We start from the raw sequence: 96,588 nt of genomic DNA, 5'->3' as shown, positions 1-96,588 counted from the left end.
TCGGGTAAGTTCCGACCTGCACGAATGGCGTAACGATCTCCCCACTGTCTCAACCAGAGACTCAGTGAAATTGAACTTCCAGTGAAAATGCTGGATACCCGCGGAAGGACGGAAAGACCCTGTGCACCTTTACTATAGCTTGACATTGGTATTTGGTTTATCATGTGTAGGATAGGTGGGAGACTTTGAAGCGTGCTCGCTAGTGTGCGTGGAGTTACCCTTGAAATACCACCCTTGATGATCTAGGTATCTAATCCATTGCCGTTATCCGGTGTGGAGACAGTGTCTGGTGGGTAGTTTGACTGGGGCGGTCGCCTCCCAAAATGTAACGGAGGCTTGCAAAGGTTCCCTCAGGCTGATTGGAAACCAGCCGTCGAGTGCAAAGGCATAAGGGAGCTTGACTGTGAGACAGACATGTCGAGCAGGAACGAAAGTTGGTCTTAGTGATCCGGTGGTTCCGAATGGAAGGGCCATCGCTCATAGGATAAAAGGTACGCCGGGGATAACAGGCTGATCGCGTCCAAGAGTTCACATCGACGACGCGGTTTGGCACCTCGATGTCGGCTCATCACATCCTGGGGCTGAAGCAGGTCCCAAGGGTACGGCTGTTCGCCGTTTAAAGTGGTACGCGAGCTGGGTTTAAAACGTCGTGAGACAGTTTGGTCCCTATCCTCCGTGGGCGTAGGAGAATTGAAGAAGGGTTGCCCCTAGTACGAGAGGACCGGGGTGAACGAACCTCTGGTGTTTCAGTTGTGGCGCCAGCCGCATTGCTGAGTAGCTACGTTCGGAATGGATAACCGCTGAAAGCATCTAAGCGGGAAGCCAGCTTCAAGATAAGTTCTCCCTGGACTTCGGTCCCTGAAGATCCCTTGTAGACTACAAGGTTGATAGGCCGGATGTGTAATCGCAGCAATGCGTTTAGCTAACCGGTACTAATAGATCGTGCGGCTTATTGAACATCAAAAGGAATTCTCTCTTCCCCCTATTGACTATATATTTTGCCTTGGTGCCCAAAGAGGAGAGGGTACACCCGATTCCATTCCGAACTCGGTAGTTAAGCTCTCCTTCGCCGATGATACTGCAGACTTATCTGTGGGAAAGTAGGTCGGCGCCAAGGCTTTTCTTTTCAGAAAGGCCCCTCATGCGAGGGGCCTTTCTGCGTTTGGGGGGCAACGGCAAGCAGCATGGAATCGAGCGCCCCGTCTCCCCTGACGCACGAGCTGTCACCCGGCAGGAGCGGCCGAGGCGTGAACCTTGGGGAGCATGCGCTCTTCCTGCGTTCTCGGCGGCGTGCCGGGCAAGGTGACGGTCTCCGGCCATCCGTCATGCTTATGCTGTGCCTCCATGCGAGCTTGCCGGGAATCCTGAACGGAAGGCACTCAATTGGGAGCGTTACAGGAACGCGGAAAATCTGGGGAAGAACCATGGCCGCCTCAGCCGCATCGCCTTTTGCCCAATCCGAAGCGCACGGCTCGCGTTTATGGAGACAGGACCGTTTGCTGTGTCGTCATCGCCTTCCGACGTGCCAGGCCTGTCCCGGCTCTTCCACGGCAGGGGCAATTGTTGGCCGTTGGGACGCGCCCGACATGCCCGACCTTGCCGTGCCTTCTGAACGCTGAGGGGGGGCTGGAATGGCGGAAGGATGGGGGAGAGACTGCCGAGGGGCCAGGACGCCTTGGCAGCGGAATGATGCTCTTCCAATGGTCGCGTCATGAATCGGCGTTGCTTGCCTACTTGTTCTTTCCTCGCTTGAGGGGAGAGGGGCAGGTGGAGAGTTCGTGTTGATTGCGTGATCTTTTTGCCAAAACGGTTTTCAATGCCTGTGCCGTTTGCTCCGATCCGAAATAATCCTTTACAAAACCCCTTGCCCCTGCTTGAACTCCCGCCGTGTCGAAAAGAATAACTGCATATCTCGCGCCGCGCGGGTTCACGGACGAGTTGGTCCACGAACTTGGCGGCAAGCGCGCCGGGCTGACCGTGCGCGACAGGCTGGTGATCAAGCCGGGCGCTCCCGAGCATCCGGCGTGGGCCCAGAACATCTGGTTGAATCCCCGCTTTCTGTCTCTTTCGTCCATTGATGACGGCGTGCGTCAGCTTCTGGCCATGCGGCAGCACTGGTTTCTGCATTCCGTGGGCAACCATCGTGAAGCCGAGCTGATCCGCGACAGGCTGCCCAGATTCCGCAACCGTCGCATTCCCTTTGGTGCGGCAACTCCGGAAGCATCGCCCGGTGCATGGACCCTGTGGGAACCGGGCAAGATTCTGGCGTCCCCGGAATGCTCCAGCCCGTTTCCGAATGGCGAGGTCCATTTTCAGGAAGACAGGGAGAATCCGCCCAACCGCGCCTATCTCAAGTTGTGGGAAGCGTTCACCCTGCTTGGCGTTCGGCCGCAGCCGGGCGAACTCTGCCTTGATCTGGGCAGTTGCCCGGGCGGGTGGTCCTGGGTCGTGGGCGAACTGGGCGCACGCGTGTTCAGCATCGACAAGGCTCCGCTCGATCCGGCCATTGATCGGCACCCCAACGTCCAGTATTGCCAGGGCAGCGGCTTTGCCCCGGATCCGCGCCACATGGGACGCATCGATTGGCTGTTCAGCGACATGGCATGCTATCCGGAACGGCTGTACACGCTGGTCACCCGCTGGATCGAAATTGGCGAATGCCGCAATTTTCTGTGCACCGTGAAACTGCAGGGCAAGCCTGATCCAGATTTGCTGGCCCGGTTCAAGGCTATCCCGGATTCCCGGCTGCTGCACCTTTCCTGCAACAAGCATGAGCTGACGTGGGTACGGCTGGAGAACGGGAATTTCCCGGACTGGATGCCTGCTCAGGCGTGATCCTCGGGGATAGCGGTTGACACGGCCTTGCCCGAGCGTCTACTTCTAGCACCATGTCCAAGGAAATCAGGGTGCTCAAGGAGCTGGGGCTGCTCACGCAGAGCCCGGAAAGCGTGCCGTCGCAACATGGCAGGCCGTTTGGCGCGGAACATGTCTTTTCCGGTCACAAACCGTTGTGGCGATTCTGCAATCCGAAACTGGAATCGCCGTTCACCCCGGAGATGCGGCAATTGCCCGTGTACCGGACCCTGCCTCCGGACTCCACGTTGGAAAGCGCGGTTCGCGAAACCCGTTTCCTCGTTTTTTTCGGAGCCGGAGATTCCCCGGAGCTGGAAAAAGCACTGGCCATGCCCGGCACCATCAAGCTGGTTTTCGAGCCGGACGAGGCGCATCTTGCCCAATGGCTCGCCTTGCGCGATACCCGCGAGTTCATGAACAAGGGGGTATTCTTTTTTAGCGGGAACATGGACGCCCTGCCGCAACCGCTGCTCTGGATTCTTCCTTCCGCTTTGGCCAATTCCGGATTTCCCGTCTTTTTCGTGCAGAACGGGTTTGAGGAGGCACTGCCAGGCCAGGCGGACCGCCTGATTCATCTCATGGAACTGTTCTATTACCGCAATCGGATATATCCGGCTCAGGGGCAGGAGTTTATGCGCGGCAGACCGCATAGGCCCCTGGCCATGCACGCCATCTACGACCGTGTGCTGCATTTCTACAGAAACGTGGTGGCGCAGACCCGTGCCGGGACCCTGAACGACCTCAGGGAGGCCACGTCCGGGGCCACGGCCATGCTCGTGGCGGCAGGGCCGGAGCTGGATCAGCGGCTGGACTGGGTTGCGGAAAACGCGGACAGGGCCGTGACCATTGTGGTGAACAATGCGCTCAAGCCGTTTCTTTCCACGGGGCTGGAACCGGATTTCGTGATCATCAATGATACCTCGCTGGATTCCGGCCGGGCGTTTGCCGGGCTGAAGCCGCTTCGCCGTACCCGTCTGGTGGCGCACGCCCTGAGTTCCACTGGGGACGAGGTGTTTCCGGAAATCTATTTCTTCGGGACCGACGGCACGGATTTCCTTCCGCCCAGAGATTCCCTGCTGCTGCACGGGTCGGTGATCACCACGGCCTTTTCCTTGGCCGAATATCTGGGATGCACCAGAGCCGTGCTCGTTGGCGCGCAATTGTCCTCTCCCGATCCCTACAGGTTGAGCTATTCGGCAAGGAGCCAGTACGGCAATGCCAGCTCGCAACCCCGGGAGCTGATCGACAAATTCCCTCAGCTGTATCCGGCCCGTGCCGCCGATGGCGAGACCGTGTTCACTTCACTGAATTTCTATGATTCGGCCGTCTGGTTTCGGGATCGCATCCGCATGTCGAATGTGGAAGTGATCAATACTTCGCAGGCAAGTCTGATTCACGGCTCGGGAGTCGTCATGGATTCGGCTCCCCGGCTGGAAGCCGATCCGAGTCTCCGGGAACAGCTTTCCCGTGTCTCGCCGCATGTGCCCGAGCATTCGCGGGAACGTATCGCCTCGCATCTTCGGCGGGAGCATCGCAAGTGGCGCGGCGTGCAGGACATGAGCGTGAAGATGCTGGCGATTCTGGAAGCCGGGGGTGAAAAGGGGCTGGAGCCTGCCCGGGAACTGATCCGGATATACGACGGGGACAACACCTCGTTCATGCTTCAGCGTTTCGGCGAGTTCAGGAACCTCGTCTTCCACAAGCGATTCTTCGAAGGGGCCATGGCTGCGGATCAGGTGGCTGGCGCACTGTACTATTTCGGATTCCTGAAGCAGATGTGCGGCGCGCTCATGAAGGAGCTGGAAGCCGGATTGTCGCGGCTGGGCTAGCAGCCCGAGCGCAATCTGTTGCGCCGTTCCCCCTTGTGCGGGAACGCTTTTCCGATGGCGCTAGGCCGGTTCCGGCGTGCCGAGCAGCCAGCCAAGCGCTTCCTGTTCCGTGAGGAATGTGCGGTAGGAGATGGCCCGGTTTCGGGCCAGGGTTTCCAGCGTGCGTTCCTTGCTCTGGTTCTTGCAATGGATCAGGCTGCCGATCTTGATCCCGTGGCGCTGCACATGGGCCTTGTCCAGACGTTCGGCCACCAGAAACTTGTCGTAATAGTCGTTGGTGTCTTCGAGCTGGGTACGATCCAGAAGAATCCTGTTTTGCTGGTGTGTCAGAGCCATGTCCAGAATGTATCTGGCGGATTTCACCATTTCCTCAAGGCAGGAATGTGTGCCGCGCATGGCGATGCGCAGAAATTTCTCTTCGATATCCAGTTGATATTTCACAGACATGATGGTGCCGTTGGGTTGAGAATGAACGGCGGCCCGAGAGGTCGGTGTCGCCTGCAGCCGAAATCGGCGTACTCCAATCGTTCGGCTCGGTCAATGGTTTGCCTCCGGTTCCCGAACGCATTGTGTGGCGGGCAGAATCAAAAAGCGGGCCGTTTTTTTCGGCCCGCTTTTTTTTGTCTTCATGCTGTACGGAGCTATACGTAGATTTTTTCCGGGACATAGGCATGGCAACCCATGACCACTTCGCAGCCGGATTTGACCTGAATCTTGGTGACCAGATCGTCGGCATGGGGACAGTGGTCGGCGATGCACGGAGCAATGTGCACCTTGGTGGGCATTTCGCCCAGAGGCATGTTCCAGAGCTTCACCTGAATCAGCCGGGGGACGATGCTCGCCCCGGGGCAGCCGCCGCAGTTGAGCAGGCCCAGCAGTTCCGCATCCTCGCCGTAGCGTTCGAAGGCGCCTTCGCGACGGTTGAAGGCCACCATGCAGCGGGAGCACCCGATACAGACGTCGTCCATGGTGTTCTTGCACCCCACGATCAGAATCTTTTCCATGTGTCTCTCTCCTTGGCAGGTTGAACAGAACCGGCTTGGGCCGGGCGGTCACGCGACAGGTCATGCCGTCGGGCCGCTGCCCGTCGGGCCGCTGCCCGTCGGGCATGGAGATTCCTCCTGCGGCTCATGCAGAGGCTGCCGCGCAAGAAGATTGCGCAACAGCCCTGCACGGTTGATTGCGGCGACACGATCGCCGCAGGCTGAGCCGATTCGCTTGTGGAGGCGGATTCGCAAAGTGTAGCATGGGGTATGCCAGAGGCTAACAGACCGAAATCGCGTTGATTCATGTTGCGATCTTGGATGAAAATCAGAAAAAGGACGCAGAATGCGCCCTGTTTTTCATGGAAAAAAAGCATCCTGCGCCTTGAAAATGATTTGCAAGACAGGATTTCAAGCGGTTACGTGCTGGCATGGCCGGTGCTAGGGGACAGGTGTAACCTGTAACTTTGAAGAGGTTGATTCGATGAAGATCGCTGTAAGCGTTCAGGGCACGGGACCGGCCGATCCCGTTGATCCCAGATTCGGCAGATGCTCCGGTCTGGTGGTGTTCGACACCGAAACCGGCCAGCATGTCTACGTGGACAATTCCGGCAACATGAGTCTGGCGCAGGGCGCGGGCATCCAGACTGCCCAGCTCGCCGCCGACAATGGTGCCAATGTCGTCATTTCCGGTCAGGTCGGGCCCAAGGCGCAGAATGCGCTTGAGCAGGCCGGGATCGCCATTTATCAGACGCAGGCCGCCACAGTCCGGGAGGCCATTGACGAATATCTCGGCAATGCTCCTGCTTCGGCTGGATCGAACGCGACTCCTGCGAATGCGGGGCAGGGCTTCGGCGCTGGTCAGGGCATGGGCCAAGGCATGGGCGGCGGTGGTCGCGGCATGGGCGGCGGAGGCCGTGGCATGGGCGGCGGAGGTCGCGGCATGGGCGGCGGCGGCCGTGGCATGGGCGGCGGCGGTCGCGGCATGGGCGGCGGAGGCCGTGGCATGGGCGGCGGAGGCCGTGGCATGGGCGGCGGAGGCCGTGGCAGATAGTTTTTTGCAAACGGATTGACAGTGCGGCGGAAGGAAGAGGGGGCCTTCCGCCGTTTCCTTTTAAAGGAGAGAAGGGGAATCAGTAGAGACGGAACGGAAAATATTTGAGACAGATGGCGGCGAAGGAACCGTCGACCCGGATTTGGCGTATGGCCTGATTGAGTTTTTCCACCAGTTCGGTCTCGCCCTTGCGCACGGCAATGCAGGCGGGGGCGTGGGCGAACTGGGATTTGGACAGGGCCGGGCCGACCATGTCGAACGCGTCCGTCTTCTGGTTGTTGAGGAACTCGAAGGCGGCGAGGAGTGGGGTCAGTACCAGATCCGTTCTTCCGGCCAGCAGATCGTCGAATCCCTGATTCATGGTCGGGGTTGCCCGAATCGTGCAGACCTTGCCGTAGTTCTTTTCAAGATAGGCCAGTTGCGCCGTGCCCTGCTGGGAACAGAGCACCAGTCCGGCAAGCGCTTCGGGAGAGATGTCGTGGCCCAGACTGACGCGGCCCACGAATCCGGTGATGGATCGGAAATAGCAGTCCGTGAAGTCTGCGACAGCCTCCCGCTCCGGTGTGCTGGCCATGCAGGCCACGATGATGTCGTACTCGTCCCGCCCGAGGCCGGGCAGCAGGTCGTCCCAGGCTTTTGCCGTGATTCTGGCAGTCATGCCCAGAACCCGGGCCAGTTCCCGGCCCACGTCCACGTTGAAGCCCGCAGGCCGATCCAGCGAGTCGGCATAGCTGAACGGCGGGTAATGATCTTCCACTGCGATGCGCAGGATGTCGTCCGCCAGAGCCGATCCTGTCAGGACGAGCCAGAGCGCCGTCATCCACCCGAGAAATTGCGCCACGCTGATTCCTCTTTTTGTGTTTGGAAAAGCATATACATTCCTTCATTTTTTTTCCATATGCGGCGGACAGCTTTTTTTCATTTCAAAGTATCGCCTGCAATTCCGGTTGGTTGAAGGAAAAGTATCGATTTGCTGTCTTTCATGAAAGAAATAACTTGAAAATGAATTTCAATTTCATTACAACAGAGGCCATGCGGAAAGCGGAACAATTCCATTTGCCTGTTTCAAGGGGCGGCGTTGCCCTGTGCCGAGGCCTGTCTTCGGAGCGATGTATTCCACCTGCTTTGCATTGGCAAAGCAGGACATTTGCAACAATGGAGAAAGACAATGGGACAGCTTCGAACTCTCGGCATGTTGAATCGCGAAGGTATGAGCGCCTGCCATGAGGGCAGGATGGAAACCGCACTTTTTCAGCTCGATCAGGCCCGTTCCATGGCTCAGGCCATGAAACTGCCGCTGCATGAGGCGAAAATACGCAACAACATGGGCTTGGTGCATCAGCTTTCCGGCCGGACTTCCGAGGCACGGGCCTGCTTCATTCTCGCGCTGAAGGCAACGGGCCGCGAGGCGCCGGACAGCGTGCTGCATCGCGTCATCCGCACCAATCTGGACCGCCTGGGCGGAAAGGCGGAAGCCGCCTGATGTCCACATTGCCTCCTGTTGTCCGGCCTGCGGTTCTGGCGGGCCGGACAGATGTCTCTTCCTCTCTTCGCCGCGACATGACCCGTGCCGTGTACGGGCTGGTCGAACCCAGGACTGCCGCCGCAACGGTCATTCACCAGTTCGCGGAATCCCTTGGCGCTGCCATCGACGCCAAGGACCCGCACACCAGCCTGCATTCCGAGGAGGTGGCGGAAATCGCGCAGCGCATAGCTCTGGCAATGGGGCTTTCCCCGGGCGTTGCCGACCTGATCCATGTTGCCGGGCATCTGCACGATATCGGCAAGATCGGCGTGCCGGACGCGGTGCTTGGCAAGCAGGGCCCTCTGAGCGTCGCGGAATGGAAGCTGGTGCGCCGTCATCCGGACATGGGCGCGGAGATTCTCGACCCCGTGCCGTTCTTTAAGGATACCGGAATCGTGGACATGGTGCGCCACCATCATGAACGGTGTGATGGCAAGGGCTATCCGGGCGGATTGCGTTCCGCCGGCATTCCCCTTGGCGCACGCATCATCGCAGTGGCGGACTCCCTTTCCGCCATCCTTCAGGATAGGCCCTACAGGGGCGCCCGATCCTTTGAGTCGGCCTGCCTGGAAATTCGGCACTGCTCCGGGACGCAGTTCGACCCCATCGTGGTGAACGCGTTTCTCAAGGTGAAGGATGAAGTGAAGGCCATGATGAAAGGGCTGCGCGGCAATGCGCCTGCGGTCGTGTCCCGGAGTTGAGCTGGCACAGGCAGGCCGGGACAATGCCAGCGTCGAGGTCAGGCTGCGGAATGGGCGCGGCAGTACTTGAGGAATTTCTGCGCTTCCACGAAGCCGGGATTGATGTGCAGGGCTTTTTCCAATGTGGTAATGCAGTTGTCGCTCAAGCCCTTGTCGAAATAGACCCGGGCAAGGTTGAAATAGACGTTCTCGTCGGACTCGTTTATTTCGAGGGATTTCTTGTAGTAGCGGATCGACTCGTCGTAGTGCCCGTTCTTGCGCAGGCTGATGCCGAACTTGTTGAATCGCTGGCGGTGCACGTAGGAGAACGCCTCGTCAAGGCCGAGCAGGGTGTTCAGCACTGTGGCGAGCTTGCGGAAGTCCTTCTGTTCGGAATAGACCTCGCCGAGACCGTAGTTGGCTTCGACGCTTTTGTCGTCGATCATCAGGGCCTTGAGAAACTGGCGTTCGGCCTCGTCCAGATTCCCCGAGGCAAAGGCTTCCTCGCCCATGCGCAGCTTGCGAGCCAGGGATTCCAGAGCCGGGACCGTATGGATGCGGTAATAGCTGGGTTCCGGGGTGTATTGCTTGAGAAAGTCGATTTCGGAAAGCGTACTGCGCACGCCGGAAGGCACATGGTGGGTATTCAGGGGTTGGACCTCGAACGTGTCCGGTGCTGTCTGGCGTGCATACCAGTAGGTCACGTTTTCGTGCCGTTTCTGGGTGCCGCCCGTGCCGATTTCCGCGTCCAGTTGCAGCGAATACACGCCGAGAATCTGGGGATATTCCGACAAAACCGTTCTCCGTGGCCTGATTGTTTTCCCTGTTGCGCCGGGAGTCGGCGCTGGAAGAAACGTATATCGAATCGAGTGTAAAAAGGCAATGATAATCAGGCATGTCAACGGTTGCCGGGCGATCGGCATGGCTTCCACGGTTCGTTGCGCTTGCGCTCCCTGCCGGATATGCGGATGGATTCGGGCAGAAACGCGCTGATTACCGGAATGGACGGCGCATGATCGCAGGCCACGGCCACCTCCACGAGATCGCAGGGCGCGCCCGGATCGCTGTCCACACCGTCCCCGTTCGCGTCAAGGTCCGGCCACGAGCGCACGGAAACCGTCACGGTTTCCCGGGGAATCCCACTCGTGGCTCGGAGCGCGGTCTCCCGGATGCGTTCCAGCCTGTCGCCCTGTTCCACGCCCTGTCCCGTGGCCGCGAACCGTGCGCCCACCTGCGCAGCCTTGTTCACCGCCAGCCACGAATGCAGCATGCTGCCGGTTTCGATCAGCCCCAGAGCGAGCACCACTGCGGCCGGGAACAGCAGGGCGAATTCCACGGCGGCCATGCCACGTCGGAACGTGCTTTTCCGTTGTCTCATGATTTTCTCCCGGCAGACTGTCCGAATACATCAATTCATGCGGTTTCCGAACAGTCTGCGTTCCTGTTTTCTGCAACTGGCTGCTAATGCAGCAGTCGCCAGCCGAGCTGCTTGCCAATCTGCTTGAACACGTCCGGAATGTCGTACACGGACGGGGCGTCGAAGTAGTGGTCGTCCGTGCCCGGCGTGCTTGAGGCCACGGCCTTCATGAGTGCCACGTCCGTATTGTCCGAGTTGCCGAATCGGATGCAGAAGATTTCCACGCCCGCATCCCGGGCGAGCTGCGCTTCGGCCAGCATGGCCTGATTCAGCACGCCGTCGTCCTCGCAGTGTGCATCGTCGCGGCCCATGCCGAACCAGGCGTTGGTCCAGTAGTTGTTGGGCCGGTAGCTGGCCCGGTACGGCCCGCCGCATTCGCCGTCCTCGTTGTCCCCGTCCGTGAGCAGGATCATGATCTTGCGGAATTCGTCCCTGTCTCCGGCCTGATCATAGGGGGGCTCGGGCGTGAGCATGTGTCTGGCCCACTTGATGCCCTCGGGAATGATCGTGCCCGAAGCCGCGCCCGTGGCTGTCTGCGATTCCACTGCCGCCATGATCGCGTTTCTGTCCTGCGTCAGGGGCATGGATTCCGGGATGCTGGAGCAGGTGTCCAGAGTGATCCGGCTGCGATAGTAGTAGGGGAGCTGCCAGTACATGGACATGAAATCCTCGTGGATGCCCGAGTTCAGGCTGTTGTCCGCATTGCGGCAGCCCGCAGGCAATCCGTCCACGTCTTCGCCCACGCGTACCTTGCCCCGGAAGGGCACCAGCCCGACCTTGGTGGCCGGATGCGCATTGGTCGGGATGAGCAGGTCGATGAGTTCGCAGCTTGCCTGCTTGACCAGATCGATGGGCGTGCCGCGCATGGACCCGGAATTGTCGATGGCGAACACCACTTCCAGATTGTTGAACCCGGCTGCGGCCTCGGCCGTGACCGTGCGGTCGGCCAGCCCCAGAAAGCCCAGCAGGAGCAGTTTCACGTCGGCGCTGGCCCGGACCACCACGCTACGCACCTCGCTGCCCGGGGATATCCCGTCCAGCATCGCGTCCGGGAAGTTGGTCTGCACCATGTCCTCGGCTGCCCGGGCAACCACGCCTTTGGACAGGTCCGGGTCGTAGGGCAGTTCCAGACTGCCGGCGAGCGCGCCCGCGTCCACGGCAGCCTGAAGCCGCGTATGGGTCAGGTACAGATTGCCCAGATCAAGGACCAGTCCTGCCACGGCCACGAGCACCGGGATGAGCAGGGCCACGACCGTGCTGGCTGCACCATGTCTTCCGGATTCACGGCAGGGGCATTGTGGTGCGCGCATGAAGCTGGAAGCCCTGGTCTCCCATGAGCGCATCCAGTGACTCGCTGCTGCCGAACGGCTGGTAGTCATAGGAAACCTCGACGGTTACGGTTTTTCCGGTCTGGTCCGTGGTCACGGTGGCCACGGCGCTGTTTCCGTGCAGGGAATCCGTGAGCGCGGCGACCAGCGGTTCCACATTGTGCCCGTTGCCTTCCATGAGCACGAGGCGCGCGCCTTCGCGGCTCGCTTCCACCAGCGTGGAATAGGCGCGCATGGCATTGGCCCCTTCCAGCATGGTCAGCAGCAGGATTGCCACCACCGGAAGCATGAGCGCGAGTTCGACTGCGGCCATGCCTTTTCGTGATTTTCCTCTGTTCATCTCCTCTCCCTGTTCGCTTCTGCGAATCCATTTCCCGTTGAGCAACCCATGTGCCATTTTCGTGGATCGCGGAAATGTGGATTGCCAACATCCCGGAAAGAAAACGAATAAAAAGTTTGTGACCTTTTTCAGGTCATATTCGTATATTATTTGTTACGCCCGGAAATCCATTTTTAATGGAACAAGATGTTCGGCCGCCGTACCGTGAAGGTGTGGTCATGAACGCAACAAGGATGGCGAAGTGACGGAAAGGATTCTGGTGGTCGATGACGACCGCGCTTTTCAGGGCATGCTGGTGGAAGCCCTTCTGGACAAGGGATACGAGGTGGACACCGCGCCCACTGCCGAGGAGGGCATTCGCAAGGCCGGACGCGGCGGGTTCGATCTGATCCTGCATGACATCAAGCTGCCGGGCATGTCCGGGCTGGACGCCCTGCCGCATCTGGCCGAGGCTGCACCCGGCGTGGACGTGATCGTCATGACCGGCTACTCGTCCAAGGATTCCGGGGTGCGTGCCATGCAGCACGGAGCCTACGATTATTTCACCAAGCCCTTCAGCCTCGGGGAAATGGAAGTGGTCATCCGTCGCGCTCTGGAAAAACGCCGCATGCAGCAGGAGCTTGCCCGGCTCAGGCAGTCTGGCAAGGACAGTCCGCTGGGGGCCATCATCGGCCAGAGCCCGCCCATGCTTGCAGTCAAGGAACGCATTGCCCGCATTGCGGAACTGGATGCGGACGTGCTGGTTACGGGCGAGACCGGAACCGGCAAGGAGCTCGTGTCCGACACCATCCACGCCCTGAGCCGTCGGGCCAAGGGACCGTTCGTCAAGATCAACTGTGCGGCCATTCCGGAAAATCTGCTGGAAAGCGAACTCTTCGGTCATGAAAAGGGCGCGTTCACCGGGGCCACGGCCACCAAACAGGGCAAGTTCGAACTGGCCAGGGGCGGCTGTCTGCTACTGGATGAAATCGGGGACATGCCCCTGCATCTGCAACCCAAGCTGCTTCGGGCCGTGGAGCAGAAGCAGGCCGAACGTCTTGGCGGGGCCGTGCCCGTGCACTACGACGTGCGTATCATTGCGGCCACGAATCAGGAATTGGAGCAGCGCGTGGAGGACGGGGAGTTCCGCAGCGACCTCTATTATCGTCTGAATGTGGCGACCGTGGTGCTGCCGCCCCTGCGCGATCGCAAGGAAGATCTGCCGCTTCTGGCCGAGTTCTTCCTGCAACGCGCCAACCGGCGTCTGGGCACGGACATTGCCTCCGTATCCGCCGGAGCCATGGAAATCTTCTACAACTACGGCTGGCCCGGCAACGTGCGCCAGTTCGCCAATGCGGTCGAGCGGGCCGCCATCTTCTGCAAGGGAACCGCCATTACTCCCGCGGAAGTGGACCTTGCCTTTTCCAACAAACAGCCTGAATCGGCGTCTGCACCCACCCTCAATACTTCCCTGCCGCTCAAGCAGGCATTGCAGGAATATGAACGCAACCTCATCTCCCATGCCCTGCGCTCCACGCACGGCATCCAGACCGAGGCCGCAACCCTGCTCGGCATCTCGCCCAAGAACCTCTGGAACAAGCTCCGCAAGCACGGCATGGACCCGGCTGTCTATCGATAGAAGTGGAAAACTGTTTTCGAGCCACCCGTTTCGGGAATTGGAAGAGGCCGGAGACATGTCCCGACAGGGCATGGCTCCGGCCTCTTCCAATTCCCGAAACATATGGGGATCCAAGGGGCCTTGCTCCTTGGCGGGTCTGGGCAGCGCCCAGCCTCCCGGGAGGGTCGCCGAAGGCATGCCTGATTGGAAAAATGGAGTGATCCACGAAAAATGGACAATTTCATCCTGCCGTGATCCAAGGATTTAGTGCTTTAATCCGACTTTTTTACTCCGAAACTGCGCTCTAGAAAAAATGGATTCCGGGTTCGGGGAAAATGGCTGGATTTGGGACTCCTGCCTGAAAGACAAAAAAAATCATCTTTGGTTGCGGTTGGTTGAATGGAAATTCCACGGAGCGGTTCTGCTTGTGGCACACGGGTTGCTCATAGGGGGGGCAAGGCTGATGCGAAAACCGCATGAAGAAAAATTTCCGTTCAGGGAAACAAATCGGGAAACCAAGGAGAAGAATCATGTTGATGCATCTGATCAAGAGTGAAGAAGGCGCCACGGCTCTGGAATACGGTCTGATCGCGGCTCTGATCGCGGCGGCCATCGTGGGCGCTGTCACGGCTCTGGGCACGCAGGTGACCAATACCTTCAATTCCATTGCCAACAGCATGAGCGGCGCCACATCCAGCGGCACCGACACCGGCACCGAGACGACTCCGTAGGGAGGCCGCGCAACGCGGAAAAGGCTCGAAGCAACAGAAGCAGCCAGAAGCGCCGGGGCTTGCGGGTAGAAACGCCCCAGGCCCCGGTTCTGTCTCCGAAGGGGAAAGCGGAGACGGACGCGGCGGACGGCAGGATCATTCGGGGGGGACATGGAATATTTCGTCACCTTGGTGCTGGCCACGGCGCTTGTCGTGAGTTCGGTCACTGATCTCCGGGATCAGCGCATCCCGAATCTCGTCACCTATCCGCTCATGCTGGCGGGCCTGATCGTTCACGGAATCGTGAGCGGTCCGGACGGACTGCTGTTCGCGGCCAAGGGGTTCGGCCTCGGTTTCGGCCTGATGGTGGTTCCCTTTCTTTTCGGCATGATGGGCGCGGGCGACGTCAAGCTCATGGCCGGGATCGGCGCATGGCTCGGCCCGGACGCGCTGTTCACCGCTTTTCTGTTCACCTGTCTGGTGGGCGGGGTGTACGCCCTGCTGGTCATGGCTCGGGACATCGAGCTGCTCAAGGCGGTCCTTGCCAATATCTGGCTTTCCTTTCTGTTTCTGCTGACCATTCGTCGATTCCGGTACGCTCCGGTCAGGACCGAAAAGCCCATGCCGAGGCTCTGCTACGGCGTGGCCATTGCCGTGGGCACCGGAATTTCACTGGCGGTCAACGCGGCGCAGACCGGCTCGCTGCTGGGCGCATAGCAAGGGAGGCACGACATGAGCAGGACAGCAAGAGCATTCATCCCCATCATTCTGGCGCTGGTGCTGGCCGTGGTGGCCGGGCTGCTGGTGTTCCGCTGGATGCAGAACATGGCGACCCGTCAGGCTCCGGCTCCGCGCGCCGCGACCATGCCCGTGGTGGTGACCAAGGTTGATCTGTCCCGGGGCGCGACATTGAACGCGGACATGCTGGAAATACGGCAGTTCCCCAAGGATGCGCGACCCGCCGGGGCGTTTTCCGAAATTTCCGGGCTGGAAGGGCGGATGCTTCGCGTGGACGTGGGCGGAAACGAGGCCCTGACCGACCGCAAGCTGGTGGACCCGGCTCAGGGCAACGGGGTTGCCGCGCTCATCGAGCCGGGCAAGCGCGCCATGTCGGTCAAGGGCAACATGGTCATGGGACTGGCCGGATTCGTGCGCCCGGGCGATCGCGTGGACGTGATCGTGACCCTGCGCCGGGGCAACGGGGAAAAGGCCGTGACCAAGCTGGTGCTGGAACGGGTCAAGATCGTGGCCACGGGCACCATGCTTCAGGCCCCGGATCAGGGAAAGAGCCGGACCGCGCCCGTGGACGTGTACACGCTGGAACTCACTCCGGCCGAGAGCGAACGACTGGCTCTGGCCGCAACGCAGGGCACCCTGCATTTCGCCCTGCGCAATGCGGATGACGAGGAGACCGTGCTCACCTCGGGCGAGACCGTGCATTCCGCGCTGTCCGCGTACAGACCCGCTCCCAGAGGTCGGACCGGAACCGTGCGTCCGCGCGTGGAGATCATTTCCGGCGGCACCAGAAAGACCGTGCGGTTCTAGGAGGCGGCCATGAATGGAATGAAGATGATGATCATATGCCTGCTTCTGCTCCGGGTTCTTGCGACTGCCGGAATCGCAGGCGCGGGTGACGTGAATACCGAGACTCCGGACGTGATCCGGCTGGTGGCGGGCAAGTCCACGGTGCTGAACACGGAAAGCCGTGTGACCCGCGTGACCCTGGCTTCCGAGGACCTCGCCCATCTGGTGGTGCTGTCCCCGCGGCAGATCTATCTTGCCGGGAAGAAGATGGGGTCCACGACCCTGACCCTGTGGAACGGCAGCACGGTCGCCAATGTGTATGACGTGATCGTGACCCCGGACGTGACCCGGCTCAAGCGGCTGATCCACGAGATTCTGCCGAACGAGCGCAACGTGCAGGTTCTGTCCTCGGGCGCATCCATCACTCTTTCCGGGGCGGTGTCCAGCACGGCCAACCTCGGCACGGTGCTGTCCCTGGCCGAGGCCGAGGCCCCGGGCAAGGTGGCGAACCTGCTCAAGGTGGACGGCGTGCATCAGGTGCTGCTGGAAGTCCGCGTGGCCGAGATGAGCCGGGTGGTGACCAGGCGCATGGGCATCAATTTCGCCTACATCGGCAGCAATTTCGGCGTGTATTCCTTTCTGAACAATCTCACTTCCATAGCCTCATCCACCGAGACCACCATCGGGCTGACAAAGAACATCAATGCCGTGGGCGCGTATGCGTCCGGCTCCACGCAGGTCATGGGCTTCATCGACGCGCTCAAGGCCAACGGGCTGGTCCGGATTCTTGCGGAACCGAACCTGTCGTGCATTTCCGGGGAAACCGCGGAATTTCTGGTTGGCGGCGAAGTGCCCATTCCCAAGCCCGGCATGATGGGGCAGGTGGGCATCGACTACAAGCCGTTCGGTGTGGGGCTCAAGTTCACGCCCACGGTGCTGGGATCGGGGCGCATCAATCTTCAGGTCGGGCCCGAGGTGTCGGAACTGGATTCGTCCAAGGGCATCGAGTTCAGCGGCTACAAGATTCCGGCCATCTCCACCCGCAGGGCCAACACGGTCATCGAGATGGGCGACGGCCAGAGCTTCGCCATTGCCGGGCTGATCAGCGAATCCACCAAGAACGACGTGCACCGTTTTCCGGTGCTGGGCGACGTGCCCGTGCTCGGCACCCTGTTCAAGAGCAACGAGTTCCAGAACAACAAGACCGAACTGGTCATCATCGTGACCGCGCATCTGGCCAAGCCGGTCGATCTGGCGAAGCAGGTCTATCCCACGGACGGGTACAAGGAACCGAGCGACTACGAATTCTACATGCTCGGCCTGCTGGAGGGGCGCAGGGAATCGGGTGGCGAAGGCAGGAGCGGAAAGACGGTCCGGCAGTCCGGCGCGGAACCCGTGGTCCGGCCCGAATCCGGGTTTGACGGCGAATTCGGCCATGCATGGCCCAAGTGACCGAGGAGGACGACATGCGCGCAATCACGATCCTGACGATGCTCATCGGCCTGCCTGTTCTGACCGCCTGTTCGGTCATGCAGGTGGAGCGCGAGGAAACCACGCCGCCGTTCGGCTCGTCCGTGCGATCCACGGTGCAGTCCCAGTACGTGAACCCCGAACCTGCGGGCGACGCGCCCGTGACCGGCATGGATGGCCGATATGCGGACAAGGTGTTCCGCAACTATGAAAAGGGACCGTCCGGCAACGGCAAGCAGACATCCGGCGGACTGCTCGATGCTCTGGTCGGGGACAAGTAGGGGAGGCGATCATGAATACCCGGATCATACCCGTGACTCTGGCGCTCGTGGATGCGGAAGAGCGCAAGCGGCTGGAACGCATCATCTCGGCCAACTGCATGGTCCGTCTTCAGGACGAGGATGCGCCGGACATGGGCGTGCTCGTGTATGAACCCGGGCCGTCCGTGGACGAGGACCTGCCGCACATCATTCAGGCGCTGGAAAGCGGGCAGGCCGACGACGTGTACCTTGCCGGGCGCGAGGCCGATCCGGATCTGCTCATCCGGGCCATGCGCGCGGGCATCCGCGAATTTCTCAGGTATCCGGTGGCCGAGGAGGATTTTCGGGCCGCGGTCATGCGCACGGCGCTGCGCCTGAATCAGGACGAACCCGACGCGGCGCACGGCAGGATCATCACCTGTCTGGGCGGCAAGGAGGGGCAGGGGGCCACGACGCTGGCCGTGAATCTGGCGTGGGCACTGAACCGGGAGGAGCCCGGGGCAACAGCCCTGCTGGACCTGCGCACTCCGGTCGGGGAAGTGCCGCATTTTCTGGATTTGCGCCATGAATACACCTGGGGCGACGTGGTCGAGGACATTTCCCGGCTGGACCCCACCTATCTGCAATCAGTCATGGCCGAGGGCCCGGACGGGCTGCACGTGCTGCCCGCCCCGCGCGACGGCGAACGGCCCGATCCGCAGGCCCTGTTCATGATTCTGGCCCAGCTCCGGCAGAACTACGCCCATGTGGTGGTGGACGCGGCATGGCCCGGCGAGGACGGATTGCCCAAGGAAATCGAGGAAGCCGACACCGTGCTCGTGGCTTTGGGGCTGACTTTGCCCGCACTGGCGCGCGCCGGGCGCATGCTGACCGTGATCCGGTCTCTGGACCCGGATGCGGACCGCAGGATGCGCGTGGTGGCGAACAGGGTGCTCGGGGATTCGTCCATTTCCGTGGAAGAGGCCGCAGACGTGCTGGGCAGGGCCATCGACTGGACCGTGCCCGACGATCCGGTCGCGGTGCAGGCCGCATTGAATCAGGGCGCGCCCGTGTTGCGTCTGTTTCCCAAGTCTCCGGCCTCCCGCGCCGTGAACCGCATTGCCACGGCCCTGCGTCCGCCTCGGGAAGGGAAGCGGTCCGGCGGCCTGTTCTCCCTGTTTGCCCGGCTGGGGCGCAGGCGGTCCGAAACCGGTGAACCCGCAGGAGCGGCATCATGAATCTTGCTGAACGACTCAATCGCGGCAGGCAGGCGTCCCGGCCCGCAAAGCCGGAAAAGGCGTCGACCAGACCCGGCAACAGGCCATCAGGTCGGCAGGGGACCGGGCAGGGCTCGGCCAAGGCCGACCAGTCCGAACATTTCTTCGAGATCAAGACCCGGGTGCACGACAGGCTCATCGACATGCTGGACCTGGCCCTGCTGGACTCGCTGGCCGAGACCGAGATGCGCGCGGAAATCGCCAAGGTGGCCGAAGGGCTGCTGTGGGAGGAATTCCAGAATGCGCCCCTGAATCTGGCCGAACGCAAGCGCATGCTCTCCGAGATTCAGGACGAGGTCATCGGTCTCGGTCCCATCGAGCCGTACATCAAGGACCCGACCGTGAACGACATTCTGGTCAACGGGTATTCCCGCATCTACGTGGAGCGTTCCGGCAAGCTGGTGCTGACCCCGTCCCGGTTCAAGGACGACGACCATCTGCGCAAGATCATCGACCGCATCGTGTCCCGGGTGGGCCGCCGCATCGATGAATCCCAGCCGCTGGTGGACGCGCGACTGCTGGATGGCTCGCGCGTGAACGCGGTGATTCCGCCGCTGGCCATTGACGGGCCGTCCCTGTCCATCCGCAAGTTTTCCAAGGACCCGCTGGAAGTGGCCGACCTGATCGGATTCAACTCCCTGACCGAGGACATGGCGCTGGTGCTGGACGGCATTGTCAAGGCGCGGCTCAACGTGCTCATTTCCGGCGGCACCGGTTCGGGCAAGACCACGCTGCTGAACTGCCTGTCCCGGTTCATTCCCGAGGACGAGCGCATCGTGACCATCGAGGATGCGGCGGAATTGCAGCTCAAGCAGGATCATGTGGTGCGGCTGGAGACCCGGCCCGCCAACATCGAGGGCGAGGGCGAGATCACCCAGCGCGAACTGGTCAAGAACTGCCTGCGCATGCGGCCGGACCGCATCATCGTGGGCGAGGTCCGCAGCTCCGAGGCGCTGGACATGCTTCAGGCCATGAACACGGGCCACGACGGTTCCCTGACCACGGTACATGCCAATACCCCGCGCGACGCGCTCATGCGGCTGGAAACCATGGTGTCCATGGCCGGGCTGAATCTCGGCAACCAGTCCATGAAGCGGTACATCGCCTCGGCCGTGGACGTGATCATTCAGGCAACCCGTCTGGTGGACGGGACCAGAAAGGTGATCAGCATTCAGGAAGTGGCAGGCATGGAAGGCGACGTGATTACCATGCAGGAAATTTTCGCCTACGAGCAGACCGGAGTCACTCCGGACGGCAAGGTGCAGGGCTTTTTCACGGCCCGGGGCGTGCGGCCGCGCTTTGCGCAGAAGCTGGAGCGCATGGGGCGTTCCCTGCCAGCGGACATGTTTCACACGCAGCCCCCGGCCGGGGCGGGGAGGTAGGCATGTACTGGATCGCGGCAGCCGTCATCGGATTCGTGGTCTTTCTGCTTGCCGTGGGCGTTTCCGCGCTCATGCGCTCGGGCAGGGAGGAACGCGGCGAAAAGGTCCGCGCCCGGCTCAGGACGCTGGCCATGGAATCCGTGGACGCGCCGGGACCGGACGTGCTGCTGCGCCATTCCGCATTGAGCGACGTGCCGTGGTTCAACCGTTTTCTGGAGCGCATGCGCTGGGCCGCGCACGTGGAAAGGCTGATCCGCCAGTCCCGGGCCAAGGGGTCGGCCGGCGCGTATCTGCTGGCCTGCGCCCTGCTCGGCATGATCGGCGTCTATGTCGGACTGGTCGTGATCGGCAAACTGTTCGGTCTGATCATCCTGACCTTTCTGCTGGCCCGGGCACCCATCTGGTATCTCCAGCGCAAGCGGGACAGGCGCATGCTCCATTTTGCCCGGCAGCTTCCCGAGGCGCTGGACCTCATGGCCCGCGCGCTCAAGGCCGGACACACCTTTGGCGGGGCCGTGCGCATGGTTGCCGACGAATTCGACGATCCCATTGCCGGGGAGTTCGGCCAGACTCTGGACGAGATCAATTTCGGACTGGACCCGGACCGCGCCCTTCAGAACCTGCTGGATCGCGTGGATTGTCCGGACCTCAAGTTCTTTGTGGTGTCCGTGAACATCCAGCGCGAGAGCGGCGGCAATCTGGCCGAGATCGTGGGCAACATCGCCCGGCTGGTGCGCGAACGGTTCGCCCTGTTCGGCAAGGTCAAGGTGCTGTCCGCCGAGGGCCGTCTGTCCGCCCTGATCCTGTCGGCCATGCCCTTTGGCATCACGGGCCTGCTGTATCTCATCAACCCCGGATACATCAGCCTGCTCTGGACCACAGATCTGGGTCGTTCCATGGCATGGGGCGCGTTCTGGTCCATGTGCGTGGGCATCTGGGTGATTCGTCGCATGGTCAGAATCAAGGTGTAGGAAACTGATGAAAAACGGCGATCTGCTGCGTTGCTGCAAAAAATCCAACCTTTCGCGCATTGCGTCATGCGCGTCGGCCTTGAATTTTTTTCGCGCCTTGCATCTCACCATTTCTGATCAGTTTGCAGGGAAGACTTTGAACCCGCATTGGAGGACGGCATGAACCAGACACTGCTCATTCCCATGGTCGCCGCAGGCATGGCCTTCGTGTCTGTGCTGCTCCTCGGATACGGCGTCATGGCCTGGCTGGGCAATGCCTCGGCTTCGGCCCGGCTTCGGGAGCGCGTGACCGGGACTCCGTCCGGTGCGGGCCGCGCCCTTGCCATGCCGTTCATGTCCCTGTGGCGCGCCCTTGCCCGCGTGTTCGTGCGGGTCGGGTCCCGGGTCCAGCCCACGGATGAGGCCGAGGTGTCGCGCACTCGCACGGCTCTGGTTCAGGCCGGATTCCGCAGCCCGGACGCGCCGCGCGTGTATCAGGGGGCCAAGGGCTGTCTCGCCATCGGACTGGCCGGGCTGTTCCTGCTGCTCCGCTCCCTGCTGTTCAGTGATCTTTCCCTTTCGCTCACCGTGTTTCTGACCGTGCTCATGGCCACGCTGGGCGTGTACGGCCCGGTCCTGTGGCTGCGCTGGATGGTGTCCCGACGCAAGCTGACCGCGTCCGATGAACTGCCCGATGCGCTGGATCTGCTCGTGGTGTGCGTGGAATCCGGCATGGGACTGGATCAGGCCATTGACCGGGTTTGCGACGAACTGCGCATTTCCGCGCCCGTGATCAGCGGGGAACTCAAGCTCCTGACCCTGGAACTGCGGGCGGGCAAGGCCCGGGCCGATGCGCTCCGCGCCCTTGCCGACCGCGTCGGGCTGGAGGATCTGAACAATCTCACGTCCCTGCTGGTGCAGGCCGACATGTTCGGCATCAGCGTGGGCCGGACCCTGCGCGTATATTCCGATTCCATGCGCACCAAGCGGTCCCAGCGGGCCGAGGAAAAGGCAGCCAAGCTGCCTGTGCTCCTGCTGCTGCCGCTCATCGGGTTCATTCTGCCCGCCCTGTTCATCGCCATCATGGGCCCGGCAGGGATTCTGTTCGTGGACATTTTTGCCAAGATCAACAAGTAGGCTCACGCCTGGGAGGGATGCGCCATGAAGACCACTCGAATTTCCATAGCCGTTCTGGCCCTGCTTCTGCTGCTCGGCGGATGCGCGGGCAAGGGGAGGAAGACCGAATCCTTTGAGGACTTCGCGTACGGCAAGCAGGAATCCGTTGCCATGAGCGCGGACCAGTATGCGCAGATGGCCGACAACCTGCTGCGTTCGGGCAAGCCCGAGCTGGCGTTCGTGCATTACAACAAGGCGTTGGAGCTTGATCCGGAAAACAGTGCGGTCCGCGTTCGCAAGGGGACCCTGCTGGTGGAAAAGGGATTGGACGAGCAGGGACTTGCCGAATTTCTCAAGGTCCTTGAGATGGAACCGGACAATTCCCTTGCGCATCAGGAGGCCGGGACCGTGTATTTCCGGGCCGGGCTCTACCGCGAGGCGCGGGAACATCTGAACCGGGCCGTGGAGCTGAATCCCATGCTCTGGAAGGCGCACAACTATCTGGGCATCCTGAGCGACCGGGCCGGAAACTATGTCGAGGCGGAAAAGCGGTTTCGCAGCGCTCTTGATCTGCATCAGGGACATGACAAGAGCGAGATCCACAACAATCTCGGCGTGGTTCATCTGGCCCTTGCCCAGTACGACAGGGCCGTGGACGAATTTCGCAGCGCTCTGGCCGGGGGCGGGCTGAATGCCCGCACCTACAACAATCTCGGTTTGGCTCTGGCCCGTCTCGGGCGGCTGGATCAGGCTCTGGAATCATTCAAGTATGCGGGCGGCGAAGCCCGGGCCAACAACAATCTCGGCTACGTGCTGCTCACGGACGGTCGGCCTGCCGAGGCCGTGCCGTATTTCGAGCGGGCCGTGGAGCTGTCGCCTGCCTACTATGTCAAGGCCGCGGACAACCTGAAGCGCGCCCGTCTGGCCGCGCGGTTCGTTCCGGCCGAATCCGTGAAGACCGATATCTCGAAAGGTTCCACCCCGAACCATCTGCTCCGCAAGCCTTTCCCCAAGGTGGAGCAGAACCCGGGCGCGTCCGCATCCCCTGCGGCTGCGGACGCGCCAACCGGGAAGGCCGTGCATCAGGTTGCCCTGAAGCAGGCGGACGGGGAATCCATAAAAGGCCGCTACGGCCTGCACGTGAGTTCCTGGCGTGATCATGAATGGGCGTTTGCCCATTGCGAGCAGTTGCGGAAGCAGGGGTATTCCACGTGGATCAATCAGGTCGAGCTGGGTGAAAAGGGCGTGTGGTACCGCGTGATGGTGGGTCGATACGCCTCGGCTGCCGAGGCTGTCGAGGCCCGGCCCGGTGTGCTGGCCGACCTGAAGCTGGAGCGTGCACCTGCCTATCCGCTGGAACGTCCTGCGCATCCCGGCGAGGCATTGTGACGGCGGCGTGAGTTTTCGACATGGCCGTTCCCCCGCATTGCCGCCCGCTTCGGATTCGTCCGGGGCGGGCGGCTCTTCAGCATGCGGAGACGGGCTTTTCTTTTCACACGCTTTTCCCTATGTATCATGGAACATGCCCATCCATGGGCGGTTTCGACAGCCGCAGGGAGAGAATTCGGTGACACCTGACACTTCGAGCCCCTTTCGCATACTCGCCGTGGACCCGGACGAGGAAATGCTTACCCTGTATCGGGACGTGCTCTGTTTCGAGGGGGAAGAGCCTGCCGCGCTGGAAGCCCTGTTTCTGGAAGATGCCCTGCCTGTTGCAGCAAAGGCCGATGTCGAAGCGGACAGACCCGAATTCGAGGTGGTGCGCTGCCGAGGCGGGAAAGAGGCGTTCGCCGCCATGGAGCGCACTCGGGAGACGCCCTTTGCCGTCGCATTCGTGGAGATGCGTCTGCCGGGCCGGGATTCCGGAGTGGAAGTGGCCGAGCGGCTGCGGGAGATGGATTCGGACATGGAGATCGTGCTTCTGTCCTCGGCTCCGGACGTGTCCCTGTCCGAACTGAATCGCCGGGTCGGTCCGCCGGATCGGCTGCTGTATCTGCAAAAGCCGTTTCGGTCGCAGGAGCTGAAGCAGATCGCGATTTCCCTCTGCTCCAAGTGGCAGGCGGGTCAGCGGCTCGCGGAGCTGAACGCCACTCTGGCCCAGAAGGTCGAGGCCCGGACCGCGGAACTCAATGCCGCGAACCGTCGCCTGCTGCGGGACATTGCCAAGCGTGCAGCCGTGCTCAAGGAACTCAAGGCCAGCGAGCAGCGGTATCGGCTGCTTTTCGAAAAGGATATCACCGGAAATTTCGTGGCCGAGTCGGATGGGCTCATCATGGACTGCAATACGGCGTTTGCCATGATGTTCGGCTTTGATTCGCCCCGGGATGCGCAGGGAACGGACATATTCGACCTTTGGCGGGACATGGGTGCAGTCGAGCCCCTGCCTGATCTGCTGGCCCGATCTTCACGTCCGGCGAACTACGAGATGGAATTTCGCCGAGGCGGCGAGCGCAAGCTGCTGCTGGTGAATTTCGACGTGGTGGCCCGCGTCCGAGGTGAACTGGCGGAAATTCGCGGCTATTTCTTCGACGTGACCGGACGCAGACGGCTGGAGGAGCAGCTCCGGCTGGCCCAGAAGATGGAGGCGCTCGGTACTCTTGCCGGAGGAATTGCGCACGATTTCAACAATATCCTCGGCGTGATCATGGGGTATGCCGAGATCATCGAATCCGGTGCCGGGGACAATCCCGGGCTTGAGCGCCGCGTTCGGGAGATTTCCCGGGCCGGTCGTCGCGCCCGCGATCTGGTGAATCAGATACTGAATTTCAGCCGACAGGGACCGCAGGAGCGGCATCCCCTGAATCTGGTCCCGCTCATGAAGGAGGCGCTCAAGCTTCTCCGGTCGAGCATTCCGGCCAATGTCGAGATCGTGACGCATATCCGCACGGATCAGGATTCGGTGCTGGCCGATCCCACCCAGATGCATCAGATCATGCTCAACCTGTGCGGCAACGCGTCCCACGCCATGCAGGAACACGGCGGCGTGCTTGCCGTGGAGCTGACCGAGGCCTCGGAAAACGATCCCGTGACCCCGCCCGCGAACATGGGCCGACCCGAACGGTTCGTGCGGCTCTCGGTTTCGGACACGGGCCCGGGCATTGAGCCGGGCGTGCTGGAGCGCATTTTCGACCCGTTCTTCACCACCAAGAAGCAGGGCGAGGGCACGGGCATGGGGCTGTCCATGGTCCACGGCATCGTCAAGCGGCACGACGGGCACATCGAGGTGGAAAGCACGCTGGGGCAGGGGGCGGCCTTTCACGTGTTTCTGCCCAAGGCCGTGGAAACGGCCCGGCCCGAGGCCGAACCCGTGCCCGATCTCGTGTTTCGGCAGGGACGCATCCTGTTCGTGGACGATGAAAAGCCGCTCACGGACATTGGCCGGGAAATGCTGGAATCCTGCGGGTTCGAAGTGGTCACCAGAACATCCTCGATCGAGGCGCTGGAGGCCTTCCGATTTCGTGCCGCCGAGTTCGATCTGGTCATCACGGATCAGACCATGCCCAACATGACCGGCATGGAACTGGCCCGGGAAATGCTTGGCATCCGGCCCGACATTCCCATCATCCTCTGCACCGGCTTTTCCGACGCGGTCTCCTATGATCGTTTGCGCGACGTGGGCATCGGCGATTTCATCATGAAGCCCATCCTCAAGCACGACCTCGTTTCCAGCATATCCCGCCTTCTGGACAGCCAGTGAAAATGGACGAAAAAAAACGGCCCGCCGGAAAACGGGCCGTTGTGGGAGAACGTCGGCAGGAGGAGCTATTGTCTGGTGCGGTAGTCCACCAGATCGTTCACGGTGCAGACCGTGAGATTGTTCTTTTCCGCCAGATCAATGATCTCGGGCAGGCGGGCCATGGTGCCGTCCGGGTTGGTCACCTCGCAGAGCACGCCGCAGGGCTTGAGCCCGGCCAGTTTCATGAGGTCCACGGTGGCTTCGGTGTGGCCCTGACGTTCCAGAACGCCGCCGGAACGGGCCTGAAGCGGGAACACGTGTCCCGGATGGCTCAGGTCGCCGGGCAGGGCCTCGTCCGCAATGGCGGTGCGGATCGTGGTCACGCGGTCCTTGGCCGAGACTCCGGTGGTCACGCCCTTGGCCGCCTCGATGGAGATGGTGAATGCCGTGCCGTACTGGCTGGTATTGTCGTCCACCATCAGGGGCAGGTTCAGGTCGCAGACCTTGTCCTCGGTCAGGCACAGGCACACGATGCCGCTGCATTCGCGGATGAGCATGGCCATCTGGTCTTCGGTCAGGGATTCCGCGGCAAAGATCAGGTCGCCCTCGTTTTCGCGGTCCTCGTCGTCGGTCACGAGAACGCCGCTTCCGTTGCGAAGGGCTTTCAGAGCTTTTTCCACGCGGGTTTTGGGATTTCCGAATCGGTCAAGCAGGGGCTGATTCATGGCAGTCTCCTAGTGGTTCAGGGTACCAGAATCAGGGCGTAAGAAGGGCAGCGGCGGCACGATGTTCGCGCCACAAGAGACGCACGCAGGGAATGCGTGCAAAAACGCATGCTTCATTCTCTTTCTTCCGGACTGTTACCGTCGGCCCAGGTCTCGCACCTGGTCTGCTGACCTCTTCCCACGATGGGAGAGCGCTCGCGGGCTTCCCGGCCATGCCGGGTTACCGCCGGTGGGGACTTCCACCCCGCCCTGAGAATGTGTCGGAAAAGAATGCAGCTTGACCCGGGGCAATGTCAACCGCAACGTTGCGCTGGACCGGATTTTTTTGCCCCGGGCTGTATTTCCTATGGAATTTCCTCGGCAAGTTCCGGGCGGTGGAGCAGGTCGCGGATCACGGCCAGCCCCTGACGCAGCTCGTCGATGTCTGCCGGGCCGCTCAGGGAAAGGCGGGCCGCAGCCGGAACATGGCTGTCGCCGATCGTGAATTTTTCCGCGCCGAACACGTTGACCCCGGCCTTGCGCGCCTGAGCCTCGAATGTGTGGCCACGCCACGGTTCGGGCAGCCTGAGCCAGATGAAGAAACTCGTGGGCTGGCCGTAGAAGACCAGATCGTCCAGATATTCCACGGCAGCCAGAAAGCGTCGCCGCGCCTCGGCCCGCTTGATCTCCACGGTATGGTCGGCGGTGCCGTCCTTGATCCATTGACAGGCCAGTTCCGCACTCAGGGGCGGGGTCATCCAGACCGTGTTCAGCACGGACTGGGCCAGCCTGCGGCGCAAGGGTCTTGGTGAGGCCATGAACGCCACGCGAAGTCCGGCGGCAAGGGACTTGGACAGGCCCGCGATGTACACGCTGGATTCGCGCATCATGGAGGAGACGGGCGGCAGGGCGTTCTGCACGGTCAGGTCGTAGGCGTCGTCCTCGATCAGGATCAGGGAATGCTTGCGGCCCACGGCGGCGATGGCCTCGCGGCGTTCCGCGTCCATGGTGGCCGTGGTGGGATTGTGCACCCCGGGCATGAGATACAGTCCCTTGATGCTGTCCTTTGCGCAGGTTGCGTCCAGTTTCTCGGGGATCATGCCCCGCCTGTCCATGGCCACGGGCACGAGCCGGACGCCGAGCATGGCCGCCAGCGTCTTCATGCCCGGATATGTCTGCGCATCCGCGGCAATGCGGTCTCCGGGCCGGAACAGTCCGGTCAGGCAGCAGGTCAGGGCATGCTGCGCCCCGGAGCAGACAACCACCTCGTCCGGTGATGCGTCCAGTCCGTAGCGTGCCACCCATTTCGCGCCCGCTTCCCGTGTGTTCGGGCAGGCCGCGCGGGTCGGTGTAGCGCATGAACATGTCCGGGTTGCGGCGGCGGGTCAGCTTGCGCAGCCCGTCGCAGATGTCCGGATCCAGCTTGTAGAACGGTTCGATCAGCCCCATTTCGATCATGCCGGGCGTGTGCGGCTCGAATGAGACCATGAACGTGGCGGACAATGCGTCCGAGGCCACGAACGTGCCTCGTCCCACGGTGCCGGATACCAGTCCCCGGCGCTCGGCCTCCACATAGCCCCGGGTCACGGTGCTGACGTTGATGCCGAGCTGGTCGGCCAGCTCCCGGTGTGTGGGCAACCTGTCGCCGGGCTTGAGCCTGCCCGCGAATATGTCACGTTGTATTGCGTCGGCCAGTGCGCGGAATTTGGGTCCGGCCCCAGCCTCCAGAGTTGGATTCCATGTTGTCATGGCGGCCATTATTCATTGTCCGCACACAAAGTCAACCAAATGCCGACAATCGGTTTGAAAATATCATACAATCGGCAGAAAAATCGACTGTAGCCGATCAGGTTCGGATCAGTTTCTTCCAGGAAGGCGTTTGCAGAACGCTGTCCTCGGCTTCCTGCTCCATCTGCCGGAAGAGCTTCCACGGCAGGGCAAGCGTCAGCACGTCGTCCCGGAAATAGGTGTGCATGGCCTCCCGGCCGTCAACCCCGGTCATGCCCAGCACGGCGCGTGGCTGCTCTGCTTCGCCCTGAGCATAGGGAAAGCTGCCGATGTGATTGCAGTCCGCGCCCTGCGGCACCTGAACCGGGTCCGTGCCGGGGATGACCGATCCGGTCAGGGTGAGCAAGCCGGCCAGTTCCACGGGCGTGACCGGAAAGATCACGGTGCGCACGTTGTCGCCGTCCTCGACCTGCGACAGCGGCTTGAACAGCACATACCGAAACGGGATGTCGTAATGGGGCAGCCCGTTCTGCAGCCAGTCCATGGCCCGTTCAAAGGAACAGTGATGGCGTTCCCCGAATTCGAACAGGTCCCTGAAGCGTTCCGGCACCTGTTCCAGCACCCGGGCATAGGCTTCGGCATCGGGTGCTGCCTGTGTGCCCTTGCTGAACAATGCTCCGTAGGTCTCCAGTCCGAGCGTGATGTCGAAATCCACGCCAAGGCCCAACCCGGCCCTGCCGCCTTCGCAGGCCAGACTTTCCCGGTCTGCGGCCGTTACCTTGCCCTGTTTGGACGCCATGCCGAACAGGAACAGGACGCACCCGAATCGCCCCGGCCTGAATCGTACTGCGCCTTCCGGACAGTCGTTGCTCCACAGCAGGGCCACAGGCTCGAACTCGGGACGCAGATGGTGGACTATCGCGCTTTGCATGAAACCTCCGAAGGACTTGGGGTACTCCCTCCCTGATAAGAAACATTCGTTCCTGTGGCAATCAATGTTTTCGGCGATTTTTTGTCGCTACGTCGCCTGTGGGAAACGAGGGAACCTGTTCAGCCTGTTTGGCGGCGTAGTCGGGCGCGGAAATGAGAAGATCTGCCCTGTCGAAAAACAGGACTCAGGGGAAAATGGAAAAGAAAAAAAACAGTTTCCAGTGCCAGTCCAACCCCGTTTCGAAAATCGGAAGCGGTCCGGCGAATGTCCCGTCAGGGCATTCACCGGACCGCTTCCGATTTTCGAAACATATGGGGTCAAGGGGCATTGCTCCTTGCGGGTCTGGGCAGCGCCCAGCCTCCCGGGAGGGGGCGCCGAAGGCTATCTCACCTTGATCACGGGATAGCGCGAGGGCAGATTGATGCCTGCGCGTTCGCGAATGTGCTCGGCGCGTTCCTGAATTTCGTCGAGCAGCATGTCCTCGTCAACTGTCAGGATTTTTCTGTCGCGCATGAGCCACTGGCCTGCGCACATGGTGGAATCGACGTTGGAGGAATGCATGGCCGTGACAAGTCCGGTGACCGGATCGTGCAGGGGCAGACTGCCTGCGTCGCGCGGGTCCACGAGGATGAGGTCGGCCTGCTTGCCGGGTTCGAGCGAGCCGATTTCCCTTTCCATGCCCATGCAGCGCGCACCGTGCAGGGTGGCCATTTCCAGAATGGTTTCGGCCGTGATGATCGTGGGATCGAGATACCGGCCCTTGTGGATGAGCGAGGTGGTGTACATCTCGTCGAACATGTCCATGCGGTTGTTGCAGGGTGCGCCGTCCGTGCCGATGGACACGCTGACGCCCGCCCGGATCATGTCCGGCACCGGGGCGAACCCGAGCACGCGCATGGCTGCCGCGGGATTGTGCGAGACCTTGACGTCGTGTTCCGCGAACAGAGCGACTTCCTCGGGCGTGAGCCAGACCGTGTGCACGGCAAGGAGATTCGGGGAGAGCGCGTCGATGTCCGCAAGATGGCGGACCGTGGTTGCGCCGCGCGTGTCGCGCACGAATTCAACTTCCTCCCTGACCTCGGCCACATGCATGTGCACACGGGTGTTGAGGCGTTCGGCTTCGCGCATGGTGCGGCGGATGAGTTCGTCGGAACAGTTGAATATGGTGCGCAGACCGAGCCAGACCGAGATGCGGCCGTCTGCCTGTCCGTGCCAGCGGGCATGCAGGCCGAGCTGCTCGTCCAGAACCTGCTGGGTGGGCCGCACCCAGCCGTCGGGCAGTCCCTGTCCGCAATCCATGCTGGACTGGCACAGGGCCGCGCGCATGCCGAGCTTGCGCACGCCGCGCGCCATGCCGTTGACGTGCTGGCCACCGGCCTCGGCAAAGGTGGTCACGCCGGACTTGATGAGCTCGATGCCGCAGGCAAGGGTGGAGAAATACGAATCGTCCTCAAGCAGCGCGCTTTCAAAGGGCCATGTGCGGTCATGCAGCCATGTGAGCAGGTTCACGTCGTCGGCCAGTCCGCGTTCGAGCTGCTGGGAAGTGTGGACGTGGGTGTTGATCAGGCCGGGCAGCACGAGCTTGCCTGTTGCGTCCACGATTTCCGCGTCTTCGGGAATCATGTCCTCGGGCACGCCGCCGATGGCCGCGATCTTGCCCTGACTCACGAGCACGTCGCCGCCCTGAAAGATGCGGCGCTGTTTGTCCATGGTCAGGATGGTTGCGTTGCGGATGAGTGTCGTTGTCATGGTTCCCCCTTGCAATGCATACGGCCATGCTTCGAAAAAACGAAGCATGGCCGTGAATTATTCTGTCGTGTTTCCGGAAACTTATTCGGGAAGGGCCAGCAGAGGCTTGATGATTTCCGCGAATATCTTGCCCGTGGACGTGTCCTTGTGGACCTTCATGAACGGGTAGCCTTCGTCGCCGGAGCGGGCGACTTCCGGATCAATGGGCACGCGTCCGAGGAAGTTCGCGCCCATTTCCCTGGCCAGTTCTTCGCCGCCGCCGGAACTGAAGATGTTGTGGATGGCTCCGCAATCCGGGCAGACAAAGCCGGACATGTTCTCGATCACGCCGAACACGGTGTTTTCCAGTTCACGCACAAAGGAGATGGAGCGGCGCACGTCGTCCACGGCCACGCCCTGCGGAGTGGTCACGATCACGCCGAGCGCGTCGGTGCCCAGAGTCTGGAGCGTGGAGAGCGGCTCGTCGCCGGTTCCCGGAGGGCAGTCGACCACGAGAAAATCGAGATCGCCCCAGGCCACGTCCTCCACGAACTGCTTGATCAGGCCGATCTTGACCGGACCGCGCCAGATCACGGCCTGATTCGGGTCGGGAATCAGAAAGCCGAGGGACATGACCCACAGGTTGCGGTTCCACTGCACGGGTTCCATCTTGCCGTCGGAAACCTTGGGGGCATTGCCCTTGAGGCTGAGCAGGCGGGGGATGGACGGGCCGTGCACGTCAACGTCGAGCAGGCCGACCTTCTTGCCGGCCAGAGCCAGGGCCACCGCAATGTTCGCGGCGACAGTGGACTTGCCAACGCCGCCCTTGCCGGACATGACCACGACCTTGTGCTTGATGCGGGACAGGGTCTTCTTCAGCTTCATGTCTTCCTGGCTGGGACAACCGTTCGGGTTGGAACAGCCGCCGTCTCCGGTAGCCGAAGAACAGCCGTTGCATGCGTCGCTCATATGAGACTCCTTGCGGGTGGTTTGCTTCAATGTTTCGAAGGAGAGTTAACACCTGATGCGGGAATGTCAAATGCCTGTTTGCCAGGTCAGTCGCGCTCCTGTCCCGCGTCGGCATTCGGGACGGGCACAACCGCCGGGGATCGGCGTTCCCCGCAGTTTCTGCAACCGGGCATGGCAAAGTCCGCCAGAGAACCTTGCAGGTAGGCCCGGAGTGTTTCGTCAATGGTTCCAGTCAACCATGGATGCACGGCAATGCCGCCGCGCTCCAGATGCTTGCGGGTGGTGTCGCACACTGCGCCGCAGAGAATGCAAGTTACCCCGCAGGCCATAATGGCGGATGTCCTGTCCATAGGGTCCTTTGAGGGAAGGGATAGGCGGCCTGCGGGGTAAATATGGTTGTCCTGATCTGTCTCGTACAGCCGGTATTCGCTTGCGTTGTCGAATACCGAGGCAAGTCGATCCTGGTAACAAGCCAGGCAAATCAGGTTCTTTGTTTCCGTCATAATCGGCTCCGTCCGCGGGACATTCCGACGCGAACTGACTAGACGCAAAGCATGCGGCGTGCCAAAGAAATATATAAAATAAAAGTATGTAAATACTGGTGTTTACTTTCCCAGTGCGAAGCTGAAAGGGAAGAGGGATGCGCCCGGAATCGTCGGGGCAGGCGAATTATTCGCCCGATTTTTCGCAGCGGGCGAGCATGCGGCGGAGCGTGTCCTTGGAAATGCCGAGTTCCCGGCAGGTGGCCATGCGTTTGCCATCATTGCGTTGCAGCGCCGCGCGCACGGCCCGGCACTTGATCTGTTCCAGCGTGCCGGAAAACAGGGCGTTCGGGTCAGTGGAACCGGACTGTCTGGGCCGGAGGTTCTCGGGCAGATGGTCCACCTGAATGAAGCCCGAGGAGCACAGGATGAACGCGAATTCCAGGATGTTTTCCAGCTCGCGTACGTTGCCCGGGAAGTCATGGCGCATGAGAATGTGCATCACGTCTTCGGAAACCCCGTCCACTTGTTTGCCCTGAATCGCGTTGAATTCCTCGATGAAGTGGTCCAGAAGCAGGCCGATGTCTCCGCGTCGCTCGCGCAGGGGCGGCAACCGCAGGGTGACCACGTTCAGGCGATAGTACAGGTCCTGCCGGAACGTGCCGTCTGCGACCAGTTTTTCCAGATTGCGGTTTGTGGCCGCCACAACGCGTACGTTCGCCTTGACCGGATGCACTCCGCCCAATGGCTCGAACGCCTTTTCCTGAAGCACGCGGAGCAGCTTGACCTGCAATTTTGCTGGCAGGTCGCCGATTTCATCCAGAAAGATCGTGCCGCCGCGTGCCAATTCGAAGCGGCCCGGTTTGTCCTTGCGCGCGTCCGTGAACGCACCGGCCTTGTATCCGAACAATTCGGATTCCAGCAGGGTGTCGGGCAGTGCGCCGCAGTTCACGGCCACGAATGGCCCGTCCTTGCGCGTGCTCAGGTTGTGGATGGCCCGGGCAAACAGTTCCTTGCCCGTGCCGGATTCGCCCAGCAGAAGCACCGTGGCCTCGGAACGGCTTACCTGTGGCAGGATTTCGAATATCTTTTCCAGAGCCGGACTGCGGCCCACGATGTCCTCGAACTTGTACAGTTCCTTGACCCGTTTGCGCATGACCTGAATCTCGGTCAGGTCGCGGAAGGTCTCCACCCCGCCGATCACTTCGCCGCGGGCATTGCGCAACGGCGAGGCGGAAATGGAAATGGGCACCTTTCTGCCGTCCCGGCGTACCACGAAAATCGACTTGTTCGTGATGGGACCGCCATTCTGCAAGCACGCCTTGAGCGCGCAGTTTCCGTCGCACAGGCTGGAGCGGAACACGTCCCAGCATTTGCAGCCCACGGCCTCGGACGCGCTGATGCCCGTGATGCGTTCGGCTGCCTCGTTGAAGTACGTCACGTTCCAGTCCGCATCCACGGTGAACAGCCCGTCGGCAATGGACGAAAATACGTCCTCAAGCGGAAGATCCCTGGGAAACGGCATGACGGCAACCTATCAGGGATACGCACGCACGCCAATAGCCGGGGGATGGGAAAAGAGGCCTTCGGCGACCCTCCCGGGGGGCCCGGGCGCTGCCCGGACCCGTCAAGGAGCAAGGCCCCTTGGATCCCCATTCCGTTTCGGGAAAATCGAGCAGCCGGAGGAATGCCCTGCCGGGACATTTCTCCGGCTGCTCGATTTGCCCGAAACGGGTGGTCCGAAAGAGAGAGTTTTTTTTCTTTGTCTGTTCATTTCCCCCGAGATTCGTTTCTCGGCAGGGCAGGTTTGGCTGTGGTGCGACCAACTACGCCGCCATATGAGCCTGACAAGTTCCCTGTGTTTTTTCAGGCGGCGTAGCACCAAAAAGTTTCGGATTCCTGAACCTTTTTCAAAAGGTTTAGGTCGCCGAAGGCAAAAAAGGGATCAGGACTTGTCTTGAATCCGCGAGGCGGGGTATGGTCGGGGCAAAATGGGCATATTCGGTCGGATTTCGATGGAGGGGGAACCATGGAAAGGTTGCTGGACAAGCATTGGCATCACATTGAGGCGGACGAGGTTGCGCAGTTTCTGGACGTTGATCCCGGGAAGGGGCTGGACGAGCTGGAGGTGGAGCAGCGGCTGAAGCATTTCGGGGAGAACGTGATCACCGGGAAGAAGGGCAGGACGAATCTGGAAAGGTTCCTGCTGCAATTCCATCAGCCGCTTGTCTACATTCTGATAGCGGCAGGGCTGGTGACGGCGTATCTGGGCGAGTGGGTGGATTCGCTGGTCATACTGGCCGTGGTGCTGGTGAACGCGGTGGTGGGGTACATTCAGGAGGCCAAGGCCGTGAAGGCGCTGGATTCCCTGTCCGCGAGCATGAGCACCGAGGCCGTGGTATTCCGCGCCGGGAGTTCGGACAGGATTCCTGCCTCGGGCGTGGTGCCCGGGGACGTGGTGCTGCTGCGGTCCGGGGACAAGGTGCCAGCGGATTTGCGGATTCTTTCAGGCAAGGAGCTGCGCATCGATGAGTCCGCACTGACCGGAGAATCCCTGCCCGTGGACAAGGAACCGGGCCGTTTGCCGCCGGATGCGGTGCTGGCCGAGCGCAGATGCATGGCATACGCCGGGACGCTGGTCAGCTATGGTCAGGGCCGGGGCGTTGTGGTGGCCACGGGCAACCATACCGAGATCGGCCGCATTTCCGGACTGATCGAGGCTGCGGATGAACTGGAAACGCCGCTGACCAGAAAGATCACGCGGTTCAGCCACATGCTGCTGATCGCCATTCTGTGTCTGGCTGCGGCTTCATTCGTGCTCGGGCTGATTCGCTCCGAACCCGTGAACGAGATGTTCATGGCCGCTGTTGCCCTTGCCGTGGGCGCGATCCCCGAGGGGTTGCCTGCGGCCGTGACCATCATCCTGGCATTGGGCGTGTCGCGCATGGCAGGGAGAAAGGCGATCATCCGCAAGCTGCCTGCCGTGGAAACGCTGGGCGGCACGACCGTGATCTGCTCGGACAAGACCGGCACTTTGACCGAGAATCAGATGACGGTGCAGGAAATCCGGTGCGGTGGCAGGGCCTACACCGTGTCCGGAGACGGATACGGGTATGACGGAGCCATCTCGGCTGCGGATGGTGGCGAGGCCGGAGGCCGGGCGTTGGAGGAATGCATGCGGGCCGGACTGCTCTGCAATGACGCGAGGATTTACATGAAGGAAGGGCGGCCTGCCGTGGAGGGCGATCCGACCGAAGGCGCGCTTGTGGTGTCCGCCCGGAAATACGGGCTGGAACGGGAGGCGGAGAGCTCGGCGTTTGCGCGCGTGGACGAGCTGCCGTTCGAATCGGAATGGCAGTACATGGCCACCCTGCATAACCACGAGGGCGGACGCGTGGTGTACCTGAAGGGAGCTGTGGAAAAGGTGCTGGAATGCTGCATGGACGCCCTGAGCGAGTCCGGGGAGGGCATGGAACTGGATGTCGAGGCCGTGGTGCGGGAGCAGCATGAGCTGGCTTCCCGAGGGCTTCGAGTGCTGGCGTTTGCGCGCAAGGATTTGGACGCGGACGGCGGGCTGGTGCGGTCGGATGCGTGCATGGGCATGACCTTCGTGGGGTTGCAGGGCATGATCGACCCGCCCAGAAAGGAGGCGATTTCAGCCATTGCCGCGTGTCAGCATGCGGGCGTGAAGGTCAAGATGATTACCGGCGATCACGCCCTGACCGCCGAGGCCATAGGCCTGCGTCTGGGACTGCGCGGCGGGGATTGCCAGCTTGGCGAGGATTGTCCGGTGCTGACCGGCAGGGAAATCGCGGATTTGAGCGACCATGATCTGGTGGAGAAGGCCCCGGGCATCCCGGTGTTTGCCCGGGTTTCCCCGGAACAGAAGTTGCGGCTGGTGCTGGCGTTGCAGAAGACCGGCGAGGTCTGCGCCATGACCGGCGACGGGGTGAACGACGCGCCCGCACTCAAGCAGGCGGACATCGGCGTGGCCATGGGCATCACCGGAACCGAGGTGGCCAAGGAAGCCGCGGACATGGTCCTGACCGACGACAATTTCGCGACCATCGAGGCGGCAGTGGAAGAGGGGCGTGGCGTATTCGCCAATCTGGTGAAGTTCATTGCCTGGACTCTGCCCACGAATGCGGGCGAAGGGCTGGTCATCCTGACCGCGATCCTGTTTGGCGCGACATTGCCCATCCTGCCGGTGCAGATTCTGTGGATCAACATGACCACGGCCGCGTGTCTGGGCATGATGCTCGCCTTCGAGCCAAGGGAGCCGGGCATCATGGATCGGCCGCCGCGCGATCCGGCCCGACCGATTCTGGACAGGACCATGCTGCGCAGGGTCGGCATTGTCAGCGTGCTGCTGCTCGTGTGCGCGTTCGGCCTGTTCAAGTGGGAGCTGCTGAACGGCGCATCCATTGAAAAGGCGCGCACCATGGCCGTGAACGTGTTCGTGGTGGTGGAGGCGTTCTACCTGTTCAACGCAAGGTCGTTTACGCGTTCGCCCTTTGCGCTGGGTTTCATGTCCAACCCGTGGGTGGTCGGGGGATTCGCACTGATGATGGCGTTGCAGGGGGCGTTCACCTACGCTCCGTTCATGAATACGCTGTTTTCCAGCGCCCCCGTGGATGTGTTCGACTGGGGCAAGATCATTCTCTGCGGTCTTGCGGTCTACGGAATCGTGGAGTTCGACAAGAAGCGGACGCAATCGGACGTGTAGGTATTGTTCAAGGTGTAAAAAAAGCCCGCTTTCCGGTTGAGGAAGGCGGGCTTTCAATTGTTTCGGTCGAACTATTTGGCCGTGGCCAGAGGCCAGACCTCTTCCACCTTTTCGATGGTTTCGATGGTGATTTTCTTGAGCAGTTCCTCGGGAACCTCGGCGAGGTCCTTCCTGTTCTGGGCCGGGATGAGCACGCGCTTCATGCCCCGGGATACGGCGGCAAGGATTTTTTCCTTGATGCCGCCAACCGGCAGGACGCGTCCGCGCAGGCTGATTTCGCCGGTCATGGCCACGTCCGGACTGATGGGCGTGCCGGTCAGGGACGATATCAGGGCCGTGACCAGAGTGACGCCGGCGGACGGGCCGTCCTTGGGTGTGGCTCCGGCCGGAACGTGGATGTGGATGTCGTGCTTTTCCGAAAAGTCGGGGTCGATGCCGTACTTGTCGGCCTTGGCCCGGGCAATGGACAGGGCGGCCTGCGCTGATTCCTTCATCACGTCGCCGAGCTTGCCCGTGAGGATGAGCTTGCCCTTGCCCGGCATGGTGGTCACTTCCACATGCAGGGTCTCGCCGCCCACCGGGGTCCATGCAAGCCCCACGGCAACGCCGGCAGGCAGGACGGTTTCCTTTTCGTCGTCCAGAAAGATCGGCGGTCCCAGCAGCTTGTCCAGGCTGTCCGCGGTCACGGAGAACGGGCCCTTTTCGCCTTCGGCCTTCTTGCGCGCCATCTTGCGGCAGACCTTGCCGATTTCGCGTTCCAGATTGCGCAGCCCGGCCTCGCGGGTGTATTCGCGCACGATGCGCGCCACCAGATCGGACGGGATTTCCAGCTCGCCGGGCTTGAGCCCGTTTTCCTCGAGCTGGCGCGGAATCACGTAGCGTTCCGTGATCACGACCTTTTCCTGCTCGGTGTATCCGGGGATGCGGATGACTTCCATGCGGTCCAGAAGCGGGCCGGGAATGGAGTCGAGCATGTTGGCCGTGCAGATGAACATGGCCTTGGACAGGTCGAACGGCACGTTCAGGTAATGGTCGGTGAACGTGTTGTTCTGTTCCGGGTCGAGCACTTCGAGCAGGGCCGAGGACGGATCGCCCCGGAAGTCCGAGCCGAGCTTGTCGATCTCGTCGAGCATGATCACGGGGTTGCGCGTGCCGCACTGCTTGATGGCCTGAATGATGCGGCCGGGCATGGACCCGATGTAGGTCCGGCGATGGCCCCGGATTTCGGCTTCGTCGCGCATGCCGCCGAGGGACATGCGGTGGAACTTGCGGCCGAGGCTGCGCGCGATGGAGCGGCCGAGTGAGGTCTTGCCCACGCCCGGAGGGCCGACAAAGCAGAGAATCGGGCCCTTCATCTTCGCGTTCAGCTTGCGCACGCTCAGGTATTCCAGAATGCGTTCCTTGACCTTTTCCAGATCGTAGTGGTCCTCGTTGAGGATGGTTTCCGCCTTTTTGATGTCCAGACGGTCGCGGGAAAGTTTCTTCCACGGCAGTTCGGTCATCCAGTCCAGATAGGTGCGGATGACCGTGGCTTCGGACGATTCGGCGTGCATGGCCTCCAGCCGCTTGAGCTGCTTGAAGGCCTCCTTCATCACGTCCTTGGGCATGCCTGCCTTTTCAATGGCCTTGCGGAACTGTTCGAACTCCTCGCTCTCGTCGGCCTCGTCGCCGAGTTCGCGCTTGATGGCCTTGAGCTGTTCGCGCAGAAAGAAGTCCCGCTGGGCCTTGTCCATGCCTTCCTTGGCCGAGGCCTGAATCTTGTGCTGCATGGACGCGACTTCCACTTCCTTGAGAAGCTGGTCGTTCACGAGTTCGAGCCGCTTGATGGGTTCGTGGCATTCCAGAATCCGTTGGGCCGCGTCCACCTTCATGCGCAGGTTCGAGGCAATGAGGTCGGCCAGCCTGCCGGGATCGTTCACGTTGTTGAGCACACTCATGATGTCCTGCGAGGAAATGCCGCGCAGGGTCAGGATGCGTTCGCTCTGTTCGCGGGAGGAGCGGACAAGGGCTTCCTGCTCCGGGGAAAGTTCTCCGGCTTCCTTTTCCATGAGCGGTTCGATTTCCGCGATATGGAAGGGGTCTTCGGACGTGAACCGTTCCACCCGGGCGCGGGCCAGTCCCTGAACCAGAATCTTGAGCCGTCCGTCCGGCATCTTGAGCATGCGCATGATCATGCCCACGGTGCCCACGGCGTGGAGATCGTCCGGACCGGGATCGTCCACGGCATCGTCCTTCTGGGTGAGGATCAGGATGTAGCGATCGCCGGAAAGGGCCGCGTCCACGGCCTGCACGGATTTTTCCCGGCCCACGAACAGGGGCAGGATCATGTAGTTGAATACCACGATGTCGCGCACGGCCAGTACGGGCAGCACCGGGGGGATGTCCATGGCCGGATGGCCGGGACCGTCCTCGGCATCCCCGAATACCGGGGGCATGCCCGCAGCTCCGGTCAGGGCTTCGATCAGGTCGAGTTCCCGTTCGGAGCGCGTGAGTTTCGGCTCTTCCGGCTGCGTCTTTTTCGCGGAGGGCTTCCGCTTCATGCGCAACGGCTTGACCGGGGATTTCTTTTTCTTTTTGCTCAACGCTATATCCTTTATGAAAAGTGTCTTTTTTGTATCAAGTTAGAAAAAATAATGCCGTTGGCGAACTTGGCAAGGGGGGAATGGAAAATCCCTACCTTCGTATTTGGAAGGTGTCCGAATCGGAATCCGGTTCCTCCCATCGGGTTTCGACCTCGAAAACGCGCGCCAGAGGCGGGCCGTTGTGCAACCGCTCCAGAAACAGGCCGAGGGAGTCCGGCTTTCCCAGGAGCCACGGCTTCCACGGCACCGTCGGGCAGGTTGCGCACCCAGCCGCGCAGGCCGAGTTCGCGCGCCGTGTCCCGGGTCCAGCCCCGGAACCAGACGCCCTGCACCTTGCCGCGAATGATGGCCCGTACCTGTTTCATGCCGTCTCCGGTTCGTGGGCTGTTACAGCCGTCCGTGATCGTGAAAACTGTAGTGTTCGCAGTCCGTGACCACCAGATGGTCCAGCACGCGCACTCCGAGTTCCTGTCCGGCCCGCACGATGCGCCGCGTCAGTTCGATGTCCTCGGCCGAAGGGTGCGGGTCCCCGCCCGGGTGGTTGTGGGCCAGAATCACCCCGGCTGCCTCCAGCCGCAGGGCGCGGGCCATGATTTCGCGCGGATATACCGGTGTTTCGCCTACGGTTCCCCGGTTCATGCGTTCCCACGCAATGACCCGGTTCTTGTTGTCCAGAAACGCGGCCCAGAATTCCTCGATGCCCTTGGAACCGATGCGAGCCTTGGCTGCCTCGGCCACGAGGTCCGGGTCGCACAATACGTCCCGGGTCAGGGCGGGTTCCTCGGCCAGACGGGCGAACACCTCCTGAAGCAGCCGCCAGTGGGCCTGTACGCCCGGGCCCACGCCATTCACGTCCGCCAGCTTGTTCGGGTCGGCTCTGAGCGCACCGCCAAGGGAGCCGAATCGCTGCACCAGTTCCTTGGCCAGCGGCTTTGTATCCCTGCGGGGCAGCACCGAGGCCAGCACGAGCTCCAGCAGCTCGTAGTCGGCCAGGGAAACGCTGTCCCGGGTCAGGCGTTCCCTGAGCCGCGCGCGATGTCCGGCATAGTGTGGCGCGTTCGTATCCGTCATACCCGGTCCGTCAAGGGAAGAAGAAGTATACCTGCCAATTTATAACCGTCAGCGGGCGCGTCCGGGCTGGAACAGGTCCACCAGTCCGGCCACCAGAAAATCGAGAACCTCTTCCTCGGCGCGTGCTCCGGTCTTGATGCTCATTTCCGCGTCCAGCGCCAGATCGATCATTCTGGCGATGCCCGCCTTGCCCAGCCGCCGGGCTACCGGGGTCTTGAGTTTCTTGACGTAGGGGTGCGCCTTGACCTTGCCCTCCTCGCCGTTCATGAGCATCCAGTACATGCGCGCCTGACTGGCCAGATACCCGATCAGGTTGAAGAGCATGCGGTCCTTGGCGCTCTTGAAGTGATCCTCCAGCACGCGCTTCCAGACTGCGGCCTCGGCGCCGCGTTTGCCCAGCGCATCCATGAGATCGAAGAATTCCATTTCCCCGCACGGGGCCACCAGCTCCACATGCTCCCGTTGCACGCGATGCGCATCACCTGCGGCCAGCTCCAGCTTGTCCAGCTCCAGCCGTGCGGCCACCGCGTCTTTGGGCAGGGCTTCGGCCAGAGCGCGATCCACGCCCGGCTCCATGTCCAGCCCGGCATTGGCCGCCCATTCCGCAACGAATCGGGACATGGAACGCTGGTCCAGACCTGCGGATTCCCATGTCCATTTGGCTTGTGCCGCCTTCTTGTAGAAATTTCTGCGGGAAAGCGTGGCCGGAACCGGAGCCTTTTTGCCCTTCCACGTGCCTTCCAGACAGAAGAACGGGAATATTTCCGGGGAAACACCCCGCACCGCCGCATCGAGCTTGTCCCAATGTTCGGCCTTGAGCGTGTGGGCTCGCCGCACGATCAGGGCCTTGGGTTCCGGGAACAGGCTCTTGATGGTCAGGTCGGTCCAGAACGCCTGCGGCAACGGATCATCGTCGTCACCCCAGAACACGCGTTTTTTCCAGCCTCGGCGGCCTGTGGCCTTGAGCGCTTCGCTGATCCGGGACTTGAGCAGTTCCGGGTCCGGACAGATGAGAAAGAGATATTTGGGTCGTTCCATGCCTAGTAGTTCTGGGACATCCTGTCCGCGATCTTGCGGACCGCGAGTTCGGTAACGGTTTGGTCGGCCTGGTCCTGTTCCCCCTCGAAGAAGGGCCAGCTCTGGGCAACATTGCCCGAGTTCCACAGCACCGAGCCGTCGCGGGCGGATCTGATCACCACCTGCATCTCGATGTTGGCGCTGGAGCGCAGGGTTTCGTCTTCCGCGCCGGTGACTTCATCGGGCCGGTAGAATCTGATCACGTTGATGGTCATGAGCGCGTCCGCGCGGGCCCGATCATCAACCCATGTCACCAGATCGCGTCGGGTGAGTTCATCCCGGAATAGCGAGCGCAGGCGGGGTTCCATCCAGGAGTACATGGTCGGGTTGCTGACTTCGGCGATGGCCATTTTTCGATATTCTTCCGGAAGCACGGAATAGTCGCCCCCGCCAAAGGAATACCCGCCGCAGGCGGCGAGAAGCAGGGGGAAAAGCAGAATCAGGGGGCGCAGCGCGTACATGAAACCTCCGGAATGACTTGGTCTGGGGCGGCATGATACCGGGGATTCGCCCGGGAGTAAATGGAGCCGGGCGAATCCGCGAAATCCGGACCCTATCGGCTGTTGAGGCGTTCCAGCACCGTGTACAGGGCCTGCGTGCCGAGGTCCTCCAGCCCCATGGACATGGCTGCCACGTAGAACTGGTTGACCAGAGCCAGTCCGGGCAGGGACAGGTTCATGCGCCGGGCCTCGTCAAGGGCGATGCCCATGTCCTTGACGAAATGCTTGATGAAGAAGCCGGGATCGAAATCGTTTGCGGCAATGCGCCGACCGAGGTTGTTGATGGACCAGGAACCGGCCGCGCCCGAGCCGATCACGTCGATGACCTCGTCCATGCCCATGCCTGCGTTGTGCGCGTAGAGCAGGGATTCCACCACGCCGATCATGGTCCCGGCGATCAGGATCTGGTTGCTCATCTTGGTGTGCTGCCCAGCGCCGGGGCCTCCCATGAGCCGGATGTTGTCGCCCATGATTTCGAACAGGTCGAGGACCGCGTCGAAGTGCGCCTGTTCCCCGCCGACCATGATGGCCAGCGTGCCGTTGCGCGCTCCCAGATCGCCGCCCGAGACCGGCGCGTCCAGAGCGGCCACGCCGCCTGCCGATGCCTGTTCGTGGATGCGCACTGCCAGAGCCGGTTCCGACGTGGTCATGTCCACCACGGTCTTGCCCGGGGCCGCGTTCGCCAGCACCCCATCCGGGCCGAGGATGGTCTGTTCCACGTCCGAGGGATAGCCCACGATGGTGAATATCACGTCCGCGTTGCGGGCCACTTCGCCGGGCGAGTTGCACCATGTTGCGCCCGCGGCTTCGAGGTCCGCGGCCTTGGCGCGGGTCCGGTTGAATACGTAGGCCTCGTGTCCTGCCCTGATCAGGTGCAGGCACATCGACCTGCCCATGACGCCGGTGCCGATCCATCCGATTCTTCTGCTCATGGCGTGTCCTTTGCTGTCGGGATTGGGAAGAGGGCCGGGCTGTGCCGGATCGGGAATTTCATGCCATACATCGGGCCGGGCCGCAAACCCGGGGCCGGGGTCAGTCCAGAACGTGAAAGACGTGCTTCATGGGAGTCCATGGAGCGGTCGCATCGATCTCGCGGCGCACGAGGTCCCCGCCCATGCAGGCCACGGACCGGACCAGCTCGAAGGGGCGCTTGTGGTCCAGAAGCGGACTCACGTCGTGGTGGATCAGACCGAGCCGGGCACAGTCGAATTCCGCCACGGACCAGCGGAAGAACAGGGAGCCTTCGGAACGCTCCCGGAACACGGCCACGATGTCCCGGGCGTTGCCGCCGGGCAGGTTTTCCGGCCGGATTCGCGAGAATTTCGATCCGATTTCTGTACAAACCTGCTCCAAGCCCCCCCAGAAGGTTTCCATGCCGAAACGGCGGCTCTGCATGAGGATCCCGGTGCAGCGGTAGGCGCATTTCACGGGGCGGCCCAGAGTATGGGAGACCTTTGCCGCAGTGCCGTTGCCGGTCCTGCCGATGGCAATGTCCCGGGCCAGGGCATTCCACTGCTGCCTGCCATAGACTTCCAGAGCCTTTCTGGCCGTGACCTTGTCCATGCGGATCGCGCCCACGGTGTACAGTTCTCCGAACACCGCCACTTCCAGCCGCTTTGCCTCCGTCTGATTCATGAAACGGGATCGTCCAGTTTGCTGGGGTCGGCTCCGCCGCGTCTGCTGTACCCTTCGGGAGTGATTTCCTCGCCTGTTGTCGTACTGATCTCCACGCTCATGTCCGCGCCGATCTCCACTTCGCCGCCGGTTTCGCCGGGCAGGGTGGCGGCCAGCTTGCGCGCCCGGTCCGACACGTCCTCGGGCACCGGGGGCTTGCCCCGTTTTTCCCGGAGCGCGTCATCCCCGGCCATGCGTACGATGAACCGGCACATCTGCGCGGATTCGTCGAGACGCGGGTTCAGGTCCAGACTGCGGGCCGTGAATTCCAGGCAGTTGTCCCAGTCGTCCTTGTCGTAGAAGGCGCGGGCCAGATTGTAGAACAGATTCTCGTCGTTGTCCGCGAATTCCACGGCTCGGGAATAGTATTTCACGGCCTCGTTGGCCATGTCGTTCTTGCGCAGGGCAATGCCGAATTCGTTGAACAGATGCTTGTGCTCCAGCGTGAAGGCGGCCTCGATGGCCACGAGCTGCTCGAAGAGGCGTTTCGCCTTGGGCCGGTCGCCGCGTTCCAGATAGAGCAGGCCGAGTCCGAAGATGGCGCGCACGTTGCGTTCGTCCACGTCCAGCACCTTGTCGAACTCCATTTCCGCGCTCAGGGGCTTGTGGTCCTTGCGGTTCTTTTCCCCCTTGGCCAGATTTCTGCGCATGGCGATCATGGCCGGCTCCACCTTGGCGTTGTGGATTTCCACCTCGGGCACGTATTCCGCGAACAGGTCTTCGCGCGTGATGTATTCGGGGTCGCCCACGGGCACGAAATGGGGGTTGACCTTCCGGACCTCGAATTCGTCCTCCCCGTGCTGGATGATGTACCAGAGCGTCTTGGTGACCTGCTTCCGGGCCGTGGTGCCGGTGCCCACCTTCATCTCCCGGGTGGTGGAAAACACGCAGCGCAATGGCTCGTCCGGGTTGTCCAGCCCGGAGCATCCCCCGGGTTCCTCGGGATCGATCATGCCTGCGAAGCCACTGTCCAGTTCCACCATGCCTGCCGCCGTCGGTGTTTGGGGAAGCGGGATTGTCCCGGCTCCCGGACAACAAAATAGGGAAAGTTGTTTTCAAGTTCCAGTATAACCTTTGCCCGGGCCGCCGGGAGGGGGAAAGGGTGGACTTTCACGGAACAGGCATTACCTTTCCATTCCGGCCCGGGCATCGTTGCCAGTGGCGGGCTTTTTCGATAATGAACGGGTTCCGCCGCGCCTTTTACGCGACGGAAGTCCTTATTTCGGGAGTTCTCAATGCCCATCTACGAATATTCCTGCAAGAAGTGCGGCCATCAGTTCGAGGAACTGGTCTTTTCCACGGATGAATGTCCCATGTGTCCGCAGTGCGGCTCCGGGGATACGGGAAAACTCATTTCCGCCTGCCGCGCCCGTGTGGCCTCCGGCGCTCCTGCCGGTGACGGCGGAGATTCCGGCGCGAGCCAGCCCCAGTATCGGGGCATCGGTTCGGGCTGCGCCGGGTGCTCCGGCGGCAACTGCTCCAGTTGCGGCAGCTGATTTTCCGCCCGGAACGCGGCACGCCCGCGCAACCTCAGACTTTCAAGGCGATGATCATGGATAAAATCGTTATTGCCACGCGGGGCAGCCGCCTCGCCCTGTGGCAGGCTGAACATGTGAAGGAAAGGCTCCAGCAGCAGTATCCCGGTCTGGACGTGGAACTGCTTCGCATCAAGACCAAGGGCGACAAGATTCTGGACGTGCCTCTGGCCAAGGTCGGGGGCAAGGGATTGTTCGTCAAGGAGATCGAGGAAGCCCTGCTGGACGGCCGCGCGCATATCGCGGTGCATTCCATGAAGGACGTGCCCACAGAACTGCCCGAAGGGCTGGAAGTGGGGATCATTCCCGAGCGCGCCGAACTGACCGATACCCTGCTGTCCGTCAAATACGACGGTCTGGACGAACTGCCCGAGGGCGCGGTGGTCGGCACCAGCAGCCTGCGTCGCCAGTCCCAGATAGCGGCCCTGCGTCCTGATCTGGAAATCAGGACCCTGCGTGGCAATCTGGATACCCGTCTGAAAAAACTGTTCGATGGCGAATACGATGCCATCATTCTGGCGACTGCCGGATTGTCCCGTCTGGGCGAATCCGCGCCCAGAATGCAGGAGCTGGCGCCACCCCGTTTTCTCCCGGCCGTGGCTCAGGGCGCGCTGGGCATTGAATATGCCGTGCGCAACACCGAACTGGTGGAAATGCTTCAGTTCATGGATCACCAGCCCACCAAGGTGCAGGTGCTGGCCGAGCGCGGCTTTCTCACCGGGCTGGACGGCGGATGTCAGGTGCCCATTGCGGCCTGGTCCGTGCTGGACGGCGATTCCGTGACCCTGACCGGGTTCGTGGCCGACGTGGATGGCTCCAACCCCATCCGCATGGAAGCGACTGCGCCTCAGGACGAAGCCTGGAATCTGGGCATGTCTCTGGCCGAAAGGGTGCTGGCCGCGGGCGGCAAGGAAATTCTCGACAGGGTGTACCAGAACGAATCCTAACATGGACAGGGACGTATCAAAGGCATTGCAGGAGATTCCGGGAGTCGGACCAAGTCTGGCCCGGGATCTCGTGCGATTGGGATACGGCTCCGTCCGCGAACTGGCCGGACAGGACCCCGAAGCCATGTATGCGCGGCTTGAGGAACTGGAAGGCAGACATGTCGACAAATGCGTACTCTATGTGTTCCGATGCGCTGTGTACTATGCCTCGCAAACAGTGCACGAACCGGAAAAACTGAAATGGTGGAACTGGAAAGAGTGAAGCGAATCCGGCTTGTTGGAGTCGATAAAAATAGAATCTCGGATAAAAGGGTAAAGGTTTCCTGTATTCGTCCGATACATGGGGTAAGTCGCATAACAACTCCATGGAAGGAGGAAATCATGGAAGTAGGAAATTTTCCCGCAAACAAGCCCGTGGAAATGGCCGATCAGATGAAGGCCATCCGCAAGGCCAGGCTCCAGCGGCAGGTTTTCGAGAATCCGGACATGGCCAAGACGCTGGTCAAGGTCGAATCGACCGGCACCTACAATGCCAAGGGCAACCTGATTCAGGCTGTCTCCGGAGACCTCGGTGAGGCATAGTCGGGCCGAGAGGGTCGGCACAAACGGACAACCGGCCGGGTGACTTGCTAGTCTCCCGGCCTTTTTCATGCTGTCCATAAAGGCACGATTGCGGCGTCACTGCGAAAAATTCAGATCCTCGCGTATGGGAATACGCGTCGGCCGTGAACTTTTTTTGCGCCTTGCACCTCACCCTTTCCGAACAGCATGAAGATATACTGGTGAAAAGAAAAACGCCCTTCCCGGATCGGGAGGGGCGTTTCTTTTGATTCGATCTGCGTGTCGCGGACTAGAGTTTGGCGGCACGGGCCTTGCGGAGCCAGTCGTACCAGACGTCCAGACCCTCGCCGTTGCGCGCGGAAACGGGCATGACCTGAATGTCCGCATTCAGCTTGGTGGCGTGCGCCTTGGCGTTGTCCATGTTGAAGTCCACATAGGGGAGCAGGTCCACCTTGTTCAGCAGCATCACGGAAGAGATGTGGAACATGAGGGGATACTTTTCGGGCTTGTCGTCGCCCTCGGTCACGGAAAGCAGGGTGATCTTGTGGTCTTCGCCCACGTCGAACTCGGCCGGGCAGACCAGATTGCCCACGTTTTCCACGAACAGGATGTCCAGATTGTCGAGGTCCAGCGACTTGATGGCGTCCAGCACCATGCCGGAATCCAGGTGGCAGCCGCCTTCGGTATTGATCTGCACGGCCTGCGCGCCAGTGGCGGCCACGCGCTGGGCGTCGTTGTCGGTCTGAAGGTCGCCTTCGATGACGGCCATCTTGAATTCGTCCCGCAGATCGCTCAGGGTGCGTTCCAGCAGGGTGGTCTTGCCCGCGCCGGGCGAGCTCATCAGGTTGAGGCAGAGAATCTTGCGAACGCGGAACTTGTTCCGCAGTTCTTCGGCCAGTCTGTCATTGGCCTCAAGTACATTGCGGACAATGGTGACTTCTTGGGACATGGGCTTCTCCTTTGGGTATCGACTCATTCGTCGTCGATTTCAATACTGTCGATGAGCAGCTCCTTGCCTTCCAACACGTTGTGGCCGAGCAGGGCCTCGCATTTCGGGCAGGGCATGCATTTCGTGTGTGAGGGAAAAAAGATTTCGCCACATTCGCCGCACGCGACCTTGAGGGGGATTTCCTTGACCTCGATGGCGGAACCCTTGAAATCGCCTTCGAGGGTCAGGGCCTCCCAGGCGAATTCCAGTGCCTCGGTGACCACGCCGGCAAGTGCGCCATTGGTGATCACCACTTTTTTCAGCTTCTTGCCATCGTATTTGACCATTTCCTCGCGCAGGATGGACAAGATGCTTTGAACGATCGACATTTCATGCATGACAGGATGGCTTATCCCAAAACAAGGGCCATCGCAAGATGCACAAACGCCGCAGAACGCAACACTTTGCGCGGACCTAATTCATACTTTTCTGGCGGGTTTTTGTTCGAGGGTCCAAAAGCGCCGGGGGCCGGAACCGAAGTCCCGGCCCCCGGGCCGTTGCAAGGGCGCGTCTGTTGCCGCGCGCCCGAGAGGAAGGGGAGAAGATCATTCGACCGGATGCTTGAGGCTGCGCCAGTAGCTGTCGTGGTTGTAGATCGCGGCTAGCGGGTTGTGGCCCAGCAGCCGGTCCTTGACCGCGAGCACGGTTACGGGCGCTTCCGCATGCTTGATGAACAGGGAGTCGTGCCCCACGCACAGGCCGACCAGCACGTTCAGTTCGGTTTCGTACTTGTTGCAGAGCAGGGCCTGAAAGACCGGGTTGCACATGGTTTCCCGTTCCACGGTGGGATCGACCTGATGCTTGCGGTCGATGCCGATTTCGGCCTTGGGCGCACGTCCGGCCTTGCACACCACGGAGACCACCTCGAAACCGTTGGTGGCCAGAATGTCGTGCACGACCCCGGCTTCCTTGCGCAGTCCCACGCAGAAGACGAGTCCGAGCCGTTTGTAGCCCATGCGCCGGGCAAATTCGATGGTTTCCACGATGCGGGGCTTGAGCGGGACCACGTGGGCATAGCCCTGTTCGCGGTTGCCGTAGCCGGAGGCCTCCTGAAGCGAGGCGTTGCAGGCGAATTTCAGATCATCGCCCTTGGTGGCTTCAAGAGCCTGGTCCGCCAGTTTCTTTTCCGCAAGGGAGGGACAGTTGGCCGGGCCTTTTCCGCCGGGTTTGCGGCAGGCGCGTTCGGACCAGTCAAAGGGACAGGCCGCACAGTCGGGAGCAGTGGATGCTTTTGCCATGGTTTCCTCCTGGAATGCGAGACGAGCTGGCCGGACAGGCCGGGGCGCGCGGCAAACCGCGCCCCGGCAGCCCGGTCAATCAACCGGTAGTCATGGAGGTACGTTATCGGATGGATTGCGCCTCGTGTTGATGTTGCATGAGCTCTACCATAACTTCATCAACATGGGCAAAAGCCTTGGTGCACAGATCGCCGAGCGCGGCGCAGGTGGACTTGAGGTCCGGGGAGACCAGACCTTCCGTATCCTGCACGCCCTTTCTGTCCAGCGCCATGAGTGCGGAGGCATAGGCCTCGCCTGCGGCTGCGGACACCTTGAGCCCGCAGGAGCCCTTGGCGCCGTCGCAGAGCATGCCCATGAGCGAGGAGAGCAGGCAGGCCACGGCGTGCTGGGCCTGATCCATGTCGCCGCCAAGGGCGCGGACCAGTCCGGCGGCAGCGCCGGCTCCGGCGGCCACGGAGCAGCCGCAGATCGGGGTCAGACGGCCGGTGTAGGCCTTGACATAGCCCGTGACCAGATGGCTCAGGGCCACGGCCTCGGCCAGTTCGCGGTCGGAAAGTCCCTTGTCCCGGGCCACGACTGCCACGGGAATGACCGCGGTGATGCCGTGATTGCCGCTGCCCGCACTGGACATGACGGCGCGGGGCGCACCGGACATGCGCACGTCGGTGGCGGCTCCGGCAAATCCCTTGATGCGGCTGAGCAGATCGTCCTGCTGGCTGTGCGACTTGATGGTCAGGCCAACGCTCAGGCCCCAGTTTCCGCCGTCCAGCCCCTGTTCGGCCATGCCCATGTTCATTTCCACGCCCTTGAGCATGAAGGCTTCAAGCTCGTCGTCAAGGGAGCCGGCCAGTTCCCAGAGATCGGCAATGCCCATGGACTTGAGTTCTTCCAGATAGTCCGGAGTTGGCGCGACCTTGCCCAGATCCTCGGGATTGGGCTCGACAACGGTTTTGCCGTCGACCACGACTTCGCTGATGTTGTCATGGCGGGTACGCACTGCGACCTTCACTTCACCGGATGCGTTGCGCAGGGTGGCGACAACGGACACGCCGGGCGCGTTCGGATCCACGCTGACCGAAACCTTGTCCGCATCCACCATGGCCTTGGCCCGGGCCGTATCCTCCGGGGTGACGTTTTCCATGACCATGAGGCCCTTGGAAGCGTCTCCGGCCAGTGCACCAAGCGCGGCTGCCACGCGGTTGCCGCGCAGTCCGCCGGTGCCCGGGATGCCCACGTCCTTGCCGTTCTTGAAGATGTTCAGGGAAAGAACAAGTTCGATGGCTTCGGGTTCACCCTTCAGGTGAGTGGCGGCCTCGGCAGTGGCGAGGGCAACGGCAACGGGTTCGGTGCAGCCCATGGCGGGCTTGACTTCGTTTTGGAAGAACAGATGCAAATCCATGATGATATCCTTGTCAGGCTGTTCCCGTCATTCGGGAACAGCCCGTATTTTCAGCGGTCTGTTGGAAATTATTGGAGAATCAACAACTCAGGAAATCCTGATCCGTTGCGCCCAGTCTTTCAGCGGTTTCCTTCACGTGCGCGACCTGACGTGCGGACTGGCCCACGTGCTTGGAGTAGTCCATGATGGAATCCAGTTCGGCTTCCGAGATGTTGGCGGCGATGGTTTCGTCGGCCAGCAGGAGTTCGCGGAAGCATTTGCCGGACTGGGTTGCACCCAGAATGGCGTCGCGGATGAGGTGGTGCGCGGTCTGCTTGCCCACCTTCTTGCCCAGATGGAACATGAGCGCTTCGGAGAAGAGCATGCCTTCGAGCATGTTCAGGTTGTCGGTGATGCGCTGTTCGTCGATTTCCAGACCTTCCACGATGGTGAGCAGGGCGGTGATCGCCTTGTGCAGCATGATGCTGGACTCGGGAATGGAGTGCCAGTCCAGACGCCAGCTGCGGGTGTCGCGCTCGTGCTCGGCAATCATGGACTGCAGGGCCAGAGGCGCATTGTTCATGACCACGCGGCACATGGCCACGCAGAATTCCGTGACCTCGGGATTGCGCTTGTGGGGCATGGTGCTGCTGCCCACGTAGTGTTCGCCCAGCGGTTCCTTGAATTCCTGAATCTCGGTGCGGGCGAGCTGGAAGATTTCATTGGCGATGCGGCCGACAGTGCCCGCAACCATGCCGAGGACCACCTGATACTCGGCCACGATGTCGCGTGCGCTGCCCCAGCCGGACGGAGGCAGGCCGATGCCCAGACGCTCCATGACCTTTTCCGCGATGGGGTAGGCCTGTTCGCCCAGTCCGGCCATGGTGCCGGTGCCGCCGTGCAGCATGCCCAGAAAAACGCGGGGCGGCATGGACTTGATGCGTTCCAGATCGCGGCGCAGCTCGGCGGACCAGTTGGCGAACTTCAGGCCGAGGGTGATGGGCAGGCCGTGCTGGTTGTGGGTGCGGCCGGTCATGGGGAAGTCCTTGTACTTCGCGGCCAGCTCGTTCAGGGCCTTTTCCATGCGCAGCAGGTCGCGGAACAGAATCTTGGAGGCTTCCTTCATTTCGAGCACGCCGCCGGTGTCCTCGATGTCCTGCGTGGTGGGACCGTAGTGGATGTGTTCGCCCAGATTGTCGGCGCAGCGGACCTGCACTGCCTTGAGCAGGGGCACGAGGGAATGGCCGGTCTTGGCAAGGCCGTCCTTGATCATGTCGATGTCCAGTTCCTCGATCTTGGCCTTGGCCTTGATCTCCCTGGCGGCTTCGGCCGGGATCACGCCCAGTTCGGCCTGCACTTCGGCCAGTACGACCTCGATGTCCAGCCAGCGCTGGTAGCGGCGGCGGTCGTCGAACACGGCGCGCATTTCAGGGGTTCCCCAACCATTGCAGTAGAATTCGGAATCAATGATATGAGCCATGACGTACTCCTGATTATTTGCTGAGGGTGAGAATTTCCGGGGCAACGGCCTGTTCGTTCGGAACGTTCAGGCACCAGTCCGTGACGGCCTTTCGCTGGTCGTCGTCCAGAACCTTGCGGGTGAGCTGGGCGAACTTGTCCAGCATGTCGTCGGTGTTCATGGGGTTTTCCGGGTCGCCCCTGCGGAATCTGTTGTCCGCACTCAGGATTTCTCCGGACTTGAGCGTCACCTTGACACGGCAGGGCCGTGCGGCCGGGAAGCCCGCGTTCATTTCCTCGTCGCGGGTCAGCGTGACCCGGGCCATGAGTTCCCGCACCTCGGGATCGTGCACGCATTCCGGGACCATGTTTTCGAAGGTCAGGGAACCGTGGGTGAGCAGGAACGCCATGCAGAAGGGGTTGGAGAACTTGGCCTGTTCCAGCGTGGCCGGATCCGTGATGCCCGCCACGTCCACGGCGCGGTCGTAGACCAGCGCTTCCACGGATGCCACGTCCTTTGCCGTGATGTGGTGCTCGCGCATGATTCGTGTCAGGGCGTCGAGCATGCTGTGGGTCTGACCACAGGTGGGGTAGCCCTTGAAGTTGGCCTCGTCGACCTTGTACCGCTCGCCCAGACCATCGGTCAGGTAGTGGTACTGCGGATTTTTCGACGTGGCTGCGCAGAACCCCTGTCTGCCCTCGAAGATGGCCGAGGCATTGCGGATTCCGGCTTCGGCAAGGAGAGCGGCGAGCAGGCCGTTCTGGGCTGCCTTGGCCGGGTGCAGGGGCTTGGCGTCCACGGCCTTGTCGCGCAGGAATTCCCACAGGCCCGCAGCCTGCGTTCCGGCGTGACCGAGCGCCCATGCCGTGCGTTCCGCGTCCAGACCAAGGGCCTTGGCAGCGGCGGCTGCCGCACCAAAGGTCCCGGCTGTGGCCGTGGTGTGGAAGACGGCATAGTGTTCCGGTCCGAAGCATTCCCCGGCGCGGATGGCCAGTTCATAGCCGCAGATCACGGATTCCACGATGGCCCTGCCGTCCAGTCCCCGGGACTGGGCCAGTGCCAGTGCCACCGGGATGACCACGGTGCCTATGTGCATGATGGACTGACGGTGTCCGTCGTCCACCTCGGTGACGTGGCCCTGGGCCGCGTTGGCAAACGCGGCCCAGAACACGGGGAGGTCGCGACCCTGACCGATGACCGTGGCCATGCCGGAAGGGGCAGTTCCCGGCGCGGCCTCGCCTGTACCGGCAAGGGTCCGGGCGAGCGTGGTGTACGTCCGGGCCAGTTCATGGCCCTGGGCGTTCCACACGGCCGCCATGTAGTCGATGAGACAATGCGACGTCTTGAGGCGCGTGGCCTCGGAAAGGTCCTCCACCGACAGTTCGGTGATGAACCGGGCAAGCTGTTGTGCGTAGGTCATGGAATTACGCTCCTGCTGCCTGCTTTCTGCGCTTGATGATCGCCTTGAAGAGCGGGGTCAGAATGAACATGACCGTGCCGATGAGCAGGATCAGGCTGATGGGGCGCTCCACGAAGATGGAGTAGGAGCCGTCCGACAGCACGAGGCTCTGGTACAGTCCGCGTTCCATCATGGCGCCGAGCACGATGGCCAGGATCAGCGGGGAATGCGGCAGGTTGAACTTGTTGAACAGGTAGCCCAGAACGCCGAAGGCAAGGGCCACCCATACGCAGAAGACACTGTTGCCCACGGCGTAGGAGCCGGTCAGGCACAGAATGGAAATCATGGCGCCGAGCAGTTCCTTGGGCAGCTTGAAGATCAGCTTGGACAGGGAACGGCCCAGGAAGATGCCCATGGGGCCCATCACGATGTTCGCCACCAGAAAGCTCACCACGATGAGGTAGGCGATGTCCGGGGTTTCGGTGAACAGGGACGGCCCGGGGCGCAGGCCCTGAATCAGGAGCGCGCCGAGGAACAGGGCGGACGTGGAGTTGCCGGGCACGCCCAGCGAGAGCAGGGGCACCATGGAGCTGGCAACCACCGCGTTGTTCGCGGCCTCGGGAGCGGCCACGCCCTCGGGCACGCCCGTGCCGAACTTCTTGTCCTTGTTGCGGCGTCCGGCCTGATCATAGGCCAGATAGATGGCCATGAGCATGCCTGCGCCCGGGATGATGCCGATCACGTTGCCGATGGCCGAACTGGTCAGCCATGTGGGCATGAGACGTTTCACCATCTTCAGGGATGGCAGAACGCGTCCGGAGACCGGCACGCTTTCGCGCTTGGGTGCGCTGGACAGCCGTTCGCGACCGATGGTCTCGGCCAGCTCCAGCACGCTGGTTACGCCGAACAGGCCGATGAGCATGGGGATGAACGGCACGCCGTCGAACAGGTTGGGCGAGTCGAAGGTGAACCGGGGAAATCCGGTGAGCGGGCTGATGCCCACGGTGGAGATGAGCAGGCCGATGACGCACACGATCAGGCTCTTGACCATGTTGCCGCCGGACATGCCTGCCACGGTGGACAGGCCGAGCAGGGCCAGTGCGAAATATTCGGGCGGACCGAACTTCAGGGCATAGGAGGCCAGCACCGGGGCAAAGAACAGCAGCACGATGGAGCTGACAATGCCGCCGAACACCGAACTGGTGGTGGAAATGCCGAGAGCCTCGTTTGCGCGTCCGTTTTTTGCCATTTCATGGCCGTCCAGAGCCGTGACAATGGAGGACGCCGTGCCCGGTATTTTCAGGAGAATGGCCGGAATGGACCCGCCGTAGCAGGCCGCGCAGTAGATGCCCACGAGCAGGGGAAACGCGTAGTCCGGGCTCATGGAAAAGGTGATGGGCACGAGCACGGCCAGCGTAATGCTGTCGTTCAGACCCGGAAAGGAGCCGACGGTCAGGCCCACGGCCACGCCCCCGACCAGAAACAGAAAGACTGTCGGGTCGGCAAGATGCATGAATGCTTGAAGTATGTGTTCCATCTCAACCTCGTAGTCGGAGAGGAGTTATTCCATTACCCAGAGTTCGGGCAGGGGCACGTCCAGAAGCAGTCCGAATATGGCGTAGACCGCGAGCACGAAGCCCAGGGACACGGCCAGCAGAATGCCTGCCTTGCGGTAGCCCAGAACCCAGGCCACGAAGAGCATCAGGAGGACCGAAGGAATGATGAATCCGGCGAAATCCAGAGCCAGGGCATAGCCGATGATGCCCAGACACACGAAGGCCGGAGCCGTGTACGCGCCGAGCTGGAAGGGTTTTCCGGCTTCCTCGGCCTTTTTCCGCGTCACCGTGTTGAACACGAGCAGGGCGGAAAGGAGCGCGAAGACTGCGGCGAGCAGCTTGGGAAAGCGCGCGGCCATGGGATCGTAGGCCGAGGCCGTGCACCAGGTGAGCACGCTCACGCCCATGAAGACGACGGCAAGCCAGAAATTAGAGGAACGCAGTAACATGACATCTCCCGCTTTGAGTTTTCCCGGAGCCGTGAGGGGGCCACGGCCCCGGGAGCTTTTTTAGGCCTATTTCCTGCCCTTGAGGGTCGGCAGAATCTCCTGCATCACCTTGGCCACGCCTTCGACGTATTCCTCGAAGTCGCTGGCACCGCGGAACACGACCGGGTAGCCGGCCTTGCCCATGGCTTCAGTGAATTTCGGGTCGTTCACGACCTTTTCCATGGCGGTTTCCAGATAGGTGACCGCCTCGGCCGGGGTCTTGGCCGGCACGGCCAGACCGCGGAAGGTGCCCCACTGGATGTCCACGTCGCTTTCATTGAAGGTGGGAACGTCCGGGAACTTGGCGTTGCGTTCCTTCTGCATGATGCCGAGCACGCGCAGGGAGCCGTCCTTCATGTAGCCCATGGCCTCGCCAGCGGACATGAAGCCGAGGTCCACGTGGCCACCCATGAGCTGCTGGATCTGCATGGCCGCGCTCTGGTTGTGGATGAAGCTGAACTTGGCGCCGGACTTCTGTTCCAGCACCAGGGCCGCAATGTGGTGGGAGGTGGAAAAACCAGCGGTGGCCACGGTCAGCTTGTGCGCCTTGGCCGCTTCCAGCAGATCGTTCAGGGTCTGGTATTCGGACTTGGCCGGAACCACCACTACCTCGGGGTCGAAGCAGTACATGGCCACGGGCTGAAAGGATTTGTAGGTGTAGGCGGTCTTCTTGGTCAGGGGATTGTTGACCACGGAAGAGGTGTAGCCCAGCATGGTGTATCCGTCGGGACGGGCCTTGGCCACGTAGGTCTGGCCGATGACCGCGCCGCCGCCGGGCATGTTCTGGACAATGACCTTCTTGCCGTCGAAATAGTCCTTGGCCACATCGGCGATGAGGCGGCAGGTGAAGTCAACTGCGCCTCCGGGAGCGAACGGAACGATGATCTTGACATTCCGGGCCGGGAAATCCTTTGCCATGGCCGGGGCCACGGACAGGGACATCAGCGAAAGAGCGAGCATCAAGACAAGCAACAGACGTTTCATGTTTTCTCTCCAGACTGGTTTTTGCGGTTGCGTGGAAAGGCTTTCGCCTTTTCATGTCCACAGTGACGGGCCGGTCCGCATGAATCCTCCGCAACGGACGGACGCGGGCCCGATACAGGCATCGTCGGGGCATTTCGAAGCGGCGCAAGGTCGCGGCCGCCGGAAAGTCGAGTCGAAGATGTGGCGAGGCTCGGAACCTGAGTCTTCCGGGTGCGGCTGGTGCGGTACCCGCAGCCGGGGAATCTGAGCGCACAATATCCGGGCATCGTGGTTCTCATGACTCGCTTTCCGCCGACGCAACATCGGTTATTCCGGCATTGCCAGAATGGCTTCGATTTCAATCTCGCCGCCCAGGGGCAGAGCGCCCACCTGGATGGCGCTGCGGGCAGGGAACGGTTCGGCGAAGAATTTCTTGTACGCCTCGTTCACTTCCGCAAAATCATTCATGTCGGTCAGGAACACCGTCACCTTCACGGCGTTCTTCAGACTGGTCCCGGCAGCTTCGGCAATGTTGGCGAGGTTGGTCAGGCTCTGGGCCGCCTTGTCGCCAATGGAGCCTTCAACCATGGCCTTTTTCGCCGGATCAATGGGCAGTTGTCCGGAAACGAACAGCAATCCCTTGCTGATCGTGGCCTGGGAATAGGGGCCGACTGCGGCAGGCGCGTTGTCGGTGGTTACGGTTTGCATCGTCATTGTGTCCTTCTCTGCGGCTCGGGACCGCTCGGACCGGGTCAGATATCGTTTTCCCCGGACCGGATTTCCTTGAGGTAATTGTAGATGGTGTAACGGGAGACGCCGAAAACCCGGGCGACCTGATTCACCGCACCCTTGAACAGGAAGACTTCCTGCTCTTCCAGGACGCGCAGCAGGCTCAGACGCTCCTCCTTGTCCATGGTGGCGGGCTGCTTGCCCGCCTGCGCCACAGCTTCGTCGATCAGGGAACCCATGGTCTCGTTGAAGCTGCTCGCGAAACGCTCCTCCCGCATGTCCTCGCCGGAATCGTCGAATCCGGTCAGGTCGTCCAGCAGCGATTTTGCGTTCAGGAATTCCGTGATGTCGAAATTCACGCACAGGCAACCGACAACCCTGCCGGTGGACGTGCGCAGGAACATGGTGGAGGATTTGAGAATGCGGCCGTTTCGGCTCACGGTCTTGTAGCCGTGCATGTCCTCGACGTCGTCTCCGCGTTCCTTGATCTTCTTGTAGGCGAGATCGGTGATGGGCGCGCCGACCTGCCTGTTGGTGACACTGCCCGCCACATACACCAGGGAATGGCTCAAATCGCTGAAGTCGTGAATGACGACTTCGGCATTTCTTCCCAATAGCTGGGCAAGGCCATCCGCAAGGCGTTTGGCCGTCTGGAAAATATGCTTGATTTCAGGTGTTTGTTCTTCCATCGAAATACAATCCTTTTCCTTGAGTGCCTTGTTCAAGCTTGGTTTACCGCAATTGGCAATTTTAAGTCAACAAAATTTGTTGAGTTCAACAACATTGTTTGTTTATTCCCGTAATAACGTCCGCTTAAGTTTTTACGATAACGTTGAGGACATGGTGCTACTATATATGGCCTCTATGGAACTGTTTGATTTCATGATGTATTTCGCTATGGGAAAATGCTCTTCGCCAATATGCTGCCTATTGGTGGCGGGAAGATTATCGACAAAAAATGAGGAAAAGACGGAAGGGGATATTTGAGGGGAGGAGGGGTAGGCAAGCTGGTACAGCCCCACCTCTTCAGGGCGCGTAGCCGCGCCGCCTTCGCCGTGCCATCCTGCAAGGGGAGGGTTTCGCCCTTCCCGGGCGAGTTCATTTTTTTGTTGGGGCAAAAAAAAACAACGAAAAAAAGCCCCTTTGCACTGTGCTCCCGACTCCCTCGGGCAGGAACCAGTAGCGCCCTCCCGCCGGGCGATTGCGACGTTTCCTCCGGAAACCGCATCGCCCCGGCTTCGGTCGCTTCGACTGGTTCCAAGCCCTTGCGAGCCGAAATTCGGTTTAAGTAAGGAATACTGTTCCAGATGTGAAAAGTCGCCTCAGCCCAACCAAGCTCCCCCGGCCTCCCCAACCTCCCACCGTTTCCCTTTGATCAAGGCATCCGTTCCTGCGGCGGGCGCACGGCAGGACAGCCATGATCAAGTAGGAAACGCGCACGGCCGGGGCGATCCCAAAAGGCGGCTTTTGCATCCTTTTATCCGCCTTGGAATAAAAGGATGTCGCCCGAGAAGGGCGAAATCTTCCCTTTTCAAGTTGGTACGGCGTTTACGGCGAATTGCTTCGCCCGGCACGGCCCGCCAAGCTGGTACAGCCCCACCTCTTCAAGGCGCGTAGCCGCGCCGCCTTCGCCGTGCCATCCTGCAAGGGGAGGGTTTCGCCCTTCCCGGGCGAGTTCATTTTTTTGTTGGGGCAAAAAAATAAACGAAAAAAAAGCCCCTTTGCACTGTGCTCCCGACTCCCTCGGGCAGGAACCAGTAGCGCCCTCCCGCCGGGCGATTGCGACGTTTCCTGCGGAAACCGCATCGCCCCGGCTTCGGTCGCTTCGACTGGTTCCAAGCCCTCGTGAGCCGAAATCCGGTCTTGGTAAGGGAACAGTGTGCCGGGTGTGAGAGGTCGCCTCGCCCCTACCAATCTCCCCCGGCCCAACCAACCTTCCACCGTTTCCCTTTGATCAAGGCCTCCGTCCCAGTGGAGGACGCACGGCAGACCAGCCTTGATCAACTTGGAAACGCGTACGGCCGGGGCGGTCCCAAAAGGCGGCTTTTGATTACTTTTATCCGCCTTGGAATAAAAGTTGGTCGCCCGAGAAGGGCGAAATCTTCCCTTATCAAGATGGCGCGCAGTCTAAGGCGAATTGCTTCGCCCGGCACGGCAGACCAAGCTGGCACGGCCCCACCTCTTCAAGGCGCGTAGCCGCGCCGCCTTCGCCGTGCCATCCTGCAAGGGGAGGGTTTCGCCCTTCCCGGGCGAGTTCATTTTTTTGTTGGGGCAAAAAAATAAACGAAAAAAAAGCCCCTTTGCACTGTGCTCCCGACTCCCTCGGGCAGGAACCAGTAGCGCCCTCCCGCCGGGCGATTGCGACGTTTCCTGCGGAAACCGCATCGCCCCGGCTTCGGTCGCTTCAACTGGTTCCAAGCCCTCGCGAGCCGAAATCCGGTCTGGGTAAGGGAACAGTGTGCCGGGTGTGAGAGGTCGCCTCGCCCCTACCAATCTCCCTCGGCCCAACCAACCTTCCACCGTTTCCCTTTGATCAAGGCATACGGTCCTGTGGCAAACGCACGGCAGAATAGCCTTGATCAACTTGGAAACGCGCACGGCCGGGGCGATCCCAAAAGGCGGCTTTTGATTACTTTTATCCGCCTTGGAATAAAAGTAATTCGCCCGAGAAGGGCGGAATATTCCCTTATCAAGATGGTGCGCAGTCTAAGGCGAATTGCTTCGCCCGGCACGGCTGGCCAAGCTGGCACGGCCCCACCTCTTCAAGGCGCGTAGCCGCGCCTCCTTCGCCGTGTTATCCTGAAGGGCGAAATCTTCACTGAACAAGCTGACGCGCAGTCGACGGCGAATGGCTTCGCCCGGCACGGCTCCCCGAGCTGGTACGGCCCCAACAAAAAAAGGCCCTTTCCCGCAAGGGAAAGGGCCTTTTTCATATCTTCCGCAAAATCGAACTAGCCGACAACAATATTGACCAGCTTGTTCGGGATGACAATGACCTTGCGCACGGTCTTGCCTTCCAGATGCTTGGCAACGTTTTCCTGTCCAAGGGCGATCTTCTCGACCTCGTCCTTGGGCGCGTTGTTCGGGGCCTGGAACTTGCCGCGCACCTTGCCGTTGACCTGCACCACGAGGGTGACCTCGTCCTTGACAAGGGCGGACTCGTCGTACTCGGGCCAAGGCCGGGTGGCCAGCGCCTGAGTGTGGCCCAGCGTCTCCCACAGCTCCTCGCAGATGTGCGGGGCGACCGGGGAAAGCAGGGTCAGGGCCGTGGCCATGGCCGAGGACAGGGCCTCGGGCTCGGAGTCGGCCAACTGGTCCTTGACGCCGTACATCTCGTTGACGAGCTCCATGACCGCGGCAATGGCGGTATTGAACTGGAATTCGTTCCTGATGTCGCGGGTCACGCGGCGGATCGTGTCGTGCTCCTTGAACCGGAGCTTCTTGGCAGCATCGCTTTTGGGCGCGGTGAATGCGCAGGGATCGGCCGGTGCGAGCTTGCCTTCGAGATTTTCAGCCAGACGCCACAGGCGGTTCAGGAAGCGGAATGCGCCTTCAATGCCCTGATCCGACCACTCCAGCTCCTTGATCGGAGGCGCGGCAAACAGGATGAACAGCCGGGTGGCGTCCGCGCCGTATTCCGCGATCATGGCGTTGGGATCGACCACGTTGCCCTTGGACTTGGACATCTTGCCGCCGTCCTTGAGCACCATGCCCTGCGTGAGCAGATTGGCGAACGGCTCGTCGTTGTTGACGAATCCCTCGTCGCGCAACGCCTTGGTAAAGAACCGGGCGTAGAGCAGGTGCAGGATGGCGTGTTCGATGCCGCCAATGTACTGGTCCACGGGCATCCAGTAGTCCAGCTTGGTCGAGTCCAGAGCCTGTTCCTCGTTGCGGGGATCGCAGTAGCGACAGAAGTACCACGAGGATTCGAAAAAGGTGTCCAGCGTGTCGGTTTCCCTGCGCGCGGGCTTGCCGCATTTGGGGCAGGCCACGTTCACGAAGGACTCCATGTCCGGCAGGGGAGAGCCACTCTCGCGCACCTGCGCATCCTCGGGCAGGGTCACGGGAAGCTGGTCCTCGGGAACCGGGACTGCGCCGCAATCGTCGCAGTAGATCACGGGGATGGGGGCACCCCAGTAGCGCTGGCGGGAAATGTTCCAGTCGCGCAGCCGGTAGTTCACGGTCATGCGGCCGAGGCCGGACTTGTCGAGATGCTCGACAATGGCCTTCTTGGCAGGTTCGTTCTCCATGCCGTCGAACTGGCCGGAAGCCACCAGAATGCCGGGGTCGGTGTAGGCCTCGGTCATGTCCTCGACCTTGAGCACCTCGCCCTTGGCCGCCAGCTCGGGCGGATTGATGACCACCTTGCGGCGCAGGTCGTACTTGGCGGAAAATTCGAAGTCGCGCTGGTCGTGGGCAGGAACCGCCATGACAGCGCCGGTGCCGTAGCCCATGAGCACGAAGTTGGCGATGTAGATGGGCATTTCCTCGCCCGTGACCGGGTTCACGCAGGAGCGGCCCGTGAACATGCCTTCCTTTTCCAGATCGTCGGCTCCGCGCTTGATGCGGTCCATGTTGCGGATGCGGGTGGCGAATTCGCGGATTTCGTCCGCGTTGTCCAGTCCGGCGATCAGCTCCTCGACCATGGGATGCTCGGCGGCAATGGACATGAAGGTCGCGCCGTGCAGGGTGTCGGGACGGGTGGTGAAGACCGTGATGGTCTTGTCCATGCCCTTGACCTGAAAGGTGAGTTCCGCGCCGTAGCTCTTGCCGATCCAGTTGCGCTGCATGGTGCGCACGCGTTCGGGCCAGCCTTCGCCAAGGGTGTCCAGATCGCGGAGCAGTTCGTCCGCATAGTCCGTGATGCGCAGGAACCACTGCTCCATGTCCTTCTGCTCGACCTCGGAGTCGCAGCGCCAGCACAGGCCGTCCTCGACCTGTTCGTTGGCCAGCACCGTGGCACAGCCAGGGCACCAGTTCACGGGCGACTTCTTGCGGTAGACCAGCCCCTTTTCCAGAAACTTGAGGAAGAACTGCTGCTCCCACTTGTAGTACTCGGGCCGGCAGGTCGCGATCTCGCGCCGCCAGTCGTAGGAGTAGCCCAGCCGCTTGAGCTGGGTGCGCATGTCGTCGATGTTGGCATAGGTCCACTTGGCCGGGTGCGTGTCATGCTTGATGGCCGCGTTTTCCGCAGGCAGGCCGAACGCGTCCCAGCCCATGGGATGGAGCACGTTGAAGCCCTGCATGGACTTGAAGCGCGCCACCACGTCGCCGATGGAATAGTTGCGCACGTGGCCCATGTGAATCTTGCCGGAGGGATAGGGAAACATTTCCAGCACGTAGTACTTGGGCTTGCCCGGCTCGGCTTCCACTTCGAAACAGCCGGATTCCTGCCATTTCCGCTGCCATTTTTCTTCAACGGCTTCGGGATTGTATTTTCCTAAGGCCATGGGAAATATCCTTGTTTCAGCAAACCGCCCCCGAAGGCCCGGGCATAGGCCAGGAATCTTCGGGAGCGGTTCGCATTGCTTGTATTTCTTTCGTTGCTAGAACGATTTGTTCACGTCGAACTTGCCGGAGTCCACGGCACGGGCCACGCCGTCCAGAATGCCGTTCACGAAGCTGCGCGAGTTGCCGTCGCCAAAGGTCTTGGCCAGCTCGATGGCTTCGTTGATGGCTGCCTTGAGCGGAATGTCCGTGTACAGGATCTCGTAGAGGGCCAGCCTGAGAATGGCCAGCTCCACCCGGGCGATGCGGTCGATCTTCCAGTGCTGGGAGAACTTGTCTATGGCTGCGTCCACCTCGGCAAGGCGCTGCCCGGCTCCGAGCACGAGGGATTCCCCGAACTCGATGGCCGCGGCCGACTCCTCGTCGAGCACGCAGGGGTTCTGATTGTACGCCCGGCCAAGGTCCGGTTCCTGATCCCTGGGAGCGAACGGCAGCCCGTACAAAACCTGAAATGCCAGAGTGCGTCCCACTCTGCGCGTACCGGGCTTTTTGCCCTTGTTCTTAGCCATGTTCTACAATTGCTCCAGCACTCGAACGGTTTCCAGCAGCGCGGAAGCGGCTTCCACGCCCTTGTTGCCGCCCTTGGAACCGGCCCGTTCAATGGCCTGATCCAGGGTGTCGCAGGTCAGCAGGCCGAAGCCCATGGGCACGCCGGTCTCCATGCTGGAGTGGGCGACGCCCTTGGCGCATTCACTGCACACGTAATCGAAGTGGGGGGTGGCGCCGCGGATGACCGCACCCAGCACCACAACGCCGTCGTACTGGCCGGATCTGGCCAGTTTCTGGGCGGCGATGGGCAGCTCGAAGGCGCCGGGCAGACGGACCAGAGTCAGGTCGTCGCGCTCCGCGCCGTGACGGACAAGATAGTCCACGGCACCGGAGATTAGTCGGTCCACGATGAAGTCGTTGAATCGGGCGGCGACGATGGCCACTTTCAGGCCCTTGGCATCCAGTTTGCCTTCGATGGTCTTGAGGTGCATGGGGTGCTCCTTGTGAGATTATATTCTGATGAATATGTTACGCTTTGTCGGCTTCGTCAATGTGCAGGATGTGGTGCATCTTGTCACGCTTGGTCCGCAGGTACCTGAGGTTCTGGTCGCAGGCGCCGACCTCGATGGGCACGCGTTCCACGACTTCCAGTCCGTAGCCCTGCAAACCGACCATTTTCTTGGGGTTGTTGGTCAGGAGGCGCATCTTGGTCACGCCGAGTTCGACCAGAATCTGCGCACCTGTGCCGTATTCGCGGAGGTCCGGCGGAAAACCGAGCTTCACGTTGGCTTCCACGGTGTCGTAGCCCTGATCCTGAAGATGGTAGGCCTTGATCTTGTTGCCCAGACCGATGCCTCGGCCTTCCTGCCGCATGTACACGAGCACGCCCTTGCCCTCGTTGTGGATCATGCACAGGGCGCTGGCGAGCTGGTCGCCGCAGTCGCAACGGCGGGAGCCGAACACGTCGCCGGTCAGGCATTCGGAATGTACGCGCACCAGCACGGGCTCGTCCGGATGGATGTCGCCCATGTGCAGGGCGATGTGGGTCTTGCCGTCGGCGGAAGACTTGAAGGCCGTGGACTTGAAGTCGCCCCAGCGGGTGGGAAGTTCGGCCTCGGCCACCTTGGTCACGGACACGTCGCCGAAACGCATGCGGTAGGCGATCACGTCGGCCACGGAGCAGATCTTGATGCCGTGCTTTTCGGCAAAGGGAATGAGATCGGGCATGCGGGCCATGTTGCCGTCGTCGCGCATGACCTCGCAGATCACGCCGGCGGGCTTGCAACCGGCAAGGCGGGCGATGTCCACGCTGCCTTCGGTCTGGCCGGTGCGCACGAGCACGCCGCCGTCCTTGGCGCGGAGCGGGAACACGTGGCCCGGAGAAACAATGGCGTCCGGGGTGGCCTCGTCGGCCACGGCGGTCAGGATGGTGGTGGCCCGGTCAAAGGCGGAGATGCCGGTGGTCACGCCCTTGCGCGCCTCGATGGACACCGTGAAGTTGGTGCCGAAACCGGACTCGTTCTTCTTGGTCATGAGCTCGAGGCCGAGCTTGTCGCACATCTCCCCGTCCATGGCCAGGCAGATCAGCCCGCGGCCGTGGGTGGCCATGAAGTTGATGATTTCCGGGGTGACCTTTTCAGCGGCGCAGACGAGGTCGCCCTCGTTCTCGCGGTCCTCGTCATCCACCATGATGACCATCTTGCCCTGGCGGATATCCTCAATGGCTTCTTCTATCTTGCAAAGCGGCATGGTTCGCACCTCTTGTCAGACGGCCGGCCTGATTGCGGGCGGCGGGTCTGTTTTCTTGTCATTTCCCTCAAAAATCCCTTCAAAGAACCGGGACAGGCTTCCCGTGCAGGGAACCACACTACTTACCGCAAATGTCTTCCGGGGAAAAGGGGAAAATTTCTGGCCGGATCGGCAGGAAACACGGACAGTTGCAGGGTGGAAAAGCATAGCCCTCGGTCGCGGCGAGTCGTGTGCCGCTGCCGGGGATGATAGGCATGCAGATCCGAAAGGCAAGTCCGTGTCGAGTTTTTGGACGGAAATCAGTGCCGGACGCGGTCCCGGCCCTCGTCCTTGGCCTGATGGAGCTTTTCTTCGGCTGTGCGGATGAGCCTGTCGCGGATGTCCCCGGTTTCCCCCTCGGTGGACCGGAGTGTGGCCACGCCGCAACTGGTGGTCAGGGATACGTGCCTGTCATCGAGCAGGAATCCGTATGCCGCGACCGTGGTACGGAACTTTTCGGCTGCCGCAATGGCGCCTTTCCTGTCCGTGGCCGGGAAGATGACCGCAAATGTGCCGCCTTCGTAGCGCACCAGAATGTCCGCGCTGCGCAGGGTCATGCGCATGAGTCGGGCGAACTGGCTCAGGATGCGGTCCCCGGCCATGTGCCCGTGGATGTCGTTGATTTTCCGGAAGTGGTCCACATCCGTCAGCATCAGGGACAGGGGCGTGCCGTAGCGTTTGGCGTGTTCTATTTCCTCGTCCAGCCGGGTGAAGAAGTGTCGTCTGTTGTACAGGCCCGTGAGTTCGTCGGTCAGTGCCAGTGTGGTGAGCCTGTCCCGGGCCGAGCCCATCTGGTGCACGATTCGCAGGGTGAAGAACATGAGCACGCCCAGAATCAGGGCCGCAGACGCCGCAATGATCCCGATCATCACGTTTCGGTCCGAGGCCATGCGGGTCTGGATGGGGGTGATGTCGAAGGCCACGCTGATGCCGCCCCGCACGTCGCCGATCTTGTAGCCCTGTCTTGCGTGGCATTTCATGCACGAGGAATCCACGAAGAGCGGAGCCATGTATCGGTAGAAGGTCTTGCCGTTCCGGGTTTCGCGGGTGGCGTACTCGGTCTCGCCCTGTTCGAACAGCTGCAAGGCCTGTTTTTCGAAGCTGTCCGGGGCGTTGGCCGGGTTCAGAGGGCGCAGGCTGGTTATGCGGTATTGGAGCAGACCGTCCTTTTCCGCCAGTTCCGAGATTTCCCTTGTCATCAGGGCGGGATTGCGCAGGGTGAAGGTTCTGCCGTCCTCGGTGCGTACATCCGGGTCTTCGAGATAGGGATTGGACTTCACACCCTGCTTCTTTTCCACGTAGACCCCGCCCTGCATGGCGTTCCACAGTCGGGTCAGCACGATGTTCCGGAAGTGTGCCTGAGCCCGGGTGTGAATCTGGTTTTCGATCAGTCGGCTGTCACGCAGGTATACGCCCATGTACAGACCCACGATGAAAATGCAGATGATGAGACCCATCTGGATGGTGAAGTTGAGCCAGATTCGGGACTGGCGCAGAGGGGCTTCTATTGGGCGGGGCATGAAAATCATGATATCCCTCGCCGTTGTCCGCATCCATGATTCTTTGCGGAAAATGCGTTCGTGTTGGCTATTGGCCGGATTCCGGGCGGATGATCGGGGCCAGACCGTAGGCCGTGATGATCTTTTGCAGTTCCCCCTTGCGGATGAGGTCGTTGAATGCGCTGAAGAATCTGTGGCGGATCTCCTTGGAGACGTGGTCCCGGGAAAGGGCCACGTAGTAGTATGTCTGGCGATAGTCTCCGGCGTACCGGATGTTGTTCAGCTTTTCGCTGCGGATGATGCTGAAGCCCACATCCCGGTTGGAAAAGACCGCGTTGACGCGTTTGGTGTCCAGCTTGAGAAATCCCTGGATGTCATCCGGTCGTACCTCGATGCGCAGTTTGCCTTCCAGCTTTTCCTGAATTTCGAGCAGGGCTTCATAGGTGGCCGATGGGCCGTACACGCCCACGGTGTAGCCGATCAGGTCGCTGATGCTGCGGAATATGAGCGGATCGTCCAGATGCACGAACACGCCGTAGCGGGAGCTGACCAGAGGCGGGGAGAACTCCAGCCACGAAAGCCGTTCCGTGGTCTTGCCCACCACGAACAGCCCCTGTGCCTCACCCACCTGAACCTTGTGCTGCGCACGCGGCCACGGGAGCACCTCGAAGCCGCAGTCCAGCCCGGCCTCCAGACACACCCGCTGGATTGCGTCCCTGATCGGTCCGGCAACGTATCCGTCTTCCAGATAGCTGAACGGCGCAAATTCCTGAGTGACGAAATGAAGTGTTTCCGCCCGGGGCTGCCCCGGAGCCGACAGCTGTGCCAGAAGCAGAAACAGGATGAATGCCGCGAGCAAGGGAAATTTTCTCATGATCCCCTTGTACGGGGAACAGGGGGATGCGTCGATGATAACATGAGGAAGGCCCGCTTCCGCAATGAGCGAAAGCGGGCCTGATCCGCGTGGGGAACAGATTTTTCCGGGCTAGGAAATCGTGATGGTGAAGGGCACCGAGTGCACGGTGCGGGAGAGTTCGCGGGTGGCGTCGAGCTGCCAGCTCGGTTCGCCCTCCATGCCGGAGCGTTCCGCGATTTGCCGGGCCAACCCGCTGGCATTGATGATCGGGTGCCGGGAAAAGACCTGAGGCAGACCATAGGTCAGGCTGCACGCCAGACACTTGCCGGGTCGTTGCCTGAGCCGGAATTCGAAGTCCAGCGTATTGCCGCGGGCTCCTGAATAGGCCAGCTCGATGTCGTAGCTGCCTTCTTCCGCGCCGCCGAACAGCGCCTCGAAGAATTCGTCGGCGCGGGATGGGGGAAAGAGCTCGGCCAGCCACTCGGCTGAAAATACGGTGTCGATATCCGCCATGTCATAATCCTGCTTTTTGCGGTTGTCGGAAGGAATCCGCCGTGGAGAGGAATCCATACCTGATTGGTGCCATTGGTTCAAGAGGATCCGAGATCATGTCCCAGCGGGTTCTCTGTCCGGGGGATTTCGGGAAAAGAGCTTTTTGGGACGGGGGGTAAAGATTTGGCTCAACCCGGCCGATAGGAAGACTGACAAGGAGGAACAGACTCTTTTGTCCGGGAGACTCGTGAGCCGCATTCTTTTCGGCGGCGCATGGGCGGGAATTCGGGAGATTCCCGCCGGGAACCCCGCAGGATGCGGGATTGAAGGGGAGGCAGACATGGCCAGGGACGGCATTCTGTTTACTGTCATTACCCCGAGCACCGGCAAGCGTCCCAAGGCGCTGCAACTGGCGGTATCCTCGGTTGAGGCGGCCGCCCGATTCGCCGGACTCGGACCGGATCAGGTGGAAGTCCTCGTCGGTTTCGACGGGATCAGGGGGGAATGCCCCACCAGTTCGCTTTCGCTGCGCTGCCTGCGGCTGCCGCGCGACAACGACTGGGGCAACGGCATTCGCAACACTCTGCTCAAATTGGCAAAGGGCGAGAAGATTCTCTTTCTCGACGACGACAACGTGCTCAAGCCCTATGCCTTCAAATTGTATCGCAAATATTGGGATGCGGAGATGATCATCGGTCGCATCGACACGCAGCTTGCGTTCGACAAGCCGTTCATCCCGGTGCAGGACGACGGCTCGCTGGTTCGCCAGTGCAACGTTGACCCGCTCTGTCTGTGTCTTTCGCGCCGGCTGGTGGTGGACCGCTGCGGCGGGTGGAATTACGCGGGCAGGTACGAGGCAGACTATCTCAATATTCTGGACTGGAGCCGTCGCGCCAGAAGCACGGCAGTGCTGGACGAAATCGTGGGCGTGTACGACGCCGGACGGAGTCTGGACAATTCGGCACTTTCCCGCCGCCAGATGAACCTGCTGGACAGGCTGGCAGGGGAGCGCGGTACGGACATACGGAATCTCGGCAGGCCCGCGCCCGTCATCCTTGCGGGCGCACCCGGCTAGCACCGGAATCGACCTGTCACCATTTGCGGCCCGTTCCTTTGGGGGGACGGGCCGCACTCTTTTCCGAAGTGTCGGGGAACGGACTCAGAATCCGTTTCTGGCGAGAAATTCCATGGTGATGCGGGATTGGCTTTCCGGTTCTTCCCGAGTGGTCCACGGTGTGACCATGCGTTCCACGTACTTGCCGATCACGTCGGTTTCCATGTTCACGCGCGTGCCCGGGGTCCAGCCGGAAATCGTGGTGGAGGACTGGGTTTCCGGAATGATGTTCACCTCCAGCCATGTGGGCGCGCAGGCGTTCACGGTCAGGCTGATGCCGTCCAGCGCCACGGACCCCTTGGGGATGACGTAGCGACCGTGGTCCGCGGAAAACGCGAGACGGTAGATTCTGGATTCCCCGGCCGGATTGATGGACGCGACCTCGGCCACGCAGTCCACGTGACCGGACACGATGTGTCCGCCGAAGCGGTCGCCCATGCGCATGGCGCGTTCCAGATTGGCCACGGAACCGACCCGCAGGCCGCCCAGATTGGTGACGGTCATGGTCTCCCGGCTGGCATAGGCCGTGAACCAGTTGTCGCCGAAGGTCTCCACGGTCAGGCATACGCCGTTGACCGCGATGGATTCCCCGTGCTCGATGTCTTCCATGTGAAATTGGGGCGTGATGCGAAACCGGGTTTCCGCGCCCCGGTTTTCTGCCGCGTCGATGCGGCCCGTGCCCTGCACAAGTCCGGTGAACATGCTGGTCGTCTCCTTGCAATCGATCTGGTTCCCTGTGTAGCAGGGGGGTGTCCGGCTGTAAACGGGCGTCTGGCAGACTCCCCTCCGAAGGATGGGCAGCTAGTCGTCGAGCCTGAGGGTCAGGCGGATGTCCGTGCCGGACGGCTCGACCCGGGTGATGCGCAGGTTCAGCGCGTCGCGCATGGAGACATCTCCGCGTCCCGAATACGCGGACGGGGCCAGATTGTCGCCCAGAACCCGGGGCGCGACGTAATGCACGATTTCGTCGGCAAGGCCCTGTTCCATGAGTTGCATGGCCAGTCCGCCGCCACCCTCGCACAGGGTGTAGTGCACGCCGTATTCGTAGCGCAGCCGTTCGAATCCCAGCGCCAGATTCAGGCAGCCCGGGCCGCCGGGCAGGGGCCAGACACGGACGCCAAGGGCGCGAAGCGCATCGGCCTTTTCGGATCGCGCTGCCGCGTCCGTGGTCCAGAAGATCGTGCTTTGGGCGCGTTCCGCAATCAGGGTGGCGCGGCTGTCCGATTCGGGCAGTCGCGATGTCGTCACCACGGCCAGAGGCTGCGTGAAATCTTCCGGCAGGGGAGTCTGCCGACACGTCAGACTCGGGTTGTCCGCGTAAAAGGTGTTGCCGCCCACCACCACTGCGCCGACCTTGCTGCGCAGCTCGTGCACGTCCTCGAAGGAGCGGGCGCAGGAAACCGCTTCCGGCATCTTGCGGCGGGAGGCGATCTTGCCGTCCAGCGTGGCGGCCATCTTCAGGATGTTGAAGGTGGAGTGCGACTCCTGCCAGAGCCGGAAGTCGGCGAGCAGGTCCAGACATTCCCGTTCCAGCACGCCCGTGACCACTTCGATGCCGTTGTCGCGCAGTCGCTGCACGCCGCCAGCCGCCTTGGGGTTCGGGTCCAGCGCGCCAACCATGACCCGGCCCACCTTGGCCTCGATGATCGCTTCGGTGCAGGGCGGGGTCTTGCCGTGATGGTTGCACGGCTCCAGCGTGACATACATGGTCATTCCGGCCGGATTCACGCCGCGCCGTTTCGCATCGGCCAGGCATTCGCGCTCTGCGTGGAGCTTGCCGAATCTGGTGTGCCATCCCTGGGCCACCACGCGATCATCGTCCACCAGAACCGCGCCCACGCACGGGTTCGGAGCCGTGGCTCCGCGTCCCTGATAGGCCAGCTTCACGGCCTCGGCCATGAATGCCTCGTCCCTACCTGAAATCTCCTTCCATAAAAACATGGTGGATTCCCGCCTCCTTGAGCATGGCTTCGGACAGTTCGTCGGGGTACTGCTCGGCGTAGTAGATGTTCTTGACCTCGCAGTTGATGAGCATCTTGGTGCACAGGATGCAGGGCTTGGTGGTGCAGTAGATGTCGCAGCCGCGCAGGGACAGGCCATGTGTCGCGGCCTGAATGATCACGTTCTGTTCCGCGTGCAGGCCCCGGCACAGCTCGTGGCGTTCGCCAGAGGGAATGTGCAACTGGTCGCGCAGGCAGCCCACTTCCTCGCAATGGGCGATGTTGGTGGGCACGCCGTTGTAGCCGGTGGCCAGTATGCGTTTGTCCAGAACCGCAATGGCGCCCACGGCGCGACGGGTGCAGGTGGAACGCTGGGCCACGAGGTGCGCGATGCGCATGAAATATTCGGGCCAGGGCAGACGTTGGGTGGACATGGAAACAACTCCTTGCGGCAGGGTATGGCGGACCGGAACGGCGCGTGACGGATCATGGCGCGGCCCGCAACCGCAGAACCTGCGTTTAGCACGGATGAAGGGGAAAGAAAACGGCCCTGCCGCCGGGGTTCCGGGGCAGGGCCGCGAATATGGTCTTGGTGTGCGTTCGGCTACCAGGCGTAGAGCGGGAACTCGCGGGCGAATTCCTCGACTTCCTCGCTGATCTGGCCAAGCACCTTGTCGTCCTGGTAGTTTTCCAGAGCCGCGACAATGGCTTCGCCGACCACGATCATGTCTTCCTCGATCATGCCGCGGGTGGTCAGGGCAGGGGTGCCCAGACGAATGCCCGAGGTCACGAACGGGGAACGGGTCTCGAACGGAACCGTGTTCTTGTTCACGGTGATGCCCGCCTTGTCCAGCGCGATTTCCGCGTCCTTGCCCGTGATGTCCTTGTTGGTCAGGTCAACGAGCAGAAGGTGGTTGTCCGTGCCGCCGGAAACCAGATTGAATCCGGCTTCGGTCAGGGCGGTGGCCAGCACCTTGGCATTCTTCACGACCTGCTGCTGGTACTCCTGAAAGCCCGGGGACAGGGCCTCGCCAAAGGCGACGGCCTTGGCCGCGATCACGTGCATGAGCGGGCCGCCCTGGCATCCCGGAAAGATCTGGGAGTTCAGGGTCTTTTCCTGATCCGCGGTGGACAGGATCATGCCACCGCGGGGGCCGCGCAGGGTCTTGTGCGTGGTCGTGGTGGTGTAGTGGGCGTGTTCGATGCAGCTCGGATGCTCTCCGGCCGCGATCAGGCCCGCGATGTGCGCCATGTCCACCATGAGCTTGGCGCCGACTTCGTCCGCGATTTCGCGGAAGCGCTTGAAGTCGATGACGCGGGGGTAGGCGGACGCGCCCGCGATGATCAGGGTGGGCTTGTGCTCCTTGGCCGTGGCCAGAACCTGATCATAGTCGATGAGCTGGGTTTCCTTGTCCACGCCGTAGTGCACCATGTTGTACAGCTTGCCCGAGAAGTTGACCGGGCTGCCGTGGGTCAGGTGTCCGCCGTGGGACAGGTCCATGCCGAGCACGGTGTCGCCGGGCTTGCAGCAGGCGAAGTACACGGCCATGTTGGCCTGGGAACCCGAGTGGGGCTGCACGTTCACGTATTCGCAGCCGAACAGGTCCTTGGCGCGTTCGCGGGCCAGGTCTTCCACCTCGTCCACGAACTCGCAGCCGCCGTAGTAGCGCTTGCCCGGATAGCCCTCGGCGTACTTGTGGGTCATGATGCTGCCCTGGGCCTGGCGGACCGCGGTGGAGGTGAAGTTTTCGCTGGCAATGAGTTCCAGCTTGCTTACCTGGCGGTCGAGTTCATCGGCAATGGCTCCGGCGACTGCCGGATCCTGAATCATCAGCTCTTCCATTTTTGCATCACCTTTGTTGGATCGCCGGCTTGTCGAACAGGCGGCGGTTGATGGGTTCCGTTGCCCTACTATCCTTTGTAACGCTTGTACAGCATGCAGGCGTTGGTGCCACCGAATCCGAAGGAGTTGCTGAGTACGAATTCCGCCTGCTGGTCGCGCGGGCCTTCAACGCAGTAGTCCAGATCGCATTCCGGGTCCGGATTGGTGCGGTTGACGGTTCCGGGAATCACGCCTTCCGTCAGGGTCTTGACCGCGAATGCGGATTCCACGCCGCCGGCAGCGCCGAGCAGGTGTCCGATCTGGGACTTGTTGGCGGTGATGGCGATGTCTTCCGCATGGGAGCCGAAGACCTTGTGAATGGCCCGGGTTTCGCACAGGTCGTTGAGCTTGGTGGACGTGCCGTGGGCATTGATGTGGTCCACCTCGGACGGATCGATGCCTGCCTCGTGGATGGCCGCGCTCATGGCCAGAGCCATGCCCGCGCCGTCCTCGGGCGGTGCGGTCATGTGATGCGCATCGCCGGACGCGCCGAAACCGACCACTTCGGCCAGAATGTTCGCGCCGCGCTCCAGAGCGTGATCCAGGGATTCCAGAAGCAGCAGGCCGCAGCCTTCGCCCATGATGAATCCGGTGCGGTCCGCGTCAAAGGGGCGGGAGGCCAGCTCGGGCTCGTCGTTGCGCGTGGACAGGGCCCTCATGGCGTTGAATCCGGCCACGCCCAGCGGGGTGATGGTGGATTCGGCTCCGCCGCAGACCATGATGTCCGCACGGCCGAGCATGATGTCGGTATAGGCCGAGCCCACGGCATGGGTGCCGGACGCGCAGGCCGTGGTGGTGCAGATGTTCGGTCCCATTGCTCCGGCTTCGATGGAAACCTGGCCCGCCGCCATGTTGGCGATGAGAATGGGGATGAAGAACGGGGAGATGCGTCCCGGTCCCTTTTGCAGGAGCTTGGTGTGCATGGTCTCGATGGTCTGCAGACCGCCGAGCCCCACGCCGATGATGGTGCCGGCGCGATGCTTTTCCTCGTCGGGGATGGTCCAGTTCGCATCCCTGAAGAGCTGTTTGGTGCAGGCCACCGCATACTGGGTGAAGGTCTCCATGCGGCGGGCGGCTTTCTTGTCAATGTACTCGGTCGGATCGAAATCCTTTACCTCACCGGCGATCTTGGTGTCGAAATCAGTGCAATCGAATTTGGTGATGGGGCCGATGCCGGACTTTCCGGCCAGCAGGTTCTGCCAGCTGGTTTCCACGTCATTCCCGATGGGAGTGATGGCTGCTATGCTGGTGACTACTACCCTGTTCATACCCTTGTTCCGTGGTTAGGGGTCCAGAAATGCAAAAGGAGCGCCTTACACCTCAAGGTGCATAAGACGCTCGCTTGTATGGTCAAAAGTCGAAGCGCAAGGCCGGTTAGCCCTGAGCTTTCTCGATGAAGCTGATGGCGTCCTTGACCTTGACGATCTTCTGGGCTTCCTCGTCGTCGATCTCCAGATCGAAGGTCTCTTCCATGGCCATGATGAGCTCGGTCAGGTCCAGGGAGTCGGCACCGAGGTCTTCGACGAAAGCAGCGTTCTCGACCACTTCGTCAGCGCTCACACCCAGCTGGTCCACAATGATTTCCTTAACTTTTTCGGCGTATTCGGACATGTTCCCCTCCAGTATGCATTGTTTGATTGTTGTCTACATGTACATGCCGCCGTTCACGGCGATCACCTGTCCGGTGACGTAGGCGCCGCCCGGGCTTGCCAGGAACGACACGGCGGCCGCTATGTCCTCGGCCTTCCCGAGGCGTTTCAGCGGAATCTGTTCCATCATGGCATTCACGGCTTTTTCCGGCAGAACGGCAGTCATGTCGGTTTCGATGAATCCCGGGGCAACGGCATTGACCGTGATGCCCCGACCGGCCAGTTCGCGCGCTGCGGATTTGGTCAGGCCGATGAGCCCGGCCTTGGCAGAGCAGTAGTTGGCCTGCCCCGCGTTGCCCATCTGGCCCACGACGGAAGCGATGTTGATGATGGCCCCAGAGCGCTGCTTGCCCATGATTCTGGAAGCTTCCCGAACAAAGGCGAAGCAGCCGGTGAGGTTGATCTGGATGACCTTGTCCCAGTCCTCATCCTTCATGCGCATCATCAGGCCGTCCCGGGTGATGCCGGCGTTGTTCACCAGCGCGCCCAGTTCGACTTTCCCCTTGATTTCTTCCTTGAAAAACGAAGCAATGGCGTCACGATCGCCGGAGTCGAGCTTGAAGGCCCGTGCCTTGCGGCCGAGCTTTTCAATGGCGGCAACGGTTTCGTCGGCCTGTTCCGGACGGCTCACGTAGGTCAGATGGATGTCGAAGCCGTCGGCCGCGAGCCGTTCGGCCACTGCCCGGCCGATTCCGCGGGAACCTCCGGTGACCAGGGCGACTTTGGGAAGATCGCTCATTCGGATACCTCTTTCTCGCTTTTCATGTCGGTCCCGCTCCAATATACCAATTGAACCGAGACTGCAAATTGCAAAAACAACGGAGCTGTGACGATTAGAAGCGGACCAGAGCCGCGCCCCAGGTGAAGCCGCCGCCAAAGGTGGTCAGCAGCACCAGATCGCCCTTTTTTATGAACCCGTTGTCCCGCGCCTCGGACAGGGCGAGGGGCACGGAAGCCGCGGACGTGTTGCCGTAGCGGTCCACGTTCACGTAGACCTTTTCCTCGGGCACGCCCAGCTTCTTGCCCACGGCCTCGATGATGCGCAGGTTGGCCTGATGGGGCAGGAGCACGTTCACGTCGTCCACGGACAGGTTGTTGCGTTCCAGAATTTCCTTGCACACGCCGGTCATGTTGCGCACGGCGTGCTTGTAGACCTCGCGGCCCTGCATCTGGATGAAATAGTCGTCGCGGACCGGTTCGCCTTCCTTGTAGGTGGACATGGAGCCGCCGCCCTTGACCGTGAGCAGGTCGCCCAGACCGCCGTCCGTGCCCAGCTTCACGTCCAGAACGCGTGGCCCGTCCTCGGGGTCGCCCGCAGTGACCACCACGGCTCCGGCCGCATCGCCGAACAGCACGCAGGTGGCGCGGTCCGTGAAATTTGCGCGGTGGGTGTTCACCTCGCTGGCCACGACCAGCACCTTGGCGTTCCTGTCCAGCGCCACGAAACCGCGTGCGGTCTCCAGCGCGAACAGGAAGCCGGAGCAGGCAGCGGACACGTCGAGCGCGATCTTGCCCTTGACTCCGAGCTTCTCCTCGAGAACGCAGGCTCCCTGAGGAATCACGTAATCGGAAGTGTAGGTGGCGAGAAGGATGTGTGTCAGGTCGTCGGCTTCGATGCCGGCGTCCTTCAGGGCCATTTTGGCGGCCCCGTATGCCAGGTCGGTGCAGCCTTCTCCCGGACTCACGATGTGGCGTTGGCGGATGCCGGTCCGGGTGGTGATCCATTCGTCCGAAGTCTCCACCATGGTTTCCAGATCGGCGTTGGTCAGGATTCTGTCCGGGGCATGACGGCCGAGGCCGCGAAGAATGAAATCGGTGTGCATGGCTTGGTACCAGAACGGCCGGGAAAGCCCGGCCGTCGTTTATTTGAAAGGTCAGGCGGCGTTGGGAGTCGCCTTGGTTTCAGAGAGGTCCTTGTGAACGGCCAGTCCTTCGGCCAGATGTTCGTGGAGCTTGTTTTCCACGGACTTGGACGCCATGCGAATGGCGTTCAGGATGGCTTTGGGATTGGATTTGCCGTGGCAGACCACTACCAGACCCTTGAGGCCGAGCAGAGGGGCACCGCCGTATTCGGCGTAGTCGGTCACCGTCCGGAACCGTTTGAAGGCGCGCAGGGAAAGAAGGGCACCCAGCTTGGACAGCCAGCTGCGCTTCAGCTCTTCCTTGAGGATGTTGCCCATGGACTTGGCCAACCCCTCGGAAAGCTTCAGGGCAACGTTGCCCACGAAACCGTCGCACACGGCAACATTCACGTTGCCGGTGAAAATGTCCCTGCCTTCCACATTGCCAATGAAGTTCATCCGCGATTCGCGGAAAAGGTCAAAGGCTTCCTTGACCGTGGCATTGCCCTTGCCCTCCTCTTCGCCGATGGAGAGAACGCCAACGGAAGGATTCTCCATGCCCAGCACATCCTTTGCAAACACGTCGGCCATGAGACCGAATTGCAACAGGTGCTGCGGCTTGGAGTCCACATTGGCTCCCACGTCGATGAGAATGACGGGAGCCTTTTCCGTCGGCATCACACCGGCGAGAGCGGGCCTGAGCACGCCTTTGATTCTTCCGAGGATGAACATGCCGCACGCCACGGAGGCGCCGGAATGTCCGGCACTGACCACGCCGTCGGCCTGGCCGTCCTTCACCAGCTTGCAGGCGACCTGGATGGAGGAATCCCTCTTGCGCCGAAGCGCATCCGAGGGTTTGTCGTGCATCTCCACAATCTGTGTGGAATGATGCACGCGAATATCCAGGCCGTTGGTGTCGAACCTGACCAACTCGGCGTTGATCCTGTCCGCGTCACCGACAAGCACGATGGCGGTGCCTTCGCGCGCCGCATCGACTGCGGCGGGAACGATCACCTCGGGGCCGTAGTCGCCGCCCATGGCGTCCACGGCTATGCGGGGGGGCGGTGCTAGGCATCTTCCTTGTTCAGCACCTGACGGCCCTTGTAGCTGCCGCATGCCTCGCAAACACGATGGGGAAGGGTCGGCTCGCCGCATTCGCAGTAGATCACGTTGGGAATCTCCACGCGGTCGTTGGCGCGGCGCATGCCTTTCCGGGAACGGGAAGTCTTTTTCTTGGGAACAGCCATGATGTGTACCTCGTATCTTTTTTTTTGCCGGTCGAGCGTTTCCCCGGGGGGGGTGTGCTCGACAGGGGCGCTACTTTATCTTCATATTGCGGAAAACCGCAAGCCTCGGATCACCCTCTTCCCGGTCGCAGATGCATTCGCCCTTGTTCAGGTCGGCGCCGCATCCCGGGCAAAGGCCCTTGCAATCCTTGGAGCAGAGCGGTTTCATGGGCAGGGCCAGGACAAACTCTTCCCAGAGTATGGCGGCCATGTCCAGTTCCGCGATTTCCCCGGCCAGCCGGACCCGGGCTTCCTCGCCCTCGTCCTCGCTGTCCTTGGGAAGCTCCTCGAAGAGGTCGAACTCGGTGTCGATGACGCACTCGAATTCCGCGGCGCATCTGTCGCAGGGGACCGTCACCGATCCGGCGAGCCTGCCACGCACAAGCGCGGCCTGATCGCCCTGGGGCTGAATGCGTACCGTGGCGACCAGATCCCGACCCGGCGAAACGCGAAGGCCGAAGTCCTTCCACCTGTCGCGCCAGACCAACTGATCAGAAAATGAAAAGTCCCGGCCATCCGCCGGGATGTCGTTCAACGGAATCCAAAGTTCGAACATGATTCTCCTCCGCCCGCAGCGCGGGCAACCGCTGATTCCTATATGGATACTTTTTCTCTTGTCAAGAAAAAAACCCTTGCGTTTTGTGAATCGAATAGGTAAGGAAACACTCCCGCCGAGTGAGAAGGCATTGGCCGAGCTTGGTGGTGAGCGTAAGAATTTCATTTATTTTCATAGGATATATAGGAGGTCTCCATGAGCCAGGTTTGTGATATATGCGGAAAGGGTCCCCAGTCCGGGAACAGTGTAAGCCATTCCCACATCAAGACCAAGCGCCGTTTCATGCCCAATTTGCAGAAGGTCCGCCATCAGGAGCCTTCCGGCGAGGTCAAAACCATCAAGGCCTGCACCCGCTGCATCCGCAACGGTGCAGTCGTGAAGCCTGCTGTCAAAAAGGCCTAGCTTCCATTCGAATTCGCTTTTCATCGGAGCCGTCGGTACACCGACGGCTCCTTTTCGTATTTATAATACCATTCTCCTTACCGCCACCCTGTGACATGATCTATAACTGCGTAAGGCATTGCCTTGCGTTGTCCGCAACAGGGAGCCTGCATGAAACGGGCGGTTTTTCTTATTGTCCTGGTTTTGGCCTTTCCTGCGCTGTTCTGCGGCAGGGCTTCGGGTGAGTCCCCTTCGGGCCTCACCTTCCTCCACTATTGGTCCGGTCCCTTTTCTGGCGGCATCGACGCCATGATGGATACCTTCAGCCGTGCCAATCCGGCCTATCGGGTCAAGGCGCAGGGATTCGAGCACGAATCCTACAAGGTGGGCATCCGGGTCATGCTGGCCAGCGGCACCGTGCCCGATCTCTTTTCCTACTGGGCCGGAGCACGGGTGCAGTCTCTTGTGGCTCGGGATTATCTGGAACCTCTCGACGATGTGTGGGAAGACGGAAAACTGGATGCCGTCTTTCCCGAAAACATCGCAAATGCCTGCACTTACGACGGTCACAGGTACGCCGTGCCCGTGACCCAGCATTTCGTGGCCCTTTTCTACAATCGGGAACTTTTTCGTGCCCACGGCATGGTCCCTCCGAGATCATGGGAGGAGCTGAAGGCTGTCTGTGCCCGTTTCCGCAAAGCCGGAATCACGCCCCTTGCCCTTGGAGCCCGGGAGCGCTGGCCAGCCCAGTTCTGGTTCGACTATCTCCTGCTGCGCACGGCCGGACCGGATTTCCGCCGCGATCTCATGCGAGGCACGGCATCATATGACGATGCGCGGGTGCTGCGGGCCTTTTCCCTTTGGGCCGATCTGCTGGAACAGGGATATTTCAATGATGATGCGCTGCAACTGGATTGGGCCGAGGCCGCGACCCGGTTGCGAACCGGAAAGGCTGCCATGACCCTGATGGGGTCGTGGATCATCGGACTTTTCGACGGTCAGCTTGGATGGAGGCAGTCCGAGGATTACGGCGTGTTTCGATTTCCCGTGGTGGACGGCGACGTGCCTCAGGTGGCGGTCGGTCCCGTGGATGTGATCGTGGTCCCGGCAAGAGGTCGGGTCAAGGCCGCGAAAAAGGTTGTCGCCTATTTTGCCGAAGCCGGACCGCAGCTTGCCATGAGCCGCGGGTCCGGGGCGCTGTCTCCCAGCTACAGGGTGCCGGATACCGTGTATGGTCCGCTTCAGGTCAGGTTGGCCGGGATGGCGCGCTCTGCTCCGGGATGGGCGTTCAACTATGATTTGGCGACCCTGCCCGACGTGGCTGACCTTGGATTGAATGCGTTTCTGGAATTCTTGCGTGCGCCCAGCGAGCATGCCGCGATTCTTTCACGGCTTCAATTGCAGGCCCGGGCCCGTTTCGAGCTTGCCGGAAAAGCCGGAAACAGGGAATGAGGCGCAGCCATGATCGGGAATTGGAAAAACAGTCTCATCCAGATGATCGCGGCTGTGGTGGTCGCGGTGGAGGTTCTGGTGCTGACCGCGCTCGGCATGTTTTACACCGAGTGGTTTTCCCGTCAGTTGGACAAGGGGCTGGAGGAGAGCGTGCGCATTCCGGGCGCGCTCATGAATCGTCAACTGCTTCGGTATCAGAGCGTGTCGGACAAGGCTGTCATGACCGAACTGGTGGGCGACCGGTTCGAGGACGGCATGGTCGTGGGCACGGACGGCATCATCTACTATGCGTACAGGCCGGATTTGCTCATGAGGCCGGTATCCTCGGTGCCCGGAGTCGACCCGGGCTGGTTTTCCGGGGAGTCGGACGTCCCGTGGGTACTGCGGCAGACCAAGGCAGGCAAGGGATATCTGGTCAGCGTGACGCCGGTGACAGCATATCAGGGCGGCAGACCGTTCTTTCACGTCTACGTGCGCGTGGCCACGGACGAGACCGAGGCGCTGAAATTCCGGGTTTTCGCCCTGTTCGTCGTAGGGTCGGCCGCATGCGTCTTTCTCACGTCCATGGTCATCCTTCTGTTTTTGCGTCAGCGCGTGACCAGACCCTTGGAGGAACTGGAACGGAGCGCCGACAATCTGGCGTCCGGCGACCTCGATCATCATGTTCCGGTGCATCGGCACGACGAGATCGGCAGTCTTGCCCGCAGTCTGGACCGCATGCGCGGAGCCATTCGGCAGAAGCTGGATGAACTGCGTGAGCTCAACGTGGACCTGCGCGAGCGCAAGGCAAGGATGAAGGCCTTGCTGGACGCATTGCCGGACGCGGTGTTCATCGTGGACGAGAACGGAAGATATCTGGAAGTGTACACGGGCAGGGCGCATCTGCTGCTTGATGATCCCGTTGCCATGCGTGGTCGGCTCATGTCGGATTTTGTTGATCAGGAGACTGCGGAACGGTTCATGACCGTGGTCGAAACCACGCTTGCCGGAGAATCCGTGGTTCTGGAGTATCCCTTGGCGGTGCATGGCGGACACTTCTGGTTCGAGGGGCGCACGGCCAGATTGGATCGGGAACACGGCGAGGCCTCGGTCATCTGGGTTTCCCGGGATATTACCGCACGCAAGCACATGGAGGAACGGCTTCGACAGGCTCGTGATGTTGCCGAGGCCGCGAATCTGCGACTCATGGAATTGGACAAGGCCAAGTCCGGGCTGGTGTCTTCGGTTTCCCACGAGTTGCGCACGCCCCTGACTTCCCTGCTCGGATTCGCCAAGCTCATTCTCAAGAATTTTTCCCGGCATTTCCTGACGCTGGCAGGGGGATGACGAAATGCTGCGGGCCAAGGGAACGCGCATTGTCGACAACCTGAACATTCTCATTCTTGAAGGCGAACGGCTGACCCGGCTCATCGGCGATGTGCTTGACCTGAACAAGATCGAGTCCGGTCGGGTGGAGTGGCGGGACCAGCGCATTGCACCGGGCGCCATTGCCGGAAATGCGGTTGATGCGGTGAGCGGACAGTTTGCCCAGAATCCGGACGTGGAACTGGTGCTGGATGTGGAGCCGGGGCTGCCCGAAATCGAGGTGGACCCGGATCGCCTGTTTCAGGTTCTGCTCAATCTGCTCAACAACGCCGCCAAGTTCACTGCTGCCGGCCGCGTGATTCTGTCCGTATCCGCGGCGTCCCCGGAAATGGTCCGCTTTGCCGTGAGCGATACCGGGCCGGGTCTTCCCGAATCCGAACTCGAACGGGTTTTCGAAACCTTTCATCAGGCTGTCGCGCCGGACGACTTGAGCTGCAAACCAGGCGGGGCCGGGCTTGGATTGGCCATTTCCCGGGAGATCGTGCAGCATTATCAGGGCCGCATCTGGGTGGAATCCGAGCTGGGCAAGGGCAGTGTCTTTCTGTTCGAGCTTTCAGCCGTATCCTGATTCAAGTGTGCAGCATATTGCACGTTTTTTTGCGCAATCATGCACAAAAGATGATGTCCTGCACAATGTCTCTGTTCCTCATCTTTCCGTAATTGTTGATTTTATATGTTTGGCACGCCCTGTGCTATGTCTTCAACATCACAGCGACAGCGAGGAATGACATGGATTTCATACAAGCAATAAACGGATGGTGCGGCTGGGCCGGTTCCTGGAGTGGACACGGCGTTCACGGCGGCGGGTATTTCTGGGGAATGTCCCTGCATTCCTGGACGCTGCTCATCATTCTGGCTCTGGTCGCGTTGCTGCTTTTTCGGGCGATTCGTCGTCCTGCTCCGGTCCAGACGGTTTCCGGCCTGTCGCAGAGCCCTGAAGACATTCTCAAGCGCCGGTACGCTCTTGGCGAAATCAGCAAGGAAGAGTTCGATCGCATCAAGCGCGAACTCCATGACATATAAGCAGTTCCTTCAAGAACCCTCTCCTTCCTCTCGCAGAGCGCCCCGCATTGTGTGGGGCGCTCCTGCTTTTGAGGGACGGCGGGGCGTCCCGCGTTTCGAAGAGGTTGGGCTGTGCCAGCTTGGCGGGCCGTGCCGGGCGAAGCAATTCGCCGTCGACTGCGCGCCATCTTGATAAGGGAGGATTTCGCCCTTCTCGGGCGAGTTCCTTTTATATCAAGGCGGATAAAAGGAACTAAAAGCCGCCTTTTGGGACCGCCCCGGCCGTGCGCGTTTCCTACTTGATCAAGGCTGTTCTACCGTGCGTCCGCCACAGGAACGGATGCCTTGATCAAAGGAAAACGGTGGGAGGTTGGTTGGGCCGGGGGAGCTTGGTAGGGGCGAGGCGACCTTTCTCGCTCGGAACAGTATTCCTTACTCAGACCGAATTTCGGCTCGCGAGGGCTTGGAACCAGTTGCAGCGACCGAAGCCGGGGCGATGCGGTTTTCGCAGAAAACGTCGCAATCGCCCGGCGAAAGGGCGCTACTGGTTCCTGCCTGAGAGAGTCGGGAGCACAGTGCAAAGGGGCTTTTTTTTCGTTTATTTTTTTGCCCCAACAAAAAAATGAACTCGCCCGGGAAGGGCGAAATCCTCACCTTGCAGGATGGCACGGCAAAGACAGCGCGGCGACGCGCCCTGAAGAGATGGGGCTGTACCAGCTTGGTGGGCCGTGCCGGGCGAAGCAATTCGCCGTATACTGCGCACCAACTTGATAAGGGAAGATTTCGCCCTTCCCGGGCGAGTTCCTTTTATATAAAGGCGGATAAAAGGAACTAAAAGCCGCCTTTTGGGACCGCCCCGGCCGTGCGCGTTTCCTACTTGATCAAGGCTGTTCTGCCGTGCGTTTGCCACTGGGACGGATGCCTTGATCAAAGGGAAACGGTGGAAGGTTGGCTAGGCCGGGGGAGCTTGGTAGGGACGAGGCGACTTCTCACGCCCAGCACACTGTCCTCTTACTCAGACCGAATTTCGGCTCGCGAGGGCTTGGAACCAGTTGAAGCGACCGAAGCCGGGGCGATGCGGTTTCCGCAGGAAACGTCGCAATCGCCCGGCGAGAGGGCGCTACTGGTTCCTGCCCGAGGGAGTCGGGAGCACACCGCATAGAGGCTTTTTTTTCGTTTATTTTTTTGCCTCAACAAAAAAATGAACTCGCCCGGGAAGGGCGAAATCCTCACCTTGCAGGATGGCACGGAAAAGACGGCGCACCCAAAACAATTTCCACAAAAAAACGCCAATGCGCTCGAAGGAAATATTCTCTTCGAGCGCATTGGCGTTTTCAAAAATGAGGGAGGCGTCCCGGACCGGGACGCGGATCAGATGCCTCAGCCGCCGCTTGAGCCGCAGCTTCCGCTGCCAGAGGCGAGCTTCTTGTGCAGGCCGGTGTCCTTGAGCATTTCCGGAGTCCGGGCCTTGGACAGGTCCGGCATGGTGAACCCGGACGTGGGCGCACGGCCCTCGAACATGGACATCAGCCGCTCCACGTTGTCCGAACCGCAGGTCGGGCAGGCCGGGATTTCGTCCGGATCGAAAACCAGTTCCTCGTATTCGTGCCCGCAGGCATTGCATTTGAATTCATAGATGGGCATGGCGAGTTCCTCTTTGGGGCATTGCTTTTCTCTCTGGATGAAAGATGGGGCGGATACGGGAATTGTCAAGCGGTTTCCCTTGCACTTTGCTCGAAACTTGTGCAAACATGAGCGCAACAAATTGCACAAAAGAAACAGCGCCGTTCTTTGAAAATATTTGTTATCCTCTGTAATAAAAGACTTTTCATTTTTGGCACGCCCTGTGCTTGTTCTTTGGCAAGCAGACACACTCTCCTCATCTCTGTTTGCAACAACACACTTTTTTACGGAGGTAACGAAAATGACCACGAAGACTTTGAAGACCACGACCATGGCTGCCATGCTGGTGCTGGCCATTGCTGCCGTGGCCTATGCCGGCCCCGGATGGGGACGAGGCGGCTGCGGCGGACAGGGGTATGGCGGCGGCAACGGCGTCTACAGCCAGTTGACCCCGGAAAAGCAGGCCCAGGTGGACAAGATTTACGAAAAGTATTCGCCCCGCTTTCAGGAGATGCGCGACCAGATGTGGGCCAAGCATGCCACGCTTCAGGCCATGGTCAACAGCGGCAATGCCGACGAAGCCAAGATCGGCAAGCTGACCTCCGAGATCACCAATCTGCGCAACGACATGCACGACCTGCGCGTCAAGATGGGTGACGAACTGGAAAAGACCACGGGCATCGCGGCCTTCAATGGGCGCGGCAACTGCCCGGGCTTCGGCCAGGGACGCGGACACGGCGGCTATCACGGCGGAAATCATAACGGCTGGAATCAGCGCGGCGACTGCCCGGGATATGCTCAGGGCGGCGGCCGCTACTAGAGAGATACAGTTTCATCAATCAGGAAAACAGGAACAATTCGGGACGGCCATGCGGAAAGGCCGTCCCGTTTTTGCCGTAGATAATACTTTTCAGCCCATTGCGTCGGGCGTAGCCATGAATTCGGGTCATCAACTCCAGCATCAACCAAGGAGTGTTCCATGTTCCGAAAAACCGTTTCCCTGACCAGCCTGCTTTCGTTCGTGGTCATGCTGGCCACCAGCGTGGTGCTCTACATCGAACCCCATGGCCGAACCGCATATTGGGCGGACTGGCGATTCATGGGCCTGAGCAAGACAGCATGGGACAACCTGCATCTGACCATGGGCACCCTGTTTCTGGTCTGCGCGGTATTGCACATCTGGCTGAACTGGAAGCCCGTGATGAACTACATGCGCAACAAGGCACGCGAACTGGTCGTGGGCACGAAACCCATGCTCGCGGCATTGGGCATAACCCTGTTCGTGGGCGTGGGCACCTTTGCGGGACTGCCGCCCATGCAGCAGATTCTGGACTTCGGCGCATCGATCAAGGACGGCCATGCCTCGACCTATGGCAGTCCGCCATACGGACACGCCGAACAGAGCCCGCTGGAAAAATTCTGCGGCTATCTCGGCTTTGACGTGGACAAGGCCATTGCCGCACTGGAAAAGGCCGGATACGCCAATGTTGCGCCGGACACGGCGATTCAGGACATTGCCAGAACCAACAACGCCAGCCCGCAAAAGGTGTATGACGTGATCCGGGATGAACTCGTCGGAGAGAACCCGTTTGCAGCCATGCCCGCCGCAGCCCCGGAGGGCACGGGCAAACTGACTCTGGAGGCAGTGTGCGCCACATTCGGCCTGCCCATGGAGCAGGCAATGCAACGGCTCAAGGAGAAGGGCTTTTCTCCGGCTCCGGACAAGACTTTCAAGGACATGGCACAGGAACGCGGCTCCCATCCGAGGGATGTGTACGCGGCCCTGCGCGGCAACTAGGAACAGCGTATGGAAATACATGCCCGGGGAAGGGAAAAGGGACCGCTCGTGGCTCTGGTTCTGGCACTCATCGTGCTGGGACTGGGTTCCCTGTATCTGACATGGCGCAGCATTGCCCAGCAGCGGCAGGTGGTCGAGGATCATCTGGTCATGACCGGCAGCTCCATTCTTCGCGGCGTGGAAAACAACCTGCTCAGGCTGGTGCGTTCCATCCGGCTGAATCCGTCGGCAGCCCCCATGTTCTCGACCCTGGCCACGGACCTGTTCACGGAACTCGCCAAATCCGAGGACATCGACTTCGTCATGCTTACGGACATGGAGGGCGCAATCCTTTCCGCGTCCGTTTCCGATGGCGTGCCGCCCAAGCTGGAAATTCCGCCCCGGCTGACCGGTGATCTGGAACCGGGCCGCGCATGGCATCTCATGTTTTCCATCAACAAGCGCGACGTGCTTGTCTCGGGCGTGCGCACCCGGCCTTCGCTGGCGCTCATGGCGTTGGGCGAGACTCCGCCGCCTGTTCCGGACCAGTCCGCCAACCAGCACGGACGCGGGCCCGGCCACATGCGCGGACAGGGACACGGCATGGGCCGGGGCATGGGGCAGGGCATGATGCAGCCCGAACCAGCAAACGCGCCTCCGGTCTTTCTGCTCGTGGGCATCAATGCGGAAAAGAACATGGCCCAGTTTCGCCAGTATCGCCGGGCCGCCCTGTATCAGACCGGCTACGTGTTTCTCGCGGCCATCGTGCTCTGGTCGCTGGCCTTTGCCTATCTGAATCGTCGCGACCAGTCCCGCAAGCTGGTGCGCATGGAGCAGTTCCAGAACAAGCTGCTGGACAACATGCCCGATGGTCTGCTCACCCTGTCCGCCAGTGGCGAGATTCTGGCCGCCAACCATTCCGCAAAACTGCTGCTTGCGCCCCGGGATCAGGAAAAGGTGCCGGAAATCATCGGTCGCAACTGGCAGGATTTCTTCATCGGCATGCAGGCCGTGGAAGGCAGCGGAACCGCCCCCTATGAATGGGAACAGTTCGACTATCAGGGCCGCCAGCTGGAAATCCTGTCCCTGCCGTTTCAGGAAGCCGAGGAAAGCGAACCGGAACAGGGGCTCAGGATGATTCTGGTCAGGGACCGCACGGAAATCCGTTCTCTGGAAGAAAATCTGAACGAGGCAAAACGGCTGGCAGCCATTGGATCCCTTGCGGCCGGCGTGGCTCACGAAGTGCGCAACCCGCTCAGTTCCCTGCGCGGATTCGCCCAGCTTTTCGCCAACAAGCTCAAAGGGCAGAAACCGCTCGACGAGTATGCGGCCACCATGGTGCAGGAGGCGGACCGCCTCAACCGCGTGGTCACGGACCTGCTGTATCTGGCCAAGCCGCGCCAGCTTGCCCCGGTGCGCACCAACCTGCCCGAGGTGGCGGAATCCCTGTGCCGCCTCATGCGGTTCGACTTCGAGAGCCGGGAAGTGCTGCCGGAATTCGATTTTCAGGCGGACACGGTCTGCGCGGATCAGGACGCGTTCCGGCAGGTGCTTCTGAACCTGATTTCCAACAGTCTGGACGCCATCGGCGGAGATGAATCCCGCGAGGAACCGGGCAGCGTGCGCCTCGTTTCCCATCAGGACAAGGACGGGATATGGGTGATCGTCGAGGACAACGGTCCGGGCATGCCCGAGGAAATCCGGGCCGAGGCACTCAAGCCGTTTGTCACGGGCAAGAAGACCGGCACCGGTCTCGGCCTCGCCATTGTCCAGAACATCATGCGCGCCCACCGGGGCCGGGTGGAGATCGAATCCGCCCCGGGCAAGGGCACGTCCGTGAAACTCCTTTTTCCCCACAGATGCGACAAAGAGGTATCGTAATGAACGAGAATCGTACCGTACTGGTCGTTGACGACGAACACGGACACCGACTCATGGTTCGGGCCGTGCTGGAAGACGAAAACTGGACCGTGATCGAGGCGGGATCGGGCGAGGCCGCATTGCGCGCACTGGCCGAGGCCGCGGAAAATTTCGTTCAGCCGGACGTGGCCCTTGTGGACATGAAGATGCCGGGCATGGACGGGCTGGAGCTGCTGCGCGAACTGCAGGTGCGCAGGCCGGGCCTGCCCGTGGTCCTGCTCACGGCCTTCGGCAGCGTGGGCAGTGCGGTGGAGGCCATGAAAAAGGGCGCCTTCGACTACCTGACCAAACCCGCGGACAACGAGGAACTCAAGGCTGTGCTGAACAAGGCCTACGAGTACCACCGCCTGCTCGAGGAAAACACGCGCCTCAAGGAGGAGGCAGGCGGCGACCTGAATTTCATCGGCGCGAGCCCGGGCGTGGAACGGGTGCGCGACCTCATTGCTCAGGCCGGGCCGTCCGAGGCCACGGTCCTGATCCTCGGCGAGTCCGGCACGGGCAAGGAACTTGTGGCCGAGGGACTGCACCGCGCCAGCCTGCGCAAGGATCGCCCGCTGGTGAACGTGAACTGCGCGGCCCTGCCCGACGATCTGCTGGAAAGCGAGCTGTTCGGCTATGAAAAGGGCGCGTTCACCGGCGCGGTCAAGGACAAGCCCGGCCGATTTCAGCTCGCCAGCGGCGGTACCCTGTTTCTGGATGAAATCGGAGAGATGCCTGCGGCATTGCAGGCCAAGCTGCTGCGCGCGCTTCAGGAAAAGATTGTGGAGCCGCTGGGGAGCGTCAAGCCCGTGCCCACGGACGTGCGCATCATCGCGGCCACGAACCGCGACCTCAAGGCCGAGGTAGCTTCGGGCCGCTTCCGCGAAGACCTTTATTATCGTCTCGCCGTATTGGAAATCCGCATTCCTCCGCTTCGGGACCGCAAGGAGGACCTGCCCCTGCTGGTCAGCTTCCTGCTCCGTCGCCTCGGACGCAAGAACAACAAGATCATCCGCACCGTGACCCCGGCCTTTCTGGACGCCCTGAGCGGCTACGACTGGCCCGGCAACGTGCGTGAACTGGAAAACGTGCTGGAGCGCGCCCTGATCCTGTCCCGATCCGACACGCTGGGACCGGACCTGCTTCCGCCCCAGATCACGGCTGGAGCCGGAGCCTACGACCAGCCCGAGGCGGACGAACCGCACGTCAGTTCTCCGGCATCGCTGGAAGAAGCGGAGAAGCTCGCCATCATCCGCGCTCTGGAGGAAAACGGCGGGCATCGCGAACGCACGGCCGAGGCGCTGGGTATCAGCCGCCGAACCCTGCAATACAAACTCAAGAAGTTCGGGCTGACCAGACGCTAACGCGAATCCGGTCCGCTCCAGACATATTCAACGCCCCCGGATCGATATAATCGCCTTCCGTCCGGGGGCTTTTTTGCGTACGCTTTCAGGACTGGCCCGCTTCACAACCAAGGAAGGCTCCCATGCCCGAAAAAGAGAACACGCCCCCGACCGAACACGCCACGCCCGAGAATCTGGAAAAGGCGCAGACACTGCTCGGCAAGCGGTTCAAATACATCAGTCATCCCGATGACACGCTCAAGCGTCTGGCCCGGCTGGGCGCGGAACGGGTGGCCCGGGACATGGCCGTCTACCCGGACAAGTACGTGGAACGGCCCGCCCCGGCACAGCCGGTTCCCTCGGTCGCGCCTATGGACCCGCTGGACATCCTGCGGCAGGAACACCAGCTCCCGGCTCTGCCTCAGGTGTTTCTGGAACTTCAGCAGGCCATCAATGCGTCCAACACTTCGTCCGATGATCTTGCCGCAATCATCAGTCAGGATCCGAGTCTGACCGCATTTCTGCTGCGCATGGTCAATTCCGCGTTCTACAGCCTGCCCATGCAGATCGATACCATTTCCCGTGCCGTGACCGTAGTGGGCGTGAACCAGCTCTCCACGCTGGCCGTGGGCACCTCGGTCATGAGCCTGTTCAAGGACGTGCCTGCCGAGGTCTTGGACATGGAGCAGTTCTGGATGCATTCCGTGGCCTGCGGCCTGATTGCCCGCCGCTTGTGCCGGGTGACGCACAAGGGCGACCCGGAGCGCAGCTTCGTGGCCGGGCTGCTGCACGACATCGGCCAGCTCGTCATGCTCAAGGCCGAGCCCAGACGCGCGGCAGCCACCCTGATTCAGGCACGCGGATCGGATTCCCTGCTGTTCTCCACGGAGCAGCAGTTTCTGGGTTTTGATCACGCCACGCTGGGAGGCATGCTGCTTCGCAAATGGAATTTTCCCTATGTGCTCGTGGCCTCGGTTCTGGAGCATCATGTGCCAAAGAAGAAGCACAAGGAAGCCGAACCGGCTTTGGTGCACGCTGCCGAAACCATTGCCACGGGGCTGGGGATCGGCTCCAGCGGCGAATATTTCGTCCAGCCTCCGCACCCCAGGATATGGGCTTCGCTGGAACTGACTCCGGACAGTCTGGAAGAGATGGTGGAAGATCTGGATGATGAGCTGGAAGAGGCCTTCGGCGTGCTCATGAACCACTGATCCGAAGCGCGAATATTTGACAACCGCTCGCCTTCCCCTTATTTGAGGCTTCCCAACAACAGAACGGAGGCATCCGCAATGCGCGAAAGAATAGAAGCTGTTCTCGACAAGATTCGCCCCATGCTTCAGGCTGACGGCGGCGATGTGGAACTCGTGGAAATCACGGACGACAACGTGGTCAAGGTCCGGCTGCAAGGCGCCTGTCAGGGATGCCCCATGTCCCAGATGACCTTGAAAAACGGTATCGAACGCATTGTTCTCAAGGAAGTCAAGGAAGTGAAACGCGTCGAGGCCGTGTAGGCCCGGTGCGCGTCAGGGGCGGGAAAGCCGCCCGGTCATGCCGCCTGCGGAGCGTTGCACGGCAACGTTGTCCATGGCGGCGTGATTGTTTTGCAAGAAGGAGAATTTCATGTCTGACATAGTATCCCGGTTCGCGCCCAGCCCTACCGGATATCTGCACATCGGCGGCGCTCGCACCGCTTTGTTCGCCTGGCTTCTGGCCCGCAGTCAGGGCGGAAGGTTTCTGCTGCGCATCGAGGACACGGACCGCGAGCGGAGCACTCAGGCCGCCACGGACGCGATCATCGATTCCATGAAGTGGCTCGGCCTCGACCATGACGGCGACATCGTGTTCCAGAGCGACCGCGTCGACCGTCACAACGAGGTCATCGACCAGCTCATCGCGTCCGGCCATGCCTACTACTGCGACTGTACCAAGGAGCAGGTGGACGCCATGCGCGAAACCGCCAGACAGGAAGGCCGCAAGCCCAAGTACGACGGCACCTGCCGCGAAAAGGGACTCGGTGCCGGCGAAAATCGCGTTGTGCGCCTCAAGGCTCCTCTGGACGGTGTCACGGCTTACGAGGACATGGTCAAGGGCACCATTGCCGTGGAAAACGCGGAAATGGACGACATGATTCTGCGCCGCTCGGACGGTTCTCCCACCTACAACCTCGCGGTTGTGGTGGACGACCACGACATGGGCGTGAACCATGTGCTGCGCGGCGACGACCACGTCAACAACACGCCCCGCCAGATTCTGATCTACCGCGCCATGGGCTGGGAAGTGCCGCGCTTCGGCCACGTTCCCATGATCCTCGGCCCGGACAAGAAGAAGCTTTCCAAACGTCACGGCGCGCTCTCGGTCATGGAATACGAGAAGATGGGCTATCTGCCCGAGGCCGTGGTCAACTATCTGGTGCGCCTCGGCTGGTCCTTCGGCGATCAGGAGCTGTTCTCCCGCGAGGAACTGATTGAACACTTTTCCACGGACCATCTCGGCAATTCCCCGTCCGTTTTCGATCTGCAGAAGTTCGAATGGATGAACGGCCAGTACATGCAGCAGGCCGACCCGGATCGTCTGGCCGGACTGCTTTGCGACTTCCTGTCCCGCGAAGTGGAAGAGGAAGAGGCTGCCAAGGTCGGCAAGGCGGATTTCGCCAAATGCGTGCCTTTGCTCCAGCCTCGGGCCAAGAGCCTGATCGACATGCTGGAACAGGCCCGCTGCTTCATCGTGGACGCGCCGTTCCTCATGTATGATGAAAAGGCCGTGAAAAAGTTCCTCACCCCCGAGGCCAAGGCACTGCTCGAAGAGCTTGCCCCGCGCATCGAGGCCCTGACCGATTTCACTCAGGAGACGCTGGAAGAGATTCACCGTCAGTTTCTGGAGGACAAGGACATCAAGTTCAAGGTCATTGCCCAGCCCCTTCGCGTGGCCATTACCGGCAAGACCAAAAGCCCGGGACTGTTCGAAACCATGCTCGCCCTCGGCAAGGATCAGACCCTTGCCCGCATCAAGCGAGCCTGCGAGCTGTAGCCTTCGGCTGAAAGAAAAGAATGAAAACGCCCTGTGCATCATGCGCAGGGCGTTTTTTTTTATTGAAATAAAAAAGCCAGGCCGCGTAGCCGCGCCGTCTTTTCCGTGCCATCCTGCAAGGTGAGGATTTCGCCCTTCCCGGGCGAGTTCATTTTTTTGTTGAGGCAAAAAAATAAACGAAAAAGAGCCTCTATGCGGTGTGCTCCCGACTCTCTCGGGCAGGAACCAGTAGCGACCTTTCGCCGGGCGATTGCGACGTTTTCTGCGAAAACCGCATCGCCCCGGCTTCGGTCGCTGCAACTGGTTCCAAGCCCTCGCGAGCCGAAATTCGGTCTGAGTAAGAGGACAGTGTGCTGGGCGTGAGAAGTCGTCTCGTCCCTACCAAGCTCCCCCGGCCTAGCCAACCTTCCACCGTTTCCCTTTGATCAAGGCATCCGTCCCAGTGGCGGACGCACGGCAGAACAGCCTTGATCAAGTAGGAAACGCGCACGGCTGTGGCGGTCGATAAAAGGCGTTTTTTGCCTACTTTTGTTCGCCTTGAAACAAAAGTAGGTCGCCGGGGAGGCGAAACATCCCCTTAAAAGCTCGTAAGGCGTGTACGGCGAATTGCTTCGCCCGGCACGGCCCGCCAAGCTGGCACGGCCCCACCTCTTCAGGGCGCGTAGCCGCGCCGTCTTTGCCGTGCCATCCTGCAAGGTGAGGATTTCGCCCTTCCCGGGCGAGTTCATTTTTTTGTTGAGGCAAAAAAATAAACGAAAAAAAGCCTCTATGCGGTGTGCTCCCGACTCTCTCGGGCAGGAACCAGTAGCGCCCTTTCGTCGGGCGATTGCGACGTTTTCTGCGAAAACCGCATCGCCCCGGCTTCGGTCGCTGCAACTGGTTCCAAGCCCTCGCGAGCCGAAATTCGGTCTGAGTAAGGAACACTGTTCCGGGTGTGACAGGTCGCCTCGGCCCAACCAACCCCCCACCGTTTCCCTTTGATCAAGGCATCCGTCCCAGTGGCGGACGCACGGCAGAACAGCCTTGATCAAGTAGGAAACGCGCACGGCCGGAGCGGTCCCAAAAGGCGGCTTTTAGTTCCTTTTATCCGCCTTGATATAAAAGGAACTCGCCCGAGAAGGGCGAAATCTTCCCTTATCAAGTTGGTGCGCAGTATACGGCGAATTGCTTCGCCCGGCCCGGCCCGCCAAGCTGGCACGGCCCCACCTCTTCAAGGCGCGTAGCCGCGCCGCCGTCCCTACAGTTCATCCATGCCGCACATGCGGCACTCCGAACAATCCTTGGAAGGGCACTTGGCCGAGGTCCGGGACTGCTTGGCGCAGAGCCATTCCCTGTACAGGTATTCGCGCTTCACGCCGATGTCGATCATGTCCCAGGGGAAGGGGTCGTCCTTGTCGCGTTCGCGGTCGATGATGGCGGAGGGATCGCCGTCCCAGTGCTTGAGGGCCTTTTTCCAGCCGCCGTGTTCGGCTGCCAGCAGAATGAAATCCGCAAGCTCTTCGCCGCCTCGGGCCAGAACGCCCTGAAGCCGGGCCTGAAAAGGGGAGTCGTGCTGAAAGGTCACGCCCTTGATGGGCTTCATCATTTTTTCCAGTATCTTGAAACGGCGGTCGATCTCTTCTTCCGAGGCCATGGGCGCCCATTGGAACGGGGTGAAGGGCTTGGGGACCAGCGTGGATGCAGCCACGGTGATGCGCATGTACTGCTTTTTGCGGCCTCCGGGCTCCTCGGCGCGGATGGCGACCATGCGTTCCAGAAATTCGCGCAGTTCCTCATAATCCCCGTCGGTTTCGCCGGGCCAGCCCACGATCATGTAGACCTTGAGATGATTGACGCCGTATCGGGCGCAGAGTCGGACCGCGTTCAGGAAATCCTCGGGATCAAGCTTCTTGCTCATCATGCGCCGCAGCCGTTCGCTCGCGCCCTCCAGAGCCAGAGTCACGGTGCGTACGCCGCACTGGCGCAGAAACTTGAGCAGTTCGTCGGTCACCCCGTCCGCGCGCATGGAGGAGAGGGAAAACTTCTTCTTGCGCTCGTTCAGCCATTTCAGAAACGGGAGCAGATCAGGCCAGTCCGTGAGCGCAGTGCCCACAAGGCCGACCTTGGGCGGGTCGGTGTGCTCCACGATTTCCTTGAGCTCCTCGATGCGCGCATGGCGCGGAGGGCGGTAGATGTAGCCCGCAGCGCAGAACCGGCAGCCGTAGGGACAGCCCCGGTTGATTTCGAGCAGCAGGGTGTCGCGGAACGTGGCCCTGCCGCTGATGAAGCAGGAGAACGCGGGATCGTGCAGCGGGCCGTGCCTGCCGTCCAGCAGGCGCTTGACTTTTCCACTGGTTCGACCGGGAACGTAGATGCCGGGCCGATCCTTGACCTTGTCCAGAAATTCGTCCTTGGTGCCACCCGCGTACAGGTGGTCGCGCAGTTCGCTGAACAGGTCGGGAAAGGTGTCGTCCGCCTCGCCCACCCAGAACAGGTCGATGAATCTGGCGATGGGAGCGGGGTTGAGGAACGCGATGGGGCCGCCCGCAATGACCAGAGGAAGGGACGGGCGTTCCGCCGCGAGAGGCGGAACGCCCGCTGCCTGGAGTGTCCGGGGGATGAGGAGATAGTCCTCCTCGAATGTGACACTCCAGGCAATTACAGGGAATGAGGATAGTGGGCTATGGGATTCGTGCACGGCCGGAGGACCGTCCCCGGAACCGCCCAGCTTGTCCGGGAAGCATCGCTCCACGGCAACGCCGGGATCCGTGGCCAGCACGCGGTATACCGCCTGCCAGCCAAGGGCCGAGAGGGCCATCTTTTCCCCGCCGGGAACCACGAGCGCCACGGGCAGGCGTCCGCCCCGATCGGGGGCCTGGGGTTGCTGCGTGCCGAAATACGCGTCAAAGCGCGCATCACGGCCCTGGTCCTTATCGTGCACAAGTCGTCCCTAGTCGGCATTTTTGCGGATGAAGGCCGGAACATCGAGGTTGTCTTCCTCGAAGATGAACTCTTCATCTCCCGGTCCGGCAACAGCGCGGCGGCCCAGCTTGGGCTGGGGCATTTCCGCCTCGGTCGAGCCCTCGTTGGCTGCCTTGCGCAGGTAGGCCGGAATATTGGTGTCATTGTCGATGACCTGCTGGTGCCCGGGACGGCGCGAGGCCTGACGGCCCTGGCCCATGCCGCGGGGTCCGAGCAGGAGCAGCTTCTGCTGTTCGGCCTTGCTCAGCGCGGGTTCGGGTTCCTCGGCCGCATGTTCGATGCCCGTGGCGATGACGGTGATGCGCATTTCATCGCCTGCATCCGGGTCGAACACGGTGCCGAAGAAGATTTCCGCATCCGGGTCGGCTTCCTTGTAAATGATGTCCGCGGCTTCCGAGACCTCGTCGATGAGCATGTCCGGGCCGCAGGTGATGTTGATCAGCACGCCCTTGGCGCCCTCGATGGACACGTCTTCGAGCAGGGGGCTGGTGATGGCCTTCATGGCTGCTTCCTTGGAGCGGGATTCGCCGGTGGCGATGCCCGTGCCCATCAGGGCCATGCCCGAGGAGCCCATGACTGCCTTGACGTCGGCAAAGTCGAGGTTGATCAGGCCATGCACGGTGATGAGGTCCGCGATGCCCTTGACGCCGTAGTACAGGACCTCGTCCGCCTTTTTCAGCATGTCGGAAAAGGAGGCCTTCTTGGCCGCGAGCTGAAGCAGGCGGTCATTGGGAATGGTGATGATGGAATCCACGGAGCTGGAAAGTTCCCGAATGCCTTCCTCGGCCTGCTGCAACCGGCGGCGGCCTTCGAAGTAGAAGGGCTTGGTGACCACGGCGACCGTGAGCGCGCCCAGTTCCTTGGCAATGTCCGCCACGACCGGAGCCGAGCCCGTGCCAGTGCCGCCGCCCATGCCTGCGGTGATGAAGACCATGTCCGCGCCTTCCAGAGCCGCACGCACCTGATCCACGGATTCGAGGCAGGCGTTGCGTCCGATTTCGGGATTCGCGCCAGCGCCCAGCCCCTTGGTCAGCTTCTCGCCAAGCTGAATCTTGTTTTCGGCCAAGGATTTGTGGATGTCCTGACAATCCGTGTTGCACACAATGAACTGCACGCCCTTGAGCGCGGATTGAATCATGTTGTTGACGGCGTTCCCACCGCCGCCGCCGCAGCCAACGACCTTGATCTTGGCGTTGGTGTCGTGCTCGATTTCAAAATACTCCATGTTGTCCCTCCTCTGTTTCCCTGTATGGCGGCCGGGTCATGGACACGCAGCCTATTGCCCGTGGCCGAAGCCGATGAGTCCGTCCGCCTGATGAGCGTTTTGCCGCCTTGCTAGGCGATGTCGGTAAACCACTTCTTCATTCTGGACAGGATGCGGTCGAACCCCGAGTCGTCGCGAATCTTGAAGGGCCGGACTCTGCGTCCGCCTTCCTCTTCCGCACCGTGGAGCAGCAAACCCACGGCCGTGGCGAACTTGGGGCTGTGGACCTCT

Annotated in this window: 90 protein-coding genes, 2 rRNA genes, 1 pseudogene and 1 riboswitch (2 of these 94 only partly in view); of the genes and pseudogenes, 37 read left to right on the top strand and 56 right to left on the bottom strand. The window is 61.3% G+C overall.

What is annotated here, in order from left to right:
• The 4 genes from MPN23_RS10670 to MPN23_RS10655 all read left to right on the top strand — a co-directional run.
• Window positions 1-957, top strand: a 23S ribosomal RNA gene (locus MPN23_RS10670) (it extends 1,986 nt beyond the left edge of the window).
• Window positions 958-1,002: 45 nt separating this feature from the next.
• Window positions 1,003-1,117 (top strand): 5S ribosomal RNA (gene rrf / locus MPN23_RS10665).
• 770 nt (window positions 1,118-1,887) lie between these two features.
• A complete protein-coding gene (locus MPN23_RS10660; RefSeq protein WP_243544189.1) occupies window positions 1,888-2,835 on the top strand; it encodes an SAM-dependent methyltransferase in 948 nt (315 codons plus the stop codon).
• 53 nt (window positions 2,836-2,888) lie between these two features.
• Window positions 2,889-4,682: a 6-hydroxymethylpterin diphosphokinase MptE-like protein gene (locus MPN23_RS10655; RefSeq protein WP_243544188.1), complete on the top strand. Its 1,794-nt coding sequence runs from the start codon at window positions 2,889-2,891 to the stop codon at window positions 4,680-4,682.
• 60 nt (window positions 4,683-4,742) lie between these two features.
• Here the strand turns inward: MPN23_RS10655 and MPN23_RS10650 are convergent, their stop codons facing one another.
• Both MPN23_RS10650 and MPN23_RS10645 read right to left on the bottom strand, forming a co-directional pair.
• On the bottom strand, window positions 4,743-5,129 hold the full coding sequence (locus MPN23_RS10650; protein ID WP_243544187.1) for a hypothetical protein: 387 nt from the start codon (window positions 5,127-5,129) through the stop codon (window positions 4,743-4,745).
• Between the two features lie 194 nt (window positions 5,130-5,323).
• The gene (locus MPN23_RS10645) at window positions 5,324-5,686 is read right to left on the bottom strand and encodes a CGGC domain-containing protein (RefSeq protein WP_243544186.1); all 363 of its coding nucleotides are present in this window, start codon (window positions 5,684-5,686) and stop codon (window positions 5,324-5,326) included.
• Window positions 5,687-6,149: 463 nt separating this feature from the next.
• Between MPN23_RS10645 and MPN23_RS10640 the strand changes: the two genes are divergently transcribed.
• Window positions 6,150-6,719, top strand: coding sequence for a NifB/NifX family molybdenum-iron cluster-binding protein (locus MPN23_RS10640; protein WP_243544185.1), 570 nt, complete (start codon window positions 6,150-6,152; stop codon window positions 6,717-6,719).
• Window positions 6,720-6,798: 79 nt separating this feature from the next.
• On the opposite strand, the gene MPN23_RS10635 is transcribed toward MPN23_RS10640, so the two are convergent.
• Entirely contained in the window at window positions 6,799-7,560 is a 762-nt protein-coding gene (locus MPN23_RS10635; RefSeq protein ID WP_243544184.1) for a substrate-binding periplasmic protein, read from the bottom strand.
• Window positions 7,561-7,887: 327 nt separating this feature from the next.
• Here MPN23_RS10635 and MPN23_RS10630 point away from each other — a divergent pair, with 327 nt between their 5' ends.
• Together MPN23_RS10630 and MPN23_RS10625 are read left to right on the top strand one after the other, a co-directional pair.
• Window positions 7,888-8,202, top strand: a complete 315-nt coding sequence (locus MPN23_RS10630) for a tetratricopeptide repeat protein (protein WP_243544183.1) — start codon at window positions 7,888-7,890, stop codon at window positions 8,200-8,202.
• The gene (locus MPN23_RS10625; protein ID WP_424450049.1) at window positions 8,202-8,945 is read left to right on the top strand and encodes an HD-GYP domain-containing protein; all 744 of its coding nucleotides are present in this window, start codon (window positions 8,202-8,204) and stop codon (window positions 8,943-8,945) included. Before MPN23_RS10630 ends, MPN23_RS10625 begins: the two co-directional genes overlap by 1 nt.
• Before the next feature lie 38 nt (window positions 8,946-8,983).
• Here the strand turns inward: MPN23_RS10625 and MPN23_RS10620 are convergent, their stop codons facing one another.
• The 4 genes from MPN23_RS10620 to MPN23_RS10605 form a co-directional block, all read right to left on the bottom strand.
• On the bottom strand, window positions 8,984-9,718 hold the full coding sequence (locus MPN23_RS10620) for a tetratricopeptide repeat protein (RefSeq protein ID WP_243544182.1): 735 nt from the start codon (window positions 9,716-9,718) through the stop codon (window positions 8,984-8,986).
• Window positions 9,719-9,822: 104 nt separating this feature from the next.
• Window positions 9,823-10,302, bottom strand: a complete 480-nt coding sequence (locus tag MPN23_RS10615; RefSeq protein ID WP_243544181.1) for a TadE/TadG family type IV pilus assembly protein — start codon at window positions 10,300-10,302, stop codon at window positions 9,823-9,825.
• An 83-nt stretch (window positions 10,303-10,385) separates the two neighbouring features.
• Window positions 10,386-11,651 carry a VWA domain-containing protein gene (locus tag MPN23_RS10610; protein WP_243544180.1) on the bottom strand — a complete coding sequence of 422 codons (1,266 nt, stop codon included), beginning with the start codon at window positions 11,649-11,651 and terminating at the stop codon, window positions 10,386-10,388.
• Window positions 11,623-12,009: a TadE family protein gene (locus MPN23_RS10605; RefSeq protein ID WP_243544179.1), complete on the bottom strand. Its 387-nt coding sequence runs from the start codon at window positions 12,007-12,009 to the stop codon at window positions 11,623-11,625. The genes MPN23_RS10610 and MPN23_RS10605 overlap by 29 nt, the downstream gene beginning before the upstream one ends.
• Before the next feature lie 241 nt (window positions 12,010-12,250).
• Here MPN23_RS10605 and MPN23_RS10600 point away from each other — a divergent pair, with 241 nt between their 5' ends.
• The 12 genes from MPN23_RS10600 (at window position 12,251) to MPN23_RS10545 (ending at window position 25,971) form a co-directional block, all read left to right on the top strand.
• Window positions 12,251-13,627: a sigma-54-dependent transcriptional regulator gene (locus MPN23_RS10600; protein ID WP_243544178.1), complete on the top strand. Its 1,377-nt coding sequence runs from the start codon at window positions 12,251-12,253 to the stop codon at window positions 13,625-13,627.
• A gap of 509 nt (window positions 13,628-14,136) precedes the next feature.
• Complete coding sequence (locus MPN23_RS10595; RefSeq protein ID WP_243544177.1) at window positions 14,137-14,337, top strand: Flp family type IVb pilin; 201 nt, start codon at window positions 14,137-14,139, stop codon at window positions 14,335-14,337.
• A 150-nt stretch (window positions 14,338-14,487) separates the two neighbouring features.
• Complete coding sequence (locus MPN23_RS10590) at window positions 14,488-15,033, top strand: A24 family peptidase (protein ID WP_243544176.1); 546 nt, start codon at window positions 14,488-14,490, stop codon at window positions 15,031-15,033.
• 15 nt (window positions 15,034-15,048) lie between these two features.
• Window positions 15,049-15,861, top strand: a complete 813-nt coding sequence (gene cpaB, locus MPN23_RS10585; protein WP_243544175.1) for a Flp pilus assembly protein CpaB — start codon at window positions 15,049-15,051, stop codon at window positions 15,859-15,861.
• Between the two features lie 9 nt (window positions 15,862-15,870).
• Entirely contained in the window at window positions 15,871-17,292 is a 1,422-nt protein-coding gene (locus MPN23_RS10580) for a type II and III secretion system protein family protein (RefSeq protein ID WP_243544174.1), read from the top strand.
• Between the two features lie 14 nt (window positions 17,293-17,306).
• A complete protein-coding gene (locus MPN23_RS10575; protein ID WP_243544173.1) occupies window positions 17,307-17,591 on the top strand; it encodes a hypothetical protein in 285 nt (94 codons plus the stop codon).
• An 11-nt stretch (window positions 17,592-17,602) separates the two neighbouring features.
• A complete protein-coding gene (locus MPN23_RS10570; protein ID WP_243544172.1) occupies window positions 17,603-18,787 on the top strand; it encodes a CpaE/TadZ family protein in 1,185 nt (394 codons plus the stop codon).
• Window positions 18,784-20,208 carry a TadA family conjugal transfer-associated ATPase gene (locus MPN23_RS10565; RefSeq protein WP_243544171.1) on the top strand — a complete coding sequence of 475 codons (1,425 nt, stop codon included), beginning with the start codon at window positions 18,784-18,786 and terminating at the stop codon, window positions 20,206-20,208. Before MPN23_RS10570 ends, MPN23_RS10565 begins: the two co-directional genes overlap by 4 nt.
• Before the next feature lie 2 nt (window positions 20,209-20,210).
• The gene (locus tag MPN23_RS10560) at window positions 20,211-21,179 is read left to right on the top strand and encodes a type II secretion system F family protein (RefSeq protein ID WP_243544170.1); all 969 of its coding nucleotides are present in this window, start codon (window positions 20,211-20,213) and stop codon (window positions 21,177-21,179) included.
• A gap of 159 nt (window positions 21,180-21,338) precedes the next feature.
• Window positions 21,339-22,295: a type II secretion system F family protein gene (locus MPN23_RS10555; protein WP_243544169.1), complete on the top strand. Its 957-nt coding sequence runs from the start codon at window positions 21,339-21,341 to the stop codon at window positions 22,293-22,295.
• A gap of 24 nt (window positions 22,296-22,319) precedes the next feature.
• The gene (locus MPN23_RS10550) at window positions 22,320-23,663 is read left to right on the top strand and encodes an SPOR domain-containing protein (protein WP_243544168.1); all 1,344 of its coding nucleotides are present in this window, start codon (window positions 22,320-22,322) and stop codon (window positions 23,661-23,663) included.
• Between the two features lie 178 nt (window positions 23,664-23,841).
• The gene (locus tag MPN23_RS10545; protein WP_341540073.1) at window positions 23,842-25,971 is read left to right on the top strand and encodes a hybrid sensor histidine kinase/response regulator; all 2,130 of its coding nucleotides are present in this window, start codon (window positions 23,842-23,844) and stop codon (window positions 25,969-25,971) included.
• A gap of 65 nt (window positions 25,972-26,036) precedes the next feature.
• On the opposite strand, the gene ribB is transcribed toward MPN23_RS10545, so the two are convergent.
• The 8 genes and pseudogenes from ribB to MPN23_RS10505 form a co-directional block, all read right to left on the bottom strand.
• Window positions 26,037-26,675 (bottom strand): 3,4-dihydroxy-2-butanone-4-phosphate synthase, encoded by a 639-nt coding sequence (gene ribB, locus MPN23_RS10540; RefSeq protein WP_243544167.1) that lies wholly within the window; start codon window positions 26,673-26,675, stop codon window positions 26,037-26,039.
• 111 nt (window positions 26,676-26,786) lie between these two features.
• A riboswitch (FMN riboswitch) is annotated at window positions 26,787-26,936 on the bottom strand.
• An 83-nt stretch (window positions 26,937-27,019) separates the two neighbouring features.
• Window positions 27,020-27,955, bottom strand: a complete 936-nt coding sequence (locus tag MPN23_RS10535) for an aminotransferase-like domain-containing protein (RefSeq protein WP_243544166.1) — start codon at window positions 27,953-27,955, stop codon at window positions 27,020-27,022.
• 274 nt (window positions 27,956-28,229) lie between these two features.
• Window positions 28,230-28,403: pseudogene (locus MPN23_RS10530) on the bottom strand (GntR family transcriptional regulator); the annotation flags it as partial.
• Between the two features lie 97 nt (window positions 28,404-28,500).
• Complete coding sequence (locus MPN23_RS10525; protein ID WP_243544165.1) at window positions 28,501-29,313, bottom strand: DUF169 domain-containing protein; 813 nt, start codon at window positions 29,311-29,313, stop codon at window positions 28,501-28,503.
• A gap of 381 nt (window positions 29,314-29,694) precedes the next feature.
• Window positions 29,695-31,062, bottom strand: a complete 1,368-nt coding sequence (locus tag MPN23_RS10520; RefSeq protein ID WP_243544164.1) for an amidohydrolase — start codon at window positions 31,060-31,062, stop codon at window positions 29,695-29,697.
• Window positions 31,063-31,143: 81 nt separating this feature from the next.
• Window positions 31,144-32,010: an Mrp/NBP35 family ATP-binding protein gene (locus MPN23_RS10515; protein WP_243544163.1), complete on the bottom strand. Its 867-nt coding sequence runs from the start codon at window positions 32,008-32,010 to the stop codon at window positions 31,144-31,146.
• A gap of 86 nt (window positions 32,011-32,096) precedes the next feature.
• On the bottom strand, window positions 32,097-32,360 hold the full coding sequence (locus MPN23_RS10510; RefSeq protein WP_243544162.1) for a NifB/NifX family molybdenum-iron cluster-binding protein: 264 nt from the start codon (window positions 32,358-32,360) through the stop codon (window positions 32,097-32,099).
• A 319-nt stretch (window positions 32,361-32,679) separates the two neighbouring features.
• A complete protein-coding gene (locus MPN23_RS10505; RefSeq protein ID WP_243544161.1) occupies window positions 32,680-34,017 on the bottom strand; it encodes a sigma-54 interaction domain-containing protein in 1,338 nt (445 codons plus the stop codon).
• A 504-nt stretch (window positions 34,018-34,521) separates the two neighbouring features.
• On the opposite strand from MPN23_RS10505, the gene MPN23_RS10500 reads away from it, so the two are divergent.
• On the top strand, window positions 34,522-37,218 hold the full coding sequence (locus tag MPN23_RS10500; protein ID WP_243544160.1) for a cation-transporting P-type ATPase: 2,697 nt from the start codon (window positions 34,522-34,524) through the stop codon (window positions 37,216-37,218).
• Between the two features lie 71 nt (window positions 37,219-37,289).
• Here the strand turns inward: MPN23_RS10500 and lon are convergent, their stop codons facing one another.
• From lon to MPN23_RS10460, 8 genes are all read right to left on the bottom strand, one after another.
• A complete protein-coding gene (gene lon, locus MPN23_RS10495) occupies window positions 37,290-39,653 on the bottom strand; it encodes an endopeptidase La (protein WP_424450073.1) in 2,364 nt (787 codons plus the stop codon).
• 158 nt (window positions 39,654-39,811) lie between these two features.
• The gene (locus MPN23_RS10490; RefSeq protein ID WP_341540072.1) at window positions 39,812-40,165 is read right to left on the bottom strand and encodes an acylphosphatase; all 354 of its coding nucleotides are present in this window, start codon (window positions 40,163-40,165) and stop codon (window positions 39,812-39,814) included.
• A gap of 22 nt (window positions 40,166-40,187) precedes the next feature.
• Complete coding sequence (gene radC, locus MPN23_RS10485; protein ID WP_243544158.1) at window positions 40,188-40,871, bottom strand: RadC family protein; 684 nt, start codon at window positions 40,869-40,871, stop codon at window positions 40,188-40,190.
• A 48-nt stretch (window positions 40,872-40,919) separates the two neighbouring features.
• Window positions 40,920-41,909, bottom strand: a complete 990-nt coding sequence (locus tag MPN23_RS10480; protein WP_243544157.1) for a DNA polymerase III subunit delta — start codon at window positions 41,907-41,909, stop codon at window positions 40,920-40,922.
• Between the two features lie 2 nt (window positions 41,910-41,911).
• On the bottom strand, window positions 41,912-42,409 hold the full coding sequence (gene lptE, locus MPN23_RS10475) for an LPS assembly lipoprotein LptE (RefSeq protein ID WP_243544156.1): 498 nt from the start codon (window positions 42,407-42,409) through the stop codon (window positions 41,912-41,914).
• 92 nt (window positions 42,410-42,501) lie between these two features.
• A complete protein-coding gene (locus tag MPN23_RS10470; protein WP_243544155.1) occupies window positions 42,502-43,380 on the bottom strand; it encodes an NAD(P)-dependent oxidoreductase in 879 nt (292 codons plus the stop codon).
• Between the two features lie 100 nt (window positions 43,381-43,480).
• Window positions 43,481-44,083 (bottom strand): hypothetical protein, encoded by a 603-nt coding sequence (locus MPN23_RS10465; RefSeq protein WP_243544154.1) that lies wholly within the window; start codon window positions 44,081-44,083, stop codon window positions 43,481-43,483.
• Entirely contained in the window at window positions 44,080-45,105 is a 1,026-nt protein-coding gene (locus tag MPN23_RS10460; RefSeq protein WP_243544153.1) for a tetratricopeptide repeat protein, read from the bottom strand. The genes MPN23_RS10465 and MPN23_RS10460 overlap by 4 nt, the downstream gene beginning before the upstream one ends.
• Before the next feature lie 252 nt (window positions 45,106-45,357).
• Here MPN23_RS10460 and MPN23_RS10455 point away from each other — a divergent pair, with 252 nt between their 5' ends.
• The 4 genes from MPN23_RS10455 (at window position 45,358) to MPN23_RS10440 (ending at window position 47,186) form a co-directional block, all read left to right on the top strand.
• Window positions 45,358-45,618: an FmdB family zinc ribbon protein gene (locus tag MPN23_RS10455; RefSeq protein WP_243544152.1), complete on the top strand. Its 261-nt coding sequence runs from the start codon at window positions 45,358-45,360 to the stop codon at window positions 45,616-45,618.
• Between the two features lie 56 nt (window positions 45,619-45,674).
• The gene (hemC, locus tag MPN23_RS10450) at window positions 45,675-46,604 is read left to right on the top strand and encodes a hydroxymethylbilane synthase (protein ID WP_243544151.1); all 930 of its coding nucleotides are present in this window, start codon (window positions 45,675-45,677) and stop codon (window positions 46,602-46,604) included.
• Between the two features lies 1 nt (window position 46,605).
• Entirely contained in the window at window positions 46,606-46,866 is a 261-nt protein-coding gene (locus tag MPN23_RS10445; RefSeq protein ID WP_243544150.1) for a helix-hairpin-helix domain-containing protein, read from the top strand.
• Window positions 46,867-46,985: 119 nt separating this feature from the next.
• Window positions 46,986-47,186, top strand: coding sequence for a hypothetical protein (locus MPN23_RS10440; protein WP_243544149.1), 201 nt, complete (start codon window positions 46,986-46,988; stop codon window positions 47,184-47,186).
• A gap of 268 nt (window positions 47,187-47,454) precedes the next feature.
• Here MPN23_RS10440 and hypB read toward each other — a convergent pair whose 3' ends face one another.
• The 18 genes from hypB to MPN23_RS10350 form a co-directional block, all read right to left on the bottom strand.
• Window positions 47,455-48,114 carry a hydrogenase nickel incorporation protein HypB gene (hypB, locus tag MPN23_RS10435; protein WP_243544148.1) on the bottom strand — a complete coding sequence of 220 codons (660 nt, stop codon included), beginning with the start codon at window positions 48,112-48,114 and terminating at the stop codon, window positions 47,455-47,457.
• A gap of 23 nt (window positions 48,115-48,137) precedes the next feature.
• Entirely contained in the window at window positions 48,138-48,491 is a 354-nt protein-coding gene (locus MPN23_RS10430) for a hydrogenase maturation nickel metallochaperone HypA/HybF (RefSeq protein WP_243544147.1), read from the bottom strand.
• A gap of 207 nt (window positions 48,492-48,698) precedes the next feature.
• Entirely contained in the window at window positions 48,699-49,391 is a 693-nt protein-coding gene (locus MPN23_RS10425; protein ID WP_243544146.1) for a DUF1847 domain-containing protein, read from the bottom strand.
• 103 nt (window positions 49,392-49,494) lie between these two features.
• The gene (locus tag MPN23_RS10420; protein ID WP_243544145.1) at window positions 49,495-50,790 is read right to left on the bottom strand and encodes an L-cysteine desulfidase family protein; all 1,296 of its coding nucleotides are present in this window, start codon (window positions 50,788-50,790) and stop codon (window positions 49,495-49,497) included.
• 79 nt (window positions 50,791-50,869) lie between these two features.
• Entirely contained in the window at window positions 50,870-52,249 is a 1,380-nt protein-coding gene (locus tag MPN23_RS10415) for a class-II fumarase/aspartase family protein (RefSeq protein WP_243544144.1), read from the bottom strand.
• Between the two features lie 13 nt (window positions 52,250-52,262).
• Window positions 52,263-53,648 carry an MmgE/PrpD family protein gene (locus MPN23_RS10410; RefSeq protein WP_243544143.1) on the bottom strand — a complete coding sequence of 462 codons (1,386 nt, stop codon included), beginning with the start codon at window positions 53,646-53,648 and terminating at the stop codon, window positions 52,263-52,265.
• Between the two features lie 4 nt (window positions 53,649-53,652).
• Entirely contained in the window at window positions 53,653-55,164 is a 1,512-nt protein-coding gene (locus MPN23_RS10405; protein WP_243544142.1) for a tripartite tricarboxylate transporter permease, read from the bottom strand.
• A 24-nt stretch (window positions 55,165-55,188) separates the two neighbouring features.
• Window positions 55,189-55,632 (bottom strand): tripartite tricarboxylate transporter TctB family protein, encoded by a 444-nt coding sequence (locus MPN23_RS10400; protein WP_243544141.1) that lies wholly within the window; start codon window positions 55,630-55,632, stop codon window positions 55,189-55,191.
• A gap of 66 nt (window positions 55,633-55,698) precedes the next feature.
• Window positions 55,699-56,655, bottom strand: a complete 957-nt coding sequence (locus MPN23_RS10395) for a tripartite tricarboxylate transporter substrate binding protein (RefSeq protein WP_243544140.1) — start codon at window positions 56,653-56,655, stop codon at window positions 55,699-55,701.
• A 306-nt stretch (window positions 56,656-56,961) separates the two neighbouring features.
• Complete coding sequence (locus MPN23_RS10390; protein WP_243544139.1) at window positions 56,962-57,348, bottom strand: RidA family protein; 387 nt, start codon at window positions 57,346-57,348, stop codon at window positions 56,962-56,964.
• A 38-nt stretch (window positions 57,349-57,386) separates the two neighbouring features.
• Window positions 57,387-58,052 (bottom strand): helix-turn-helix transcriptional regulator, encoded by a 666-nt coding sequence (locus MPN23_RS10385; protein WP_243544138.1) that lies wholly within the window; start codon window positions 58,050-58,052, stop codon window positions 57,387-57,389.
• A gap of 2,262 nt (window positions 58,053-60,314) precedes the next feature.
• Window positions 60,315-62,813, bottom strand: coding sequence for a leucine--tRNA ligase (gene leuS, locus MPN23_RS10380; protein ID WP_243544137.1), 2,499 nt, complete (start codon window positions 62,811-62,813; stop codon window positions 60,315-60,317).
• Between the two features lie 96 nt (window positions 62,814-62,909).
• The gene (nusB, locus tag MPN23_RS10375) at window positions 62,910-63,380 is read right to left on the bottom strand and encodes a transcription antitermination factor NusB (RefSeq protein WP_243544136.1); all 471 of its coding nucleotides are present in this window, start codon (window positions 63,378-63,380) and stop codon (window positions 62,910-62,912) included.
• Between the two features lie 3 nt (window positions 63,381-63,383).
• On the bottom strand, window positions 63,384-63,851 hold the full coding sequence (gene ribH, locus MPN23_RS10370) for a 6,7-dimethyl-8-ribityllumazine synthase (RefSeq protein ID WP_243544135.1): 468 nt from the start codon (window positions 63,849-63,851) through the stop codon (window positions 63,384-63,386).
• A 37-nt stretch (window positions 63,852-63,888) separates the two neighbouring features.
• Window positions 63,889-65,109, bottom strand: coding sequence for a bifunctional 3,4-dihydroxy-2-butanone-4-phosphate synthase/GTP cyclohydrolase II (locus tag MPN23_RS10365; protein ID WP_243544134.1), 1,221 nt, complete (start codon window positions 65,107-65,109; stop codon window positions 63,889-63,891).
• A 299-nt stretch (window positions 65,110-65,408) separates the two neighbouring features.
• Window positions 65,409-66,668, bottom strand: a complete 1,260-nt coding sequence (locus tag MPN23_RS10360) for a diguanylate cyclase (protein ID WP_243544133.1) — start codon at window positions 66,666-66,668, stop codon at window positions 65,409-65,411.
• Between the two features lie 67 nt (window positions 66,669-66,735).
• Window positions 66,736-67,521 carry a substrate-binding periplasmic protein gene (locus tag MPN23_RS10355; protein ID WP_243544132.1) on the bottom strand — a complete coding sequence of 262 codons (786 nt, stop codon included), beginning with the start codon at window positions 67,519-67,521 and terminating at the stop codon, window positions 66,736-66,738.
• A 111-nt stretch (window positions 67,522-67,632) separates the two neighbouring features.
• Window positions 67,633-68,016: a pancreas/duodenum homeobox protein 1 gene (locus MPN23_RS10350; RefSeq protein WP_243544131.1), complete on the bottom strand. Its 384-nt coding sequence runs from the start codon at window positions 68,014-68,016 to the stop codon at window positions 67,633-67,635.
• Window positions 68,017-68,335: 319 nt separating this feature from the next.
• On the opposite strand from MPN23_RS10350, the gene MPN23_RS10345 reads away from it, so the two are divergent.
• Window positions 68,336-69,070 (top strand): glycosyltransferase family 2 protein, encoded by a 735-nt coding sequence (locus tag MPN23_RS10345; protein WP_243544130.1) that lies wholly within the window; start codon window positions 68,336-68,338, stop codon window positions 69,068-69,070.
• Between the two features lie 84 nt (window positions 69,071-69,154).
• Here the strand turns inward: MPN23_RS10345 and MPN23_RS10340 are convergent, their stop codons facing one another.
• The 11 genes from MPN23_RS10340 to MPN23_RS10290 all read right to left on the bottom strand — a co-directional run bounded on the left by MPN23_RS10340 (window position 69,155) and on the right by MPN23_RS10290 (window position 78,263).
• On the bottom strand, window positions 69,155-69,811 hold the full coding sequence (locus MPN23_RS10340) for a riboflavin synthase (protein ID WP_243544129.1): 657 nt from the start codon (window positions 69,809-69,811) through the stop codon (window positions 69,155-69,157).
• A gap of 99 nt (window positions 69,812-69,910) precedes the next feature.
• On the bottom strand, window positions 69,911-71,050 hold the full coding sequence (gene ribD / locus MPN23_RS10335) for a bifunctional diaminohydroxyphosphoribosylaminopyrimidine deaminase/5-amino-6-(5-phosphoribosylamino)uracil reductase RibD (RefSeq protein ID WP_243544128.1): 1,140 nt from the start codon (window positions 71,048-71,050) through the stop codon (window positions 69,911-69,913).
• Window positions 71,022-71,483, bottom strand: coding sequence for a deoxycytidylate deaminase (locus MPN23_RS10330; protein ID WP_243544127.1), 462 nt, complete (start codon window positions 71,481-71,483; stop codon window positions 71,022-71,024). Before MPN23_RS10330 ends, ribD begins: the two co-directional genes overlap by 29 nt.
• A 170-nt stretch (window positions 71,484-71,653) precedes the next feature.
• Window positions 71,654-72,892, bottom strand: a complete 1,239-nt coding sequence (gene glyA / locus MPN23_RS10325) for a serine hydroxymethyltransferase (RefSeq protein ID WP_243544126.1) — start codon at window positions 72,890-72,892, stop codon at window positions 71,654-71,656.
• A gap of 68 nt (window positions 72,893-72,960) precedes the next feature.
• A complete protein-coding gene (gene fabF / locus MPN23_RS10320) occupies window positions 72,961-74,199 on the bottom strand; it encodes a beta-ketoacyl-ACP synthase II (RefSeq protein ID WP_243544125.1) in 1,239 nt (412 codons plus the stop codon).
• A 106-nt stretch (window positions 74,200-74,305) separates the two neighbouring features.
• Window positions 74,306-74,542: an acyl carrier protein gene (locus MPN23_RS10315; RefSeq protein ID WP_243544124.1), complete on the bottom strand. Its 237-nt coding sequence runs from the start codon at window positions 74,540-74,542 to the stop codon at window positions 74,306-74,308.
• A gap of 33 nt (window positions 74,543-74,575) precedes the next feature.
• Complete coding sequence (gene fabG, locus MPN23_RS10310) at window positions 74,576-75,319, bottom strand: 3-oxoacyl-[acyl-carrier-protein] reductase (protein ID WP_243544123.1); 744 nt, start codon at window positions 75,317-75,319, stop codon at window positions 74,576-74,578.
• Window positions 75,320-75,413: 94 nt separating this feature from the next.
• On the bottom strand, window positions 75,414-76,403 hold the full coding sequence (locus MPN23_RS10305; RefSeq protein ID WP_243544122.1) for a beta-ketoacyl-ACP synthase III: 990 nt from the start codon (window positions 76,401-76,403) through the stop codon (window positions 75,414-75,416).
• 51 nt (window positions 76,404-76,454) lie between these two features.
• Complete coding sequence (gene plsX / locus MPN23_RS10300) at window positions 76,455-77,459, bottom strand: phosphate acyltransferase PlsX (RefSeq protein WP_243544121.1); 1,005 nt, start codon at window positions 77,457-77,459, stop codon at window positions 76,455-76,457.
• 29 nt (window positions 77,460-77,488) lie between these two features.
• The gene (gene rpmF / locus MPN23_RS10295; protein WP_243544120.1) at window positions 77,489-77,668 is read right to left on the bottom strand and encodes a 50S ribosomal protein L32; all 180 of its coding nucleotides are present in this window, start codon (window positions 77,666-77,668) and stop codon (window positions 77,489-77,491) included.
• A gap of 70 nt (window positions 77,669-77,738) precedes the next feature.
• A complete protein-coding gene (locus MPN23_RS10290) occupies window positions 77,739-78,263 on the bottom strand; it encodes a YceD family protein (RefSeq protein WP_243544119.1) in 525 nt (174 codons plus the stop codon).
• Between the two features lie 195 nt (window positions 78,264-78,458).
• Here MPN23_RS10290 and rpmB point away from each other — a divergent pair, with 195 nt between their 5' ends.
• The 5 genes from rpmB (at window position 78,459) to MPN23_RS10265 (ending at window position 82,484) form a co-directional block, all read left to right on the top strand.
• The gene (gene rpmB / locus MPN23_RS10285) at window positions 78,459-78,665 is read left to right on the top strand and encodes a 50S ribosomal protein L28 (RefSeq protein WP_243544118.1); all 207 of its coding nucleotides are present in this window, start codon (window positions 78,459-78,461) and stop codon (window positions 78,663-78,665) included.
• A gap of 150 nt (window positions 78,666-78,815) precedes the next feature.
• Window positions 78,816-80,096, top strand: coding sequence for an ABC transporter substrate-binding protein (locus MPN23_RS10280; protein ID WP_243544117.1), 1,281 nt, complete (start codon window positions 78,816-78,818; stop codon window positions 80,094-80,096).
• 9 nt (window positions 80,097-80,105) lie between these two features.
• Window positions 80,106-81,422 (top strand): HAMP domain-containing protein, encoded by a 1,317-nt coding sequence (locus MPN23_RS10275; RefSeq protein ID WP_243544116.1) that lies wholly within the window; start codon window positions 80,106-80,108, stop codon window positions 81,420-81,422.
• A 4-nt stretch (window positions 81,423-81,426) separates the two neighbouring features.
• Window positions 81,427-82,029: a sensor histidine kinase gene (locus MPN23_RS10270; protein ID WP_243544115.1), complete on the top strand. Its 603-nt coding sequence runs from the start codon at window positions 81,427-81,429 to the stop codon at window positions 82,027-82,029.
• 161 nt (window positions 82,030-82,190) lie between these two features.
• The gene (locus MPN23_RS10265) at window positions 82,191-82,484 is read left to right on the top strand and encodes an SHOCT domain-containing protein (protein ID WP_243544114.1); all 294 of its coding nucleotides are present in this window, start codon (window positions 82,191-82,193) and stop codon (window positions 82,482-82,484) included.
• Between the two features lie 1,359 nt (window positions 82,485-83,843).
• Here MPN23_RS10265 and MPN23_RS10260 read toward each other — a convergent pair.
• Window positions 83,844-84,107: an FmdB family zinc ribbon protein gene (locus MPN23_RS10260; RefSeq protein ID WP_243544113.1), complete on the bottom strand. Its 264-nt coding sequence runs from the start codon at window positions 84,105-84,107 to the stop codon at window positions 83,844-83,846.
• A 280-nt stretch (window positions 84,108-84,387) separates the two neighbouring features.
• On the opposite strand from MPN23_RS10260, the gene MPN23_RS10255 reads away from it, so the two are divergent.
• The 7 genes from MPN23_RS10255 (at window position 84,388) to gltX (ending at window position 92,132) form a co-directional block, all read left to right on the top strand.
• Window positions 84,388-84,906, top strand: a complete 519-nt coding sequence (locus MPN23_RS10255; protein ID WP_243544112.1) for a Spy/CpxP family protein refolding chaperone — start codon at window positions 84,388-84,390, stop codon at window positions 84,904-84,906.
• A 159-nt stretch (window positions 84,907-85,065) separates the two neighbouring features.
• Entirely contained in the window at window positions 85,066-85,884 is an 819-nt protein-coding gene (locus MPN23_RS10250) for a DUF4405 domain-containing protein (protein ID WP_243544111.1), read from the top strand.
• Between the two features lie 9 nt (window positions 85,885-85,893).
• On the top strand, window positions 85,894-87,744 hold the full coding sequence (locus MPN23_RS10245; RefSeq protein WP_243544110.1) for a two-component system sensor histidine kinase NtrB: 1,851 nt from the start codon (window positions 85,894-85,896) through the stop codon (window positions 87,742-87,744).
• Entirely contained in the window at window positions 87,744-89,126 is a 1,383-nt protein-coding gene (locus tag MPN23_RS10240) for a sigma-54-dependent transcriptional regulator (protein WP_243544109.1), read from the top strand. Before MPN23_RS10245 ends, MPN23_RS10240 begins: the two co-directional genes overlap by 1 nt.
• A 122-nt stretch (window positions 89,127-89,248) precedes the next feature.
• A complete protein-coding gene (locus MPN23_RS10235; RefSeq protein ID WP_243544108.1) occupies window positions 89,249-90,316 on the top strand; it encodes an HDOD domain-containing protein in 1,068 nt (355 codons plus the stop codon).
• A gap of 78 nt (window positions 90,317-90,394) precedes the next feature.
• Window positions 90,395-90,616 (top strand): NifU family protein, encoded by a 222-nt coding sequence (locus tag MPN23_RS10230; RefSeq protein ID WP_243544107.1) that lies wholly within the window; start codon window positions 90,395-90,397, stop codon window positions 90,614-90,616.
• Between the two features lie 109 nt (window positions 90,617-90,725).
• Complete coding sequence (gene gltX, locus MPN23_RS10225; protein ID WP_243544106.1) at window positions 90,726-92,132, top strand: glutamate--tRNA ligase; 1,407 nt, start codon at window positions 90,726-90,728, stop codon at window positions 92,130-92,132.
• A 1,237-nt stretch (window positions 92,133-93,369) separates the two neighbouring features.
• Here the strand turns inward: gltX and MPN23_RS10220 are convergent.
• The 3 genes from MPN23_RS10220 to ftsA all read right to left on the bottom strand — a co-directional run.
• Window positions 93,370-94,929, bottom strand: a complete 1,560-nt coding sequence (locus tag MPN23_RS10220) for a radical SAM protein (protein ID WP_243547378.1) — start codon at window positions 94,927-94,929, stop codon at window positions 93,370-93,372.
• A gap of 132 nt (window positions 94,930-95,061) precedes the next feature.
• Window positions 95,062-96,318 carry a cell division protein FtsZ gene (ftsZ, locus tag MPN23_RS10215; RefSeq protein ID WP_243544105.1) on the bottom strand — a complete coding sequence of 419 codons (1,257 nt, stop codon included), beginning with the start codon at window positions 96,316-96,318 and terminating at the stop codon, window positions 95,062-95,064.
• Between the two features lie 110 nt (window positions 96,319-96,428).
• Window positions 96,429-96,588, bottom strand: the 3' end of a protein-coding gene (gene ftsA, locus MPN23_RS10210) for a cell division protein FtsA (RefSeq protein ID WP_243544104.1). Its footprint extends 1,076 nt past the window's final position; the window shows 160 of its 1,236 coding nt (coding positions 1,077-1,236); the start codon falls outside the window, past its right edge — the gene reads right to left on this strand; its stop codon occupies window positions 96,429-96,431.

The sequence above is a fragment of the Pseudodesulfovibrio tunisiensis genome, from assembly GCF_022809775.1.
Lineage (GTDB): Bacteria > Desulfobacterota > Desulfovibrionia > Desulfovibrionales > Desulfovibrionaceae > Pseudodesulfovibrio > Pseudodesulfovibrio tunisiensis.
Note: the sequence above shows the minus strand (reverse complement) of the source record. Positions and strands in the feature narration are given on the sequence as shown.

Coding starts and splice junctions, on each gene's coding strand:
- glyA (WP_243544126.1), bottom strand. CDS start 72,892: ATGGAAGAGCTGATGATTCAGGATCCGGCAGTCGCCGGAGCCATTGCC.
- nusB (WP_243544136.1), bottom strand. CDS start 63,380: ATGGCTAAGAACAAGGGCAAAAAGCCCGGTACGCGCAGAGTGGGACGC.
- MPN23_RS10615 (WP_243544181.1), bottom strand. CDS start 10,302: ATGAGACAACGGAAAAGCACGTTCCGACGTGGCATGGCCGCCGTGGAA.
- MPN23_RS10420 (WP_243544145.1), bottom strand. CDS start 50,790: ATGGATTTGCATCTGTTCTTCCAAAACGAAGTCAAGCCCGCCATGGGC.
- MPN23_RS10605 (WP_243544179.1), bottom strand. CDS start 12,009: ATGAACAGAGGAAAATCACGAAAAGGCATGGCCGCAGTCGAACTCGCG.
- MPN23_RS10220 (WP_243547378.1), bottom strand. CDS start 94,929: ATGGCCCTCTCGGCCCTTGGCTGGCAGGCGGTATACCGCGTGCTGGCC.
- MPN23_RS10315 (WP_243544124.1), bottom strand. CDS start 74,542: ATGTCCGAATACGCCGAAAAAGTTAAGGAAATCATTGTGGACCAGCTG.
- MPN23_RS10405 (WP_243544142.1), bottom strand. CDS start 55,164: ATGGAACACATACTTCAAGCATTCATGCATCTTGCCGACCCGACAGTC.
- MPN23_RS10555 (WP_243544169.1), top strand. CDS start 21,339: ATGAACCAGACACTGCTCATTCCCATGGTCGCCGCAGGCATGGCCTTC.
- hypB (WP_243544148.1), bottom strand. CDS start 48,114: ATGTCCCAAGAAGTCACCATTGTCCGCAATGTACTTGAGGCCAATGAC.
- MPN23_RS10340 (WP_243544129.1), bottom strand. CDS start 69,811: ATGTTCACCGGACTTGTGCAGGGCACGGGCCGCATCGACGCGGCAGAA.
- MPN23_RS10550 (WP_243544168.1), top strand. CDS start 22,320: ATGAAGACCACTCGAATTTCCATAGCCGTTCTGGCCCTGCTTCTGCTG.
- MPN23_RS10425 (WP_243544146.1), bottom strand. CDS start 49,391: ATGGCAAAAGCATCCACTGCTCCCGACTGTGCGGCCTGTCCCTTTGAC.
- fabG (WP_243544123.1), bottom strand. CDS start 75,319: ATGAGCGATCTTCCCAAAGTCGCCCTGGTCACCGGAGGTTCCCGCGGA.
- MPN23_RS10595 (WP_243544177.1), top strand. CDS start 14,137: ATGTTGATGCATCTGATCAAGAGTGAAGAAGGCGCCACGGCTCTGGAA.
- MPN23_RS10260 (WP_243544113.1), bottom strand. CDS start 84,107: ATGCCCATCTATGAATTCAAATGCAATGCCTGCGGGCACGAATACGAG.
- MPN23_RS10270 (WP_243544115.1), top strand. CDS start 81,427: ATGCTGCGGGCCAAGGGAACGCGCATTGTCGACAACCTGAACATTCTC.
- rpmB (WP_243544118.1), top strand. CDS start 78,459: ATGAGCCAGGTTTGTGATATATGCGGAAAGGGTCCCCAGTCCGGGAAC.
- MPN23_RS10415 (WP_243544144.1), bottom strand. CDS start 52,249: ATGGCTCATATCATTGATTCCGAATTCTACTGCAATGGTTGGGGAACC.
- MPN23_RS10630 (WP_243544183.1), top strand. CDS start 7,888: ATGGGACAGCTTCGAACTCTCGGCATGTTGAATCGCGAAGGTATGAGC.
- MPN23_RS10430 (WP_243544147.1), bottom strand. CDS start 48,491: ATGCATGAAATGTCGATCGTTCAAAGCATCTTGTCCATCCTGCGCGAG.
- gltX (WP_243544106.1), top strand. CDS start 90,726: ATGTCTGACATAGTATCCCGGTTCGCGCCCAGCCCTACCGGATATCTG.
- ribD (WP_243544128.1), bottom strand. CDS start 71,050: ATGTTTTTATGGAAGGAGATTTCAGGTAGGGACGAGGCATTCATGGCC.
- MPN23_RS10455 (WP_243544152.1), top strand. CDS start 45,358: ATGCCCATCTACGAATATTCCTGCAAGAAGTGCGGCCATCAGTTCGAG.
- hemC (WP_243544151.1), top strand. CDS start 45,675: ATGGATAAAATCGTTATTGCCACGCGGGGCAGCCGCCTCGCCCTGTGG.
- leuS (WP_243544137.1), bottom strand. CDS start 62,813: ATGGCCTTAGGAAAATACAATCCCGAAGCCGTTGAAGAAAAATGGCAG.
- MPN23_RS10255 (WP_243544112.1), top strand. CDS start 84,388: ATGACCACGAAGACTTTGAAGACCACGACCATGGCTGCCATGCTGGTG.
- MPN23_RS10625 (WP_424450049.1), top strand. CDS start 8,202: ATGTCCACATTGCCTCCTGTTGTCCGGCCTGCGGTTCTGGCGGGCCGG.
- MPN23_RS10505 (WP_243544161.1), bottom strand. CDS start 34,017: ATGCCGTTTCCCAGGGATCTTCCGCTTGAGGACGTATTTTCGTCCATT.
- MPN23_RS10355 (WP_243544132.1), bottom strand. CDS start 67,521: ATGAGAAAATTTCCCTTGCTCGCGGCATTCATCCTGTTTCTGCTTCTG.
- MPN23_RS10590 (WP_243544176.1), top strand. CDS start 14,488: ATGGAATATTTCGTCACCTTGGTGCTGGCCACGGCGCTTGTCGTGAGT.
- MPN23_RS10610 (WP_243544180.1), bottom strand. CDS start 11,651: ATGCGCGCACCACAATGCCCCTGCCGTGAATCCGGAAGACATGGTGCA.
- MPN23_RS10465 (WP_243544154.1), bottom strand. CDS start 44,083: ATGAATCAGACGGAGGCAAAGCGGCTGGAAGTGGCGGTGTTCGGAGAA.
- MPN23_RS10520 (WP_243544164.1), bottom strand. CDS start 31,062: ATGACAACGACACTCATCCGCAACGCAACCATCCTGACCATGGACAAA.
- cpaB (WP_243544175.1), top strand. CDS start 15,049: ATGAGCAGGACAGCAAGAGCATTCATCCCCATCATTCTGGCGCTGGTG.
- MPN23_RS10490 (WP_341540072.1), bottom strand. CDS start 40,165: ATGAAACAGGTACGGGCCATCATTCGCGGCAAGGTGCAGGGCGTCTGG.
- MPN23_RS10365 (WP_243544134.1), bottom strand. CDS start 65,109: ATGCCGCTTTGCAAGATAGAAGAAGCCATTGAGGATATCCGCCAGGGC.
- MPN23_RS10500 (WP_243544160.1), top strand. CDS start 34,522: ATGGAAAGGTTGCTGGACAAGCATTGGCATCACATTGAGGCGGACGAG.
- MPN23_RS10360 (WP_243544133.1), bottom strand. CDS start 66,668: ATGCCCCGCCCAATAGAAGCCCCTCTGCGCCAGTCCCGAATCTGGCTC.
- MPN23_RS10510 (WP_243544162.1), bottom strand. CDS start 32,360: ATGGACAGGACATCCGCCATTATGGCCTGCGGGGTAACTTGCATTCTC.
- plsX (WP_243544121.1), bottom strand. CDS start 77,459: ATGGGCGGCGACTACGGCCCCGAGGTGATCGTTCCCGCCGCAGTCGAT.
- ribH (WP_243544135.1), bottom strand. CDS start 63,851: ATGCACCTCAAGACCATCGAAGGCAAACTGGATGCCAAGGGCCTGAAA.
- MPN23_RS10565 (WP_243544171.1), top strand. CDS start 18,784: ATGAATCTTGCTGAACGACTCAATCGCGGCAGGCAGGCGTCCCGGCCC.
- MPN23_RS10305 (WP_243544122.1), bottom strand. CDS start 76,403: ATGCACACCGATTTCATTCTTCGCGGCCTCGGCCGTCATGCCCCGGAC.
- MPN23_RS10250 (WP_243544111.1), top strand. CDS start 85,066: ATGTTCCGAAAAACCGTTTCCCTGACCAGCCTGCTTTCGTTCGTGGTC.
- MPN23_RS10480 (WP_243544157.1), bottom strand. CDS start 41,909: ATGGAACGACCCAAATATCTCTTTCTCATCTGTCCGGACCCGGAACTG.
- MPN23_RS10445 (WP_243544150.1), top strand. CDS start 46,606: ATGGACAGGGACGTATCAAAGGCATTGCAGGAGATTCCGGGAGTCGGA.
- MPN23_RS10240 (WP_243544109.1), top strand. CDS start 87,744: ATGAACGAGAATCGTACCGTACTGGTCGTTGACGACGAACACGGACAC.
- MPN23_RS10515 (WP_243544163.1), bottom strand. CDS start 32,010: ATGAGCGACGCATGCAACGGCTGTTCTTCGGCTACCGGAGACGGCGGC.
- MPN23_RS10460 (WP_243544153.1), bottom strand. CDS start 45,105: ATGGTGGAACTGGACAGTGGCTTCGCAGGCATGATCGATCCCGAGGAA.
- MPN23_RS10275 (WP_243544116.1), top strand. CDS start 80,106: ATGATCGGGAATTGGAAAAACAGTCTCATCCAGATGATCGCGGCTGTG.
- MPN23_RS10230 (WP_243544107.1), top strand. CDS start 90,395: ATGCGCGAAAGAATAGAAGCTGTTCTCGACAAGATTCGCCCCATGCTT.
- MPN23_RS10280 (WP_243544117.1), top strand. CDS start 78,816: ATGAAACGGGCGGTTTTTCTTATTGTCCTGGTTTTGGCCTTTCCTGCG.
- MPN23_RS10390 (WP_243544139.1), bottom strand. CDS start 57,348: ATGACGATGCAAACCGTAACCACCGACAACGCGCCTGCCGCAGTCGGC.
- MPN23_RS10655 (WP_243544188.1), top strand. CDS start 2,889: ATGTCCAAGGAAATCAGGGTGCTCAAGGAGCTGGGGCTGCTCACGCAG.
- MPN23_RS10525 (WP_243544165.1), bottom strand. CDS start 29,313: ATGCAAAGCGCGATAGTCCACCATCTGCGTCCCGAGTTCGAGCCTGTG.
- MPN23_RS10385 (WP_243544138.1), bottom strand. CDS start 58,052: ATGGAAGAACAAACACCTGAAATCAAGCATATTTTCCAGACGGCCAAA.
- MPN23_RS10245 (WP_243544110.1), top strand. CDS start 85,894: ATGGAAATACATGCCCGGGGAAGGGAAAAGGGACCGCTCGTGGCTCTG.
- radC (WP_243544158.1), bottom strand. CDS start 40,871: ATGACGGATACGAACGCGCCACACTATGCCGGACATCGCGCGCGGCTC.
- MPN23_RS10265 (WP_243544114.1), top strand. CDS start 82,191: ATGGATTTCATACAAGCAATAAACGGATGGTGCGGCTGGGCCGGTTCC.
- MPN23_RS10395 (WP_243544140.1), bottom strand. CDS start 56,655: ATGAAACGTCTGTTGCTTGTCTTGATGCTCGCTCTTTCGCTGATGTCC.
- MPN23_RS10650 (WP_243544187.1), bottom strand. CDS start 5,129: ATGTCTGTGAAATATCAACTGGATATCGAAGAGAAATTTCTGCGCATC.
- lptE (WP_243544156.1), bottom strand. CDS start 42,409: ATGTACGCGCTGCGCCCCCTGATTCTGCTTTTCCCCCTGCTTCTCGCC.
- MPN23_RS10235 (WP_243544108.1), top strand. CDS start 89,249: ATGCCCGAAAAAGAGAACACGCCCCCGACCGAACACGCCACGCCCGAG.
- rpmF (WP_243544120.1), bottom strand. CDS start 77,668: ATGGCTGTTCCCAAGAAAAAGACTTCCCGTTCCCGGAAAGGCATGCGC.
- MPN23_RS10400 (WP_243544141.1), bottom strand. CDS start 55,632: ATGTTACTGCGTTCCTCTAATTTCTGGCTTGCCGTCGTCTTCATGGGC.
- MPN23_RS10440 (WP_243544149.1), top strand. CDS start 46,986: ATGGAAGTAGGAAATTTTCCCGCAAACAAGCCCGTGGAAATGGCCGAT.
- MPN23_RS10410 (WP_243544143.1), bottom strand. CDS start 53,648: ATGACCTACGCACAACAGCTTGCCCGGTTCATCACCGAACTGTCGGTG.
- MPN23_RS10330 (WP_243544127.1), bottom strand. CDS start 71,483: ATGTCCACCCAACGTCTGCCCTGGCCCGAATATTTCATGCGCATCGCG.
- MPN23_RS10350 (WP_243544131.1), bottom strand. CDS start 68,016: ATGGCGGATATCGACACCGTATTTTCAGCCGAGTGGCTGGCCGAGCTC.
- MPN23_RS10345 (WP_243544130.1), top strand. CDS start 68,336: ATGGCCAGGGACGGCATTCTGTTTACTGTCATTACCCCGAGCACCGGC.
- lon (WP_424450073.1), bottom strand. CDS start 39,653: ATGCCCCCGGTATTCGGGGATGCCGAGGACGGTCCCGGCCATCCGGCC.
- MPN23_RS10645 (WP_243544186.1), bottom strand. CDS start 5,686: ATGGAAAAGATTCTGATCGTGGGGTGCAAGAACACCATGGACGACGTC.
- MPN23_RS10580 (WP_243544174.1), top strand. CDS start 15,871: ATGAATGGAATGAAGATGATGATCATATGCCTGCTTCTGCTCCGGGTT.
- MPN23_RS10560 (WP_243544170.1), top strand. CDS start 20,211: ATGTACTGGATCGCGGCAGCCGTCATCGGATTCGTGGTCTTTCTGCTT.
- MPN23_RS10290 (WP_243544119.1), bottom strand. CDS start 78,263: ATGTTCGAACTTTGGATTCCGTTGAACGACATCCCGGCGGATGGCCGG.
- ribB (WP_243544167.1), bottom strand. CDS start 26,675: ATGAATCAGCCCCTGCTTGACCGATTCGGAAATCCCAAAACCCGCGTG.
- fabF (WP_243544125.1), bottom strand. CDS start 74,199: ATGAACAGGGTAGTAGTCACCAGCATAGCAGCCATCACTCCCATCGGG.
- MPN23_RS10470 (WP_243544155.1), bottom strand. CDS start 43,380: ATGAGCAGAAGAATCGGATGGATCGGCACCGGCGTCATGGGCAGGTCG.
- MPN23_RS10575 (WP_243544173.1), top strand. CDS start 17,307: ATGCGCGCAATCACGATCCTGACGATGCTCATCGGCCTGCCTGTTCTG.
- ftsZ (WP_243544105.1), bottom strand. CDS start 96,318: ATGGAGTATTTTGAAATCGAGCACGACACCAACGCCAAGATCAAGGTC.
- MPN23_RS10640 (WP_243544185.1), top strand. CDS start 6,150: ATGAAGATCGCTGTAAGCGTTCAGGGCACGGGACCGGCCGATCCCGTT.
- MPN23_RS10570 (WP_243544172.1), top strand. CDS start 17,603: ATGAATACCCGGATCATACCCGTGACTCTGGCGCTCGTGGATGCGGAA.